This window comes from Kitasatospora sp. SUK 42, assembly GCF_015776785.2.
Classification (GTDB): Bacteria; Actinomycetota; Actinomycetes; order Streptomycetales; family Streptomycetaceae; genus Kitasatospora.
In genome coordinates this window covers 761,851-877,193 of sequence record NZ_LFMD02000002.1, presented here as the reverse complement: position 1 = coordinate 877,193, position 115,343 = coordinate 761,851, and the positions used below count along the sequence as shown (strand labels likewise).

Genomic DNA, 115,343 nt, shown 5'->3' with positions numbered 1-115,343 from the left:
GAGGGGAGTGACTGTCGCTCATGGGACTCTGGGCTTCCTGTCGTCAAACCGCTGAGGTGGTTGAGGGAATCCTGACACGGTACCGGAGTGTCGACGGCGATACGCCGTTCTCTCACGGACAATGACCGCCAATGTCCGCTCAATCGGGTGGTGCGCTCTTGGAGCGATTGCCACCCGACCGGGGGGAGCCAACTCCGGCACCGGCCTTGGCACCCCCGTCCTTCTTGTTGCTGCTTCCCCCGTTGGCCTGGGCGACCGGTGACGGTGCCTCGAACGCCTCCAGCGCCGACAGCACGTCCTGCACCCTGGAGATCTCGGTGTTGATGTCCTTGCGGCGGCGCACCAACTCGTCCAGCTCGCGCCGGCCCTCGTCGGTGACCCGCTTCGCCTCGGCCTTCGCCTCGACGACCAGCCGCTCGGCCTCCGCCTTCGCCAGCTCGATCTGCTCGTCGGCGGTGCGGTCGGCCTCGCGCAGCCGCTTCTCCGCCTCGCCGGCCGCGCTCTCCAGCCGCTCCTCGGCCTCGGTCTCGGCCGACGCCAGCTTGGCCTCGGCCTTGACGATGAGCGCCTCGGCGCGGTCGGTGGAGTCGGCGAGCTTGGTCTCCGCCTCCTTGAGCAGGCCCTCGGCCTTGCGGACGGCCGAGATGCGGACCTTGCTGGCCTCCGCGGAGGCCTCCGAGGTGAGCTCGTTCGCCCGGTCCTCGGCGGCCGCGACCAGGGCGGCGGCACGGTCCTCGGCCTCGGCGACGGTGGCGACCGCCTGGTCCTCGGCCTCGGTCAGCTGCTCCTGGGCGGCCGTCACCAGCGCGTCCACCCGCTCGCCGGCCGACTTCATCGCCGCCGCGTTCTCCTTGCGGGCCCGCTCGTGCAGCGCCTCCACCTCGGCGTCGGTGCGCTCGCGCAGCTCCTCGGCGCGCTCCCGGATCGCGGTCGCGTCCCGGCGGGCCTCGGCGAGCAGCGCGTCGGCGTCGGCGCGGCCCTTCTCGACCTCGGCCTGACCGGCGGCCTCGCCGGCCGCGACCAGCCGGTCCGCCTCCTTGCGGGCGGCGGCGACCATCGCGTCCGCCTGCTCCTCGGCGGCGGCGGTGGTCGCCAGCGCGGTGGTCTGGGCGTCCTCGCCGAGCGCCTCGGCGTCCGCGAAGGCCTTCTCCAGGACGGACTTGGCCCGGTCGCGGGTGGCCTTGTCGAACTGCTCGGCGGCCTCCCGGGTCTCCGCGTCGTAGGCGTCGGCGCGGGTGTGGGTGGCGGAGTCGTACTCGTCGGCCAGGGTGCGGGTGGCGAGGGCGTACTCCTCGGCCTCGGCGCGCAGCGCGGCGGCCAGCTCCTCGGCGTCGGCGACCGTACGGGCGCCCTGGACCTCGGCGTCGGCCACGGTGCGGGCGGCCTGCGCGTCGGCCTCGGCGCGCAGCTGCTCGGCGGCCTCCTGGGCGGCGTGCAGCTCGGCCTCGGCGTCCGCGCGCAGCCTGGCGTCGTAGGCCTGGGCCTCGGTGCGCTGGCGGCCGAGCTCGGTCTCGGTGGCCTCGCGCTCGGCGGCCAGCTCCAGCTCGGTCTGCTCGCGCAGGGCGGTGGTCTCGGCCTCGGTACGGGCCCACAGGTCGGCGCTGTACTTGTCGGCCGCCTCGTGCTGCTCGGCGCTGTACTTGTCGGCGGCCGCGCGCTGTTCGGTCGTCTCCCGGTCGGTGAGCTCGCGCTGTTCGGCGGTCTCCCGGTCGGCCAGGTCGCGGGTCTCGGCCGCGTAGGCGTCGGCGGCCTCGTGCTGCTCGGTCGTCTCCCGGTCGGCGAGGGCGCGGGTTTCGGCGGCGTCCTGCTCGGCCAGGGCGCGGGTTTCGGCGGCGTCCTGCTCGGCGGTGGCCCGCAGTGCGGCGATCTGCTCGGCGGCGGCCTCGTGCAGGCCGGCCACCGACTGGCGGACTTCGGCGGCCTCCTCCTCGGCCGTGGTGACCAGCTCGGCGCCCTCGGCCCTGGCAGCGGCGACGACGTCCTCGCCGTCGGCCCTGGCCTGCTCCAGGGCGGCGGTGGCCTCGGCGCGGATGTCGTCCGCGGTGGCGCGGGCCTCGGACAGCTCGCGGCCGGCCTCGGCCCGTACCGTCTCGGCCTGCTCGTGGGCCAGCGCCAGTTCGGCGGCGGCCTTCTCGCGGGTGGCCTTGGCGTCCTGGGCGGCCTCGGCGCGCCGCTGTTCGGCGGTGGTCCGGGCCTTCTCCAGCGACTCGTCGGCCTCGGCGCGGCGCTCGTCGGCGTACTGCTCGGCCTCGGCGCGCTGCTCGTCGGCGTACTGCTCGGCCTCGGCGCGCTGCTCGGCGGCGTGCTGCTCGGCCTCGGTGCGCTGCCCGGTGGCGTACTGCTCGGCCTCGGTGCGGACGCGGTCGGCGTAGGCCTCGGCGGTCTCGCGGTGCTGGGTGGTCTCCTGCTGGGTGAGGGCGCGCAGCTCGGTGGTTTCGCGGTCGGCGGTTTCGCGCTGTTCGGCGGCGTACCGGTCGGCGGCCTCGCGGAGCTCGGTGCTGTGCTGCTCGGCGGCCCCGCGGACCTCGGTGGCCTCGGCCGCCGTACGCTCGGCCAGCTCGGTGGCGTGCTGTTCGGCTTCGGTGCGGACGCGGTCGGCGTAGGCCTCGGCGGTCTCGCGGTGCTGGGTGGTCTCCTGCTGGGTGAGGGCGCGCAGCTCGGTGGTTTCGCGGTCGGCGGTTTCGCGCTGTTCGGCGGCGTACCGGTCGGCGGCCTCGCGGAGCTCGGTGCTGTGCTGCTCGGCCGCTTCGCGGACCTCGGTGGCCTCGGCCGCCGTACGCTCCGTCAGCTCGGTGGCGGCCTGCTCGGCCTGCTCGCGGGCGGCCCGGGCGGCAGCCAGCTGCTCGGCGGTCTCCTCACGCTCCTGCTGGAGCCCGGCGGCGGCCTCCTCGCGCTCGCGACGGCTCTCCTCGCGCAGCGCGTTGGCGGCGGCCTCGGACTCGGCCCGGGCGCGGGCGGCCTCGGTGTCGGCCTCGGTGCGCACCCGCTCGGCGTCGGCCACCGCGGCGTCCCGGACGGCGTTCGCCTCGGCCTGGGCGTCGGTGGTCAGCGCCTCCGCGGCGGTGCTCGCCTCGGTGCGTACCCGCTGGTCGAACTCGGTTGCGTCGCGCCGGAGTTCGGCGGTCTCACGCTCGGCGGCGGCGCGGTTCTCGGCGGCCGCGGCCTTGGCGGCGGCGAGGGCGTCCTGGCCCTGCTGCTCGGCGGTGGCGGTGATCTTCCCGGCCTCGGCGCGGGCCCGGGTCAGGGTCTGCTCGGCCCGTCCCTGGGTCTCGGCGGCCTGCTCCTGGGCCTGCTCGCGCAGCCGCTCGATCTCCCCGGCCGCGCCCGCGCGCAGCTCGTCCGCGTCGGCCTTGGCCTTGGTGAGCAGCTCCTCGGCGTTCTTCGCCGACTCCTCGATCTGCAGCACGGCCTGGCGGCGGGCCTCGCCGCGCACCCGGTCGGCCTCGGCCGCGGCCTGGGCGCGCAGTTCCTCGGCCTCGGCCCGCAGCCGGGCCGCCTCGTCCTGCATCTGCTCGATCCGCTCGCGGATCGCGGCGGCGTCGTCCAGCGCGGCGTTCTGGGCCTGCTCGACGGCGGCCTGGGCCTGCTCGCGCAGCCGCTGCGCCTCGGCGGCGGCCTCGGCGCGGATCCGTTCGGCCTCGGCGGAGGCCTCGCCGCGGGCGGTCTCGGCGTCCTGGTTGGCCCGGCCGAGCACCTCCTCGGCGGTCTTGGCGGCCTTGGCGAGGTGGACGGTGGCGTCCTTGGCGCCGGCGGCCCGGCCCTCCTCCTCGGCCTCGCTGCGCAGTCGCTGTGCCTCGGCGGCGGCCTGGGCCCGCAGCTCGGCGACGTCCCGGTCGGCCTGGGCGCGCAGCTCGGCGATCGCGGCCTCGGCCTCGGCCTTCAGCTCGGCGGCGACCGACTCGGCGGTGGCCCGCAGCCGCTCGCCCTCCTCGGACGCGGCGGCCTTGGCGGCGTCCGCCTCGGCCTGCTTGGTGGCGGCCTCGGTGCGGAGGGCCTGCGCCTCGGCGCGGATCGCATCGGCGTCGTTGGTGGCCTGGGCGACCATCCTGGCCACCTCGGCCCGGGCGGTCTGCGAGCGCTGCTCGCTGGCGGCCTCGCCGTCGGCGACCTTGCGCTCGGCGGCGGCCTCGGCGTCGGCCTGGAGCTGCTCGGCGGCCTGCTCGGCCTGGGCGCGCAGCTCGGAGGCCTCCCGGCGGGTGCGCTCGGCCTCGGCGATCGCCTCGGCGCGCAGCCGCTCTATCTCGGCCTTCGCCGCGGTGAGCTGCTGCTCGGCGCGGGACTGCTCGGCGGCCGCCTGCTCCTTGAGCCGGCCGATCTCGCCGTGGGCGACGGCCAGCTGCTGTTCGGCGGCGGCGTGGGCGGCGGCCAGCTCCTGCTGGGCCTGGCCGCGGGCCGCGTCGACGTCGGCGGCCGCCTGGGCGCCGGCCTGCTGGGCCTGCTCGGAGGCGGCGCGCAGCATGCGCTCGGCGTCGCTGTGGGCGCGCTGCAGGGCGGCCTCGGCGGCGGCCTGGGCCTCGCCGCGGGCGGCGTCCACGTCGGCGGCGGTCTGGGCACGGGCGTGGTCGGAGAGGGCGGCGGCCTCGGCGCGGGCCGCGGCGACCATCCGTTCGGACTCGGCGCGGGCGTCCTGGAGCAGCCGCTGGGCCTCCTGCTCGGAGCCTGCCCGGGTCTGCTCGGCCCAGCCGTTGACGTGCTGCTCGGCGGAGCGGCGCAGCTCGGCGAGCTCCTCCTCCAGCTGGCGGCGGCGGGCGGTGAGCTCGGCCTCCAGCCGGGCGGTGCGCTCGGCGGCCTCGGCCATGATCCGCTGGGTGGCGGCCTGGGACTCGCGCAGCTGGCGCTCGGCGTCGGCGCGCAGCTGCTGGGCCTGCATCTCGGCGGTGCGGAGCATCTGCTCCGCCTGGCCGGAGACGGCGTCGAAGGCGCGCGGCTGGGCGAGCATGCGACGGGACTCGTGCAGTTTCGCCCGGAGCACCTCCACCTGGTAGGCGAGGTCCTCGGCATGCTCGACTGCCTTGTCCCGCTCCTTCCGAGTCCGACCCATCTCGGCCTCGAACTGGGAGAGGTGATCGTCAGCCTCGTAGCGGTCGTTGCCCCGCACTCCGCGGTCCCATCCATCTCCTGGTCGCGTCCTCGACCCGGCCGGTCCAGGGCTCCCGTGTCCCGGGTGCCGGTCCGACTGGTCCTTGCATCCGCAGCCACTGGACGCCCCCTGCCAAGCCGGGGCCGCCCGCCGCGGTCGTCGGAGTCCTGGTCGCGGGAGCGCGGGAGTACCGCGTTCCCCCGTCCGGGTGGACTCCTGGGCGAACTCTTGCCTGTGGAGAATGGTGACAGATCAGTGTTGCGACTGTTCAGCCGTGCCCGCGTACTGGACTCCCCTGCGACGGGCCGACCACCGGAGGGCGGACAGGCCTGTCATCGGCCGTGCCCGACGCCTCCGTCCCCCGGAGTCTCCGCGCACCTGGGCATTGTAGTGGGAGCGCACTGCGGGGGAATGGCCGCGTGGGGGTTTTCCGGCTTCCGGACCAGGTTACTGACGGGTCGCTAGGGCCGGGGCGGGAGGTGCCCGCCGGGGCGGGCGGTACCTCCGGTGGTCTCAGTGCTCCCCGTGGGCGCCCGGTTCGGCGGAGGTGACCAGCTCCGTCAGCACGCCGCCGCAGTCCTTGGGGTGCAGGAAGGTGATCCGCGAACCCATCGAACCGATCCGCGGCTGCTCGTAGAGGACCCGGACGCCCTTGGCCCGGATGTCCTCGGAGTCGCCGTCCACGTCGGCGGTGCCGAAGGCGATGTGGTGCACGCCCTCGCCGTTCTTCTCCAGCCACTTGGCGACGGTGGAGTCAGGCCGGGTGGGCTCCAGCAGCTGGAGGTACGAGGCGCCGCCGTCGTCCGTCCCGTTGATCCGGAGCATGGCCTCGCGGACGCCCTGCTCCTCGTTGACCTCGGTGTGGAACACCTCGAAGCCGTAGGTGGCGCGGTAGAACTCGACCGTCTTGTCGAGGTCTCGGCAGGCGATGCCGATGTGGTCGATACGGGTCAGCACGGCGACCTCCGGGGCGGGTAGGGAGAAGGTGGCACCCAGTGCAGCGCATCGTCCTCGAAGGGCGCCAGTGCCGGGCGTGCGAGCCTGCTCACACACGGCTCGTACCCGGTGGGGTTCACCCGGACCGTGTTGACACGGTGTTGACTGGATGGTGCCAGTGCGCTCGATCACACCGTCGCTCCGGTGACGGGCGGGTAACAGGTCAGTACATTGAGCGCATCCTCACCTGGCCACGACGTGCGAAGGGGCCCGTCCCATGACCAACACCACCTCTGTGATCGTTGCCGGTGCGCGGACCCCGATGGGTCGCCTGCTCGGCTCCCTCAAGGGCTTCTCCGGTGCCGACCTCGGCGGCTTCGCGATCAAGGCCGCGCTGGAGCGGGCCGGGATCACGGGGGAGCAGGTCCAGTACGTGATCATGGGGCAGGTGCTGCAGGCCGGAGCCGGCCAGATCCCGGCCCGCCAGGCGGCCGTCAAGGCCGGCATCCCGATGAACGTCCCGGCGCTGACCATCAACAAGGTCTGCCTCTCCGGCCTCGACGCCATCGCGCTGGCCGACCAGCTGATCCGGGCCGGCGAGTTCGACATCGTGGTGGCCGGCGGCCAGGAGTCGATGACCAACGCCCCGCACCTGCTGCCGAAGTCCCGCGAGGGCTACAAGTACGGCGCGGTCGAGGTGCTCGACGCGATGGCGTACGACGGCCTGACCGACGCCTACGAGAACATCCCGATGGGCGAGTCCACCGAGAAGCACAACACCCGCCTCGGCATCGGCCGCGAGGTCCAGGACGAGATCGCCGCCGCCTCCCACCAGCGGGCCGCCAAGGCGCAGGCCGACGGCGTCTTCGACGCCGAGATCGTTCCGGTCGCCATCCCGCAGCGCAAGGGCGAGCCGCTGCTGTTCAGCCAGGACGAGGGCATCCGCGCCGACACCACCGTCGAGGGCCTGGGCCGGCTGCGCCCGGCCTTCACCAAGGACGGCACGATCACCGCCGGCACCTCCTCGCAGATCTCCGACGGCGCCGCCGCGGTGGTCGTGATGAGCAAGGCCAAGGCCGAGGAGCTGGGCCTGAGCTGGATCGCCGAGATCGGCGCGCACGGCAACGTGGCCGGCCCGGACAACTCGCTCCAGTCGCAGCCGTCCAACGCGATCAAGCACGCGCTGGGCAAGGAGGGTCTGGAGGTCGCCGACCTCGACCTGATCGAGATCAACGAGGCCTTCGCGGCGGTCGCCTACCAGTCGATGAAGGACCTGGGCGTCTCCTCCGACATCGTCAACGTCAACGGCGGCGCGATCGCGCTCGGCCACCCGATCGGCATGTCCGGCGCCCGCGTGGTGCTCAGCCTGGTGCTGGAGCTGCAGCGCCGCGGCGGCGGCGTCGGCGCGGCCGCGCTGTGCGGCGGCGGGGGGCAGGGCGACGCGCTCATCGTGCGCGTGCCGAAGGCCTGATCTGCTCCGACCTTCGGGGCTGCGGACCGCCACAAGTGGTCCGCAGCCCCTTCGGCATCTGCCGCCATCCGTCGGCATCTGCGCAAGGAGATCCTGATGATCGATGTCGCCACGCTGGTCGAGCAGGCCCGGGAGGGCCGGCCGCGGGCGGTCGCCCGGCTGATCACGCTGGTCGAGAACGCCGCCCCGCAGCTGCGGGAGGCGATGGCCGCGCTCGCGCCGTACACCGGGCAGGCCTACACGGTGGGGCTGACCGGCTCGCCCGGGGTCGGCAAATCCACCTCCACCTCGGCGCTGGTCTCCGCCTACCGGCGGCTCGGCAAGCGGGTCGGGGTGCTCGCCGTCGACCCGTCCTCGCCGTTCTCCGGCGGCGCGCTGCTGGGCGACCGGGTCCGGATGCAGGACCACGCCACCGACCCCGAGGTGTTCATCCGCTCGATGGCCACCCGCGGGCACCTGGGCGGGCTGTCCTGGGCGGCGCCGCAGGCCCTGCGGGTGCTGGACGCGGCCGGCTGCGACGTGATCCTGGTCGAGACCGTCGGCGTCGGCCAGTCCGAGGTCGAGATCGCCGCCCAGGCCGACACCGCCGTGGTGCTGCTCGCCCCGGGGATGGGGGACGGCATCCAGGCGGCCAAGGCCGGGATCCTGGAGATCGGCGACGTCTTCGTGGTCAACAAGGCCGACCGGGACGGCGCCGACGCCACCGCCCGGGAGCTCAACCACATGCTGGGCCTCGGCGAGGCCCGCGAGCCGGGGGACTGGCGCCCGCCGATCGTGAAGACCGTCGCGGCCCGCGGCGAGGGCGTCGACGAGGTGGTCGAGGCGCTGGAGAAGCACCGCGCCTGGCTGGAGGAGCACGGCGAACTGGCCGCGCGCCGCCGCCGGCGGGCCGCCCAGGAGATCGAGGCGATCGCGCTCGCCGAACTGCGCGCTCGGATCGGCGACCTGAGCGGGGACCGCCACCTGGCGGGCCTCGCCGAGCGCGTCGTCGCGGGCGAGCTGGACCCGTACGGCGCGGCCGACGCCCTGGTCGCCGGCCTGACCCGCGGCTGAGCCCCCACCCCCGTTGCACAGGAAGTCGGCCAGTCCGACTTCCTGCGCAGAAGACGGGAAGTATCGATCACGGTTTCTTTCGCCGCGCCGCCGCGATCGTGATCGCGGCGGCGCGGACCGCACTACAGGGCAAGCGTGGAACGGATGAGAAAGGCGGGCCCGCGTCATCGGACGCGGGCCCGCTCAAGCACTCCACTCACCATTTCCCTCGTCCTGCGCGGAACGAGGGCCCTCGCGTTGCCTAGGCGCGGCCGCGGAGGCCGCGGAGGTGTTCGGCGATCGGGGCCAGGGCCTCGTACATGGCGTCGAGCTGGTCCGGGGTGAAGCGGTCGATGAAGTGGGCGCGGACGCTGCGCACGTGGTCGGGGGCGACCCGCTGCATGGTCTCCCAGCCCTGGTCGGTGAGGTGGGCGTAGAGGCCGCGGCGGTCGCCGGGGCACTCCTGGCGCAGCACCAGCCCGGCGTTCTCCATCCGGGTGATCTGGTGCGAGAGCCGGCTCTTCGACTGGAGCGTGGCGGTGGCGAGGTCGGTCATCCGCATCCGGTGCTCGGGGGCCTCGGAGAGGACGACCAGGATCTCGTAGTCGTTGATCGCCAGGTTGTGGGGTTGGAGCTCGCGGCTGAGCTGGTAGTCCAGCAGCTTGGCGACCTCCAGATGGGCGCGCCACATCCGCTGCTCCCTGGCGGTCAGCCAGGGAGTCTCCTCCTCGGACTGCGACGGAGGGGTGTCCGCAGTGTCGATCGTGTGCGTATCCATGGACTCAGTGTACCCGATTTAGTTCAATCTTGTACAAGTTTAGAGGCCGAAACGCCTGCCGAGTTCGCCCAGGTTACCGAGACCCGGGGTGTTGGGGTTGCCGCCGTGGCCCGGCTGGACGGGCACCCCGCCGACCGGGACGCCCGCCTCGGCGTCCACCTGGCCGACCGACCGCTCGGCCATCAGCCGCTCGCTGGACTGCAGCAGCACCTGCCCGGCGCCGATGAACTCGAACTGGTGCTCCTCGCCGGAGGCCCCGCCGATCCCGGTCAGCCGCCGCAGGCCGCCCACCACCCCGTGCAGGTACTCGTGGTCGTAGTGGTGGCACGGCGCCGGGCAGTCCGCCCAGCCGACCAGCGCCTGCGGGTCCACCCGGATCGGCGGGTCGACGAAGTGCACCGGGCCGTTGGAGGCGGCGACGAAGCGGCCGGTGCCGATCAGGGTCAGGAAGCCCGGGATGATCGACTGCTTGAGCCGCAGCGTCGGGTCGAAGGCGAGCAGGTTGCCGGAGCGGACGGTCAGGTTGCCGTCGTCCAGGTCGTACGAGTTGAGGTCGAAGGCCCGGTCGGCCAGCAGCAGCTTGCCCCGGCCCTGGGCGACCACCCAGTCCGCCGCGTGCAGCGGCGAGTTGAAGTGCTGCCCGAGCACCCGGTCGACCATCCCCGCGCCGACGCCGCGGAAGGTGATGTCGCCGTAGTAGGCGACCATCTTGCCCTTCTGCAGGAAGTAGGAGCCGTTCAGCTCGACCGCGAAGGCGTACGGGTTGACGTTGTCGTTGGCCGGCAGGCTGTACGCGTCGTACACCACCGGGCCGCGAGGGGCGTCGTGCATGGTCGGCAGCGGGGCCTGCGGGCCGCCGAACCGCTCCTGGGCGTACGGCTGGTGGGGAGGCGGCGGAGGTGCGGGCGGCATGGGCGGCACCGCGAAGCCCGGCTGGGTCGGCTGGTCGTGCGGCGACCCCCCGTACGGCGACTGCCCGTACGGCGGCTGCGGCGGGTAGGACATCAGAGCTTCTCCTCGCTCGCCTGGACGTACACCGCGCCCTGCCCGGACAGCTCCAGCTGGAACGCCTCGCCCGAGCCGCGGCCGATCATCTCGCGCCAACCGATCGCCGTGGACAGCTTGTTGCGCACCTCGCCGCGGTGTGCCACGTACGCCTGCGGGTCGACGTGCACCGGCTGGCCGGGGACGATCGGCAGCTCGAAGACGCCGCCGTGGGCCATCACCGCGACCGAGCCGTGGCCTTCCAGCCGGGTGGTGAACAGGCCCTGGCCGCTGACCTGGCCGCGGACCATGCCCATCACCCCGCCCTGCGAGCCGAGGAAGACGGTGGACTGCCGCAGCGTGCCCTCGAAGGCGAGCAGCCGGTCCGCCTCGACGAACAGGGTCTCGCCGGCCAGGTCGATCACCTGGACGTGGTGGCCGCCGTGGCCGAACATCACCCGGCCCTGGCCCTCGACGGTCATCAGCGGGGTGTCCTCGTTGGCGACCCGGCGGCCGATCATCGACATCACCCCGCCCTGCCCGCCGGTGATGTTCGGGGTGAACCGGACGTCCCCGGTGTACGCGAGCATCGCGCCGCGCTGGCTGAACAGCCGCTGCCCGGGCACCACCCGGGCCTCGACCATCTTCCCGTTGATCCGGGTGAAGCCCATCAGACGTCACCCCCGACGGTGGTCCGCTCCGAGGGCTGGACGTACACCAGGCCCTCGCCGGTGAACTCGACCTGGACGGCCTCGCCGCCGCCCTCGCCGATCACCGTGGTCCAGCCCGCCCCCGACCTGAGGCTGCGGTGCAGGCTGCCGGTGTGCGCGATGTACGCGCCCGGGTCGACCCGCAGCGGCATGTCCTTGTCGACCCGCAGGATGACGGCCGGCCCGTTGGAGGTGACGGCGGCCCAGCCGTGCCCCTCCACCTTGGTGGTGAAGAGGCCGTTGCCGGAGGAGACGCCGTTCAGCCCGGTGAAGCTGGTGCCGGTGTGCAGGGCGGCCTCGGTGCAGAGCAGGTTGTCCGCCTCGACGTAGAGCGTCTCGCCGCTGAGCCGGACCAGGTTGATCTCGGTGGCCTGGTCGGCGAAGTAGCAGGTGCCCTGCCCCTTCACCTCCATGACGGTCATCCGCTCGCCGGTGAGGCGGCGGGTGACCATGCCGCGCAGTCCGTCCCCGCCGCCGGTCAGCTTCTTGAAGGTCATCTGCCCGGTGTAGGCGACCATCGAGCCGTGCCGGGCCTTGACGGCCTCGCCGGCCAGCTCGACGGCGAGCACCCGTGATCCCTGGAGTCTGAACTGTGCCACGGCCGCAATCTAGCCGCGATGGGCACGGCCGGGCGAGAGGGCGGGGGCGAACCGCTACCAGGCTGTCGAAAAGCTGTCGAGAACGCGCCGGTCACGCCCGCGTGTGCGCCCCGTGGCCGGGGTGCGGGACGGTGCCGGCCGCCTCCTCGACCTCCAGCAGCGAGGCCGAGTGGCGTTCCGCCTCGAAGGCCACCACACCGCCGCGCAGGCCGAACAGCCGCTTGGAGAGCATGATCCAGAGCACCGCCGCGATGTTCAGCACCAGGGTGCAGATCTTCACCGCGCTGACGTGGTGGCTCAGCTCGTAGCCCTCCAGCGGCAGGAAGGCGGCGGTGGCGACCACGGTCAGGTACTCGGCCCAGCGCTTGTTCAGCCAGAGGCCGACCGCCTCGACGATCTCGATCAGCGCGTAGGCCACCAGCGCGCCCGCGACGATCAGCAGGGTCTTCTTCTGGAAGCCGAAGGTCTTGCGGATCGTTTCGACGATCGGGGCGTGTTCGAGGTCCCAGTGGAAGTGGTCGGCGACCGGCCTGAACACGGTGAGGTCCTCGTCGAAGACCCGGTGCACCGCGTCCTGGCTGTTGGAGAACTTCCAGACGCCCCACGCGATCAGGATGATCACGATGCCGCGCAGCACCCGCTCGACGGCCAGGAAGCGCAGGATGAAGAGGTCCCGCAGCGCCTTGCCGCGCGGCACCAGCGGGGCGTCCTGCGCCGGGCCGGACCCGTGCGGGGCGCCGAGCGCGAAGTCGCCGCAGCGCAGGCAGCGCCAGGCGTCGCCGAGGGCGGTGGCGGCGTGCAGCCGGGCGGCGAGCTCGGGCTCGGCCGGCGCGTAGGTGATGTGGCCGCGCTTGGCGCAGGTCCTGCGGTTCCAGTCGCGCTTGAACATGTGGTGGCTACCCCCCGTGTGCGATGCCCGCGGCGCCCGGTTCGGTGGGCGCGCGGCAAGAGGATAGGGGGTGCGGGTGGCGGATCGCCGCGTCCGGTCGCGGATCCGGGGCAGAGCTGTGACATCGGGCACGGTGGCCACCCCCGGCCCGGGGTTCGGACATGTGCTCGGTGATAATGACCGGAAGGCTTGTGAGTCGCTTCACAAGTGCGCCCACGCCTCCGACCCCCGTATTGAGGTATCCATCGTGAACAGCAGCGCCGTCCACCGCCTGCGCCTGGTCTCCGCCCCCGAGGGAATCTCCTTCATCCTGCTGCTGATCTGCTCGGTGCTGAAGCGGACCACGTCCTTCGACGCCGTCCCGGTGATGGGCATGGTCCACGGGATCCTGTTCATCCTGTACGTGGTCTTCTGGATCCAGGCCTGGCAGGCGCAGAAGTGGGACGCCAAGCGCGGCGTCCTGCTGTTCGTCCTGTCGGTGCTGCCGTTCGGCGGCTTCTTCGCCGAGCGCACCCTCGCCCAGGAGGAGCGCGGCGAGCTGAAGCCCGCCACCGCGTAGCCCCTCCCGCTCTCGTGGACGGTCGACAGGCTGCCACGGCCTCCTCTCCCAAAGGGCCGCGGCAGCCTGTCGCCGTTTCTTACCGGAAGTGGTCCAGGGGGGTCAGTTGACGTTGACCCCGCTCCAGGCCGCCGCCACCGCCTTGTACTCGGCGCTGGTGGCGCCGTACAGGTCGGACGCGGCCTTGAGGGTGCCGGTGCGGGCGGCCTTGTAGTTGGTGGTGGAGGTGAAGTAGACGGTCAGCGCGCGATACCAGATCGCGGCCGCCTTGTTCCGGCCTATGCCGGTGACCGTCGAGCCGTTGGAGGTCGGGCTGTTGTAGCTGTAGCCGTTGATGCTCTTGGCGCCGCTGCCCTCGGCGAGCAGGTAGAAGAAGTGGTTGGCGACGCCGGAGGAGTAGTGGACGTCCTTGTTGCCGACGCCCGAGTACCAGGAGTCGGCCGAGGCGCCGTCCTTGCTGGGCTTGTCCATGTAGCGCAGCGGGGTGCCGTTGCCGTTGATGTTGAGCTTCTCGCCGATCCAGTAGTTCGGCGGGTTCACCGGCAGGTTGGCGTACCACTCGACCATGGTGCCGAAGATGTCCGAGGTGGCCTCGTTGAGGCCGCCGGACTCGCCCGAGTAGATCAGGCCGGCGGTGGCGGAGGTGACGCCGTGGCTCATCTCGTGGCCGGAGACGTCGATGGCGGTGAGCGGGTGGGTGTTGCTCGCGCCGTCGCCGTACGTCATGCAGAAGCAGGAGTCGTCCCAGAACGCGTTGACGTAGTTCGAGCTGTAGTGGACCCGGCTCGCGGCGCCGACGCCGTTGTTCTTGATGCCGTTGCGGCCGAAGGTGTTCTTGTAGTAGTCCCAGGTGACGGCGGCGCCGAACTGGGCGTCCACGGCGGCGGATTCGCGGTTGGAGGGCGAGCCGTTGCCCCAGGAGTTGGTGGTGTTGCTGAAGAGCGTGCCGCTGCCCGAGGTGCCGCCCTTGAGGTCGGTGGTGGACTGGCCGCCCCGGGTGGCGTCCTTCAGCTGGTACGAGGTGCCGCTCTGGGTGGTGGTCAGCGTGACGGTGCCGACGTTGACGCCCTTGCCGGTGCCGGTCGCGGTCTGCACCTGCTCCTGGCTGGACAGCACCTGACCGGTGGCGGCGTCGGTGACGACCTCCTGGCGGCTCGGGGTGCCGTCGGTCCGCTCGCCGCGCACCACCGTGCGGTGGGCCAGCCGCGGCGCGCCGTCGGCGGCCCAGATCACCAGCTCGGGCGCGTCGGCGCCGTCGACCCGGCTGAGCGCGGACTCGTCCCGGTCGGCGGCGAGGCCGACGGTCGCCCGCACCGCGGCGGTGGCCCGCTCGGCGGCCTGGGGCGCGGCGAGGCCGGGGGTGAGGCCGGGCACCGACAGCCGGCCGGTGAAGGCCCGGTCCACCGAGCCGACGGAGCCGTCCGGGCGCTGGTGGACGACCAGGTCGCCGCCGAGCACCGGCAGTCCGGCGTAGGTGCGCTCGTAGCGCAGGTGCCGGGTGCCGTCCTTGTCGACCACGGCGTCCTTGGCGACGAGTTGCTCCTGGCCGCCGAGGGCGAGGGCCGTGGCCAGCGGGCCGGACTGGCCGCCGGCCAGGGCGAGCGCGGCCGACTGCTGGTCGGGCGCCGGGGCGGCGGCCTGGGCGGCGGGGACGGCGGCGATCTGGACGACCCCGGCGAGCAGGGCGGCGGCGGACAGTACCGCCGGGAGTGTCAGCTTTCGCTTCACGTACGGGGGTTCCTTCCACGAGACCCGCGGGTGCCTGCGGGTGCGCCGCGTACCGGGGCGCCGGGTTTGGCGCCGTTGGGGGCGGTAGGGCGCGGACGTGCGGCTCCCGTGCGACTGCTGACGCCCTGCCCGTTGGGTGGGGGAGACGGGGCGCCGGACGGGAGCTTGGTCAGAAGCATGACAATCGGGGACAGGAAAGGACAGGGCGCCTCGGGGGATTGGCCGAGAGTCGCCAGCGCCGGTACGGATGGTTCGGTTGCCGTCCATTGCCCGGAATCCGCGGTTCGTCCCGCTGGCGGGACTCCGCCAACGGGGCGGCCTTGACAGCGGACGGCCTTGACGGCGGGACGGCCTTGACGGCGCCGGGGCGCCGCCAAGGCCGTAGGTCAGCGGTAGGCCGACCGTGCGTCAGTTGACGTTGACGCCGCTCCACGCGGCCGCGACCGCGTTGTACTCGGCGCTGCCGGAGCCGTACAGGTCCGCGGCGGCCTTGAGGGTGCCGGTGCGGGCGCCCGCGTAGTTGGTGGTGGAGGTGAAGTAGACGGTCAGCGCGCGGTACCAGATCTGCGCGGCCTTGTCCCGGCCGATGCCGGTGACCGTCGAGCCGTTGGAGGTCGGGCTGTTGTAGTTGAAGCCGTTGATGGTCTTCGCGCCGCTGCCCTCGGACAGCAGGTAGAAGAAGTGGTTGGCCACACCCGAGGAGTAGTGGACGTCCAGGTTGCCGACCGAGGAGGACCAGTAGTCCGCCGAGGCGCCGTCCTTGGAGGGCTTGTCCATGTAGCGCAGCGGGGTGCCGTTGCCGTTGATGTTGATCAGCTCGCCGAGCCAGTAGTTCGGCGGGTTGGAGGGCAGGTTGGCGTAGAACTCGACCAGGGTGCCGAAGATGTCCGAGGTGGCCTCGTTCAGGCCGCCGGACTCGCCCGAGTAGTTGAGGCCCGCGGTGGCGGAGGTGACGCCGTGGGTCATCTCGTGGCCGGCCACGTCCAGCTCGGTGAGCGGGTGGGTGTTGCTCGCGCCGTCGCCGTACGTCATGCAGAAGCAGGTGTCGCTCCAGAACGCGTTGACGTAGTTGGAGCCGTAGTGGACCCGGCTGGTGGCGCCGACGCCGTTGTTCTTGATGCCGTTGCGGCCGAAGGTGTTCTTGTAGAAGTCCCAGGTGGTGGCCGCGCCGAACTGGGCGTCCACGGCGGCGGACTCCTTGTTGGAGGCCAGGCCGTTGCCGAAGACGTTGGTGCTGTTGGCGACGAGGGTGCCGCTGCCGGAGGTCTTGTTGCTCAGGTTGTAGGTGGACTGGCCGCCGCGGGTGGCGTCCTTCAGCTGGTACGAGGTGCCGCTCTGGGTGGTGGTCAGCGGGACGTTGCCGACGAAGACGCCCGTGCCGGAGCCGGCGGCGGTCTGCACCTGCTCGTGGGTGGAGAGCACCTGGCCGGTGGCGGCGTCGGTGACCAGCAGCTGGCTGCTGGGGGTGCCGTCGGCGCGCACGCCCTCGACCGTGGTCCGGTAGGCCAGGCGCGGGTTGCCGTCGCTGGCCCAGACCACCAGCTCGGCCTTGCCGGTCTGGTGCACCGCGGTCAGCGGGGACTCGTCCTTGTCGGCGGCGATGCCTATGGTGGCCTGGACGGCGCCGGTGGCCTGGTCGGCGGCCTTGTCCGCGGGGATCTTCGGGCTGAGGCTGGGCAGGTCGAGCTTCGTCGTGACGGCCTTGTCCACGGACTTCACCGCGCCGGCCGCGTTCTGGTGGACGACCAGGTCGCCGCCGAGCACCGGCAGTCCGGCGTAGGTGCGCTCGAAGCGCAGGTGCCGGGTGCCGTCCTTGTCGACCACCGCGTCCTTGGCGACGAGCTGCTCCTGGCCGCCGAGGGCGAGGGCCTTGGCCAGTGGACCGGACTGGCCGCCGGCCAGGGCGAGCGCGGCGGCCTGGTGGTCGGCGGCCTGCGCCGCGGCGACGGGGGCCGCGCCGGCGGTGGCGGCGGTGCTCGCCTGGACGATCCCGGTGAGCAGGGCGGTGGCGGAGAGTACGGCGACTGCTGCGAGCTTTCGCTTCACGGACGAGTCCTTCCGGGAAACCGCGTGTGGGCGCGGTCGCGCCACGTCCCGGGGGCCGGGTTCGGCACCTTCGGGGCGGAACGGGCGCTGACGTGCGAGGACCCCGAGCGGTCGTACGGCTCGCCACCGGTTGGGTGGGGGTGGTGGCTACCGAACGGGGTTGGCGGAAAGCATGACAATCGAGCAAATCAAATGACAGGTCTTGCTCATGAATTGGCCAAGTCCCGCCAAGGCGAAGGATTGTGAACGGAAGGACAAAGGGGACTTCCCGCCCTGCCTTTCAGCGGGTTCCGGTCCGAACCGAGGCCTGATAGTGCGGCGGTGGGCCGTTCGTCGGCCAACACCGGTGCGCCCGGAGCCCGTTGCCGCGCGTTCACACCGGCGCAATGTCCAGGTATGGACCTGGCCGTCCGATTGGCGGGTTCCCGCCACGCGTCGCGCTTGTCCACCATCAGGACGGCTGGTAGCACGCGTCCTGCGCGCCGGTACGGTTAGGTGATGGCCAAGCCCCTCGCACTCGACTTCGATCCGATCGCCCGCGCCGACGAGCTGTGGACCCGCCGCTGGGGCGGAGTCCCCTCGATGGCGGCGATCACCTCGATCATGCGCGCCCACCAGATCCTGCTCTCCCGGGTCGACGCGGTGCTCAAGCCGTACGGGCTGACCTTCGCCCGCTACGAGGCGCTGGTGCTGCTGACCTTCAGCCGGACCGGTGAGCTCTCGCTGTCCAAGATCGGCGAGCGGCTGATGGTCCACCCGACCAGCGTCACCAACACCGTCGACCGGCTGGAGCGGGCCGGCCTGGTCGCCCGCCGCCCCAACCCGCTGGACGGCCGCGGGGTGCTCGCCACGATCACCGGGCGCGGGCGCGAGGTGGTCGAGGAGGCCACCCGGGAGCTCATGGCGATGGAGTTCGGACTGGAGGAGTACGGCCCCGAGCAGTGCCGCCAGGTGTTCGAACTGCTCAAGCCGCTGCGGATCGCGGCGGGCGACTTCTCCGAGCCGGACGAGGGGGCTGCGCGGGAGCGGCCGTGAGGACGGCTACCCTCGTGGGAGCGGTGCGCGGATCCGGGCGTACCGGCCGAAACTGCCGAGCGAGGCGAGGAAGAGTATGAAGGCGACCCCCCTGCTGGGCTGGTACCGCGGCCTGGCCATTGCGACCGGTGTGGCCCTGCTGGTGTTCTGCGGCTTCATGATCGCGAAGTACGGCTTCGACACCGCCAAGGACGTGACCACCTACGTCGCGATGCTCCACGGCTACCTGTACATCGGGTACTTCGTGGTGACCTTCCTGCTCGGGCAGAAGCTGAAGTGGCCGCTCGGCCGACTCGTGCTGACCCTGGCCGCGGGCTGCATCCCGTTCCTCTCCTTCGTCTTCGAGCGCAAGGTGGCCGGCGAGGCCGCCGAGAAGCTCCCGGCGGGCGGCGGCGCCCGCCAGGCGGCCGGCGTCTGAGCCGCGGCATCCCGTACCGGGAGCGCCCCACCCCGACCGGGGAGGGGCGCTCCCGGCGTTTCGGGGGGTTCGGGGGGTTTCGGGGCCCGGGGGCCGTGGTTCGTGGGCGGGCCTCCATCGACAACTGTTAGGACGTCCGAGTAAATTAGTAGGACGTCCTAACAGCTGTGCCGCCCGGTGGCGAGGCGGCCGTACGGAGCGGAGTTCGGCCCATGGACGCCGAGGAGATCGAGCGCGGACGGCAGCGCTGGCAGCAGCGGTACGACAAGGCCCGCAAGCGGGACGCGGACTTCACCACCCTCTCCGGTGACGAGGTCGAGCCGGTGTACGGCCCCGCCCCCGGGCAGGCCTACGAGGGCTTCGAGCGGATCGGCTGGCCGGGTGAGTACCCGTACACCCGCGGGCTGCACCCCACCGGCTACCGGGGCCGCACCTGGACCATCCGCCAGTTCGCCGGCTTCGGCAACGCGCAGCAGACCAACGAGCGCTACCGGATGATCCTGGAGGCGGGCGGCGGCGGCCTCTCGGTCGCCTTCGACATGCCCACCCTGATGGGCTACGACTCGGACGACCCGCGCTCGCTCGGCGAGGTCGGCCACTGCGGCGTGGCCATCGACTCGGCCGCCGACATGGAGGTGCTGTTCAACGGCATCCCGCTCGGCGAGGTCACCACGTCGATGACGATCAGCGGCCCGGCCGTCCCGATCTTCTGCATGTACCTGGTCGCCGCCGAGCGCCAGGGCGTGGACCCGGCGGTGCTCAACGGCACCCTCCAGACGGACATCTTCAAGGAGTACATCGCGCAGAAGGAGTGGCTCTTCGCCCCCGAGCCGCACCTGCGCCTGATCGGCGACCTGATGGCGCACTGCGCCCAGGGCATCCCCGCGTACAAGCCGCTGTCCGTCTCCGGCTACCACATCCGCGAGGCCGGGGCGACGGCCGCGCAGGAGCTGGCGTACACGCTCGCGGACGGCTTCGCCTACGTCGAGCTGGGCCTGTCCCGGGGCCTGGACGTGGACGTCTTCGCGCCCGGCCTGTCCTTCTTCTTCGACGCGCACCTGGACTTCTTCGAGGAGATCGCCAAGTTCCGCGCCGCGCGCCGGATCTGGGCCCGCTGGATGCGCGACCGCTTCGGCGCCAAGACCGACAAGGCGCAGTGGCTGCGCTTCCACACCCAGACCGCCGGCGTCTCGCTCACCGCGCAGCAGCCGTACAACAACGTGGTGCGCACCGCCGTCGAGGCGCTCTCCGCGGTGCTCGGCGGCACCAACTCGCTGCACACCAACGCGCTGGACGAGACCCTGGCGCTGCCCTCCGAGCAGGCCGCCGAGATCGCGCTGCGCACCCAGCAGGTGCTGATGGAGGAGACCGGCGTCACCAATGTGGCCGACCCGCTGGGCGGCTCCTGGTACGTCGAGGCGCTGACCGACCGGATCGAGCAGCAGGCCGAGGCGATCTTCCAGCGGATCCTCGACAAGGGCCGCGAGGACCACGAGATCGGCCCGATCACCTCCGGCATCCTGCGCGGGATCGAGGAGGGCTGGTTCACCGGCGAGATCGCCGAGGCGGCCTTCCAGTACCAGCAGGCGGTGGAGAAGGGCGAGAAGCGCGTGGTCGGCGTCAACTGCCATCCGCGCAGTGTCACCCCCGAACTGGAGATCCTGCGGGTCAGCCACGAGGTCGAACGCGAGCAGGTCCGGGTGCTGGGCGAGCGCAAGGCGGCCCGGGACGAGGCGGCGGTGCGGGCCGGGCTGGACGCCATGCTCGCGGCGGCGCGCTCGGGCGACTCGATGATCCCGCCGATGCTGGACGCGGTGCGCGCCGAGGCGACCCTGGGCGAGATCTGCAACGCGCTGCGGCAGGAGTGGGGGACGTACCAGGAGAACGCGATGTTCTGACCGCTGGAAGTGGGCCGCCCCGTACGGAGGTTCGTACGGGGCGGCCCCTTCGTGCGTTCGGGCCTCCGTGTGCCCGGGTGCGCTCAGGCCGCGGTGAGCGGTCCGAGCAGCAGGTCGGTGAAGCGGCTGGTCCACTCGGCGGTGATCGGCTCGCCGCTGACCAGGACGCGGTGCTCGACCGTGCCCGCGATGGTGTCGAAGATGATGTCGACCTCCTCGCGGGCGGACTCGGCGTCGGTGTCCGGTTCGAGTTCTCCGCGCGCCTGGGCGGCCGCCCGGCCCTGCCGGACCAGGCGCTTCTGCGGGTCCACGATCGCCTCGCGGATCCGCCGGCGCAGTTGCGGGTCGCGGGTGCCCTCGGCGAACAGCGCGAGCAGCGCGGCCTGGGTCTCCGGGCGGGCCAGCAGGTCGGCGAACTGGGTCACCACGGCCTGGATGTCGGACCGCAGGCTGCCGAGGTCGGGCATCACCAGTTCGTCGAAGAGGCTGGCGACGGCGTCGACCACGAGTTCGTTCTTGGACGGCCAGCGGCGGTAGAGGGTGGTCTTGGCGACCTTGGCGCGGGTCGCGACGTGGCCCATGGTCAGCCCGCCCCAGCCGAGTTCGGCGAGGGTCTCGCGGGTGGCGTCGAGGATCGCGAGGTCGGCGGCGGCGCTGCGCGGGCGGCCCTTGGCCCGGGACGCGCTCGCCCCCTCCTGGACTGTGCTGCCCCGGACCGTGCAGTCCGGGCTCGCGGAGGGCTGGGCGGCCGGCACCGGGTCTCCTTGCGATTTACTGGTAAGTAACTTGGGTGGGGCTGGTAACGGTAGCGACTGTTCGTCGATTCGGGCAGCCGGGCGGGCCGGGAAAGTGGGGCAGGTCACGTCCCCGAACCGTCGGCGGGGCTTGCGGCCGGGGCACCGGCTCCAGTTACGCTACGACCCGTAGCGAAAGCAGTGACAACCAGGCGCCGCATCCCGTGGGACGGGGGCGGCGCGGGCACGGGTGGGGATCCGTGCCGAACGGTTCAGGCTACCGGGGGAGGCGTGCACCGTCCGGGAACCCGTACCGCGCAGCCCGCGCGGGGCGAACTTCCGGAGGTTGGTGCCCGCGAGCAGCGCGGACGGGGGAGGATGGTGCCATGCAGCCACGGAATTCGCGTCTCAACAGCTCCGCCCTGCGCGGTGCGGTCGACCTCGCCGCAGTGAAGGCGGCCGGTGAGGCCGCGCAGAAGGCCGAGCAGGCCCGGGTCGAGCGGGCCCGCCAGGCGGCCGCCGCCGAAGCGTCCGGCATCGCCCCCGACCAGCCCGCCTACCAGCTCGTCATCGACGTCACCGAGGACACCTTCGAGACCGAGGTCGTCCAGCGCTCCACCGAGGTGCCGGTCGTCATCGACTTCTGGGCCGAGTGGTGCGGCCCCTGCAAGCAGCTCAGCCCGATCCTGGAGGGCCTGGCCGAGGAGTACGCCGGCCGCTTCGTGCTCGCCAAGATCGACGTGGACGCCAACCAGCTGATCGCCCAGCAGTTCGGCATCCAGGGCATCCCGGCCGTGATGGCCGTGGTCGCCGGCCAGCTGGTGCCGCTGTTCCAGGGCGCGGAGAGCGCCGCCAACGTCCGCAAGGTGCTGGACCAGTTGATCCTGGTCGCCGAGCAGCGCTTCGGCGTGGCCGGCGGCGCGGTCGCCCCGGGCGAGGCCCCGGCCGCCGCCCCGCAGCGCCCCGAGGACCCGGCGCTGTCCGCCGCGCACGACGCGCTGGACGCCGGCGACCTGGGCGGCGCCATCCAGGCGTACCGGAACGTGCTGGCCGAGCAGCCGGGCAACACCGAGGCCAAGCTGGGTCTGGCCCAGGCCGAGCTGCTGCAGCGGATCGAGGGCCTGGACCTGCAGGCCGTCCGGACGGCGGCCGCCGCCGACCTGAAGAACGTCGAGATCCAGCTCCAGGCGGCCGACCTGGACCTGGTGGGCGGCCACGTCGAGGACGCCTTCGGGCGCCTGGTGGACACCGTGGGGCGGACGGCCGGTGAGGACCGGGACACCGCCCGGCTGCGCCTGCTGGAGCTGTTCGAGGTGATCGGCCCGGAGGACCCGCGGGTCGTCGCGGCCCGTACGGCGCTGGCCCGCGTGCTGTTCTGATCCCGGCTCAAGTCCCGTGCCGGACCTGCCTCGGGCCGGTTTCCGGACGGGTGGCGGTGCACCGTCTGGCACGGCGGATGACCTGCGGTGTCGCCTGGTGATTTGGCGACAATCCGGTCAACCGGACAGAGGTTTACCAAATCTTGATTTCACCCGTGGGTGGTCACGCATCGTGACCACCCACGGGTGTTTCGCTGGTGTTTCCGGCGGATTTCGTCGCCACGATTCCTTCAAGACGTCACGCACGGTGCAACTCGGGGCAATTCCATGATCAACGCCACCTGTTGTTGCATTACCCGTCAGTAAGGCACCTCTTGTGCTTCGCCCGGGATTCAAGCACGATCGGCCACGCCCGGTCCCAGACTCCACACCCTCCGACAGCCGGTCGGCCACGAGGAGCGAGGGATCCCCACCGGGCGATCCGCCGGCCCCGGCCGGCGGTAGGGAGGGCAGGGGGGTATCCGCGGTCCCACGGCGGTTCCTGTCCTCGACCGGCCGCGCGGCCCTGCGCGGTCGCTGGTTGTCGCTCGGGGGTGATCGCCGATGTCGTCGGTCCGACCCGCCGTCCCGCAGGGGCGGCCGGTTTCGGGACGGGAGTGCCGCAGCACGCAGGCCGCTCCCGCGTCCGACGACGCCCAAGGCGCTCTCCGCTACCGAGGACGTAGCTCTCTCCCATCCCAGGCCCCCACCGGTGCGGGAAGCACCGCCGGGGAGCCGGAGATGTACGTCCTAGAAGGAGGACTCGCATGTCCAAGACCTACGGCAAGACCCGCTGGAAGCGCTTCGCCCTGGTGATGGTGCCCAGCGTCGCGGCCACCGCGATGGTCGGCGTCTCGATCGCCAACAGCGCGCTCGCCGCCTCGTTCAGCATTTCCGGCCAGCAGTTCAAGGTGAAGGCCACGCACCTGGAGGGCACGAACTTCTCCCAGTTCGGCACCGTCGACATCGAGGCCAACGGCACGCCGCACCCGGTCGCCGTCTCGGCCTTCGACTCGGCCGACATCACCAACATGTGCCAGTCCGTGGTGACCGACCTGTCCGGGTTCGGCCTGGGCAAGATCACCCTCCAGCTGAACGCCGGCGGCGCCGGCTCCAAGCCGGTGCACGCCGACAACCTGCTCATCGACATGGAGCAGCTGAAGGCCGACGCGACCTTCAACCAGATCAACATCGGCCAGGACGCCTCCACCCTCCCCGGCACGGCGACCCAGGGCTGGACGCCCCACCCGGGTGTCTCCGCCGCCGGCGGTGGCAAGGGCCTGCCGACCGGTCCCACCGGCTTCTCCCAGGCCGCCAAGTCGGCCTCGCTGGACAACGTCGAGCAGACCGCCCGTGCCACCTCGGCCGGGAAGTTCGTGCTCAGCGGTCTGAGCCTGTCGCTCAAGCACGGCGACGGTCCGGGCAACGAGTGCTACTGAGCCCCGCCTGACGGCGTGCCGACGGGCGCGCCCGATGGACGGGTCCTTCGCGGGCCGGGGGCGGCGGGTTCCGCCGCTCCCGGCTCCGTGCCAGTCGTTTTCCCCTCGTAGCGATGCCGAGGAGCCGCACCATGTCCAGCGCAACGGTCGAAACCCGGACCGGCCGCCAGAATCCGATCGGGTCGTTCTGGCGGGGATTCCGCACGTTCCGTCGCACCAGGCCCTTCTGGGGCGGCCTGCTGGCCATGATCGCCGGCGTCCCGATCCTCTACTTCCCGTACGCGCACCTGGCGCTCGGCAGCGTGACCATCGCGATGTCGACCACGGCGGGAGCCGGCTCGCTGCTCATCGGCGTCCTGATGATCGCCCTCGGCATCACCGGGTGGTTCCAGAAGGCCGTCCGGGTCTTCGCGGGCATCGCGACCATCCTGCTGACGCTGGTCTCGATCCCGATGTCCAATCTGGCCGGTTTCGGCCTGGCCCTGCTGCCCGGCCTGATCGGCGGCGGGCTGCTGGTCTCCTGGGCGCCGCTGCCGGAGCCCTCGACCGAGGCCGCCGAGGGGCACCGCGGACGCCGGGCCGGGCGGGCGGCCGATCCGGTGGCGGAGAGCGTGGTGGCCGAGAGCGCGGTGGCGGAGAGCGTCGCCACCGAGCCCGCCGCTGCCGCCGAGGCGCCCACCGCCGTGCTGCCCGCCCAGGGCGCGCCGAAGGCGCCCGCCACCGAAGCAGTTGAAGCAGCCGAAGCCGCCGCGCCCGTCGTTCCGCAGCAGGGCGGCGCCGAGCAACCGGAGGAGGCGCGGTGACCGGCCAGGCCGAGCAAGCCGACGGCGCGGCCGTCCCCGCACCGCGCTCCGGCCGGCACGCCGCGCCGCGCCCGCCGGTACGGATCCGGCTGCGGGGCCGGGCGCTGGCGATGGCCGCGGTCCCGACGGCCCTGCTGATGGCCGCGGCCTACACGCCCAACCCGGCGCTCGCCGAGTCCACGGCGGGCAAGCCCTGCGGCAACGCGCCGGTCGCCGTACCGGACGTCGCGCCGATCGAGACGCCCGTCCCCAAGAGCGAGCTGCCCGAGCCGCCGCCCGGCCCGGGCGCCACTCCCGACACCGGGCCGACCTCGGTGCCGACCCAGCCGTCGACCACCGCACCGACCACCGCGCCGACCACCGGGCCGACCGACGCCCCGACCGGAGCCGCGGCCACCCCGCCGCCCGGCACCCAACCGCCCGCCGTCCGCTCCGCCACCACCGGCGGCTCGGGCGCGGTGGGCGCGGTCTACCAGGGCGCCGACGGTGGCACCGCCACCGCGAGCCGGGCGGGGCTGATCGACGACCTCCTCGGCGGCGTCAACCACCTGCTGAACCCGGGCGGTTCGGCCAGTCCGACGCCGAGCGCCACGGCGCCCGCGACCCCGGCCGCCCCGGCCCCGAGGGTCGGCACCCCGGCGCAGCCGTCCCAGTCGCAGACCCAGCCGCAGGCCCCGACCACCGGTGCCCAGCAGGCCGCACCGCCCGCCGCCCAGCCCTCGGACGCCGGGCCCTCCGGCGGGCAGCCGTCCCCGGCCGCCACCGCGCCGGCCGGCAAGCCGACGGACAAGGCGACCTCCACGGCGGAGCCCTCCGCGGCCCCGTCGGCGGACGCCCCGGCGCCCACCACGAGCGCCTCCGGTTCGCCGTCGGCCTCGCCCACCGCCTCGCCCACCGCGAACCCCAACTGCGATGTGGACGCCCGCGGCCTGACCGCCGGCGCGGCCGCCCCCGGCCACGTCGTCCCGGAGCAGAACTGGACGCTGCTGACCAGCCGGCTGGCCCTGCACGGCGCGGCCTTCCACGGCGTCTACGACGTGAAGACCCCGACCGGCAGCAAGCGGGTGCTGAAGTTCGTCGTCGACAGCGTGGACATCGACAACCTCGACATGTCGACCCTGGAGGGCAACGGCGTCACCTTCCACGTCCAGGGCGCCCCGGGCTCGACCTCGACCATGCGCCAGGGCCCGGTCACCATGTACGTGGAGCGGCTCTCCGGCCACCTGTCCAAGGTGCTCGGCCTGCCGATCCCGATCGACCTGGGCGAGATCACCCTCACCCCGGACACCCTGCCGCGCTGGCTGTACGACCTGATCGGCTCCATCCCGATCCCGCTGGACCTGGAGCTGACCGGCGTCACCGCCAAGCAGGCCGGCCAGTTCGGCGGCACCCTGCACATCCCCGGGATGCACATGTTCAACGACAACGCGCCCTACAGCGACAAGTAGCCGACGCACCAACGCCGGTGGGGCGGCCCTCCGCGAAGGAGGACCGCCCCACCGGCGTCGTCGTGACGGGGTGTCACTCGCCGTGGCTGCCCAGGGAGTGCACCTGCACCATGTTGGTGGTGCCGGGGACGCCGACCGGGACACCGGCGGTGACGATCACGGTGTCGCCCTCGTGCAGCTCGCCCATCCGCAGCAGCTCGCGGTCGACCTGCGCGACCATCGCGTCGGTGGTGGCGACCTGCTCGGTGACGTACGCCTGGACGCCCCAGCTCAGCGAGAGCTGGTTGCGGGTGGCCACGTCCGGGGTGAACGCGACCACCGGGATCGGCGAACGGTAGCGGGACAGTCGGCGGGCCGTGTCACCGGACTTGGTGAACGCGACCAGCGCCTTGCCGTCCAGGAAGTCGCCCAGCTCGCACGCGGCGCGGGCGACCGAGCCGCCCTGGGTACGCGGCTTGCGGCCCGGGTTGAGCGGCTGCAGGCCCTGGGAGACGAGCTCCTCCTCGGCCTTCTCGCAGATCCGGCTCATGGTGCGGACGGTCTCGACCGGGTACTTGCCGACGCTGGACTCGGCGGAGAGCATCACCGCGTCGGTGCCGTCCAGGATCGCGTTGGCGACGTCGGAGACCTCGGCGCGGGTCGGGCGCGAGGCGTGGATCATCGACTCCATCATCTGGGTGGCGACGATGACGGGCTTGGCGTTGCGGCGGGCCAGCGTGATCAGCTGCTTCTGGACCAGCGGCACCCGCTCCAGCGGGTACTCCACGGCCAGGTCGCCGCGGGCGACCATGATGGCGTCGAAGGCGAGGACGATCTCCTCCATGGCCTCGACGGCCTGCGGCTTCTCGATCTTGGCGATGACCGGCACCCGGATGCCGACCTCGTCCATGACCTCGTGGACGTCCTTGATGTCCGCCGCGTTGCGGACGAAGGACAGGGCGACCATGTCGACGCCCAGACGCAGCGCGAAGCGCAGGTCGTCCTTGTCCTTCTCGGACAGGGCGGGCACGTTCACGGCCGCGCCGGGCAGGTTGATGCCCTTGTTGTTCGAGAGCACGCCGCCCTCGATCACCACGGTCTTCACCCGCGGGCCGTCGACGCTGACGACCTCCAGGGCGATGACGCCGTCGTTGATCAGGATCGGGTCGCCGGGCTTCACGTCGCCGGGCAGGCCCTTGTAGGTGGTGCCGCAGATGTGCTGGTCACCGGGAACGTCCTCGGTGGTGATGGTGAACTCGTCGCCGTTGTCGACGGTCACCGGACCGTTGGCGAAGGTCGCCAGACGGATCTTGGGACCCTGGAGGTCGGCCAGGACGCCGATGGCCTTGCCGGTGTCCTCCGAGACCTGGCGGACCTTGCGGTACCGCTCCTCGTGGTCCGCGTGGTTGCCGTGGCTCATGTTGAGTCGGGCGACGTTCATGCCCGCCTCGACGATGGCCTTCAGCTGTTCGTAGGAGTCCGTCGCCGGACCCAGGGTGCAGACAATTTTCGCTCGGCGCATATGGATCAGTCTATCCGTTCGTGTTATAGGTGCATTCGGAACGAATCATGGGGAATCGCCGACGAAGGATTCCGAGGAACGAGACGACTGAGTGTCAGTCCTCGGACCTCTCGCCCTCCCGGTGCACCAGGGCGAAGGCCTGTCGGGCGATCTCCAGCTCCTCGTCGGTGGGCACCACCGCGACCGCCACCCGGGCGTACCCGGGGGAGATGATCCGGGCCTCGCCGGAGCGCACCGAGTTCAGCTCGGGGTCGACGGCGATGCCCAGCTCCTCCAGGCCCGCGGTGGCCGCCGCGCGCACCGGTGCCGCGTTCTCCCCGACGCCGGCGGTGAACGCGATCGCGTCCACCCGGCCGAGCACCGCGTAGTAGCCGCCGATGTACTTGCGCAGCCGGTGGATGTACGAGTCGAAGGCGAGCCTGGCGTCCGCGTCCCCGGCCTCGGCCCGGCGCATGATCTCGCGCATGTCGTTGTCGCCGCACAGCCCGCGCAGGCCGCTGCGGCGGTTGAGCAGGTCGTCGATCTCGTCGATGGACATCCCGCCGACCCGGTGCAGGTGGAACACCACGCCGGCGTCGATGTCGCCCGAGCGGGTGCCCATGACCAGGCCCTCCAGCGGGGTCAGGCCCATCGAGGTGTCCACGCAGAGGCCGCCGCTGACCGCCGAGGCGGAGGCGCCGTTGCCCAGGTGCAGCACGATCACGTTGACCTCGGCCGGGTCCCTGCCGAGCAGCCGGGCGGTCGCCCGCGAGACGTACTGGTGCGAGGTGCCGTGGAAGCCGTAGCGGCGCACCCGGTGCTCGTCGGCGACGTCCTTGTCGATCGCGTACCGGGCCGAGTACTCGGGCATCGCGGCGTGGAAGGCGGTGTCGAAGACCGCCACCTGCGGCAGGTCGGGCCGCAGCGCGCGGGCCACCTCGATGCCGGTGATGTTGGCCGGGTTGTGCAGCGGCGCCACCGGGATCAGCCGGCGGATCTCCTTGAGCACGTCGTCGGTGATCACCGTGGGCTCGGTGAACCGCAGGCCGCCGTGCACCACCCGGTGGCCGATCGCGGCCAGCTCGGGGGAGTCCAGTCCGAGCCCGTCGGCGGTCAGCTCCTCGGCGACGGCCTTCAACGCGGCCGAGTGGTCCGGGAAGACCTGCAACACCTCGCGCGGCCCGCCCGAGCGCGGGGTGTGCACCAGGCGGCCGCTGGGCTCGCCGATCCGCTCGACCAGCCCGGAGGCCAGCTTGGCGCCGTCCAGCATGTCGATCAGCTGGTACTTGACCGACGAGGAGCCGGCGTTCAGGACGAGAACGCGGGTGCCTTTGTTCATGCGCCGGGCTCCTTGCGGTCCTGGGACTGGATGGCGGTGATCGCGACGGTGTTGACGATGTCCTGCACCAGCGCCCCGCGCGAGAGGTCGTTGACGGGCTTGCGCAGCCCCTGGAGCACCGGGCCGACCGCGACCGCGCCGGCCGAGCGCTGGACGGCCTTGTAGGTGTTGTTGCCGGTGTTGAGGTCCGGGAAGATCAGCACGGTCGCGCGCCCGGCCACCGCCGAGCCCGGCAGCTTGGTGGCCGCGACGTGGGCGTCCACCGCCGCGTCGTACTGGATCGGGCCCTCGACCAGGATGTCCGGGCGCAGCTCGCGGACCAGCTCGGTGGCCTTGCGCACCTTGTCGACGTCCGCGCCCGAGCCGGAGGTGCCGGTCGAGTACGAGAGCATCGCGACCCGCGGCTCGACCCCGAACTGGGCGGCCGTGGCGGCGGACTGGATCGCGATGTCGGCCAGCTGCTGGGCGTCCGGGTCGGGGTTGACCGCGCAGTCGCCGTACACCAGCACCTTGTCGGCCAGGCACATGAAGAAGACGGACGAGACGATCGCGGCGCCCGGCGAGGTCTTGATCACCTCGAAGGCGGGCCGGATGGTCGCCGCGGTGGAGTGCACCGCGCCGGAGACCATGCCGTCGGCGATGCCCTCCTGCACCATCAGGGTGCCGAAGTAGGAGACGTCGGTGACCACGTCCAGGGCCAGTTCGACGGTCATCCCCTTGTGGGCGCGCAGCTTCGCGTACAGCTCGGCGAACTGGCGGCGCAGCGGGCTGGTGGCCGGGTCGACGATCCGGACCTGGGCGCGGTCGGCGCCCGGCTCCTCCTGCGGGAGCTCGATGCCCAGGCTCGCGGCCTTGCGGCGCACCGCGTCCGGCTCGCCGAGCAGGGTGAGGTCGCAGATGTTGCGGCGCAGCAGGATCTCGGCCGCGCGCAGCACCCGCTCCTCGGCGCCCTCGGGCAGCACCACGTGCCGGCGCTCGCCCCGGGCCCGCTCCAGCAGCTCGTGCTCGAACATCATCGGGGTGACCCGCTCGGACCGGCCGACCTCGATCAGGTTGGTCAACTCGGCGGTGTCGACGTGCAGTTCGAACAGGCCGAGGGCGATCTCGGCCTTCCGGGGGCTGGTCGCGGTGAGCTTGCCCTCCAGGTGGGTCAGGGTGGCGGCGGTGGGCCAGCTGCCCTCGGGGACGACCGCGACCGGGGTGCCGGGGGCGAGCCGGGCGGCCAGGGCCATGACGTTCGGGCCGGGGTGCTGGCCGAGGGTGAGCAGCACGCCGGCGATCGGCGGGGCGCTGGCCGCGTGCGCGGCCAGCGAGCCGATCACCAGGTCGGCGCGGTCCCCGGGGGTGACGACCAGGGCGCCCTCGGTCAGCGCGTCCAGGAAGGTGGGCAGCATGGCGCCGCCGAAGACGAAGCCGCGCACGTCCCGGGCCAGACCCGAGGCGTCGCCGAGGAGCACGTCGGCGCCGGTCGCCTCGACCAGCTGGGCGACGGTCGGCGCGGCCAGCGCCGGCTCCTCCGGGATGACGTAGGCGGGGATCGGCAGCTTCTCGGTGAGCGTGCGCTGGATCCGCTGCTTGGCGCTCGGGGCGACCCTGTTGGCGATCATCGCCAGGGTCTCGCAGCCGAGGTCGGTGTACGCCCGGTGGGCGTTGCGCACCTCGGCGGTCACCGCGTCGGCGTCCTCGCCGTGCCCGCCGACCACCGGCAGCACGGCGGCGCCGAACTCGTTGGCGAGGCGGGCGTTGAAGGCCAGCTCGTCCGGGATGTTGGTGTCGGCGAAGTCGGTGCCGAGCACCAGCACCGCCTGGCAGCGGCGCTCCAGTGCGCGGAAGCGGTCCACCAGGGTGGAGACCAGCTCGTCCTGCCCCTGGGCGGCCTGCAGCGCGGCGGCCTCCTCGTAGGTGAGCCCGTACAGCTCGGGGCCGGGCAGGTCGATCCGGTAGCGCCCGCGCAGCAGTTCGACCACGTGGTCCGAGCCGGGCTGGCCGGGAGCGGTGGCGTGCACCAGCGGGCGGAACACCCCGACCCGGTCCACCTGGCGGGTGAGCAGTTCCATGACCCCGAGTTCGACCGCCTGCCGGCCGTCCCCTCGGTCGATGCCGGTCACGTACACGCTGCGCGCCACGCGGATGTCTCCGTCCCGTCGTCTCGGAAGGTGGTCATATCGACCATACCTTCGCACTCCGTACGGGTGTCCGCGAGCAGGGGACCGTAGTGGAGGCAAGGGGCGAAGGTCACCGGGAAGAGGGGCCTTCCGGGGCCGGCCAGCTCGACCGTGACCCCCGTCGGGCCCACGGTGATCCCGGCGTGCGACATGCGCCGGTCCAGCAGCCACCCGTGCCGGTGCTCCAGCGATCCGTTGCTCTCGGGCGTCCAGCCGTCGGCGAGCAGCGCGGCGCGCAGCCGGGCGGCGATCTCGGTGGGCGGGAGGCCGTCGGGGCCGGCGATGTCGAGCTCCCGGAGGCAGCCGCTGTCGCCGCAGGTGCCGCCGGTGCCCGAGTCGTGCCGGATGGACAGCCCCGGTGGCAGCGGCAGCTCCGACCGGCGCGGGAAGAAGGGCCGCGAGTTGATCACCGGGTAGAAGACGGCGGTGATGGCGGAGATCAGCAGCGCGCCCGTCAGCGCGGCCACCGCCCCGCCGAAGCGGTTGGTCTCCCGCTCCTTCGGCCGCGGCCCGCGCAGGAACCGTTCGACCCACGCGCCCTCCGCGATCACCAGGATCGCGATGAGCTGGTAGCCGGTCTCGATCTCGGCCTTCGTCCGGAGGGCCCACCATCCGTACATCAGACCGATCAGCAGCACGGCCCATCCGGTCAGGACGGCGCCGACCACCGCCCCCACCACCCGGGTGCGGACCAGCGCGGCCCAGCAGGCCGGCGGGCACAGGACGTACATCCAGGTCGCCGTCGTCCATATCCACATGCGAGCCCCCCGACTCGTGGCAGACCGGTTCGGTGCCGCGGAACGACGGCACCGCGGACGTGAGACGTCCGGGTGCCGCCGTTGGTTGTGCCGCGGGAGGGCGTCAGGCCGGGCGGAGCCAGAGGGTGGCGAGCGGGGGGAGGACCAGTTCGGCGGAGCGGGGCTGGCCGTCCCGTTCGACCGGCTCGGCCTTGATCGGGTGGGAGTTGCCGACGCCGCTGCCGCCGTAGGCCTCGGCGTCGGTGTTCAGGACCTCCGCCCAGAGCTGCTCGCGGCCGTCCAGGGCCGGCAGGCCGACCCGGTGGCCGTGGCGGACGACGGGGGAGAAGTTGCAGACGGCGACCAGCGGGGAGCCGTCGGCGGCGTAGCGGACGAAGGAGAGCAGGTTGTCGTCGGCGGCGCCGCCGTCCAGCCAGCGGAAGCCGTCCGGGGTGTTGTCGAGCTCGTGGAGGGCGGGGGTGTCCCGGTAGGTCCGGTTGAGGTCGCGGACGAGGCGGCGCACGCCCAGGTGGTCCTGGTGCCCGGGCCACTGCTCGTCGAGCACCCACCACTGCGGGCCGTGCTCGTGGTCCCACTCGGCGCCCTGGGCGAACTCCTGCCCCATGAACAGCAGTTGCTTGCCGGGGTGGGACCACATGAAGCCCAGGTAGGCGCGGTGGTTGGCGCGCTGCTGCCACCAGTCGCCGGGCATCTTGGAGACCAGGGCCTGCTTGCCGTGGACGACCTCGTCGTGCGAGATCGGCAGGATGTAGTTCTCCGAGTAGGCGTACACCATCGAGAAGGTGAGCTCGTTGTGGTGGTACTTGCGGTGGACCGGCTCCTTGGACATGTAGACCAGCGAGTCGTGCATCCAGCCCATGTTCCACTTCAGCCCGAAGCCGAGGCCGCCGGCGTCGGTGGGGCGGGTGACGCCGTCCCAGGCGGTGGACTCCTCGGCGACGGTGATCACGCCGGGGCAGCGCCGGTAGACGGTGGCGTTCATCTCCTGGAGGAAGGAGGCCGCGTCCAGGTTCTCCCGGCCGCCGTGCTGGTTGGGTGTCCAGTCGCCGCTCTCGCGGGAGTAGTCGAGGTAGAGCATCGAGGCGACGGCGTCCACCCGCAGGCCGTCGATGTGGAACTCCTCGCACCAGTAGACCGCGTTCGCGACCAGGAAGTTGCGCACCTCCTTGCGGCCGTAGTCGAACTCCAGCGTCCCCCAGTCGGGGTGCTCGGCGCGCAGCGGGTCGGCGGGCTCGTACAGCGGCTCGCCGTCGAAGCGGGCGAGCGCGAAGTCGTCCTTGGGGAAGTGCGCGGGCACCCAGTCGACGATCACGCCGATGCCGTGCCGGTGCAGGGTGTCCACCAGGTACCGGAAGTCGTCGGGGCCGCCGAGCCGGGCGGTGGGGGCGTAGTAGCCGGAGACCTGGTAGCCCCAGGAGCCGCCGAACGGGTGCTCCATCACCGGCATGAACTCCACGTGGGTGAAGTTCAACTCCTTGAGGTAGCGGGGGAGTTCCTCGGCGATCGCCCGGTAGTCGGTGAGGTCGGGCCGCCAGGAGGCCAGGTGCAGCTCGTACACCGACATCGGTGCCCGGTGGTGTGCGGCGCGGGCCCGGCGGGCCATCCACTCGCCGTCCTGCCACCGGTAGGCGGAGGAGGTGACCACCGAGGCGGTGGCGGGCGGGCACTGGGCGGCCCGGGCCAGCGGGTCGGCCTTGTCGAGCACCCAGCCCTGGCGGGTGTGGATCTCGTACTTGTACGTGGCGCCCTCGGCCAGGCCGGGGACGAACAGCTCCCAGATCCCGGAGGAGCCGAGCGAGCGCATCGGGTGTCCGGTGCCGTCCCAGTGGTTGAAGCCGCCGATCAGCCGCACTCCGACGGCGTTGGGCGCCCAGACCGCGAACGCGGTGCCGGCGACGCCGTCGACGGTCCGGACGTGCGAGCCGAGCGCCCGCCACAGCTGCTCGTGCCGGCCCTCGGAGATCAGGTGCAGGTCGAGCTCGCCGAGGGTGGGTCGGGTGCGGTAGCCGTCGTGCTGGCGCAGCGGCCCGCCGCCGGGGTACGTCACCAGCAGGGTGTAGTCCGGGAGCCCGTCGCCCGCGAGCATGCCGGTGAACAACCCGCCCTGCTGGTGGGTGAGTTCGGCCGGGCCCTGGGCGGTCTCCACCACCACCCGTTCGGCGAAGGGGCGTAGTACCCGCACGGCCGTCCCGCCGTTCACCGGGTGGGCGCCGAGCAGCGCGTGCGGGTCGTGGTGCTGACCGTTCACCAGCCGGTCCACCTCGGCCGGCGGCAGTGGGGCCTCCGGGAGCCTGAGCGCGCCCACCGGGGCGTCCGCGGAGGCCCGGGGAGTGACTGGCCCGTTCGCCTCCGGGGCCTCGGTCGGGAGTTGTCCGGCCAGGAAGGTGGCCGGTACGGGGTGGGTGGGGCGGCCGGTCGGGTCGAGCGGCGTCACGGCGTGGTCCTCCTGCGGCGGGGGTGGGCGAACTCCGGGCGGAACTCTGAGCGGGCGGCACGGGGCGGATTCAGACGCTGAGGGCCAGCCGGTTGATCGCGGCCAGTGGGATCGGCAGCCAGCCGGGCCGGTGCCGGGCCTCGTACACCACCTCGTACACCGCCTTGTCGATCTCCAGCGCCCGCATCAGCTCCGGTGAGGCCGCCGGGTCGGCGCCGCCCCCGGCGGTGTAGCCGGCGCAGAAGGCGGTGCGGTTGCGCTGGGCCCAGGCGGCGGCGAGGTGGGCCAGCTCGGGGTCGACCGGGCCGCCGGCCAGCAGGTGGGCGGCCGCGTAGTCGAAGGAGCGGAGCATCGCGGCGATGTCGCGCAGGGCGGGCTGCGGCTCGCGGCGTTCGTTGACGGACTTGGCGGGCTCGCCCTCGAAGTCCAGCAGGACCCAGCCGTGCGGGGTGCGCATCGCCTGCCCCAGGTGCAGGTCGCCGTGGATGCGCTGGACCGGTAGGCCGTCCGGGTGGGCGTCGGCGAGCTGCTGGAAGGCGGCGCGCAGCGCGGCCCGGAAGCGCAGCAGCCCGGGGACGGCGGCGACGGCGCTGTCCAGCCGGTCGGCCATCGCGGTGGCGAGCCGTCCGGTCTGGGCGCGGTCGAGCCGGGCGACCGGCATCGAGCGGGCGAGCACCCGGTGCACCTCGGCGGTGGCCCGGCCGAGCCGGTGCGCCTCGATCGCGAAGTTGCCGGGGGAGCGGTCGCCCTTGAGCCGGCCGACCTGGTCGAGGGCGAGCTCCCAGCCGTCCTCGGCGTCCGGCAGGTAGCGCTGCAGCAGTCCGAGGGTGGCGGGCTCGGCGCGTTCCATCCGGCTCTCGAACCAGGCGGCGACCCGGGGGATGCGGGTGGAGCCGGCCCGGGAGAGGGCGAGCGAGAGCTCCAGGTCGGGGTTGGTGCCGGGGTGGATGCGCCGGAACAGCTTGAGGATGTACGAGGTGCCGTAGATGACCGAGCTGTTGGACTGTTCGGCGGTGGAGGCCCGGCCGGGGAGGTTGGTGGGCAGTCCGGAGCCGGGGGTGCGGCGGAAGGACAGTGCGCCGAAGCGGTCGCCGGTGGCCAGGTGTTCCAGTAGCCGCCCGGTGAGCTCGGGGTCGTGCACCGCGTCGTAGAGGGCGGCGCCGTCGTACGGGCCCTGGCTGAGCCGGCCGAGCACGGCGCCGGGTTCGATGTCCGTCGGCCCGGCCGAGCGGATGCCGAGCAGGAGCTGGTAGATGTCGCCGTGCGGGGCGCCGGCCGTGCTGGCGTGCTCGACCCGTAGTAGCAGGTGCAGCAGGGCGGGGTCGCCGACCTGGAGCGGGGTGCCGACCACGGGGACGAGCCCGGTGATGGGCCGTCCCTTCCCGGCGTACCAGCGCTGGGTGGGGAGCCACTCGGCGATCAGCGGCAGGGCCGCCTGGACGAGTTCGCTGACCCCCAGGGTGGTTCTCCGGACCCCGGTGCTCCGCGCGCCCGCCGGCGCGTCGTGCTGCACATGGGCTTGAGAACGGGAGGTTTCGGACATGACTCCCTTTCCCCGGAAGCATGCGGACTGCCCGACGGGTGGTGGCCGGGTCCGTCAGTCTTCCGGATTGCGGCGGCGCGGCGGTCGCGGCACGCGAGCACGGCTCGGGTGTCACGCCTTCGTGTGGGTGGCCGTTGGGCTGTTCTCCGTACCGGTGGTGCAGAGAACTCCGGGGGCGCGGGGGTTCAACTCGCGCCCCCGGAGGGTCTGGTGGTGCTGTTCGGAACGGTGTCCGGCGGGGTGCGGCGGGTGCGGCGGATCGTTACTTCGGCCGCCTGGTCCCGCTCAGGCGCGGGGGCTGCCGGAGCTGGAACCAGTAGAAGCCGTGCCCGGCCAGGGTGAGCAGGTAGGGCCACTCGCCGATCGACGGGAAGCGCACCCCGCCGATCAGCTCGACCGGGTACCGCCCGCCGTACTGCCGCAGGTCCAGCTCGGTCGGCTGCGCGAACCGCGAGAAGTTGTTCACGCACATGACCAGGTCCCCCTCGTACTCGCGCACGAAGGCCAGCACGGCGGGGTTGCTGGACGGCAGTTCGGCGTAGGTGCCGAGGCCGAAGGCCGGATTGAGCTTGCGGATCTCGATCATGCGACGCGTCCAGTGCAGCAGCGAACTCGAACTGCTCTGCTGCGCTTCGACGTTGGTCACCTGGTAGCCGTACACCGGGTCCATGATGGGTGGCAGACTGAGCCTGCCCGGGTCGGCGGAGGAGAAACCCGCGTTGCGGTCCGGGGTCCACTGCATCGGCGTGCGCACGCCGTCCCGGTCGCCCAGCCAGATGTTGTCGCCCATGCCGATCTCGTCCCCGTAGTAGAGCACCGGCGAGCCCGGCAGGGAGAACAGCAGGGCGGTGAACAGCTCGATCTGGTTGCGGTCGTTCTCCAGCAGCGGGGCGAGCCGGCGGCGGATGCCCACGTTGGCGCGCATCCGGGGGTCCTTGGCGTACTCCGCGTACATGTAGTCGCGTTCCTCGTCGGTGACCATCTCCAGGGTCAGCTCGTCGTGGTTGCGCAGGAAGATGCCCCACTGGCAGCCGCCCGGGATCTGCGGGGTCTTGGAGAGGATCTCCGACACCGGGTAGCGGGACTCGCGGCGCACCGCCATGAAGATCCGCGGCATCACCGGGAAGTGGAACGCCATGTGGCACTCGTCGCCGCCGGAGGCGAAGTCGCCGAAGTAGTCGACGACGTCCTCCGGCCACTGGTTCGCCTCGGCGAGCAGCACCGTGTCGGGGTAGTTGGCGTCGATCTCCTTGCGGACCCGCTGGAGGAACTCGTGGGTCTCCGGCAGGTTCTCGCAGTTGGTGCCCTCACGGGCGAACAGGTAGGGCACGGCGTCCAGCCGGAAGCCGTCGATGCCGAGGTCGAGCCAGAACCGCAGTCCGGCGATCATCTCGTCCTGGACCCGGGGGTTGTCGTAGTTGAGGTCCGGCTGGTGCGAGAAGAACCGGTGCCAGTAGTACTGCTTGCGGACCGGGTCGTACGTCCAGTTGGAGGTCTCGGTGTCGACGAAGATGATCCGGGCGTCCGGGTACTGCTTGTCGTCGTCGGCCCACATGTAGAAGTCGCCGTACGGACCGTCGGGGTCGGTCCGCGAGGCCTGGAACCACGGGTGCTGGTCGCTGGTGTGGTTCATGACGAAGTCGATGACGATGCGCATGCCGCGGGCGTGCGCGGCGTCGACGAACTCCATGAAGTCGGCGAGGTCGCCGAACTCCGGCAGCACCGACGTGTAGTCGGAGACGTCGTACCCGCCGTCGCGCAGCGGCGAGGCGAAGAACGGCGGGAGCCAGAGGCAGTCGATCCCGAGCCACTGGAGGTAGTCGAGCTTGGCCGTGAGCCCCTTCAGGTCCCCGACCCCGTCGCCGTTGCTGTCCTGGAAGGACCGCACCAGGACCTCGTAGAAGACCGCACGCTTGAACCACTCGGGGTCGAGCTTCTTCTTCGAGGTCTCGGGGAAGGTGTCGGGGACGGGCTCGTTCACTGTCACGCTGGGTTCCTCCGAACCGTGAGGAGGTGAGCCGGCTCGGCTGAGGGATCGAGCCGGACGTAGTTGTGCCGGCCCCAGGTGTAGACGGCGCCGGTGAGCTCGTCGTGCACCGTGTACGGGCCGTCGCCGTCGAGCGTGACGGTGGCCTCCCGGACGTGGTGCGGGTCGAGGTTGACCACGGTGACGACCTGGTCGATCAGGCCCTCGGCGGTGGTCGCGGTCTTGGAGTAGGCGAGCACCTGCTCGTTGTCGGTGGGGTGGAAGCGCAGGTCGCGCAGCTGCTGGAGGGCGGGGTGCCGGCGGCGCAGCCGGTTCAGCACGGTGAGCAGCGGGGCGAGGGTGTCGGCGGCGCTCCAGTCGCGCGGGCGCAGTTCGTACTTCTCCGAGTGCAGGTACTCCTCGGAGCCCGGGTGGGCCGGCTCGTTCTCGAACAGCTCGTAGCCGGCGTAGACGCCGTAGCTGGGGGAGAGGGTGGCGGCGAGCACCGCGCGGATCGCGAAGGCGGCGCGGCCGCCGTGCTGGAGGAAGTCGTGCAGGATGTCCGGGGTGTTGGCGAAGAAGTTGGGCCGCATGTAGGCGGCCGGGGCGCCGGTGAGTTCGGTGAGGTACTCGGTGAGTTCCGTTTTGGTGTTGCGCCAGGTGAAGTACGTGTACGACTGGTGGAAACCGATCTTCGCCAGGGCGTGCATCATCGCCGGCCGGGTGAAGGCCTCCGCCAGGAACACGACGTCGGGATCGGTGCGGGCGATGTCGCCGAGCACCTTCTCCCAGAACACCACCGGTTTGGTGTGCGGGTTGTCGACCCGGAAGATCCGGACGCCGTGGGCCATCCAGAACCGAAGGATCCGGATGGTTTCCTTGACGATTCCTTCCATGTCCTGGTCGAAGTTGATCGGATAGATGTCCTGGTACTTCTTCGGCGGGTTCTCCGCGTAAGCGATGGTGCCGTCCGCGCGGTGACTGAACCATTCCGGGTGCTTGTTCACCCACGGGTGGTCCGGGGAGCACTGGAGGGCGAAGTCCAGCGCCACCTCCAGGTGCAGCGCCTGCGCCTCGGCGACGAAGTGGTCGAAGTCCTCGATGGTGCCGAGGTCCGGGTGGACCGCGTCGTGGCCGCCCTCGGGGGAGCCGATCGCCCAGGGTGAGCCGACGTCGTGCGGACCGGCCGTCAGGGTGTTGTCCGGACCCTTGCGGAAGGCTCGTCCGATCGGGTGGACCGGCGGCAGGTAGACCACGTCGAAGCCCATCGCGGCGACCGCGGGCAGCCGCTCGGCGGCGGTGCGCAGGGTGCCCGAGCGCGGCGGCTCGACGCCGCTCGGGTCCACCACGGCGCCCTCCGAACGGGGGAAGAACTCGTACCAGGAGCCGAACAGCGCGCGCTCCCGGTCCACTTGGAGCGGCAGCGGCCGGGAGGCGCTGACCAGCTCGCGCAGCGGATAGCGGGTCAGCAGCTCCAGCACCTCGGGGGCGAGCGCGGCGGCCAGCCGGGACAGCGGCGGCAGCCCCGGGTCGCGCAGCGCGTCGGCGGCGGTCAGCACGTGCGCGCGGCCCTCCTTCTTCGGCACCCCGGCGGCGGCCTGCTCCAGCAGCCGGGCGCCCTCCTCCAGTACCAGCGCGGTGTCGATCCCGGCCGGCAGCTTGATCGCGGCGGTCCTGCGCCAGGTGGCGACCGGGTCGCTCCACGCCTCCACCAGGTACGACCAGCGGCCCGGCGCGGTCGGGGTGACGTACGCGCCCCAGCGGTCGGTGCCCTCGGCGAGCTCGCGCATCGGTGTCCACGGGCCGCTGCGGCCGCGGGGGTCGCGCAGCACGACGTTGGCGTTGACGGCGTCGTGGCCCTCGCGGAAGACGGTCGCGGTGACCAGGAAGGTCTCGCCGACGACGGCCTTGGCCGGGCGGCGGCCGGAGTCGACGAGGGGGCTGACGTCCAGGACGGGGATGCGGCCGATCACGGTGTCGCTCTCTGTCGTCTTGCGGGCGGAGGGCTTGGTGGCGGTCTTGGCGGTGCCGCTCTTGGCGGTGGTGCTCCTGGCGCCGCTCCTGCCGGTGGCGGGCGCGGCGGAGCCGGGGTCGGCGGCCCGGCGGGTGGTGGCCGTCGTGGTGGCGGTGGCGCGGCGCGTGGTGGTGGTGCGCCTGCGGGCTGCCGTGGTCCCGCCCTCCTCGACCCCGGGTTGTCGGGTCCCAGCGGAGGGCTGTGCTGCGGAGGATTCGGTACGGACCGCTCCGGACACCCTGGGCGACGGCATCGCCGGGTCTGTCCGAGTGTCAGAATCCATCCGTCCGGTGGATTCCGCGACCGCTGCGTCGAGGCCTTCGGCCATCGGTGTGGACTGGTCCCGCGTGTCGCCGTGCATGCCAAGCTCCTGCCCGAGATCGGCGGCAGCTCCCGCCGGCCGGGGGCGGGCCGGGGGAGTACCGGGAGGACTGCTGGGTGGGGAGGACGTGCGACCGGAGCCTGCCCGCGTCGCTGTCCCCGGCAACCTGCCCGGCGCCCGCCGAGCCGGTGGCGGGAGGCCCCGGCGCCCGTGCGCGTCCCGGCGCACGCCTCCGGGGGAACACCCCTGGGCGACCCGGTCGACCCGTGAACGAGCCGACCGGGGGCGAGGACACGCGCCGGTGTCCGGCGAGCGCCGAATGGGCTAAGGGAGATGGGGAACGGTCAACGCGAAAAGGATTCGGACGTGCTGCTACTCGGGGGACGCCACCCGTCGTCGTTGTCCCCGCAGCATCAACGACCTCCGGTCATCCTCGCACCGGCGGCGTGGTTTTCGCAGCGGTACGACAGTAGTTTCAGGCTTTGTCCGGGGTGGGTGAGCAGCCGGAAATGGATCCGTACCGCAGAGTTCACGTATTGGTAGCGCGTCACCCCGGAATGTGCGCCTCGCGCGCCCCCCGTGCAGACCAATGCGCCGAATGCGATCTCATCAATAGCCCGAACGGATGCCCAATAGTCCGCTTGACCCGCTGTCAGGCCGATCGTCGCGGCTACGCTTCACGCCTGTGAAGGCAATCCGCAGATTCACCGTCCGCACCGTCCTGCCCGAACAACTCCAGCCGTTGCACGAGCTGGCCCTCAACCTGCGCTGGTCCTGGCACCCCGAGACCAGGGACCTCTTCCGGTCCGTGGACCCGGAGGTCTGGGCCGCGACCGGCGAGGACCCGGTGCGGCTGCTCGGGGAGGTCCCGGCCGCCCGACTCGCCGCGCTCGCCGTCGACCGGCGGTTCCTGCGCAGACTCGGCGACCTCGCCGACGACCTGCGCGACTACCTCTCCGGCCCGCGCTGGTACCAGACCCGGCAGGACGCCGACGCCACCCCGACGCCCGCCGCGATCGCCTACTTCTCGCCCGAGTACGGAATCGCCGCCACGCTGCCGCAGTACTCGGGCGGTCTCGGCATCCTGGCCGGCGACCACCTCAAGGCCGCCAGCGACCTCGGCGTCCCGATCATCGGCGTCGGGCTCTTCTACCGGCACGGCTACTTCCGGCAGTCGCTCGACCGCAACGGCTGGCAGCAGGAGCGCTACCCCCTGCTGGACCCGGACGAACTCGCGGTCAGCCTGCTCCGGGAGGCCGACGGCACCCCGAGCCGGGTCGACCTCGCCCTGCCCGGTGGCCGCACCCTGGCCGCCCACATCTGGAAGGCCCAGGTGGGGCGGGTCCCGCTGCTGCTGCTCGACTCCGACATCGAGTCCAACTCGCCCGCCGAGCGCGACGTCACCGACCGGCTCTACGGCGGCGGCAGCGAGCACCGGCTGCTCCAGGAGATGCTGCTCGGCATCGGCGGCGTGAGGGCCGTGCGCGCCTACTGCCGGCTCACCGGGCACCCCGCCCCCGAGGTCTTCCACACCAACGAGGGCCACGCCGGCTTCCTCGGCGTGGAGCGCATCCGCGAACTGGTCGCCGACGGCACGGCCGGACTGGACTTCGCCGCCGCCCTGGAGTCCGTCCGGGCCGGCACCCTGTTCACCACCCACACACCCGTCCCGGCCGGCATCGACCGCTTCGACCGCGAGCTGGTCGCCCGCCACTTCGGCGGTGACGCCGCGCTGCCCGGCGTCCCGGTCGACCAGGTGCTCGCGCTCGGCGCCGAGACCTGGCGCGACGGGGACCCGAAGCTGTTCAACATGGCCGCGATGGGCCTGCGGCTCGCCCAGCGGGCCAACGGGGTCTCCACCCTGCACGGCGAGGTCAGCCGGTCGATGTTCAACGGCCTCTGGCCCGGCTTCGACCCCGCCGAGGTGCCGATCACCTCCGTCACCAACGGGGTCCACGCCACCACCTGGATCGACCCGGCGGTCGTCCGCCTCGGCGCCGCCGAACTCGGCGCGGAGCGCGCGGAGGAGGCGATGACCACCGGCGACACCCAGCGCTGGACCGGCCTGGAGAGGATCGGCGACACCGAGATCTGGGACCTGCGGCGCGCCCTGCGCAGCCAGCTGGTGGACGAGGCCCGCCGCCGGCTGCGCGCCTCCTGGCGCCAGCGCGGGGCCGGCGAGGCCGAGCTCGGCTGGGTCTCCTCGGTGCTCGACCCCGACGTGCTCACCATCGGCTTCGCCCGCCGGGTGCCCTCGTACAAGCGGCTCACCCTGATGCTGCGCGACCCGGACCGGCTGCGCGCCCTGCTGCTGCACCCGACCCGGCCGGTGCAGATCGTGGTGGCCGGCAAGGCCCACCCGGCCGACGACGGCGGCAAGCGGCTGATCCAGCAGATGGTCGCCTTCGCCGACGACCCGGCGGTGCGGCACCGGATCGTCTTCCTGCCGGACTACGACATGGCGATGGCCCAGCGCCTCTACCCGGGCTGCGACGTCTGGCTGAACAACCCGCTGCGGCCGCTGGAGGCCTGCGGCACCTCCGGGATGAAGGCCGCACTCAACGGCTGCCTCAACCTGTCCGTCCTGGACGGCTGGTGGGACGAGTGGTACGACGGCCAGAACGGCTGGGCGATCCCCACCGCCGACGAGGCCGGCGGCGTGCTCGACCCGGAGAGCAGCGAGGCCGAGCGGCGCGACGACATCGAGGCCGCCGCGCTGTACGACCTGATCGAGGAGCAGGTCGCCGCCCGGTTCTACGACCGCGACGGCGACGGGCTGCCGCACCGCTGGATCGCCATGGTCCGGCACACCCTCGTCACCCTCGGGCCCAAGGTGCTGGCCGGGCGGATGGTCCGCGAGTACGTCGAGCGGCTGTACGCCCCGGCGGCGCTGGCCCAGCGGGAGCTGGCGGTGGGCCGGCACGCGCCGGCGCGGGAGCTGGCGGCCTGGAAGGCGAAGGTCCGGGACGGCTGGCCGGCCGTGCGGGTCGAGCACGTCGAGGCGGACTGCCCGACCGAGGCGCAGGAGCTGGGCGACTCGCTGGCGCTGCGGGTGCTGGTCGCGCTCGGGGCGCTGGAGCCGGGCGACGTCGAGGTGCAGGTGGTCTCCGGCCGGGTGGACGAGACGGACGGCATCTCGGACGCCCGCCTGCTCGCCCTCAAGCCCGTCGGCGGCCCGGACCTGGACGGCCGCACCCGCTACGAGGGCTCGCTGGAGCTCTGCCGCACCGGCCCGTTCGGCTACACCGTGCGGGTGCTGCCCGCGCACCCCCGGCTGGCCTCCCCGGCCGAGCCGGGGCTGGTCGCCCTCCCGGCCGAGTCGGCGGGGATGGACGCGGGGCTGCTGCGCTGACGCCGCACCGACCGGCCGCCGCCCCTCGGGGAGGCGGCCGGTCGGTGCGTTCGGCAGGAGGCGGCCCGCCCGGGTGCGTGACGGCGCACCCGGACGGGCACAACTGTGGGGCCGAGGCCGGGCCGGGCCTCGGAGGTCGTCCTGTGGATCTTCGCCGGACCGGCGAAGATCCACAAGGGGTCGTTTTACACCAGACTGTCCCTCCAGGCCCGGTGGAGGGCGGCGAAGCGGCCCGAGCCCTCGATCAGCTCCTGCGGGGAGCCGTCCTCGACGATCCGGCCCTGGTCCATCACCAGGACGCGGTCGGCGATCTCCACCGTGGAGAGCCGGTGCGCGATGATCACCGCCGTCCGGCCGGCCAGCACCGTGCGCATCGCCCGTTGGACGGCCTGCTCGCCGGGCACGTCCAGGGAACTGGTGGCCTCGTCCAGGATCAGCACGGCGGGGTCGGCCAGCAGGGCGCGGGCGAAGGCGACCAGCTGGCGCTGGCCGGCCGAGATCCGGCCGCCGCGCTTGCGCACGTCGGTGTCGAAGCCGTCGGGGAGCGCGGCGATGAACTCGTACGCGCCGATGTCGCGGGCGGCCTGCTCGACCTCCTCGCGGGTGGCACCGGGGCGGCCGATCGCGATGTTCTCGGCGACCGTCCCGGAGAACAGGAAGGACTCCTGGGTCACCATCACCACCCCGCGCCGCAGTTCGGGGGTGGCGAGGTCGCGCAGGTCCACGCCGTCCAGCCGGATCCGGCCGTCGGTCGGGTCGTAGAAGCGGGCCAGCAGCTTGGCCACCGTCGACTTGCCCGCGCCGGTCGCACCGACCACCGCGACCGTCTGCCCGGCCGGGATCAGCAGGTCGAAGGGCGGCAGCACCTGCTTCCCGGTGCGGTAGGCGAAGCTCGTCCGCTCGAAGGAGACCTCCCGGCCCTTGCCGGCGGCCTGCGGCAGCTCCGCCGGCTCGGCCGGCTCGGCGACGGTCGGCTCGTGGGCGAGCAGGCCGGCGATCTTCTCCAGGGCGGCGGCGGCCGACTGGTAGCTGTTCAGGAACATCGCCAGCTGGTCGACCGGGTCGAACAGCCGGCGCAGGTAGAGCACGAAGGCGGTCAGCACGCCCAGTTCGAGAGCGTCCTCGGTGACGAGGTAGGCGCCCAGCAGCACGATGCCGGTGATCCAGAGGTTGGCGGCGGTGCGGGAGAGGCCGACGTACCGGGCGAGCTCCAGGAAGCCCTCCGCGTTGGCCCCCGAGGACTGCTGGTTGACCACGGCGAAGGCGGCGTCGTTGGCCTTCTCGCGGCGGAAGGCCTGCACCGGGCGGATGCCGTTCATGGTCTCGGTGAAGCGCACGATCATCGAGGCGGCGGCGGTCCGCGAGCGGCGGTAGACCCGGCGGGAGCGGGTGCGGAAGGAGTGGGCGATCAGGGCCAGTGGGAGGAGGGAGAGCAGCGAGGCCAGGCCGAGCCGCCAGTCCAGCACCACCAGCAGCACCGAGATGTAGCAGACCGACAGGAAGACGGTCAGCAGCTCCTGGAGGCCCTCGGAGAGCAGCTCGCGCAGCGCGTCGATGTCGCTGGTGGCACGGGAGATGATCCGGCCCGAGGTGTAGCGCTCGTGGAAGTCCAGGCTGAGCCGCTGGGCGTGCCGGAAGATCCGGCCGCGCAGGTCCAGCAGGATGTCCTGGTTCACCCGGGCGCTGATCTTGATGAACGCCCACTGGAGCACCGGGCTGAGCACCGCGCAGAACAGGTAGGCCGCGACCACCGCGATCAGCGGGCCGGAGTCGTGCTCGCGCAGCGCCGGGATGCCGCGGTCCATCGCGACCGCGACCAGCAGCGGGCCGGACTGGAGGGCGGCCTGCTGGACCAGGATCACCACCATCGCGACGGCGATCCGGGCCCGGTGGGGGCCGAGCAGGGAGCGCAGCAGCGCCCGGGGAGCCCCGGGCGGGACGGGTATGTCCTCCTCGTCGGCCGGGGGCGCGGGCAGCTCCTCCTCGACGGGCTCGGCCTTGGCGCGGCCGGCCTTGGCGGGGCCGGCGTTGGCGGGTTCGACGGTGGTGGTCATCGGGCATGCCCCCCATTCGGGACGAAGGGGCCCTCGGGCAGGAGGGCGGCCTCGCCCGACATCAGTTCTCGGTAGTGCGGGCAGTCGCGCAGCAGCTCCTGGTGGGTGCCGACGGCCTCGATCCGGCCGTCCGCGAGCACCGCGACCCGGTCGGCGAGCAGCACGGTGCTGGGGCGGTGGGCGACCACCAGGGCGGTGGTGGAGCCCAGCACCTCGCGCAGCGCCCGTTCGACCAGCGCCTCGGTGTGCACGTCGAGCGCGGAGAGCGGGTCGTCCAGCACCAGGAAGGGCGGGTCGCCGACCACCGCGCGGGCCAGCGCGAGGCGCTGGCGCTGGCCGCCGGACAGGCTCAGGCCCTGCTCGCCGACCTCGGTGTCCGCTCCGGCCGGGAGCTTGTCGACGAAGCCGGCCTGGGCGGTGGCGAGGGCGGACGCCAGCTGCCGCTCGTCGGCGCCGGGGGCGCCCATCAGGACGTTCTCCCGGACGGTGGCGGAGAACAGCGTCGGCTCCTCGAAGGCCACCGCGACGAGTTCGCGCAGCTTCTCCCGGGGCAGCTCGCGGATGTCCGTGCCGTCCAGGGTGATGCTGCCGGCGGTGGTCTCGTACAGCCGGGGGAGCAGCGCGGTGAGCGTGGTCTTGCCGCTGCCGGTGGCGCCGACCAGGGCCATCGTCTCGCCGCGGCGGATGTGCAGGTCGATGCCGGTCAGCAGGTCGGGGGTGCCCTCGGGGGCGTCGGGGTAGCGGAAGCGGACGCCGGTGAGGCGGATGCCGTCCGGGGCGCCGAGCGTGGTGGCTACGCCCGGGTTCTCGGGCTCGGGCTCGTCCATGACCTCGAAGAAGCGGTCGACGGCGGTGGAGGCCTCGTTGGCGTAGGCGAGGAGCCAGCCGAGCGACTCGACGGGCCAGCGCAGCGCGAGCGCGGTGGAGAGGAAGGCGACCAGGGTGCCGGCGCTCAGCTCGTCGTGGGCGACGAGGTAGGCGCCGACGGCCAGGGCGCAGCCGAGGGCGATCTCCGGCAGGCCGACGATGACCGCCCACAGGTTGGCGAGCAGGTGGGCCTTGCGCAGTTCGGTGCGGCGCAGCAGGTGGGACTGTTCGCGGAAGTGCTCGGCCATCGAGCGGTGGCGGCCGAAGGCCTTGAGGATGCGGATGCCGAGGACGGACTCCTCGACCACGGTGGCGAGGTCGCCGTTCTGGTCCTGGGCGAGCCGGGAGGAGACGGAGTAGCCGGACTCGAAGCGCCGGGTGAGCAGGAACAGCGGTACGGCCGGCGCCAGCACGATCAGCGCGAGCCGCCAGTCCTGGGTGAACATCAGCGCCGTGCCGGCCAGGAAGGTCACCGAGTTGACGACCAGGAACACCAGGGGGAAGGCCAGGAAGAGCCGCATGGCGTTCATGTCGGTGGTGGCCCGGGAGATCATCTGTCCGGAGCCCCAGCGGTCGTGGAAGGAGACCGGCAGCCGCTGGAGCTTGGCGTAGAGGTCGCCGCGCATGGCGGCCTCCAGCCGGCCCAGCGGGCGGGAGAGGACCACCCGGCGGGTGTAGAACAGTGCGGCCTCGATCAGTCCGAGGAGCAGCAGCAGGCCGACCAGCGGCCACAGGGCGTCGAGGTCGCGCTCGGCGAGCGGGCCGTCGACGATCCGGCCGAGCACCACCGGGACGGCGAGGGTGCTGAGCATGGCGAGCGAGGCGGCCGTCGCCGAGATGGCGAGCCGGCCGCGCACGGCCCGGGCGTAGGGCCACAGGCGCAGCAGGGAGCGGACCGTGGAGCGGCGCTGCCCGGTCGCGGGGGCATGGTCTTGTCGGTTCTCGGCCATCGCGGTGAGGGTAGGCAAAGAGCCCGTCATTTCTCATCCGGTTTTTCGCCCCTGTCGTCGGCGCCCGGCGAGAACCGGCCACCCGAGGAGCCCCGGCGCGGGGGCGCGCGTGGCCGTTCGTGCAGGGAGGAGTGCGTCGTGCGCCCCTTGCGAGCTCCGGCCGATCGGCCGATGACATCTGCTGACGGCTGTTCATTGGTACGTGAGTGACAGGAGTGTGGACATGACGGTCGAGACCGAGCCCTCCCCGGGTTCCGCCACCGTGCAGGTGCGGGCCCAGCTCAGCCTCAGCACGGCCGCTGCGCGGAACCTGGCGACGACGACTAAGTCGAAGCCGCAGATGCAGGAGATCACCACCCGCTGGCTGCTCAAGGTGCTGCCGTGGGTGCAGGTCAGCGCGGGCACCTACCGGGTCAACCGCCGTCTGAGCTACGCCGTCGACCGCGGCCGGGTGAGCTTCTCCAAGACCGGCTCCACGGTGTCGGTGATCGCCCCGTCGCTGCGGGAGGTGCCGGCGCTGCGCGGTTTCGAGGACGACGGGATGCTCGGCGAGCTGGCCCGCCGGTTCGTGCAGCGGGACTTCAACCCGGGTGACGTCCTGGTGCAGGAGGGCGCGCCGATCGAGGAGGTGCTCCTGATCGCGCACGGCAAGGTCGACCGGCTCGGCACCGGCAAGTACGGCGAGGTGACGCTGGTCGGCACCCTCGCCGACGGCGACCACCTCGGCGACGAGGCGCTCACCGAGGGCGGCGGCGCCTGGCCGTACACGGTGAAGGCGGCGACCTCCGGGGTCGCGATGGCGCTGAACTGGGCGGTGTTCCAGGATCTGGTCGGCCGTTCCGAGACGCTGCGCGAGCAGCTGCTGGGCTTCGCCACCGACGCCGCGCAGGCGCAGAACGCGCACGGCGAGGCGAAGATCGACCTGGAGGCCGGCCGGGAGGGCGAGTACGAGCTGCCCACCGCCTTCGTGGACTACGAGCTGGAGCCGCGCGAGTACGAGCTGAGCGTCGCGCAGACCGTCCTCAAGGTGCACACCCGGGTGGCGGACCTCTACAACAAGCCGATGAACCAGACCGAGGAGCAGCTGCGGCTGACCATCGAGGCGCTGCGGGAGCGGCAGGAGCACGAGATCATCAACAACCCGGAGTTCGGCCTGCTCAGCAACGCCGACTTCGACCAGCGGATCCAGACCCATGCGGGCGCGCCCACCCCGGACGACCTGGACGAGCTGCTCAGCATGCGCCGTGACACCGACTACCTGTTCGCCCACCCGAAGGCGATCGCGGCCTTCGAGCGGGAGTGCAGCAGGCGCGGCGTCTACCCCGGCACGGTCGACGTGCTCGGCAGGCACCGGCCGGTCTGGCGCGGGGTGCCGATCTTCCCGTGCAACAAGATCCCGGTGGCCGCGAACCAGACCACCTCCTTCATCGCGATGCGGGTGGGCGAGGACAACCAGGGCGTGGTCGGCCTCACCCAGGTCGGCATCCCGGACGAGGTCGAGCCCGGCCTGAACGTCCGGTTCATGGGCATCGACGACAAGGCCATCGCCTCCTACCTGGTCAGCGCCTACTATTCGGCGGCGGTCCTGGTGCCGGACGCGATCGGCATCCTGGAGAACGTCGAGGTCGGGCACGCCTTCAGCTGATCAGTCCGGGTGGGCGGGGGCGCGCAGCAGCCGCAGCGAGCGCCCGCCCAGCACCACCGCGCCCCGCGGGCACGGCTCGTCCGCGCCCGCGGAGGCCGTGTCCACCACCGTCTCGTACCCGGCCTCCGGCGCCGCCCAGGGCTCGCCGGGCAGGGTGAACGCCACCGGATCGCGGCCCGCGTTGAGCAGCAGCAGGAAGCTGTCGTCGCGCAACGGCCGCCCGGCACCGTCCCGTTCGGACATCGCGGTGCCGGACAGCAGCATGCCGAGGCAGGCGGTCGGGGCGAACCAGTCGGCCTCGGTCATCTCCTGGCCGAGCGGGGTGAACCAGGCGAGGTCGGGCTGGCCGCCGGGGGCGGCGGCCCGGCCGGAGAAGAACGCCCGCTGGCGCAGCACCGGGTGGGCCCGGCGCAGCCGGACCAGCCGCGCGGTGAGCTCGCACAGCTCCCGCCAGCCGGGCTCCTCCCGCAGCGACCAGTCGAGCCAACTGACCTCGCCGTCCTGGCAGTAGGCGTTGTTGTTGCCGCCCTGGGTGCGGCCGAACTCGTCCCCGGCGGTGATCATCGGGACGCCGGTCGAGAGCAGCAACGTGGCCATCAGGTTGCGCAGTTGGCGCAGCCGCAGCGCGTTGACCCGCGGGTCGGCGGTCTCGCCCTCGGCGCCGTGGTTCCAGGAGCGGTTGTCGTCGGTGCCGTCCCGGTTCGCCTCGCCGTTGGCCTCGTTGTGCTTGCGGTCGTAGGAGACCAGGTCGCGCAGGGTGAAACCGTCGTGCGCGGTCACGTAGTTGACGGAGGCGTACGGGCGGCGGCCGCCGCGCTGGTAGAGGTCGGAGGAGCCGGAGAGCCGGTAGCCGAGCTCGCGCACGTCCGGGCGGGCGCCGCGCCAGAAGTCCCGCACGGTGTCGCGGTACTTGTCGTTCCACTCGGCCCAGAGCGGGGGGAAGGCGCCGACCTGGTAGCCGCCCGGGCCGACGTCCCAGGGCTCGGCGATCAGCTTCACCCGGCTGAGCACCGGGTCCTGGGAGACGGCGGCGAGGAAGGGGTGGTCCATGTCGACGCCGTCCGAGCTCCGGGCCAGAGCGGCCGCGAGGTCGAAGCGGAAGCCGTCCACGCCCATCTCGGTGACCCAGTAGCGCAGCGAGTCGGTGATCAGCCGGACCACCTGGGGGCGGCGGGTGTCCAGGGTGTTGCCGCAGCCGGTGTAGTCGGCGTAGCCGCGCGGGCGGTGCGGGGCGAGGCGGTAGTAGGCGGCGTTGTCGATGCCGCGCAGCGAGAGCGCCGGGCCGAGGGCGCCGCCCTCGGCGGTGTGGTTGAACACCACGTCGAGGATCACCTCGATCCCGGCGGCGTGCAGGGCGCGGACCATCCGCTTGAACTCGCCGACCTGGCCGCCGCGCGAGCCCGCGGCCGAGTAGCCGGCGTGCGGGGCGAAGTAGCCGATCGTGTTGTAGCCCCAGTAGTTGACCAGGCCGCGGGCCTGCAGGTGGTCCTCGCTGGCGTGCTGGTGCACCGGCAGCAGCTCGACGGCGGTCACGCCGAGGCGGGTGAGGTGGGCGACGGCGGCGGGGTGGGCCAGGCCGGCGTAGGTGCCGCGCAGGTGGGGCGGGACGTCGGGGTGGCGCATGGTGAAGCCGCGCACGTGCAGTTCGTAGAGCACCGTCTCGGCCCACGGGGTCTTCGGGCGGTGGTCGTCGTACCAGTCGTCGTCATCGTGGACGACCACGGATCTGGGCACGTACGGCGCGGAGTCGCGGTTGTCCCGGACGGTGTCGGCGACGTCCGCCTCCGGCCAGTTGCGGACGGCGGAGCAGGCCGCGTCGTGGGAGGTGTAACAGCCGTCGATCGCCCGGGCGTACGGGTCGAGCAGCAGCTTGGCCGGGTTCCAGCGGGCGCCGGTCCACGGGTCCCAGCGGCCGTGCACCCGGAAGCCGTAGCGGGTGCCGGGGCGCACCCCGGGCAGGAAGCCGTGCCAGATCCGGAGGTCCTGCTCGGTCAGGCGGTGCCGGCTCTCCCGGCCGTCCTCGTCGAACAGGCACAGGTCGACGGCCTCGGCGCCGGCCGCCCAGAGCGCGAAGTTGGTGCCCTGGTGGCCGAGTTGGTCGGTGCGGAAGCGGGCGCCGAGCGGCTGCCAGCTGCCGGGCCACGGCGGCTCGGCGGGGTGCGGACGGCCGTCCGGCCGTACCCCGGCTTCCAGCTCCTGCCCTGACGCCATGTCCGTGCCCTCCCTGGGCGGGGTGTCCCGGACCCCGTGCACCTTCTCCTTCCCGGATTGCGCGGAGCGGAAGCCGCTGAACGGGGGCTTACCGGCGGATGGCGGGTGGGGGCCGGGAGCGCGAGGGGCCGGGGACACCGCCTTCACGGGGGGTTCACTCAAGATCCACTCGCCACCGCCGAGGATTCACCAGGACAGCCCGGCTATCCTGCTCCGGCGCGTCCGGGCCCGATCGGAAAGATCGGCGGGCCCGTGCAACTCATGGGGGCACTCAACGCGTCAAGTGAGTGGACACCGGGAGGGGAGAAACCGTGAAGACGGGTAAGACGGTCGGCGCCGCGATACGCACCACCAGCCGCTATCGGCGAAGGGGCGCGATGGCGCTGGTCATGGGAGGGGTGCTGCTGCTCACCGCGGCCTGCAACGACGACAAGGGCGGCGGTTCGAGCAACGGCGCCGCGGCGCCGGCGTCGGCCGACGCGAACGGGGCCGCCGCCCCGGCCGGCGCCTCGGCCGAGCCGAAGGCCTCGGCGGCCGTGCTCGCCGTCGAGCCGAAGGACGGCGCCCAGGACGCCGCGCCGAACGCGCTGCAGGTGTCCGTCGCCAACGGCAAGCTCACGACGGTCGAGGTGACCGACAAGAACGGCAAGCCGGTCGAGGGCGCGATCACCCCGGACGGCGCCGGCTGGAAGCCCGCGGCGGGCCTCGCCGTCGGCATGGCGTACAAGGTGAACGCGCAGGCCAAGGACGCCGACGGCCTGGTGGCCGCGTCCACCACCACGTTCACCACGCTGACGCCGGACAAGAAGGTCTCCACCAACGACAACATCGCCGACGGCGCCACCTACGGCGTCGGGATGATCGTCTCGGTGAACTTCAGCAAGGACGTCAAGAACAAGGAGGCCGTCGCCAAGGGCATCTCCTTCGAGAGCAGCAACGGCACCGTGGTCAAGGGCCACTGGTTCGGCGACCGGCGGCTGGACTTCCGTCCGGAGCAGTACTGGGCGCCGGGCACCAAGGTGACCGTCAAGTACCGGCTGAAGAGCGTCGAGGTCTCGCCGGGCGTCTACGGCGACGTGGACAAGGACGAGCCGTTCACCATCGGCCGCTCGCAGGTGTCGACGGCGGACGCCAAGTCGCACCAGATGACCATCGAGCGGGACGGCAAGAGCACCACCGTGCCGGTCACCCTCGGCGCGGACGCCACGCCCTCCTGGGGCGGGACGATGGTGGTCATGTCCAAGGAGAAGGTCACTCGGATGAACTCGCAGACCGTCGGTCTCGGCGGCGAGTACGACATCCAGGACGTGCCGCACGCGATGCGGCTGACCACCTCGGGCACCTTCGTGCACGGCAACTACTGGGCCAGCCCCTTCGGCAAGACCAACGCCAGCCACGGCTGCGTCTCGATGGCCGACGAGAAGGGCGGCAGTGACTCCTCCGTCGCCGGCAAGTTCTTCAACGACTCGATGATCGGCGACGTCGTGAAGATCGTGAACAGCAAGGAGAAGACCGTCGCGCCCTCCAACGGGCTGGGCGGCTGGAACGTGGCCTGGGCCAACTGGTAGTCCGGCCGGGGTTTTTCGCCGAACGGCCCGATCCTCACCCGTTGGGGGCGGGCCGTTCTGTTTTCGGGGCGTCGAGCCCCTTGTAGCGCGCAACCTTTCCGATGGCCGGACACGTATAAGCGGTCGGGTCCGTCGGGACCACGGGGAGTTCTGAGGGAGGGAATCGACGATGAGGTCGATACGCAGGGTGGTGGCCGCCGGTCTGGTCGGCGGGGCGATGACGCTGACCGCGGCCTGCGGCGGGGGCGGCGGCGGGAGCGGGAGCGCGGCCAAGGCCGACCTGGGGGCCGGTGCGGCCGCCTCCCAGTCCGCCGCGCCGGGCGGTGCGACGCCGAAGGCGTCGAAGGCGCCGACGGCGGTGGTGAACATCGAGCCGAAGAACGGCGCGGTGGACGTGGCGCCGAACGCGCTCAAGGTCGGGGCGACGGGCGGCAAGCTGACCACCGTCAAGGTCAGCGACCCGACCGGCAAGGAGGTCCCGGGCACGATCGCCGCGGACGGCTCCAGCTGGACCCCGTCGGCGGGTCTCGCGGTGGGCACCGCCTACCAGGTCAGCGCGATGGCCGCGGACGCCGGGGGCGCGGTCACCACCGCGGACAGCAGCTTCACCACGCTGACCCCGACGGCGCTCGCCAAGGCCGCCGACAACGTCGACGACAACGCGACGTACGGCGTCGGGATGATCGTCTCGGTGAACTTCAGCAAGGACGTCAAGAACAAGGACGAGGTCGTCCGGGGCATCACCTTCGAGACCGACAACGGCACGGTGGTGAAGGGCCACTGGTTCGACGACCGCCGGCTGGACTTCCGCCCCGAGCAGTACTGGAAGCCGGGCACCAAGGTGGTCGTGCACTACCGGCTCAAGAACGTGGAGATCACCCCTGGGGTGTACGGCACCGACCGGGACGAGCCCTTCACGATCGGGCGGTCCCAGATTTCGACGGTTGACGCCGCCGCGCACAGGATGACGGTGGTCAACGGCGAACAGTCGAGCGACATCGACATCACCTCCGGCTCGCCCGAACACCCCACCTGGAACGGGACGATGGTGGTCATGTCCAAGGAGGGAGTGGTGCGGATGCAGTCCAGCACCATGCCCGGCATGACCGGCGCGCCGTACGACCTCCAGGTGCCGCACTCGATGCGGCTCACCACCAGCGGGACGTACGTGCACGGCAACTACTGGAGCAACGTCTTCGGCGAGGACAACGTCAGCCATGGCTGCGTGGGCCTCAAGGACGTCAAGGGCGGCGGGGACGGCACCTCGATGGGCAAGTTCTACGACGGCTCGCTGGTGGGGGACGTGGTGGTCGTGAAGAACTCCACCAAGAAGGAGACGCTCGACCCGGCGAACGGACTGAGCGGCTGGAACCTGGCCTGGAGCGCCTGGTAGCCGGGGCGGTGGGCCGCCACCGGGGTGGCGGCCCGATGTCAACCCGGGCTTGACAGAGTCGGGCCCGGGTTGATGCCTGCTTGCACCCGGCATATGCCGACGCGGGGAGATCGTTTGCTCATTGTCCGTACGCGGCCGCTTGCGTTCCGCAATGATGGTCCGCATGGCGGGTTGGGGCGAAACAGATCAGTCATCGGTTCCCGGGGCCGGCGTGGTCGCCGAGGCGTCGTGGATCGAGGTCCACGGAGGGCTCTCGGCGCTGGAGCGGCTCAGCTCCGACGAACTCCAGGAGATGTACACCGACAGACTGTGCGACCAGCACGCGCCGAACGAGGCGCGACTGCCGTCCCGGCCGTCATCGGGCCCGGTGGCCCGCAGACTGGTGCTGAACGTCCTGGAGTCCTGGGAGCTCCACCAGCACCTGGAGGCAGGGGAGTTGCTCACCAGCGAGCTGGTCTCCAACGCCGTGCGGCACGCCGCCGGGCGCACCATCGGACTCCACGTCAGCCGCAAGCCCGGGTGGCTGCGGGTCGAGGTCCGCGACTCCTCCCGCGCGATGCCCTGCATGATCCTGGCGGAGGCTCAGCCGGTGAACGAGCGCGGCCGCGGGCTGAGGATCGTCGACGACCTGGCCGACCGCTGGGGTGCCGACCTGCTGCCGCGCGGCAAGGGCGTCTGGTTCGAGCTGAGGATCCGCGAGCGGCACTGAGGCCCGGGGGCCGTCTCCCGGGTTCCGCCTCGGGGATTCCGTCTCCCGGGTTCCGCCTTGGGGATTCCGTCTCCCGGGTTCCGCCTTGGGGATTCCGTCTCCGGATACACGCAGGGCCCCCGGATTCGCCGTGGTCCGGCGGATGGGGGCCCCTGCAGGTCATCGCGCCGGCCAAGGGGGTGCGTGCCGCGCGATGGGCGTCGGCAGTGCCAGGTCGGGCCCGCCGAAGTCTCCACGCCCAGGTCGGCGCGCTCTGTCGCCCGCCGTTGGGCTGCTCTGACTATCGCACGGATCTCAGCATGTGGGCAAACTGGGTGACTTGGATTTCAAGGTTTGTAACTTAGTTCACCTTGGGATCCCGCATAGGTTCACGCCAAGGCCTGTGAATATTCATGATCCTTGGTGCTGTACCTGTCGAGCCGCCGCCCAGGGATTGCGCAGCGACAGCATCGGGGTGTCGACTCCGAGCTTCACCGCGGTGCTGTGCACCGACTCCCGCAGGTAGGGGTAGAGGATGGTGACGCCGATCAGCTCGATGAACTCCTGCTGGAGGGCCGGCTCCAGCTCGAACGGCTCGCCGACGGTGAACGCGGCCACGGCGTCGACCGCGAAGTTCGCCTGGGTGTTGCCGAGCTCAAGGCGGCACCGGACCTCCAGTCCGGTCCCGTCGTCCGCCTCGCGGAGCCATGCGAGCAGCGATGTCCGGTCGTCCTCCTCCCGGCGTTCCTCCGGCCGGTCGAAGAGGCGGCGGCCGGAGATCTCCAGGAACGTGACGTCCAGGAGTTCGGCGGCGTCGGCGAGCTCGTCGACGCCGCCGAACCGTCGCAGCTGCTTGCCCGCGGAAGGCTTCGCCATCAGGTGCTCACCGTCCTCGGGGTGTCGGCGTCCCAGGCTGCGGGGCGGGACCCGGGCCCGCGCTCCCGGAGGGCCACCTGGACCTCGACCTCGACCGGAGCGGGTTGCCAGGCAGGTGTGACGGCCGAGCCGGTGTGGTCGACCAGGCTGTGGAGCCGGGCGCCGACCGCCCGCGCGTAGCGCTGCAGGGTGGAGTAGCGGGCGTCGCCACCCGCTCGTTCGAAGGCCGAGATCGTTGACTGGGTCGTTCCCATGAGCTGGGCGACATCGCGTTGCGTGAGGCCGCACTTGATGCGGGCCACGACGAGCGTCTCCACCAGCGCGGCGTAGGCCTCGGCGTCTTCCAGGCCTGCTGCGGTGCGGGGGTCGTTCGGGTCGATGCCGAGTAGATCATGCAGCGTGGGTGCCATGGTCGTCCTCCCCTCCCGTTGATTCAACAGTATCGCCCAAAACCGATACCGAGAACCGGGTGCTCAGTCTTTCGGGTTACGGTTCCGCCAATCCTTAAGGCGCCTCTCGGCCGTGTCGCGTTCGTTCGGCGGGGTCTTCTGGGACTTCTTCTGGAAGAAGCACAGCGCGAGGAGGACGAGGCCGCCGGCCTCCTCGGCGTAGAGGAGCCGGAAGATGCGACGGTTGCCGGTGAGCCGAACCTCAAGGAGGTCGTTGCCGAGGTCTTTGACGTCGCCCGGCAGGGTCTGCCGGTCCTGGACTCGCCGCATCAGAGCGGCGAGTTTGGTGGTTTCGTGGGACGCGAGACGGGCCTTCTCCAAGTCCTTGCGCACCGGCGTCGATCCGTCCGCGCCCTCGTAGAAGGCCCACTGTCGTTCGTCCAACGCTCACCCGCCATGCGTCTGGTCCAATCTGTTTATAGGAAGTCTAGGACCCCGTTTGCTGTGGGCGACATGTCAACGGGTGTGCACCGCTGGGATGTTGTGGCTGCGGAGGGTGTCGCGGGCGCGAGTGGCGTGGCGGTGGACGGCGGCGGGGGAGAGGGCGCCGGGGCGGGGTGGTGGGGCCTCGGTGGGGTGGGGGCTGCGGCAGGTGCGGCAGAGGCCGCCGAGGAGGGCGTGCGGGCGGCAGGGGGTGCGGCAGTCGGTGCATTCGAGGATGCGGGTGGGATGGGGCTGCGGCTGCTGTGGGTGGCGTTCCGGGGGTAGCTTGTCGATCAGGCGGCGGCGGGTGAAGGCCGCCGGGCTGTGGACGTCGGGCGGGAGGCCCGTAGTGAGGGCGGCCGTGAAGAGGGCCGGGGTGGTGCCACGGGCCAGCCACTCGGCGGCGAGCGGTTCCAGCGCAGTGCAGTCGGCGGCCGAGAGGGCGAGCCTGGGGTCGGCCAGGCCGAGGCCGGCGAGGGCGGCGTAGGCGGCCGAGGTGGGGGAGGTCCGGTTGAGCGTTCGTTCCTGCGGGGGATCGGGTGCGCCGGACGTTGACGCCTCCCCCGTGGCGAGGAAGCGCGCCCACCAGGCGTCGGAGCGGGGCGTGCGGGAGAAGTAGGTGTGGAACACCCAGCGGCAGTCCTTGGAGCTGAGACGCTCCCGGACGCGACGCAGGTGACCTGCGGTGGAGAGCTTGGTGAGGGCTGTGCGGCACGCCATCTGCCCGTAGTGGGGCTGGAGCGTGGCGAGGGTCTTCACGTCCATGGCGGCGCCGTCGGGGAGGTGGTCGATCAGCGAGGCGAGGTAGGCCTCGCGCGCCGGGAGGTGGGAGAAGTCGGCGGCGGAGCGGGGGAGTTGGTCCGGGGCGGACTGCTTGCCGTATCCGGGCGCGGCCATGGCGGTAGAGTCGTGGGTAGCCACAGGATCGAGTTCCGTTCGATCGTGCCGGTCAGGCCCCCGTTCGGTGTTGGTAGCACCGGCGGGGGTTGTTTCGTTGATGCGCACGCTACACGGGGGAACCGACTGTGGCGAAGTCGTCACGATAAGTCATATGTGCTGCGTACGTGGGGGTTTGGAAGGTGGTTTCCCACCCGTTCCATTGAGGGGTCACTCGGCCTGTGCCGCTTGAGCTTCGGAGGCGAAGGAGAGGAAGGCGGACCAGGCTTCGGGGGAGAAGGTGAGGGTCGGGCCGGCCTTGTCCTTGGAGTCGCGGACGTGGATGGCGGAGGGGGAGGAGGCGACTTCGATGCACTCTCCGCCATCCGTCGTGCTGTAGCTGGACTTGGACCACTGAAGCATGGTGCTCATAGCTCTTCCGCCATCCGTTCGATGAAGGCTCTCGACTCCTCAATGCTGAGGGCCTGCGTGCGGATCATGCCATGGCGCTGAGCGAGAAGGTTTACACGTTCTGCCTCGGAGTACAGGATTCCGGTGTTCTGTCCCTCGACATAGGCGAGTTGCTTGTGATCGGGAGATTCAAGCAGGATCACGGGCCCGTTGAGTGCCGCGTACGCGGCTCGATCAAGTGGCAGGGTCTGGATGGAGACGTTTCGTAGCTCTCCGACATCGAGCAGGTGGTTGAGTTGCCGCTTCATGAGGCCGTTGGAGCCGACAGTCGCTCTGAGCGCGGCTTCGTGGATCACGAAGCCGTGAAAGACGGTGGGGTGCTTGTGTAGACGCTCCTGACGTTGCATGCGGCCGGTGACGCGAGCGCAGACCGTCTCATCATCCAACGGCGGGTATGAGTTGCTGATGGTCTCTCGGGCGTACTCCTCAGTCTGTAGCAGGCCTGGGATGAGCAGGGTCGAGTACGCGTGGAAGGTGATCGCCTCACGCTCGGCTTCGGTGTAGCCCCGCGAGTAAGACGAGAACTTCTCCGGCTGCAGGAAGTCCTCCGCCCCCAGCAGTATCCCCTTTGCATCGCACAACTCATCGGCCGCCTGAAGCAGTTTGAACGACGGCCTCCTCCTCCCCGCCTCCATCGACCGCACGCTCTCGATGTCGTAGCAGGCCGCCTTGGCCAACTGTTCCCGAGTCACGCCCGCGCGAGTGCGCCACCGCTTGAGCTGGTCGCCGCAGTACTTCCACGACATCGGGTTCTCTTTCGGCGTGCTCATCGCCCGGCGCCCCTCCCTGCCCTGGTCGTAGGGCGGTTCAAGCTCTCGCTGTACTTGCCGTGTTACTGCTGAGGCTATGCCCGCCTGCCGACGCTTGAAGGGTGAAATGGCCGAACTCAGCCCTTGCGAGTGAAGCCGTCCGTACGCCCCCCAAGGACCCTGATGCTCACTCAGCCCATCGACGCCGTCGAGTGGATGTTCCCCCGCCTCCCCCGCAGCGCCGGCCGTGCCCGTATCCGTCTCCTCCGGCAGGCCTACGAGTGGGACGTGCACGTCGAGTCCGCCGAGACCGCGCTGATCCTCCTCAGCGAACTGGTCACCAACGCCTGCCGCCACGCCAGCGGCCCGCGTGACCGCCTGATCGGAGTCCGGATCCTCCTCCCCACCCTCTCCGTCCTCCGCATCGAGGTCTCCGACGCGAACTCCGAACTCCCGTCCCCCCGCCACGCGTCGACCGACGACGAATCCGGCCGCGGCCTCGAACTCGTTGCCGCCCTCGCCACCTCCTGGGGCGCCCACCTCCGCGGCGACGGCTACATCGGCAAGACCGTCTGGTGCGAACTCGCCCTCCCCTCGCCCGCCCGTCTCAATCTGGTTCCATGCGACTGAGGCGCGAACTCTCCACCTGAGGCGCTGCGCGAGAAGTCGGGTGGGCCGACTTCTCGCGCAGCCGACCCGCTCAGGAGATCGAGAAGCCCATCTGCTTCACCACCGGCGTCATCGGCACGTACAGCACCTGCGAGTAGCAGGTCGTCGAGTGCGCCGTCGATCCGGCGGGGCAGGCGACCTCCGTCCGGCCGGCCACGATCACGCCGCGGGCCTCCATGTCGCCGTTCGGGCCGGAGGGGTTCGCCAGGGCCGGGCCGCCGCTGTCCCCCTTCGCGCCGATCGCCCGCCGGTCGCCGCCCTTGGACTCCGCGACGTCCACCGGCTTGATCTTCGTGCCCTCGTTGTTCGTCGTCTCCACGTCGACCCTCTTGATCTCCACGTCGCACTTCCACCCCGACTGCGCGCCGCTGAGGCAGATGAGGTCCCCGACGTTGTTGCGCCCGGCCCCGTACGTGTGCCGGGACGAGCCGCCCTTGTCCGACCAGGCGCCGTCGTAGAACCGGCCGCCGCCGTTCCCGTTGATCGCGATCATGCCGACGTCGAGGCCGGCGCCGGTCGCGTACAGGTCGCCGATGTAGCCGCCGGTGCCGTTGTAGTACCGGCCGCCTCCGCAGTGCGCGGCGGTCAGCAGCACCTTCGTCCTGTCCTTCCAGCCGCTGAACGCGGTCGAGCAGAACTCGGCCTTGCTGCTGCTCACTTCGGCGCCCGCGTAGTACGGCGCGCTGTCGGAGTGCCGGCTTCCGGACAGTGCCACCGGGGTGCCCTCGACGGTGGCCGTCACCGGCATCCCGGCGATCTCGGCGGCCCGCCGGGAGTACGCCTGCTCGGTGGCGGTGCCGCCGGTCAGCCGCGTCGCCTTCGTCGGCGAGTACGTGATCGCGATGGCGGAGCCGTCCTCCTGCGGGCCGATCGACGTCCACGCCTCGCGCTCCACGGCGGCGGTGAACTTGTCGATCGCGGCGCGCATCTGCGCCCGGGAGTACGGGCTGGGGTGGACGTCGACGGTGTAGCCGGGGCTGGCGTGCGCGTCGAGCAGTGACCGGACCTCGGCCGGGGCCTCGCCCTTCCAGTAGATGTCGGCGTGCTGGTTCGACGCGTCGATCACCGTCCCCGCGTAGCCGGCCGCCGCCGGGTCGCCGGACTCCACCCAGTCCTGCACCGGGTCCGTCATGAGGTGGAGCTTCTGCTGGGCCTGCGGGTCGCGGAGCACCGGCAGGCTGACGGACCGGATCGACTCGTCCTGCACGACGTCGGCGGCGACCAGGGCGGAGGCGACCACGACGGTCAGGGCCAGGGACAGCGCAAGGCGTGAGCGGCGCATGAGCGATACCTCCGATGAGCCGATGGGCCGGCCACTCAGCGTAGGGGGTGATTGGCGGTCAGTTAGGGCAGCAGGCCGCGCACCGGGCCGTCAGTTGGTGCGCGCGGGAGTCAACGCGCCCCCGGCAGGGGCGGGACAGCTGATCGGAGGCTGGTGAGACCCCTGCGCTCGGGCCGCCGCCCGGGGAAGCCGCACAGGAACTCGGGCCCGTCGACTTCCTGTGCGGGACCGGTAGCATCGGGCTCGTGAACCTGTACTGGCACGTCGTGCTGCCACCGCTCAGCGCCTGATCGGGCGCGCGCTTCGGTGGCTTGATCCCCTTTGCCCCGGCCTGGCTCGTTGAAGCCGCCGTGGGCTGATGGCGTGCGCCCGTTCTCGGAACCAGTTCCCCTGACGGTTTTCGACGACGGAAGTTCACGACTGTGCCGAATCGTTTGTCCACGCCTGCCCGTTCCATTTCCACGGCTCCTCGCCGCACCCGACCGCTCGGCGGGCCGGTGCCGATCCTGATCGCCGCCCTGCTGTGGGGCACCACCGGGACGGCCAGCTCACTGGCCCCCTCGGGCGCCCCGGCGGCGGGAATCGGGGCCGCCGCACTGGTGCTCGGCGGGCTGCTGCTGTTCCTCACCGACCGCTCCGCCTGGACCCTGCCCCGCCGGTGCGGGGCGCGCGAACGGTGGCTGCTGGTGGTCGGGGCGGTGGCGGTTGCCGGGTACCCGGTCACCTTCTATCCGGCGGTGAGCCGGACGGGGGTCGCGGTGGCCACGGTGATCGCGCTCGGCAGTGCGCCCGTGTTCACCGGGCTGCTGGGGTGGCTCGCCCGGCAGGGGAGGCCGGACGGGCGGTGGGCCGGGGCCACGGCGCTGGCCGTGCTCGGGTGCGCCGTCCTGGTGCTGGGCCCCGAACTCACCGGCGGCGGGGCGGCGGTGGACCTCCTCGGGGTGCTGCTGGCGGCGCTCGCGGGGCTCTCGTACGCGGTGTACTCGCTGGTCGGCGGGCGGCTGATCGCGGCCGGGCACCCGTCGGCCGGGGTGATGGGCACGATGTTCGGCGGGGCGGCGGTGCTGGTGCTGCCGGTGCTGCTGAGCGGTCCGACGGGCTGGCTGCTCTCGGCGCGGGGGACGGGCGTGGTGCTGCACCTCGCGGCGATCACCACCTTCCTCGCGTACCGGCTCTTCGGCCACGGCCTGCGGCACACCTCCGCCCAGACCGCCACCACCCTGACCCTCGCCGAACCCGCCGTCGCCGCCGTCCTCGGCGTCGCGGCCCTGGGCGAGCGCCTGCCCGCCCTCTCCTGGTGCGGCCTCGCCGTCCTCGCCGGCGCCCTGGCCCTCCTCGCGCTCCCGAGCCGCCGGTAGCCGTAGCCCTCGTTGCGCAGGAAGTCGGCCCGGCCGACTTCCTGCGCAACGGCGTCCGCTTCAGCAAGCGCCCCCATCGCCACGGAGGTTGGCGTGTCTTCGGCGCTAACCTGGCTCCGTGACGCAGCAGATGAGCACGGTGGTGCTGATGTGTGGTCTTCCGGGAGCGGGTAAGACCACGTATGCGAGGGAGCTGGTGCGGCGCGGTTACGTCCGGCTCTCGATCGACGAGGTGGTCTGGCAGCGGCTCGGGCAGCGCGACGCCGGCCTGGTGCTGGAGGAGGAGGCATACGACCGGCTCAAGGAGGAGGTCCGCCGCGAGCAGCGGCAGGAACTGGTCGAGCTGATGCTGGCCGGGCGGGACGTGGTGGTGGACTACAGCTTCTGGAGCCGCGCCGCCCGCGATGACTACAAGGCCCTGGTCGAGAGCCACGGCTGCCGTTGGGAACTGATCCACCTCAAGGCCGACCGGACGACGCTGGAGCTTCGCCTCGCGGTCCGCAACGGCGAGGAGGGCGCCAACTCCGTCACCGTCGATGAGGAGCTGTTCGGCCGCTACCTGGCCAACTTCGAAGAGCCGACCGGAGAGGGCGAGCAGGTCCTCGTGCAGTCCTGAGCACCGTCGCCGCCCGGCTGGAGGCGCAGGGCTGACGGCGGTCAGATGCCGAAGTGGGCGGCGATGCCGTCGAGGACGCAGGCGAGGCCGGTTTCGAACTGCCAGTCGGGGTCGTCCTTGCGGGTGGCCTGGTGGAGGTAGTGCTGGTAGTTGGGGTAGCGGCCGGTGCCCATCAGGTACGACATTCGGGGGGCCAGGCCGGCGCGGGTCTCGTCGCCGTCGGACCAGCCGTTGTCGCCGCGCAGGGTCTGGAGGGCGATCTCGGCGGCGACCGAACCGTGGACGTAGCCGGAGACGGTGCGGAAGACGGCCATGGTGGTGTCGGCGTCCAGGCCGCTTTCGGCGAGGGCGGCGAACGCGCGCTCGGGGACGGCGAGTTGGTTGGGGCTGAGGAAGAACTGGGTGGCCGCCCGAACGGTCCACTGGGCGCCCGCCCGGACGGTCCACGGGTGGGCCAGGTTCATGGCGCGCAGGTGGACGGCCATGGAGTGCATGGCCTCGCGCCAGCTGTCGGCGGGGGTGTCCAGGGGGAGCTGGCCGTACGCGAAGTCGACCATCAGCTCGATGAGTTCGTCCTTGCCGGAGACGTACCGGTAGGCGGCCATCGGGGCGACGCCGAGGGCGGTGGCCAGGCGGCGCATGGTGACGGCGTCGAGGCCCTCGGTGTCGGCGATGGCGACCGCCGCCTCGGCGATCCGGTGCGGGGTCAGCGTGGTGCGCGGGGTGGGGGCCGGGCGGGCGAGTCGCTCCCAGAGTGAGACCTGGGGCTTGTCGCGGTCGTCGCTCCCGGTGGGGTTGTCCCCGGTGGGGGCCTGCGAGGCGGGCATGGGCGGGCTCCTTCCAGCGGGGTCGCCACCACCGTACCACCCGGGTGTACGCCGTATCTCGACAGTGGACGCCGTACACTTCCGTGTGTACGTTGTATCCAACCGATACGGCGTACACATCGCCCCGGAGGGGGATATCCATGTCCACGGAACAGAACATGCGGGTGGCGGTCGTGCTCGGCAGCACCCGCGCCGGCCGCTTCGCCCCGGTGGTCGGCGACTGGTTGCTCGGCCACCTGGAGGCCCGCGGCGACATGGCCGCCGACCTGGTCGACCTGGCCGAGACCCCGCTGCCGACCGTCATGCCGTCGTTCGGCGGCGAACTGCCCCCGGGCGACTCCGAGTTGCTGGAATCCGTGACGCCCCGGCTGGCGGCCGCCGACGCCTTCGTGTTCGTCACGCCCGAGTACAACCACAGCTTCCCGGCCCCGCTGAAGAACGCCATCGACTGGCACAACCAGCAGTGGCACGGCAAACCGATCGGCTTCGTCTCGTACGGCGGCCTGTCCGGCGGCCTGCGCGCCGTCGAACAACTGCGGGTGGTGATGGCAGAGTTGAACGCCACCACGATCCGCAACACGGTCAGCTTCCACGGTGCCTCCCAGTGCTTCGACGCCGACGGCAAGCCGCACGACCCGGCCGCCGACGCCGCCGCCAGGACCATGCTCGACCAGCTGGCCTGGTGGGCTGAGGCGTTGCACGACGCCCGGCAGGCCCGCCCGTTCGCGGTCTGAACCCGGGGGAGGGGGAACGGACATGGCCACGGAACCGGTCGAGGACCGCCCCGGGCCGCCGCTGCTCGGCGTGCTCGGGCTGATGCTCGGCATCTTCCTCTCGGCCCTCGACGGGCAGATCATCGGCACCGCACTGCCGACCATCGTCGGCGACCTCGGCGGACTCGAACACCTCTCCTGGGCGGTCACCGCCTACCTGCTCACCTCCGCCGCCGCCACCCCGCTCTGGGGCAGGCTCGGCGACCTGTACGGGCGCAAGGGCGCCTACCAGTGGGCGGTGGCGGTGTTCCTGATCGGCTCGATGCTGAGCGGACTGTCCCAGAACATGGGCGAGTTGATCGCCTTCCGGGCACTCCAGGGCGTCGGCTCGGGTGGGCTGATGGTCGGCGCGCTCTCGGTGATCGGGGTGCTCGTCCCCGCCACCGACCGGGCGCGGATGCAGTCGGTGATCGGCGTGCTGATGCCGATCGCCTTCGTCGGCGGACCGTTGCTCGGCGGCCTCCTCACCGACCGGCTCAGCTGGCGCTGGGCCTTCTACGTCAACCTGCCGGTCGGGCTGTTCGCCCTGCTCGCGGTCGGCCTCGGGGTGCGGCTGCGGACGGAACGGATCCGCGCACCCTTCGACTGGGCCGGGGTCGCGCTGCTGACCACCGGGATCCTCGGGCTCACCCTGGTCGGCAGCTGGGGCGGGACGACGTACGCCTGGACCTCGCCGTGGATCCTCGGGACCGGCCTGGTCGCGGTGGTGGCGCTCGGCTGGTTCGCCCGCACCGAACTGCGCGCTCCCGGGCCGCTGATCCCGCCCGCGCTGTTCCGCGACCGCAACTTCACCGTCGCCCAGGTATTGGGCTTCCTCGCCGGCGCGGTCATGATCGCCCTGATCGGCTACCTGCCGCAGTACCTCCAGTTCGTCCAGGGCGCGTCGCCGACCGCCGGCGGCCTGCTCCTGCTGCCGCTGATGCTGGGGATGATGGGCACCCAGCTGTTCACCGCCCGGCTGATGAGCCGGCCGGGCGGCGAGCGCCGCTACCCGCTGCTGGGTGGGGCGCTGGCCCTGATCGGGGCCGCGCTGCTGCTGCTCCTGGGGACGGACACGCCGGTGGCCCTGGCCTCCGGGCTCACCGCGGTCGCCGGGACCGGCATCGGCCTGCTGACGCAGAGCACCCTGCTGACCTCGATGGGGGCGGTGCCGCGCCAGGACATGGGGGCGGCGATGGGCGTGGTGACCCTGCTGCGCAGCATCGGCGGCTCGCTCGGGATGGCCGCGCTCGGTGCGGTCTACACGGCGCGCCTGACCGCCTCGCTCACCGAGCGGCTGGGGGCCGACGAGGCCACCTGGCTGACCAGGGGCGGCGGGCTCACCCCGGCCTCACTGGCGGGGCTGCCCCGCAGCGTCCGGGACGCGATCGGAGAGGCGGTCACCGGAGGGTTGCACGGCACGGTGGCCGGAGGCGTCGCCCTGGCGGCGGTGGCGACGGCGGTCGCCTGCCTGGCCCGGCCGGGTACGGACCCGGCCGGGGCGCCGCAGGAGGCCGGGGCGTCCGTGGAGAAGGCCCCGGCGTAGCGGGCCCGGTCAGCCGGAGGCGGGCGGGCAGTGGCCGGTGAAGCAGAAGGAGGTGAGCTCCGACTGGAGGAGGGCGTGCAGCGGGTCCGGCCCGCCGGCCTCGGGGCCGGCCACCAGGATCGCCCAGGCGACGCCGTCCGGGCCGGTGAAGAAGTGGGCGACCGCGTGCCGGACGCCGAAGCCGGACAGGTTGTACGAGTACTCCAACTCGGCGCTGCCGTCGGCGCTCTGCTCCAGCCGGATCCGGTGGTAGTCGGGGAACCGGCTGGTCAGGGTGGCCAGGCTGGTGTCGGTGGCGGCGGCCTCCTCGTACGGGGACTTGGCCTCCATCGGCCACACCTGGACCAGGCTGGCGCGGTCGGGGGAGTCGTAGAACACGGACTGGTTGTCGACCCGGCGCTGCCAGCCGTCCGGGACGAGCAGGGTGAAGCCGTTCGGGTCCTGGACGGGGGTCAGGACCGGGCCGGTGGGCGTCGGGGTGGGCGTGGGCGTCGGGGTGGGGGTCGGGGACGGCGAAGTGGAGGTCCTGGTGGGGGAGGGAGGCGTCGACACCGTCGGCGAAGCCTTGTCGGTGGCCGTGGTCGCCACGGCGACCGGCTTGCCGCCGCCGTCGTGCCGGGTCAGCAGGTAGGCGCCGCCGCCCGCGAGCACGCCGATGAGCGCCCCGGCGAGCGCCGCCAGCAGCAGCCGCCGGGGCGCCCGCCGCGCCGGCGGCGGTTCCTCCGGGCGTGGTAGGTCCGGTGGCCCGGGCGGCAGCGGGGGCCTCGGCGGCACCGTGGGCGTCTCCGGCGGTACCGAAGGAGCCGGAGGAACGGGAGGCACCGGACGAACGGGAGGAGTCGAAGGAACGGGAGGAGCCGGAGGAACCGAAGGCACTGGCGGAGGCAGGGGCACTGGCGGGGGTGGAGGCACAGGCGCAGGAGGCACCGGCGGAGCCGTACCCTCCACCGGCCGGTCCACCCACCGCTGGAGGTTCCTGTCCCAGTACCTCGCCACCGTCTCTCCCCCGTCCTCCGCGCGCCGCCTCAGCCCATCAGCCCATCAGCCCATCAGCCCAGGAACTGCTCGATCGCCTGCACCACCGCCAGCGCCGAGGCGAGCCCCGAGACCGCCGTGGCCGAGCTCCGCAACAGGTCCCGCAGCCGCTCCAGCCGGGGGCGCGGAGCGGTGCCGCCCGCCTCCAGGGCGCCTTGGACGGCCACCACCTCCTGCTCCACCTCGGCGACGCCGTTGCCCTCCACCTGCGCGAACAGCGGGAGTTGGCCCCGCAGCTCGCCCAGTGAGGCCAGCAGCCGCTGAGCCGGGGCGTCCATCCGCACCGAGGCGTCGACCGCCCGGGCGTTCTCCCCGGAGGCGAGTGCGCCGCCCGTCATCACGCCGACCGATACCCCGCCCGCCGCCGGTGCGGGCACCGTCAGCCCGCTGACGTCCGGCAGCGCCTCCGATCCGCCGACCCGCTGCGAGCGGTCCTCCGCGCTGGCGCCGGAGCCCGAGGCGACCGCCCCGCCCGTCATCGCGCCGATCGAGACCCCGCCGCCCTGCCGGGGGGTGCTCTCCTCGTCCTGTCGCACGTTCCGCTCCTCGCTCATCTGATCTCCGCACTCGCCTGCCGCGAAGCCGGCCCGGTGGTCCCCTGGGCCGGGACGTTCACTCCGGTCTGCGCCGTACCGCCGTTGGTGGCGACGGCGCCGCCGCTCATCGACCCGATGTGGATGCCGCCCTCCATCACCTGCACCACCGTCTGCTCGAAGCGTCCGGTCTCGTACCCCTGGTTGTGCAGCGCCTCGCGCACGCCGTCGATGATCCGCTCCTGGACCGTCTTCAGGTACCGGTGGACGTCCAGTTCCTGGAAGATCGACACGGTCGGCGAGGCGGCCAGCTCGCGCAGCGACACCATCGGGCGGGCCGACACCAGGAACGCGTCGTCCTCCGTCGTGCCGCTCGCCCGGCCGCCCGGGTGCAGCAGTATCCGCAGTGCCGCCGGGGCGGCGGTGAACGCGGACACCGCCGGGCGGCGCCGCCGCAGCCGTACGCCCCGCTGGGCCATGGCGTCCGCCAGCAACTCGTAGTCGCGCCACACGGGCCCGAGCACGTGCGGGACGACCTCCAGCACCAGCAGCTGCCCCTGGGTGTGCACCCGCAGCAGGACGGACAGCACCACCTGTTCGTCCCAGGCACCGACCCGCACCCGCAGGAAGTGCCGGCGCCGCTCGCCGCCCTCGTCCACCGCCTCGGCGATGTGCTGGTTGATCTCGGCGGAGCCGCGCGGCACGTCGGCGCGGGTCGGCCCGTACGGCAGGAAGACCAGGTGCTCGATCTCCAGCTCCCGCAGCCGGTCCAGGCTGGTCTCGGCGGCGGCCTGCCGCAGGGCGGCCAGACGGGGGACGATCAGGTCGAGCACCGCGCGGGCGGTGAGGTCGCCGGCGTCGGTGACCACCGGGCCGGTCTTGCTGCGCTTCAGCTCCAGCGCGAACGACCAGGGGCGGTAGGGGAATCCGGCGCCGAGGAAGGGGTCTGCCGGGTCGTAGACGACGAGCTGGGAGTACTGCTCGGCGGTGATCGCCTGTTGCAGCCGGCGGTAGTACGGCCGGTCGGGCAGCGGGCGCGGCGGCCGGGTGCCGAAGGTGTCGCGGCCCAGTTCCCGCCGGACGACCTGCGCGACCAGCAGCCGGTGCCCGCCGACCGTCGCCGCGAGCATCAGCGGGAACACCACGCCCTTCGGGTCCGTGCCACTGAACAGGCCGGACAACGCCGCCATCCAGTAAAGGAGTTGGAAGATCACGGCGACGGCCGTGCGCCAGCCGCCGGAGCGCCGGGCCGTGCCCCTGGTCCCGCCCGGCGTGGCGGGGGCGTACAGCGCGTACTCCCGGACCTCCGCGGGCTTGGCGAACCAGGAGACCAGCGTGACCAGGGCGTACAGCAGGGCGAAGTTGACGAAGAGCAGCGTCACGTGCTGGACGGATGAGCCGAACAGCTGGCCGGACGACGAGGAGTTGGCGTACGAGCTGTAGCTCTGCGGGTTGTACGGGGACCACGAGGCGCCGGACGGCGAGCCGTCGAAGACCGGCCGGATCTCGCTGTACCAGAAGCCGATCCAGAGCACGGCGAGCACCGCGCCGGTCCAGAGCTCCAGCGTGCGGGCCCGCAGCGCGTGCGCCAGGACGGTGATCAGGTCGAAGCCCAGCGACGGCGGCACGGTGCGCTCGTCGTGCTCGACCAGCTCGCCGATCACCCGCCGGCGGAACTCCGGGTCGAGGTACACCCCGGCGCACATCAGCCGGGTGGCCTCGGACCCGGCGTACGGCGACGGCGGCGGCTCCTGCGGTGGTTGCCACTGTTCGGACGACTGGAAGTTCATTCGCCTCCCCCTCCGGCGTGAACCAACTCGACGGGATTATGGCGCCCTTGACACTCCGTCGGCCAGTGGAAATGCGAAAGCCCCCGGACGGAACGGGAGTTCCGCCGGGGGCGTCCGACAAACGTCCGGGATCAGCACTCGATGACGTTCACCGCGAGCCCGCCGCGGGAGGTCTCCTTGTACTTGATCTTCATGTCGGCGCCGGTCTCCTTCATCGTCTTGATCGCCTTGTCCAGCGAGACGTGGTGCCGGCCGTCGCCGCGCAGCGCCATCCGGGCCGCGGTGACGGCCTTGACCGAGGCCATGCCGTTGCGCTCGATGCAGGGGATCTGGACCAGGCCGCCGACCGGGTCGCAGGTGAGGCCGAGGTTGTGCTCGATGCCGATCTCGGCGGCGTTCTCGACCTGCTCGGGGGTGCCGCCGAGGACCTCGGCGAGGCCGCCCGCGGCCATCGAGCAGGCGGAGCCGACCTCGCCCTGGCAGCCGACCTCGGCGCCGGAGATGGAGGCGTTCTCCTTGAACAGCATGCCGATGGCGCCGGCCGCGAGCAGGAAGCGGACGATGCCGTCCTCGTCAGCGCCCGGGATGAAGTTCAGGTAGTAGTGCAGGACGGCCGGGATGATCCCCGCCGCGCCGTTGGTCGGCGCGGTGACCACCCGGCGGCCGGAGGCGTTCTCCTCGTTGACCGCCATCGCGTAGAGGGTCACCCACTCCATCGCGTTGGCCGGGCCGATCCCCTCGGCGCGCAGCGCCCGGGCCGCGGCCGCCGCCCGGCGGCGGACCTTGAGGCCGCCCGGCAGGATGCCCTCGCGGGTCATGCCGGCCCGCACGCACTCCTGCATCACGGACCAGATCTCCAGCAGCCCGGTGCGGATCTCCTCCTCGCTGCGCCAGGCCTTCTCGTTCTCCAGCATCAGGCCGGAGATGGACAGCCCGGTCTCCCGGGTGAGCCGCAGCAGCTCCTCGCCGGTGCGGAACGGGTAGCGCAGCGCGGTGTCGTCGGGCTTGACCCGGTCCGCGCCGATCGCGTCCTCGTCCACCACGAAGCCGCCACCGACCGAGTAGTACGTCTTCTCCAGCAGCGTCGAGCCGTCCGCCGCGTACGCCCACAGGGTCATGCCGTTGGCGTGGTACGGCAGCGAGCGGCGGCGGTGCAGGACCAGCTGGGTGTCGGGGTCGAAGTCGATGGCGTGCTCGCCGAGCAGGCTGAGCCGCTTCTCGGTGGTGATCCGCTCGACGTCCTTGTCCGCCTGGTCGACGTCGACGGTGCGGGGCGAGTGGTTCTCCAGGCCGAGCAGGACGGCCTTCGGGGTGCCGTGGCCGTGGCCGGTCGCGCCCAGCGAGCCGTACAGCTCGGCGCGCACGCCCGTCACCTGCTCCAGCAGGCCTTCGGACCGCAGGCGGCGGGCGAACATCCGGGCGGCGCGCATCGGGCCGACGGTGTGGGAGCTCGACGGGCCGATGCCGATGGAGAAGAGGTCGAAGACGCTGATGGCCACGGGGGACGTCCTTGTCTGGTCTCGTGGAAGGACTTGCGGGCAGGGAGTGGCAGGGCGGGGCCGGGGCCGACACGGGACGGGGCACCGCGCGCACTGTCCAGTGTGCGCGGTGCCCCGGGGTCCCAGGTGCTCCGGCGGGGTGAGGCCGGTCACTCGGGGTCCGTCAGGCCCTACGGCCGACGGACCCGACCGTGCCGGATCACTCCTGGTTGGCGAGGGTGGGGTAGAGCGGGTACTTGTCGGCCAGGGCGGTGACCCGGGCCTTCAGCGCGGCGGCGACGGTCTCGTCGAAGGCGGGCTTGAGCGCCTCGGCGATGATGTCGGCGACCTCGCGGAAGTCCTCGGCCTGGAAGCCGCGGGTGGCCAGGGCCGGGGTGCCGATGCGCAGGCCCGAGGTGACCATCGGCGGGCGCGGGTCGTTCGGGACGGCGTTGCGGTTGACGGTGATGCCGACCTCGTGCAGCCGGTCCTCGGCCTGCTGGCCGTCGAGCTGGCTGTTGCGCAGGTCGACCAGGACCAGGTGCACGTCGGTGCCGCCGGAGAGCACGGACGCGCCGGCCTCGGCGACGTCCTCCTGGAGCAGGCGCTCGGCGAGGATCCGGGCGCCCTCCAGGGTGCGCTGCTGGCGCTCCTTGAACTCCTCGGAGGCGGCGACCTTGAAGGCGACGGCCTTGCCCGCGATCACGTGCTCCAGCGGACCGCCCTGCTGGCCGGGGAAGACCGCGGAGTTGATCTTCTTGGCGTACTCGGCCTTGGACAGGATGACGCCGCCGCGCGGGCCGCCCAGGGTCTTGTGGGTGGTGGTGGTGACCACGTCCGCGAACGGCACCGGGTTGGGGTGCAGCCCGGCGGCCACCAGACCGGCGAAGTGCGCCATGTCCACCATCAGCAGCGCGCCGACCTCGTCGGCGATCCGGCGGAACGCGGCGAAGTCCAGCTGGCGCGGGTAGGCGGACCAGCCGGCGATGATCAGCTTCGGCTGGTGCTCCTTGGCCAGGCGCTCGACCTCGGCCATGTCGACCTGGCCGGTCTTCTCGTCCACGTGGTACGCGGCCACGTTGTAGAGCTTGCCGGAGAAGTTGATCTTCATGCCGTGGGTCAGGTGACCGCCGTGGGCCAGGCTCAGGCCCAGGATGGTGTCGCCCGGCTGGATCAGCGCGAACATCGCGGCGGCGTTGGCCTGCGCGCCGGAGTGCGGCTGGACGTTGGCGTGCTCGGCGCCGAACAGGGCCTTGATGCGGTCGATCGCGATCTGCTCGACCACGTCGACGTGCTCGCAGCCGCCGTAGTAGCGGCGGCCGGGGTAGCCCTCGGCGTACTTGTTGGTGAGCACCGAGCCCTGGGCCTCCATGACCGCCACGGGGGCGAAGTTCTCGGAGGCGATCATCTCCAGGGTGGTCTGCTGGCGGTGCAGCTCGGCGTCGACCGCGGCGGCGATCTCCGGGTCGAGGGCGTGCAGGGACTGGTTGAGAACCGTCATGGTGGTGGTCTTCCCTGGGAGGAGAGTCGGGGGGTGCCGTACGAGGCGCGCCATCCGAAGGCGGTGGCGGGCGACCGGTGGGCGGGTGGGGCGGGCCGCGCTGCCGCGGCCCGCCCCGTCACACGGGGGTCAGCCGCCTATGAGGGCGGTGTACTCGTCGGCGCTGAGCAGCTCGTCGGTGGCCTCGACCTTGACCTTGAACAGCCAGCCGCCCTCGAACGGGGCGCTGTTGACCAGGGCGTTGTCGTCCAGGACGTCCTGGTTGACCTCGACGACCTCGCCGGTCACCGGGGAGTACAGGTCGCTGACCGACTTGGTGGACTCCAGCTCGCCACAGGTCTCGCCGGCGGTCACGGTGTCGCCGACCTCGGGCAGCTGCACGTAGACGATGTCACCGAGCGCGTCGGCGGCGTGCTTGGTGATGCCGACCGTGGAGACACCGGCCTCGGCGGCGGTCAGCCACTCGTGCTCCTTGGTGTACTGCAGGTGCTGGGGGTTGCTCATGGCGTCATTCTCCAGGATGGGAAGCGGGCACGACGAAGCGGGCCGCCGCGCGGACGGCTTCGACGTGCGTGTATGGGGGAAAGCGGGGTTCTCGGCGGGCCTCAGCGGGCGCGCTCGCCTCAGCGGGCGCGCTTGTAGAACGGCAGCGCCACGACCTGGACCGGCTCGTGCTTGCCGCGCACGTCCACCGCGACGGTGGAGCCGGGGGTGGCGTGGGCCGCGTCGACGTAGGCCATCGCGATCGGCTTGCCCAGGGTCGGGGACGGCGCGCCCGAGGTGATCCGGCCGATCGGGGCGCCGTCGGTGGAGACCACCGTGTACTCGGCGCGCGGTACGCGCTTGCCCTCGGAGACCAGGCCGACCAGCACCTTCGGCGGGTTGGTCTCGGCCGCGGCGGCGGCCTGCTCCAGCGCCTTGCGGCCGATGAACGCGCCCTCGTTGGTGGTCTTGTCGAAGCGGACGACCCGGCCCAGGCCCGCGTCGAACGGGGTGAGGTCGGTGGAGAGCTCGTGCCCGTACAGCGGCATGCCCGCCTCCAGGCGCAGGGTGTCACGGCAGGACAGGCCGCACGGGACCAGGCCGCGGCCCTCGCCGGCGGCGGTCAGCGCCTGCCAGATCGGCTCGGCGTCGACCGGGTGGCAGAAGATCTCGAAGCCGTCCTCGCCGGTGTAGCCCGTCCGGGCCAGGAGCACCTCGCGGCCGGCCACCTGGGCGGGGAGGATCGCGTAGTACTTCAGGCCGGGCAGGTCGGCGTCGGTGGTCTGCGCCAGGATGCCGGTGGCCTCCGGGCCCTGGACGGCGATCAGCGCGTAGGTGTCGCGGTCGTCGGTGACGACGGCGTCGAAGCCCTTGGCACGGGCGATCAGCTCGTCGAGGACCAGCTGGGCGTTGGAGGCGTTGGCGACGACCAGGAAGGCGTCCTCGCGCAGGCGGTAGACGATCAGGTCGTCCAGGATGCCGCCGTCCTCGGCGCAGATCATGGTGTAGCGGGCGCGCAGCACGCCGAGCGCGGAGACGAAGCCGACCAGCGCGTGGTCCAGCATCTCGCCGGCCTGCGGGCCGGTGACGGTGATCTCGCCCATGTGCGAGAGGTCGAACAGGCCGGCCTTGGTGCGGACGGCGAGGTGCTCCTCGCGCTCGCTGCCGTAGCGCAGCGGCATGTCCCAGCCGGCGAAGTCGGTCATGGTCGCGCCGAGGGCGCGGTGCAGCGCGTCGAGCGCGGTCAGGCGGAGGGACGACATGGCCAGGAACTCCTCGGTCGGGGCACTCAGGGGCGCGCGCCGGAACCGGACCCGCTCGGGGACCGACCCTGCGCGCGGGCATGCGGCGGCGTGGGTCTCCCCATCTGTCGTCGAACCTGAGAGCTTCACCGACCACGTGCTCGCGGCTGTTTCCAGCCTTGAAGACAGCATGGCGGCTTGCACCGTGGGTGGGCGCGCGACAGGGCCGTGCGCCGCTTTCCAGATATGCCTAACCCGTGCGGTAGGGGGGCCTGAGAGATTCCGGGGAGGACTTGCTCCTTCGGCGCCGGCTGTGCCTCCTGAGGGGCATTCCGGGCTCTCCCGCGCGGGTTCGAGCGGCCGGTATGGAGTTGTGGGGGCCCGCGGCGCATGCCGACGGACGCGCACATCATGGCACGTCCGGAGCGGGGAGGGGAGAGGGGACCCGGTCACACCGCGCGGGACCGAACCCCTGCCCGCCGCGGGACCGAACCCGCACCCGCCGCCGGACCGAACCCGCGCCCGCCGCCGGACCGAACACGGGCCCTAAACTGCTGCGCGTCGGCGCAGCAGAGGGCGGCCGACCGGCATGAGGGCGGATCGGCGGCGCATGGGGTACCCGGTGGAGCAGCAGCAGGGGTGGGACGGACCGCAGACGGCGCCGTCGGGCGGCGGGTGGCCGGCCAACGAGCTGGAGCAGGTGCTGACGGCCGCGCTGGGCGACCCGGGCGCGACGCCCCGGGTGATCGAGGTGCTGGCCCGCAGTCAGGTGTGGGTCCCGCTGCCGGCCGGCGGCGACCCGAACGGGCAGTCGCTGGACCTGCCGGTCATCGAGCTGGGCGGGGACCCGTACGTGCCGGTGTTCTCCTCGCAGGAGGTGTTCCTCCAGCAGGCGCCGGGGATGGCCTTCGCGGTCGCCCCGGTCCGGGAGTTCGCCCGGGGGCTGCCGCTGGGCGTGGGCATCGCGGTCAACCCGGAGGCGGCGGTGGGCATCCCGGTGCCGCCGCAGGGCGTGGCCGAGCTGCGCCGCGGCCCGCGCGAGGACCGCTGGGAGCAGCACCCGGAGGCGCCGAGCGGCGGCCGGGTGGCGCTGCGCGAGCCGGTGCCGGGGGAGGACCCGGAGCACTTCCTGGCCGCCTGCCGGGCCGAACTGTCGGCCCTTCCCGGCGTGTTGACCGCGCGCAGGGCGCTGGCCAGCATCGAGGGCGAGCCGACCGTGATGTTCGTGGGCGTCCAGCTGGACCCGGCGGCCCCGGCCGACCCGGCCGCGGTGAATGACGCACTCGGCCGAGCGCTGGGAACCGCGCCGCTGCCGGGCGGCGTCCACCTCGTACTGCTCGACCTCGCCGACGACCCGGTGGTCGAGTGGCTGATCACCCGGGTACTGCCTTTCTACACGCGGGTGTGAGCGGGTTCCGGTCGAAGGCACGTCGCCGTGGCGGTGGTCGTTGCCGCGCCATAGGGTGCGTGCAGACGGCCGACGGGCCGGCGGTTCGAGGAAAGAGGCGCGGCGAGGTGGGCGCATGAGTGCGGGAGCGGGAGCGGGCGGTGTGCCGGGGCCCTGGGGCCAGGCACCGGCCGGGCGCCCGGGAGCGGATCCGGGCGCATTGGAGCGCGTCCTGCGCGAGGTCGCGCCGGAGCGCTACGACGCGTACGAGCGGCTGCTGCACGCGCTCGCCGAGGGCCGGGTCTGGATGCTGCTCTGGCACGGCACGCCGGGCAGCCCGGACGCCCAGTACGGGAACATGGAGATCAGCGGCCACGGCTACGCGCCGGCCGTCACCTCCGCCGAGCAGCTGACGGCCTCCGGCTGGGCGCGGGCCCACGAGGTCATCTCCGGCCGGGAGATCGCCGCTTCGCTGTACCGCACCCGCTGGGGCCTGTGGCTCAACCCGCACGCGCCCGGCGGCGGGGTCGGGGTGCCCTGGGCGGACCTGCGGCGGATCGCCGCGGGCCTGGAGCGGCTGCCGGCCGGCCCGTTGAAGCTGAGCGAGCCGCAGGTGAACGCCCATCAGTTCTTCGCGCTGCTGGAGCGGCAGGCCGGCGAGGTGCGCGCGGTGCGGGCGCTGCGCCGGGCCTGGGTGCAGCCCGCGGTGGGGGAGCCGTACCTGGCGATCGGCCTGGACCTGTACGACAGTTCGCCGCCGTCGGTCGAGTCGGTGCGGGCGCTGATGCAGCGGGCGATCGCGGTGGCCCCGGAGGGGCTCGCGGTGTCCACGGTCGCGATGGCGGACGAGTACGACCCGGTGGCGCTGTGGATGCGCGCCAACGCGCGGCCGTTCTTCGACCGGGAGGCGGGCCGCCCGCCGACCGGACCGTACCCGCCGGTGCCGCCGCCGTACCCGGGGCAGCCGGTGCAGGGCCGGCCGATGCACGGGCAGCCGACACCGGGGTGGTCGTACGGCGCCCAGCAGCCCGCGCAGGGCTGGGGGCAGCAGCAGCCGTGGCCCGGATACCCCGGTCGCTGATTGCCAAAACCCGTTTCGACAAATCCTCTACACCGAAGCCGACTTGATTCGCCATCAGGTCGGCTTCGGTGCTTTCCGGACGAATTTTCCGCCTCGATCCAGGCACATCTTGACATGGCTGTTACAGCCGTGTGAAGAGGGATATACCGAAGATCGAGGAGGTGCATGCACACAGATCACAGTTGGGCATCTGTCGGTTGGCAGGGCTGGCGCAAGCCAGTTCGGATGGCAGAGAGTTCTGCGCAACGCACCGCGCGTACTGGAAACCCCACGAAGGTGAACGCGCAGGCAGACCGCTCCACCACGCGATGCCCAATCCCGCGTGGGGGCAGTACCCCGTGCACGACGTACTGCCGCGAACACCCGCTCCTAGCACCTCCGCACGTCCGCAGCCGTACCGCCGAACCGGCGCCCGGCACCCGTGGGCCGGCCACCGTCGGCGAGGGGACCAACTGACCATGACCGCACCCATCGCAACCGCCGGGAACGAACCGGAGGCACCCGCCCCCGCCGCCCCGGCCAAGACGATCGAGGGACGCTCCCTCGGTCGGATCGCCTGGACCCGCTTCAAGCGGGACAAGGTCGCCGTCGTCGGCGGCATCGTGGTGATCCTGCTGATCCTCCTGGCCGTACTGGCCAAGCCCATCGAGTCCCTGTTCGGACTCGACCCCGACGCCCTGAACCAGGACCTGCTCGACGCCAACCTGGGCGGCATCCCGCTCGGGGACTGGGGCGGAATGAGCGGCGATCACCTGCTCGGCGTCGACCCGCTTCAGGGCCGTGACCTGCTCTCCCGGGTCATCGAGGGCTCCTGGGTCTCCCTGCTGGTCGCCTTCGGCGCGACCCTGCTGTCCAACACGATCGGCACCGTGCTCGGCGTGATGGCCGGCTACTACGGCGGCTGGGTGGACAACCTGATCAGCCGGATCATGGACGTCTTCCTGGCCTTCCCGCTGCTGCTCTTCGCCATCGCGATCTCGACCTCGCTGCAGGGCGGCGCGTTCGGTCTGCACGGCCTCCCGCTGCACATCATGGTGCTGATCTTCGTGATCGGCTTCTTCAACTGGCCCTACATGGGCCGGATCGTGCGCGGGCAGACGCTGTCGCTGCGCGAGCGGGAGTTCGTCCACGCGGCCCGCAGCCTGGGCGCCCGCGGCCCGTTCATCCTGTTCAAGGAGCTGCTGCCGAACCTGGTCGGTCCGATCCTGGTCTACTCGACCCTGCTGATCCCGACCAACATCCTGTTCGAGGCGGGGCTCAGCTTCCTCGGCGTCGGCATCCAGCCCCCGCAGGCCTCCTGGGGCGGCATGCTCAACGACGCGATCAAGTACTACCAGGTGGACCCCCAGTACATGGTGGTCCCCGGTCTGGCGATCTTCCTCACCGTGCTCGCCTTCAACCTGCTCGGCGACGGGCTGCGTGACGCCCTCGATCCCAAGAGCAACTGACGCTGCGTCAGGACCCACCCTCCTCCACATCCTCAAGGGGTTGATCTCACCCATGCGTAGGTCCCGTACCGTCGCGCTGACCGCGGCGGCCGCCGCCGCGGTCCTCGTCGTGACCGGATGCACGTCCGGCAGCAAGAGCTCCGGCTCCTCCTCCGCCAGCGGCAGTGCCGGCGGCGCCGGCGCCGACGCGGCAACCAAGGGCATCGTCAACGCCTCGGACAAGAAGGGCGGGACGGTCACCTACGAGATGAAGGGCGCCCCGGACTCCTTCGACCCGGGCAACACGTACTACGCCTACATCTACAACTTCTCGCGCCTGTACGGGCGTCCGCTGACCACCTTCGCCCCGGGCCCCGGCGCCGACGGCAACAAGCTGGTCCCGGACCTCGCCGAGAGCCTGGGCAAGCCCAGCGCGGACGGCCTGACCTGGACGTACAAGCTGCGCGCGGGCCTGAAGTACGACGACGGCACCCCGATCAGCTCGAAGGACGTCAAGTACGCCGTCGAGCGCTCCAACTTCGCGCCGGACGTGAACTCCAACGGCCCGACCTACTTCCACGACCTGCTGGTCGACAACGCCACGCCCTACCAGGGTCCGTACAAGGACAAGGAGGGCGGCCTGAACTCGATCGAGACCCCGGACGACCAGACCGTCGTCTTCCACCTGAAGCAGCCCTTCGCGGACTTCGACTACCTGGTCAGCGCCCCGCAGACGGCCCCGGTCCCGCAGGCCAAGGACGACGGCTCCGGCTACGTGAAGCACGTGGTCTCCTCGGGCAGCTACAAGTTCCAGTCCTACGAGGACGGCAAGCAGCTCACCCTGGTGCCGAACACCAACTGGGACCCGGCCACCGACCCGATCCGCAAGCAGCTCGCGGACAAGATCGTGGTCCGGATGGGCATGGAGCAGTCCACGATCGACAAGGACCTGATCGCCGGCAACGCCCAGGTGGACCTGGTCGGCGGCGGCGTCGACCCGCAGACCCAGGCGCAGATCCTGCAGAACCAGAAGCTGAAGGCCAGCACCGACAACGCCTACGGCGGCCGCCTGGTCTACACCGCGATCAACACCAAGGTCGCGCCGTTCGACAACATCGAGTGCCGCAAGGCCGTCCAGTACGCGATCGACAAGGTCTCCGTGCAGACCACGCTCGGCGGCCCGATCCGCGGCCAGGTCGCCAGCACCGTCCTCCCGCCGGACATCCCGGGCCACCAGGACTTCAACACCTGGGAGACCAAGGACAACAAGGGCGACATCGACAAGGCCAAGGAGGCCCTCAAGGCCTGCGGCAAGCCGGACGGCTTCAGCACCGTGATCACCGCCCGCACCGAGCGCGACCCGGAGGTCCAGGCGGCGACCGCGATCCAGGCCCAGCTGAAGAAGATCGGCATCAACGTCGAGATCCAGAAGTACGCGCAGGGCAAGTACTTCTCGGACGCCGCGGGTGTCCCGCAGTTCACCCAGGACCACAACATCGGCCTGATGATGATGCAGTGGGGCGCCGACTGGCCGACCGGCTACGGCTTCCTCCAGCAGATCGCCGACGGCCGGGCCATCAAGGCCTCCGGCAACAGCAACCTGGCCCAGCTGAACGACCCCGAGGTCAACAAGCTGCTCGACGACGCGATCGCCAACACCGACAAGTCGGCGCGCGAGAAGATCTACGGCCAGATCGACAAGAAGATCATGGACCAGGCGGTCTACGTCCCGCTGACCGACTTCAAGGTCTTCCTGTACCGCCCGGACAGCGCCACCAACCTGGTGTCCACCTCGGCCTTCTCGGGTGAGTACGACTACCTGAACATCGGCACCACCAAGTAAAGAGCCTGGCTCCGCATCCCTGAAGGCAGGTGAAGGCAGCGGCGCCCGCCGCCGTCCGGAAGATCCCGGACGGCGGCGGGCCGCCGGAGCCGTCCAACTGTGTTTGCCTACATCATCCGCAGGATCTTCGCGGCCGTGGTGCTGCTGCTGGTGGTCAGCGCGGTCACCTTCGCGATCTTCTTCCTGCTCCCGCGCATCGCCGGCGAGACCGCCGACCAGCTGGCCACGCAGTACGTGGGGAAGAACCCGTCCCCCGAGGCGGTCGCGGCGGTCAAGCAGAACCTCGGCCTCGACCAGCCGCTGTACACCCAGTACTGGAACTTCCTGAAGGGCCTGGTCAGCGGCGCCGAGTACAAGTTCGGCCCGGACGCGGCCACCTGCCACGTCCCGTGCTTCGGCTACTCCTTCAAGAACCACCTGGAGGTCTGGCCCGAGCTGACCAAGCGCATCCCGATCACGCTCTCGCTGGCCATCGGTGCGGCCGTGCTCTGGCTGGTCTCCGGCGTCACCACCGGCGTCGTCTCCGCCCTCAAGCCGCGCTCGATCTTCGACCGGCTCGCGATGGGCGTCGCGCTCGCCGGCGTCTCGCTCCCGGTGTTCTTCACCGGCGCGCTGCTGCTCACCGTCTTCAGCTACGAGTGGCCGATCCTGGACAACCTCCAGTACGTCGACTTCACCGAGGACCCCCTGATGTGGGCCCGCAACCTGATCCTCCCGTGGATCTCGCTGGCCTTCCTCTACTCCGCGCTCTACGCCCGGCTCACCCGCGCCGGAATGCTGGAGACCATGAGCGAGGACTACATCCGCACCGCCCGGGCCAAGGGCCTGGTCGAGCGCAAGGTCGTCGCCCGGCACGGGCTGCGCGCCGCGCTCACCCCGATCGTCACCATCTTCGGCATGGACCTCGGCCTGCTCCTCGGCGGTGCGCTCATCACCGAGCAGGTCTTCTCGCTCCAGGGCGTCGGCGCCTTCGCCGTCCAGGCGATCGCCGACAACGACCTGCCCAAGATCCTCGGCGTCACCCTGCTCGCCGCCTTCTTCATCGTCGTCTGCAACCTCGTGGTCGACCTCCTGTACGCCCTCGTCGACCCCCGCGTGAGGCTCTCGTGACCGACCTCCAGAAGACCCCGGCGGACGCCGTGCCGGCCCCCGCCGGTGACCCCTACCTCTCCGTGCGCGACCTGCGGATCCACTTCGACACCGACGACGGCCTGGTCCGCTCGGTGGACGGGGTCAGCTTCGACCTGCACAAGGGCCGCACCCTCGGCATCGTCGGCGAGTCCGGCTCCGGCAAGTCCGTCACCTCGCTGGGCATCATGGGCCTGCACCGCTCCAAGCGGGCCCGGATCACCGGCGAGATCTGGCTGGGCGGCGAGGAACTGATCGCCGCCGGACCGGAACGGGTGCGCCAACTGCGCGGCCGCGAACTGGCGATGATCTTCCAGGACCCGCTGACCGCGATGCACCCCTACTACACGGTCGGCGCGCAGATCGTCGAGGCGTACCGGGTGCACCACCCGCAGGCCTCCAGGAAGCAGGCCCGGACCCGGGCGATCGAGATGCTCGACCGGGTCGGCATCCCGCAGCCCGACCGCCGGGTGGACGACTACCCGCACCAGTTCTCCGGCGGCATGCGCCAGCGCGCGATGATCGCCATGGCCCTGGTCAACGACCCCTCGCTGCTGATCGCCGACGAGCCCACCACCGCCCTGGACGTCACCGTCCAGGCGCAGATCCTGGACCTCATCCGCGACCTCCAGGAGGAGTTCGGCTCCGCAGTCGTCATCATCACCCACGACCTCGGGGTGGTCGCCGAGCTCGCCGACGACGTGCTGGTCATGTACGGCGGCAAGTGCGTCGAGCGCGGCCCCGCCGAAACCCTCTTCGACGCGCCCGAACACCCGTACACCTGGGGCCTGTTGGGCTCGATGCCGCGACTGGACCGGGAACTCCAGGACCGGCTGGTGCCGGTCCGGGGCACCCCGCCCAGCCTGATCAACGTGCCGTCCGGCTGCGCCTTCCACCCGCGCTGCCCGTACGCCGCCCTGACCGGCGGCCGCTCCACGAGCGAACTCCCCGTGCTGGCCGAGGCCGCGCCCGGGCACCTCGCGGCCTGCCACCTGCCGGCCGACGAGCGGCACCGCATCTTCGCCGAAGAGATCGCGCCCCGGCTGTGAGCCCGGCCTCGTACCACCTTCCTGGAGACAACCGATGACGGACACTCAGGCGACCCAGACGGCGGAGATCCCGCCGCCCGCGCCCGCCTCCGGCCGCGAGCCGCTGCTGAAGGTGACCGGCCTGACCCGGCACTTCCCGATCAAGGGCGGACTGCTGCGGCGCCAGACCGGCGCGGTGCGGGCCGTCGACGGCATCGACTTCACGGTCAACGCCGGCGAGACGCTGGGCGTCGTCGGTGAGTCCGGCTGCGGCAAGTCGACCATGGGCCGACTGGTCACCCGGCTGGACGAACCCACCCGCGGGACCATCGAGTTCGCGGGCACCGACATCAGCCACCTGGGCGTCGGGGCGATGCGGCCGCTGCGCCGCGACATCCAGATGATCTTCCAGGACCCGTACTCCTCGCTGAACCCGCGGCACACCGTCGGCACCATCGTCGGAGCGCCGTTCAAGCTCCAGGGCGTGGAGCCCGAGGGCGGGGTCAGGAAGGCCGTCCAGGAGCTGCTGGAGCTGTGCGGGCTCAGCCCCGAGCACTACAACCGCTACCCGCACGAGTTCTCCGGCGGCCAGCGCCAGCGCATCGGCATCGCCCGGGCGCTCGCGCTGAAGCCGAAGATGATCGTCGCCGATGAGCCGGTCTCCGCGCTGGACGTGTCGATCCAGGCGCAGGTGGTCAACCTGCTGGACGACCTGCAGCAGGAGCTGGGCCTGACGTACCTGATCATCGCGCACGACCTCTCGGTCGTCCGGCACGTCTCGGACCGGGTGGCGGTGATGTACCTCGGCAAGATCGTGGAGATCGCCGACCGGGACTCGCTGTACCGCAGCCCGATGCACCCGTACACCAACGCCCTGATGTCAGCGGTGCCGGTGCCCGACCCGCGCCGACGCCAGCGCGCCGGGCGCGAGCGGATCCTGCTCAAGGGCGACGTGCCCTCGCCGATCAACCCGCCCAGCGGCTGCCGGTTCCGCACGCGCTGCTGGAAGGCGCAGGAGGTGTGCGCCACCCAGGAGCCGGCGCTGGTGGCGCTGAAGACCGGGCACCAGGTGGCCTGCCACTTCCCGGAGGGCTCGGAGGTCGCGGGGGCCGCGGACAAGGCGGGGGACAAGGCCTCCTGATGCCGTAGCCGGAGGGGAGGGTTCCGCGGCAGGTCATAGTTGATTCCGTGACCTCGCAGATCTTCCCCTCCGACGTGCAGCAGTCGCTGGACCTCGTCGGCATATTCGTCTTCGCCCTCTCCGGGGGGCTGCTCGCCGTCCGCAAGAACATGGACATCTTCGGGATCTGTGTGCTGGCGGAGGTCACCGCCCTGGGCGGTGGGGTGATGCGGGACCTGGTGATCGGCGCGACACCGGTGGTCGCCTTCACCAACCTCGGCTACTTCCTCGCCCCGCTGGCCGCCGCCCTCGTGGTGTTCTTCCTGCACCCGGAGGTCGAGCGGATCAACCGGGCCGTGCAGACCCTGGACGCCCTGGGCCTCGGGCTGTTCTGCGTCACCGGCACGGCCAAGGCGCACGACTACGGGCTCGGCGCCGTCGCGGCCGTCGCGCTCGGCATGGTGACCGCGGCCGGCGGCGGTGTGATCCGTGACGTGCTGGCCGGGGAGATCCCCTCGCTGCTGCGCTGGGACCGGGAGATCTACGCCGTCCCGGCCCTGGTCGGCGCCGCGCTGGTGGCCGTCCTGATCGGCGCCGGCCGGCTCACCGGCGTCACCGGCACCGCCGCCGCGCTCACCGCCTTCGGACTGCGGATGCTCGCCCTGAAGTACGGCTGGCGCGCCCCGCGGGCCTGGAACCGCAACGGTTCTCGCACCAGCGAGGAGTAGGCGAGCCACCGTACGCGAGCGAGATGGCCTCGGCCGTGCAGAGCAGCTCCGGCAGCATCCGGGTCAGTTCGGTCGGAGGCACCTGGCTGGCCGGGGCGCTCAGCGCGCAGGCCGCGACCGTCCGTCCGTCGCTGCCCGCGACCGGCGCGGCCACGCAGGTCACCGGCTCCCGGTGCTCGCAGGACTCGGCCGCCCAGCCCCGCAGGCGCACCGCCGCCAGCTCGGAGGGCAGCTCCTGCTCCCGGACGCCGTCCTCCGGCAGCCCGGCGAGCAGCACCCGGCCGATCGCCGTCCCGGTGACCGGGGCGCGGCGCCCGATCCGGGACGGCCACGCCGCACCGGGCCCGGCCACCTCGTCCACGTAGAGCACCTCGCCGTCGTGCAGCACGGCCAACTGGACGGTGTAGCCGGAGCGTGCGCTGAGCGCCGCCAGGTAGGGCGCGGCCACCTGCCGCACGTCGATCTCCTCCAGCGCGCGGTGGGCCAGCGACAGCACCCGGCCGCCGATCCGGTAGCGCCGGTCGGGCTGGCGCTGCACGAAGCCGTGCTCCTCCAGGGTGCGCAGCAGCCGCAGCGCGGTCGACTTGTGCACTCCGAGGCTGCCCGCGGCCTGCTCCAGCGAGACCGGGCCGTCGCCGAGCGAGCCGAGCAGGGTCAACGCGCGGTCCACCGACTGCGACATGGCGCCCCCCACGGGTTCCGATCGAGAAGTGTTCGTCAGGCTAACCGCAAGGCGGCACAGTGGTACAAACCAGTACCGGACGCAGCCGTCCGGCAGCGGTTCGTTCGTCCTCCGCCGAGTCGGCCGTCAAGTCGGCCGCCGAGTCGGCCGTCCGGTCGGTCGTCCGGTCGGTCGTCCGGGTGGTGGCCGGATCGGTGTGCGCCGCGTCGGCCCCGGGGGAGTGCCCTCTACAATCGGATGGTTATGCCATACCTGGACCATGCGGCGACCACGCCGATGCTGCCCGAGGCGATCGCCGCGATGACGGCGCACCTGGGGGTGGTCGGCAACGCCTCGGCCCTGCACGCGGCCGGCCGCCGGGCCCGCCGGGTGGTCGAGGAGGCCCGCGAGTCGCTGGCCGACTCGCTGAACGCCCGCCCGAGCGAGATCGTCCTCACCGGCGGCGGCACCGAGTCCGACAACCTGGCCGTCAAGGGCCTGTACTGGGCCCGTCGGGACGCCGACCCGGCCCGCACCCGGGTGCTGTGCAGCCCGGTCGAGCACCACGCGGTGCTGGACGCCGTGCACTGGCTCTCCGAGCACGAGGGCGCGGCCGTCGAGTACCTGCCGGTGGACGCGGTGGGCCGGGTGCACCCCGAGGCGCTGCGCGAGGCCATCGAACGGGACGCCTCCTCGGTCGCGCTGGTCACCGTGATGTGGGCCAACAACGAGGTCGGCACCGTCCAGCCGGTGCGCGAACTCGCCGCCGTGGCAGCCGAGTACGGCATCCCGATGCACGCCGACGCGGTGCAGGCGCTCGGGCAGGTCCCGGTCTCCTTCGCCGAGTCCGGGCTCACCGCGCTCACCGTCACCGGGCACAAGATCGGCGGCCCGTTCGGGATCGGCGCCCTGCTGCTCTCCCGCGGCGCCACGCCCGTACCGCTGCTGCACGGCGGCGGCCAGGAGCGCGACGTGCGCTCCGGCACCCTGGACGCCCCCGCCGCCGCGGGCTTCGCGGCCGCCGCGGCCTGGGCCGTCGAGCACCGGGCCGAGCAGGCGGCGGTCCTCGGCGGACTGCGGGACGAACTGGTGGCCGGCGTGCTGGCCGCCGTTCCGGACGCGGTGCTCAACGGCGACCCGTCCGCCGAGGGCCGGCTGCCCGCCAACGCGCACTTCTCCTTCCCCGGCTGCGAGGGCGACGCGCTGCTGATGCTGCTGGACGCCCAGGGCATCGAGTGCTCCACCGGCTCCGCCTGCAACGCCGGGGTGCCGCAGCCCAGCCACGTGCTGCTCGCCATGGGCGTCGACCCGCTGCTGGCCCGGGCCTCGCTGCGGTTCTCGCTCGGGCACACCTCGGTGCGGGAGGACGTCACGGCGCTCGCCTCGGCCATCGGCCCGGCGGTGCAGCGGGCCCGCAACGCCGGGCTGGCATCGGTGCGGCGTTAGCTTTTAACCGGCGGCGGGCATGTACGGCGGCCCCGTACCCTTGTAGTCACCATGACTGACTTCCCGGGTGCCCCGACCGCTCCGTCCACCGGCCGTCTGCGCGTGCTCGCGGCGATGTCCGGCGGAGTTGACTCCGCCGTCGCCGCCGCGCGCGCCGCCGAAGCGGGGCACGAGGTGACCGGCGTCCACCTGGCGCTCTCCTCCAACCCGCAGTCCTTCCGTACGGGCGCGCGCGGCTGCTGCACCATCGAGGACTCCCGGGACGCCTGGCGGGCGGCCGACGTGATCGGCATCCCGTTCTACGTCTGGGACCTCGCCGAGCGCTTCCGCGAGGACGTCATCGACGACTTCGTCGCCGAGTACGCGGCCGGCCGCACGCCGAACCCCTGCCTGCGCTGCAACGAGAAGATCAAGTTCGCCGCGCTGCTGGACAAGGCGATCGCCCTCGGCTTCGACGCCGTCTGCACCGGCCACTACGCCCGGATCGTCGACCTGCCTTCCGGCGAGCGCCAGCTCCACCGTGCCGTCGACGCGGCGAAGGACCAGTCCTACGTCCTCGGCGTCCTGGACGCCGACCAGCTCGCCCACTCCCTCTTCCCGCTCGGTGACACCACCAAGGAGGCCATCCGGGAGGAGGCCGAGCGCCGGGGCCTGGCCGTCGCCAAGAAGCCCGACAGCCACGACATCTGCTTCATCGCCGACGGCGACACCCAGGGCTTCCTGGCCCAGCACCTCGGCACCGCCACGGGCGACATCCTCGACGTCGACGGCACCAAGCTCGGCGAGCACGACGGCGCGTACGGCTTCACCATCGGCCAGCGCAAGGGCCTGCGGATCGGCCGCCCGGCGGCGGACGGCAAGCCGCGCTACGTGCTGGACATCTCCCCGGTCAACAACACCGTCACCGTCGGCCCGATCGAGGGCCTCGACGTCACCGCGCTGACCGCCATCCGCCCCCGCTGGTGCGGCACCGAGCCGCTGGTGGACGGACGCTACACCGCCCAGCTCCGTGCCCACGGCGAGGAGGTCCCGGTGATCGCCTCGGTGGTCGACGGAGAGCTGCGGGTCGAGCTGGACACCCCGGTGCGGGGCATCGCCCCCGGCCAGGCCGTGGTCCTCTACGACGGCACCCGCGTCGTCGGCTCCGCCACCATCGCCACCACCGAGCGCCCCGCGGTCAACGCCTGAGCGAGCACCCGCGTGCGCGTCGCCGACTCGGCGACGCGCACGGAGAACCGCCGTGGCCGAGCGGTCATCCCCATGGATGACGCCGCTGATTCGCGGGGATGACCACTGCCGGGGATTGCATCCTTCGGGCTGATCCGACGGTTCGGGCCGCGAACCTAGTCTCCGGGCCATGAACCGATCCCGCCGCGTCGCGGCCGTCGCAGCCCTCGTCCTCTCCCTCCCGATCCCGATGGCCGGGGCCGCGATGGCCTCGCCGTCGCCGTCCGTCACCGCTCCCGCCGCCTTCCACGGCGTACTGCCCCGTCCGACCGGGCCGTACGCGGCCGGCGAGGAGGTGCTGCGCCTGACCGACCGGGACCGCACCGACCCCTGGGTACCCTCGGCCGGGCCGCGTCAGCTGGCCGTGTCGATGTTCTACCCGGCCCGGCGGGACACCGGCGAGCCAGCTCCGTACATGACCCCCGGCGAAGCGCAGGGCTTCGTGGCGACGCGGGTCCCGGCGGGTACCGGACTCCAGCCGCAGGACGTCGTGGACATCAAGACCTACGCCTACACCGGTGCGAAGGCCGCGAACGGGAAGTTCCCGCTGGTGGTCCTCTCTCCCGGCTTCGAGAACCCCCGCGCCACGCTGACCGGCCTGGCCACGGACCTGGCCAGCCACGGCTACGTCGTGGCCCTGGTCGGTCACACCTACGAGGACTCCGGCGAGACGCTCGCCGACGGCAGCACCCCGGGATGCGCGCTCTGCGAGGGCGGGGCACCGGACAGCCTCCCCGACAGCCGGGCGAAGGACGTGTCGTTCGTCCTGGACCGGCTGACGGGGAACCACCCGGCCTGGCGCCTGTCGCACCTGATCGACCGCGACCGCATCGGCATGGCCGGACACTCGATCGGCGGCGCGTCGACGCTGACGGCGATGGCCGACGACCAGCGGATCCTGGCCGGGGTGAACATGGACGGAAAGTTCTGGCCGCCGGTCCCGACCGACAGGCTCGACGGACGCGCGTTCCTCCTGCTCGGCAAGCAGAGCGACCACGCCGTCGGCGGCCGGGAGACGTCCTGGGGGCAGACCTGGGCGGGCTGGGAGGGCTACAAGCCCTGGCTGACCGTCACCGGCGCCGACCACTCCAGCTTCACGGACGTCCCCGTCCTGGCCGCCGAGGCCGGTATTCCCCTCCCCCCGGGGATGACCACCTCGCCGGCGCGCGGGACCCAGCTGACCCGGGAGTACGTCGGAGCCTTCTTCGACCAGACCTTGAAGGGAATCCACCAACCCCTCCTCGACGGCCCGTCGTCGGCCAACCCGGAGGTTCTCTTCCAGCACCCGTGACCGGGTCGTGAGGAGGAGGGCTCGTCGGCTCCCGACAGGTCGCATCTTGAGGAGCGTCGGGTCAGCGGGCTTCTCACCGCACCTCGCGGTACCAGCGGCGGTGCACCAGGGGCTCGACGCAGAGGACGGCCGTGCCGGCGACCGTGCCGACGAGCAGGGCGGGTGCGCCGCCGCCGTTGAGGACGGCGGTGAGGCAGGCGGCGGTGACGGTGAGCGGGCGCAGCAGGGTCAGGGGGCCGAGGCCGATGACCATCGCCAGGGTGCCGGCGCGGAACGGCAGGGTGAAGTAGGCGGCGAGCGACAGCAGGACGGCTGCGGCGTAGAGGGCGAGCGGGAACAGGTAGCCCCAGCCGCCGGCGGTGAGGGTGGCGTAGGTCTGCGCCTGGTCGGAGGAGGTCAGCAGGAGGAGACAGGCGGCCAGGGCCGGGGCGAGCAGGAGGACGGCCCCGGCCGCCAGTCCGCGTCCGGCGGCGAGGAGGTTGCCCCGGTGTTTGCGGATGCGGGCGTCGCGGCCGGCGTAGGCGCGGAAGCCGCTGAACGCCGCGTCGACCAGGCCGAGCAGGAGGAGCGGGGCGGCGGGCGTCATCGGGCGGCCTCGGTGAGGTGCTCGGCGAGGTGCTCCGGGCCGACCAGCCGGCGGGCGGCCCGTCCGAGGGCGGACCGCAGCGGTGCCTCCAACTGCGGGCGCACCCCGAGGACCGGGCGCAGCGTGGTGCAGAACGGGTTGGACAGGCGGCGCGGTTCGTACAGCAGGGCGCGCATGCCGGGGGCCGAGGCGGCGCGCAGCAGTACCTCGTCGCTGTGGGCGCGCAGGGCGGAGACCACGCCGTCGTGGCGGCCCAGCGGGTGGCGCATCCGGGCGCGGTGGAAGACACGGGCGCCGAGGGGTGCGAGCCGGGTCGCGGCGATGTCGTAGTGGCAGAAGGCGAGCGCGGGGGAGGCGGCCTGGGCCTGGAAGAACCCGGACAGGGCCGGTCCGGGGAAGTGGTGCAGGACGCCGGTGGAGACGTAGACGGTCGCGGCCTCCGGCAGTTCGAAGGCGTTGCCGTGCACGAAGCGGCAGTTGAGCCCCTCCGCGCGGGCGAGGCGGTCGGCCTCGCCGACGAGTGCGGCGTTGAGGTCGACCCCGATCAGTTCGACGTCGGGGCCGAGCGCGTCGGTGGCGGCCAGCCACCGGACGAGGTAGCCCAGGCCGCACCCGATGTCGACCAGGCGGTACGGGCCGGGCTGCCCGGTGGTCGTGCGGATCGCGGTGAGGAGCGGGCGGAGCAGGTGGACCAGGCGGTCGCCGATGCGCAGTTCCTCGCTGAGCCGCTGGAGTTCGGTGTGCACGCTGACGAGCAGGCGGTCCACGGCGTCGGGGTCGAGTACGCCGCCCCGGCCGACGGGCAGTTCGGCGACGATCCGGGCCGCGCGCTCGTCCCCGTTCTCGCGCAGTTGCCGGACGACCTCGTCACGAAGGACGGGGAGCCGCCGGCCGTCCTGCGGGTCCACGGCCGTGATCAGGTCGGATATCTCAAGGTGACGCACGCGGAGCACCCTAGGGCCTGTCGTCAAACTCGCGTCTGCGGGGCGGCGCCGGGGCACGCACCTCGCCGCGTTGTCGTCGGTCGCCAATGGCCCCCAGCCTTCGGTCGGGAGGTGCCCCCACCGCAGTGGCTCCCTCCTCCGCCTTGCGATGCACGCACCCCAACGCCGCCCCGCCCGCCCTTCGGGCGGACGACGGGAGTTTGAAGACAGGCCCCGGGGCCTGTCGTCGAACTCGGGTAATGGCGGTGAGCGGGGGCGGCTGAGCGTGATAGACCAGTGGGCATTATGAATATCTGCGTTTTCTGCTCCGCGTACTCGCTCGATGACCGCTACACCGGCCCTGCCGCCGAGTTCGCCCGGCTGCTGGGAGAAGGCGGGCACACCCTGGTGTGGGGCGGCTCGAACGCCGGGCTGATGGGGCTCCTCGCGGACGAGGTGAAGGCGGCGGGCGGGAGGCTCGTCGGGGTGCTGGTCGAGATGCTGAGGCACAAGGGGTACGTCGGCGCCGACGAGCTCGTCATGACCGCCGATCTGCCCGAGCGGAAGCGGGAGTTGGCGGCCCGCGCGGACGCGATCGTCGTGCTCGTGGGCGGCCTCGGCACCATGGACGAGGTGACCGAGGTGCTGGAGCTCAAGAAGCACGGGATGTTCGACAAGCCGGTGGTCGTCCTGGACACCGAGGGGTTCTACTCGGGCCTGCGCACCCAGATGGAGCGGATGGACACGGAGGGCTTCCTGCCCAGCCCGCTCTCCGAGCTGATCACCTTCGCGGACACGCCCGCCGAGGTGTTCGAGCAGCTCAAGGCCTGAGAGGATCGGGACCATGGCTGCACATCTGATCACCGGCGCCGGCTCCGGCATCGGCGCCGTCCTGGCCGGGAAGCTCGCCGAGCGCGGGGACGAGCTCTGGCTGCTCGCCCGTGACGCCCGGCGGGCCAACGAGCTGCGGGAGCGGTTCCCCGGGGCGAAGACCCTCGTGGGCGACCTCGGCGACCCCGGCAAGCTGTCGTGGGCCTTCGGGCACCAGGCGCTGCCCGTCGCCCTCGACTCGCTGCTGCACGTCGCGGGTGTGGTCGAGCTCGGGGCGGTCGGCGAGCTGCCGGTCAAGGCGTGGCAGGAGACGCTGAACGTCAACCTGGTCGCCCCCGCCGAGCTGACCCGGCTGCTGCTGCCCTCCCTCCGGATGGCCAAGGGGCACGTCGTCTTCGTCAACTCGGGCGCGGGCCTCCACGCCAGCGCCGAGTGGGGCTCGTACGCGGCGAGCAAGCACGGCCTCAAGGCGCTCGCCGACGCGCTGCGCCAGGAGGAGCACGCGAACGGCGTGCGCGTCACCTCGGTGTACCCCGGCCGCACCGCGACCGCGATGCAGGCCAAGGTGCACCAGCAGGAGGGCAGGGAGTACGAGGCCGGGCGCTGGATCGAGCCCGAGTCCGTCGCCAAGACGGTCCTGGCCGCCCTGGACGCCTCCCGGGACGCGGAGATCACCGACATCACCGTCCGACCGGGGCGCTGAAACGCACGAGGCGCCGCGCACTAGGCTCGGACGGGTGAGCACCCCACACCCCTTCCCCGACCTGCGCGGCGCCGCCACCGGCATCGGCTCGCTGCCCGGCACCGACGCCCGTGAGGCCGCCAAGACCTCCACCGGGGCGCTGGAGCACCTGCCGTTCCTGCCCGAGCTGCCCGCGCGCGGGCCGGGCGCCGACATGATCGGCCGCAGCGCCGGCCTCCTCGTCGAGCTGTTCGCGCAGACCGAGCCCAGCGGCTGGCGGTTCGCCGACCGCCCCGGGCGGGACACCCGGCGCGCGCACTCCTGGCTCGGCGAGGACCTGGACGCGCTGGAGGAGTTCACCCAGGGCTACCAGGGCGCGCTCAAGGTCCAGGCCGTGGGCCCGTGGACGCTGGCCGCGAACATCGAGCTGAAGCACGGCGAGAAGGCGCTCGCCGACCACGGCGCCTGCCGGGACGTCGCCGGCTCGCTCACGGAGGGCCTGCGCCGCCACCTCGCGGAGGTCCGCAAGCGGGTGCCGGGCGCGGAGGTGGTCCTCCAGCTCGACGAACCGTCGCTGCCCGCCGTCCTGGCCGGCCAGGTGAAGACCGCCAGCGGCTTCCAGCGGCTGCGCGCCGTCGACCGGCAGGTCGCCGAGGAGGTGCTGCGGGAGCTGATCCGGGGCCTGGACGCGCCCGTCGTCGTGCACTCCTGCGCCCCGGACGTCCCGATCCCGCTGCTGCGCCGGGCCGGGGCGGCCGGGATCTCCCTCGACTTCTCCCTCCTCACCGAGCGTTCGGACGACGACCTCGGCGAGGCGATCGAGGACGGCACGCAGATCCTCGCGGGTGTCGTCCCCTCCGCTGACCAGGGGATGTCCGACCCGGCCGGTAGTGTCCAGGGTGTCAGGACCTTGTGGCGCAGGCTCGGGTTCGCCCCGGAGCTGCTGGGCCGCCGCGTGCTGGTGACGCCGACCTGTGGGCTGGCCGGGGCCTCCCCGGCGTACGCGCGCAGGGCGCTGTCGCTTGCGGTGCGGGCGGCACAGAGCCTGGTGGACAACCCGGAATGAGAATGTAGGAGGGCTTGCGGTGGTGGCTGTCGAGGGCTGGGAGGACGTCCCGGCGGAGGCGCGCAGGCGGCACGCCGAGCTGGCGCAGGAGATCACCGACCACCGCGCCCGCTACTACGAGCAGGACGCGCCCGTCATCAGCGACGCCGAGTTCGACGCGCTGATGCGTGAGTTGGAGGGGCTGGAGGCCGAGCACCCGGCCCTGGTCACCCCGGACTCGCCGACGCAGCGGGTCGGCGGCGCGCCCACCGAGTTGTTCGCCGAGGTCGAGCACCGCGAGCGGCTGCTCAGCCTCGACAACGCGATGGACGACGAGGAGCTGGCCGCCTGGGCGGACCGGGTCGCCACCGAACTGCACGGCATCGACTACCACTACCTGTGCGAGCTCAAGGTGGACGGCCTGGCCGTCAACCTCACGTACGAGAACGGTCAGTTGGTGCAGGCGGCGACGCGCGGCGACGGCCGGGTCGGCGAGGACATCACCGCCAACGTCCGCACCATCAAGGAGATCCCGCACCAGCTCAAGGGCGAGAACATCCCCGAGCTGGTCGAGATCCGCGGCGAGGTCTACTTCCCGACCGAGGCGTTCGACGCGCTCAACGCCTCCTTCGCGGAGGAGAACGAGCGCCGGCGACAGGAGAACGAGGAGCGCGCCAAGGAGGGCAAGCGGCCCCGGGCGCTGATCCGGCTGTTCATGAACCCGCGCAACGCCGCCGCCGGTTCGCTGCGCCAGAAGGACCCACTGGTCACCGCCTCCCGCCCGCTGCACATGGTGGTGCACGGCATCGGTGCCCGGGTCGGCTTCGACATCGACAACCAGTCGCACGCCTACCAGCTGCTGCACGACTGGGGCCTGCCCACCGCCCGGCACAACAAGGTGGTGAAGACCCTCGCCGAGGTGCGGGCCTTCATCAAGCACTTCGGCGAGCAGCGGCACTCGGTCGAGCACGAGATCGACGGCGTGGTCGTCAAGGTGGACGAGATCGCCCTGCAGGGCCGGCTCGGCGCCACCTCCAAGTCGCCGCGCTGGGCGATCGCCTGGAAGTACCCGCCGGAGGAGGTCACCGGCAGGCTCGCCGAGATCAAGGTCGGCATCGGCCGCACCGGCCGGGCCACGCCGTACGCGGTGCTGGCCGAGCCGGTGAAGGTGGCCGGCTCGATGGTGCAGTACGCCACGCTGCACAACCAGGACGTCGTCAAGGTCAAGGACGTGCTGCTCGGCGACACCATCGTGCTGCGCAAGGCCGGTGACGTCATCCCGGAGATCCTCGGCCCGGTCTACGACCTGCGGGACGGCACCGAGCAGGCCTTCGTGATGCCCTCGCACTGCCCGGAGTGCGGCACCGAACTGCGGCCGATGTCCGAGGGGGACATCGATCTGCGCTGCCCCAACGCGCAGTTCTGCCCGGCCCAGATCCGGGAGCGGATCGCCTTCCTCGGCGGGCGGTCCTGCCTGGACATCGAGGGGCTCGGCTACGTCGCGGCCACGGCCCTGACCCAGCCGCTGGAGCCGGCCGAGGCCCCGGTGAGGAACGAGGGCGACATCTTCGGCCTGACCGAGGAGCAGCTGCTGCCGATCAAGGTGCTGGTGCGCGACCAGAAGACCGGCATGCCCAAGCTGGACGACGTCACCGGGGAGGAGAAGGAGGTGTTCTTCTTCGCCACCACCACGGGCGCGGCGAAGAAGACCACCGGACTCCTGCTGGAGAACCTGAACAACGCCAAGGAGCGGCCGCTCTGGCGCTACCTCAACGGGCTGTCCATCCGGCACGTCGGCCCGGTCGCCGCGCAGGTGCTGGCCCGGGAGTTCCGTGACCTGGACCGGATCTTCTCGGCCACCGAGGAGGAGCTGGCCGCCGCGGAGGGGGTCGGTCCGACGATCGCCCGCTCGATCCGGGAGTGGTACCAGGTCGACTGGCACCGCGAGATCCTGGAGAAGTGGCGCGCGGCCGGCGTCCGCTTCGTCGAGGAGTTCGCCGACGAGGAGGAGGCGGAGCGCCCGCTGGAGGGCCTGACCGTGGTGGTCACCGGCACCCTGGCCGGGCACACCCGGGACGGGGCCAAGGAGGCGCTGACCTCCCGTGGCGCGAAGGTGACCGGTTCGGTTTCGAAGAAGACCGACTTCGTGGTCGCCGGTGACAATCCTGGCTCCAAGTTCGACAAGGCCGTGCAGCTCGGCCTGCCCGTCCTGGACGACGCGGGCTTCGCCGTGCTGCTCGCCGACGGACCGGCCGCCGCCCGCGCCCACCTGGGACTCCCGGAGCCGGAGGAGGCCGCCGAGCCGCGGAAGGCCCCGGCCGGGACCCCGGCCGAAGCGCCCGCCGAAACCCCTGCCGAAACCCCCGCCGAGGGCTGACCGGAGGGCCGACCCGAGCGGCCGTTCCGCGGAGCCGTGTTGTTATCGTCCTGATGCAATGTCACCGGGTGTCGTCCGGCGAAACCGGGCATGGTGTCGCCGTGTGGCACCCGGGGCGCGGTGGCGCGTTTCCGGTTGTCCGAAAGTCTGCCCACCGGGTGGGCCCCGGCATACCCTGGAGCGCAACAGAGTGTCAGCAGGGGTGGGGGCACCGGCTGAGCCGGCGCTCCTCGGGGTCGCTCCATGCCCGGCAGCTGTCGGTACCGGCACGGTGCCTCACCGTAAGGCGGCCTGACGGGGCGGGCCCGACGGAGGACAGGGCTTATGGATCGTACGACCGGCGGCGCGCCCACACGCCCGCCGCACGGGGTGGCAGGTGCGGTCCTGCTGCTCGGCGTGCTGCTGGCCGGTGCGGCGCCGCTCATCCCGCTGGCCGTCCTGGTCTACCGGTACGAACCCGAACTGCTGCCGCTGTTCGCGGTGCCGCTGGCCGTCCTGGTAGCGGCCTGGCGGATCGCCCGGGACCGCGCCCGCGACCAGCTGACCGACCCGCTGACGGACCTGCCCAACCGTCAGGCCTTGCTGCTGGCCGCCCAGGAGGCGATCGCCGAGCGCGAGGAGGGCTACAGCGTCGGTCTGATCCTGCTTGACCTGGATCGATTCCGATCACTCAACGACACACTCGGTCATACGGCCGGTGACCGACTGCTGGTTCACATCGCCCGCCGCCTCCACCGGGCGCTGCGCTCCGGCGGCCCGGCCGGCAGCGCCACCCGGGAGTCCATCGACGACGTCTTCGCCGGCCTGCCCCGGCACTACCGGCGCGGCCGCCCGATGGTGGCCCGGATGGGCGGCGACGAGTTCGCCGTCCTGCTGCCCGGCATCAACTGCCCGGAGAGCCTGGAGCGGGTCGCCAAGGCGCTGATCGCCGAGCTCGCCGCGCCGATCCGGCTGGACGGGCTGCTGCTGGTGCTGGAGGCCACCGCCGGTGTCTGCGTCTACCCGCAGCACGCCCAGGACGCCGAGTCGCTGCTGCGCCGCGCCGACGTGGCGATGGGCCACGCCCAGCGCGAGTGCAGCGGCGTCGCCCAGTACGACGAGACCCAGGACGCCGACACGCCGTACCGGATCGGGCTGCTCGGGGACCTGCGCCGGGCCCTGGAGACCGGCGAGGTGCAGCTGCACTACCAGCCCAAGGTGGCCTTCGACGGCCGGGTGGTCGGCCTGGAGGCGCTGCTGCGCTGGGAGCGGCCCGGGCAGGGGAGGGTCTCGCCGGACGAGTTCGTCGGGCTCGCCGAGTCCAGCGGCCTGATGCCCCGGCTCACCGACTACGTGCTGGAGGCGGCCGTCGGCCAGCTCGCCTACTGGCGCGACCTGGGCCTCCAGGTGCAGGTCGCGGTCAACGTCTCGCCGCGCGACGTGCTCAACCCAGGCTTCGCCCAGCGGGTGGCCGGGCACCTCGTCCGCCACCAGGTGCCGGCCCACGCGCTCCAGCTGGAGATCACCGAGCGGCTGCTGCTGGACGACTCCCGACGGGCCGCCGACACCCTCGCCGAGCTGCGCGGCTACGGCGTCGGGATGTCCCTGGACGACTTCGGCACCGGCCACTCCTCGCTGGTGCGGCTGCGCAGCCTGCCGGTCGGCGAGCTGAAGATCGACCGCTCCTTCGTCTCCCGGATGGTCGCCGACGACCACGACGCGGCGGTGGTCCGCTGCTCGGTGGAGCTCGCCCACTCCCTCGGCCTGACCGTGGTCGCCGAGGGCGTCGAGGACGACGAGACCTGGGAGCGGCTGCACTGCATGGGCGTGGACGCCGTCCAGGGCTGGCTGGTGTCGGCAGCGCTGCCCGCCGAGCAGGCCACCGCCTGGCTGCGGGTGCACCGCACGACCACGGCCCCGACGGTGGAGCGGCTGGGCGCGCCGCCGAAGCTCCCGTCGATCATCAAACCGGTGCCCCAGCAGCCCGCCGTCAAGCCGGCCGCCCAGCCCGCGACCCTCCCGCCGGCGCTGCCGCCGACGCTCCCACGCGTGCTGCCGCCCACCGTCCAGGCCGTCCAGGCCATGCCGGCCGGCCAGCCGGTGCCGGCCGCGCCGGTGGAGATCAAGGCGCCGGGCGCACAGACTTGGGCCCGTACCAGGCCGCAGTAGCGGGGGCCGCGCTTACTCGTTGGCCGGTGGCCGGGTCGCGCCCCATAGGATGGGGTTCAAAGACCACGAGGACGGAGCGCCGAACCCGGCCGCTCCTGCCCGGGCCCGGAACCGCCGGCAGGCGGCGTCGGGCCTCACCAGAACTCACCCTGAGGATCGCTGCATGCCTGGCATCACGCGCGAGGAGGTCGCCCACCTCGCCCGGCTGTCGCGTCTTGAGCTGAAGCCCGAAGAGCTGGACCACTTCGCCGAGCAGCTCGACGTGATCATCGGCGCGGTCGCCCGCGTTTCCGAGGTCGCCGGACAGGACGTCCCGCCGACCTCCCACCCGCTGCCGCTGACCAACGTCATGCGCGCGGACGAGGTGCGGCCGTCGCTCACCCCGGAGCAGGCGCTGTCCGGCGCCCCCGCCGCCGAGGAGCAGCGTTTCCGTGTGCCGCAGATCCTCGGGGAGGACTGACCGAGATGACCGACCTGATCCGTACTCCCATCATCAAGTGGGGCGCCGCCGAGACCGCGAGCGCCATCGCCAAGGGCGAGGTCTCCGCCGTCGAGGTCGCGCAGGCGCACCTGGACCGCATCGAGGCCGTCGACAAGAAGGTCAACGCCTTCCTGCACGTCGACACCGAGGGCGCGCTGAACGCCGCCAAGGCCGTCGACGAGAAGCGCGCCAAGGGCGAGGAGCTGGGCCCGCTGGCCGGTGTCCCGCTCGCGCTGAAGGACGTCTTCACCACCAAGGGCATCCCGACCACCTGTGGGTCCAAGATGCTCGAAGGCTGGATCCCGCCGTACGACGCCACCCTGACCACGCGTCTCAAGGACGCCGGCGTGGTCATCCTCGGCAAGACCAACATGGACGAGTTCGCGATGGGCTCCTCCACCGAGAACTCCGCCTACGGCCCGACCGGCAACCCGTGGGACCTCACCCGCATCCCGGGCGGCTCCGGCGGCGGTTCGGCCGCCGCGCTGGCCGCCTTCGAGGCCCCGCTGGCGATCGGCACCGACACCGGCGGCTCGATCCGCCAGCCCGGCGCCGTCACCGGCACCGTCGGCGTCAAGCCGACCTACGGCTCGGTGTCCCGCTACGGCCTGGTCGCGTTCTCGTCCTCGCTCGACCAGGGCGGCCCGTGCGCCCGCACCGTGCTGGACGCGGCGCTGCTGCACGAGGCCATCGCCGGGCACGACCCGCTGGACTCCACCTCGATCGACGCGCCCGTCCCGGCCGTGGTCGAGGCCGCGAAGATGCGCGACATCCGCGGCATGCGGATCGGCGTCGTCAAGGAGTTCGCCGGCGAGGGCTACCAGGCCGGCGTGATGCAGCGCTTCAACGAGTCGGTGGAGCTGCTGCGCGAGCTGGGCGCCGAGGTCGTCGAGGTCTCCTGCCCGTCCTTCACCCTGGCGCTGCCCGCGTACTACCTGATCGCGCCCAGCGAGTGCTCCTCCAACCTGGCCCGCTTCGACGCGATGCGCTACGGCCTTCGGGTCGGCGACAACGGCTCGCGCTCGGCCGAGGAGGTCACCGCGCTGACCCGCGAGGCCGGCTTCGGCGACGAGGTCAAGCGCCGCATCATCCTGGGCACCTACGCCCTCTCCTCGGGCTACTACGACGCCTACTACGGCTCGGCCCAGAAGGTCCGCACGCTCATCTCGCGCGACTTCGACACGGCCTTCGCCGGGGTGGACGTGCTGGTCTCGCCGACCACGCCGACCACCGCCTTCCCGATCGGCGAGCGCGCCGACGACCCGATGGCGATGTACCTGGCCGATCTGTGCACGATTCCGTCCAACCTGGCGGGCAACGCGGCGATGTCGCTGCCGGTGGGTCTGGCTCCGGAGGACAATCTCCCGGTCGGCCTGCAGATCATCGCACCCGCGATGGCGGACGACCGCCTGTACCGCGTGGGCGGCGCCGTCGAGGCCGCACTCAACGAAAAGTGGGGGCACACCCTGCTGGAGGAGGTACCGGCACTGTGAGCAGGATCGAGAAGGCCAAGGCCGAAGCAGTCTCGCTGAAGGGGTGGAAGCACTCCAAGCCCGGTCTCTGGCTGTCCATCGGCACCAGCGCGTTCGGCGCGGTCTCCATCGCCAAGGACGTCCGCAAGGCCCGCGAGGAGAGCGACACCCTCAAGCTCGTCAACGCCCTGATCGGCGCCGCCGCGCTGATCACCGGCACCGCCCTGCTGGTGCGCGAGCTGCGCCAGCTCGGCTCCGACGACGTGCTGCTGGGCTGAGCGCCCTGGCCCGGCCCCGCGCGAGCGGCGGCCGGGCCCGTACCTCCCAAGTCTTTACGTGAGAAGGGACGCTGTGAGCGTCATGAACCTGGTCTCCTACGAGGACGCTCTCGCGTCGTACGACCCGGTGATGGGCCTTGAGGTCCACGTCGAGCTGGGCACCAAGACCAAGATGTTCTGCGGGTGCTCGACCGAGCTGGGCGCCGAGCCGAACAGCCAGACCTGCCCGACCTGCCTGGGCCTGCCGGGCTCGCTGCCGGTGGTCAACGCGGTGGGCGTGGAGTCGGCCGTCAAGATCGGCCTGGCCCTCAACTGCGAGATCGCCGAGTGGTGCCGGTTCGCGCGGAAGAACTACTTCTACCCGGACATGCCCAAGAACTTCCAGACCTCGCAGTACGACGAGCCGATCGCCTTCAACGGCTACCTCGACGTGCAGCTGGAGGACGGCTCGACCTTCCGGGTGGAGATCGAGCGCGCCCACATGGAGGAGGACACCGGCAAGTCCAGCCACGTCGGCGGCGCCACCGGTCGCATCCACGGCGCCACCCACTCGCTGCTCGACTACAACCGGGCCGGCATCCCGCTGATCGAGATCGTCACCAAGCCGATCGTCGGCGCCGGCGAGCGCGCCCCCGAGGTCGCCAAGGCGTACGTCGCCGAGCTGCGCGAGCTGATCAAGGCGCTGGGCGTCTCCGAGGCCCGGATGGACAAGGGCCAGATGCGCTGTGACGTCAACCTGTCGCTGCGCCCCAACGGCACCGAGACCTTCGGCACCCGCTCGGAGACGAAGAACGTCAACTCGCTGCGCAGCGTGGAGCGGGCCGCCCGCTTCGAGATCCAGCGGCACGCCACCGTACTGACCGACGGCGGCACCATCATCCAGGAGACCCGTCACTTCCACGAGGAGGACGGCACCACCACCTCGGGCCGGATCAAGGACAACGCCGAGGACTACCGCTACTTCCCGGAGCCGGACCTGGTGCCGGTCGCCCCGGCCCGCGAGTGGGTCGAGGAGCTGCGCGCCGGGCTGCCGGAGCTGCCGCGGGTGCGCCGCGCCCGGCTGCAGGCCGAGTGGGGCCTGTCCGACAAGGACATGCAGGCCGTGCTCAACGCCGGTGCGGTGGAGCCGATCCAGGAGACCATCGCGGCCGGTGCCCCGGCCGACCAGGCCCGCAAGTGGTGGATGGGCGAGCTGGCCCGCCGCGCCAACGAGACCGGCACCGAGCTGAGCGAGCAGCCGATCACCCCGGCGCAGGTCGCCCGGGTCGCCGCGCTGGTCGCCGAGGGCAAGCTGAACGACAAGCTGGCCCGCCAGGTCATCGAGGCCGTGCTGGCCGGCGAGGGCGAGCCGGACGAGGTCGTCGAGAAGCGCGGCCTGGCCGTGGTCTCCGACGACTCCGCGCTGGGGGCCGCCGTCGACCAGGCCATCGCCGAGAACGAGGCGATCGCCGCCAAGATCCGCGACGGCAAGATCGCCGCGGTGGGCGCGCTGGTCGGTGCGGTCATGAAGGCCACCCGCGGCCAGGCGGACGCCGCCCGCGTGAAGGATCTGATCCTGGAGAAGCTGGGTGCTGCCTAGGCGTCAACCCCGCCTTCCTAAGGCGCCTAAGGCGTCTAAGGCCTCCTAAGTAAGGCCTAAGGCCCTGTCTCACCTCTAGAACTAGGTGAGGCAGGGCCTTAAACCTTTTTCGGCGCCTCATCTAAGGCGTCCGGCCTTCGAAACATCGGGCACGCTCCCGATGTGGCCACCCCCTCTGGGAGAGGAAGCTCTTACTCGTCAGGGAAACAGAGCGGAACCCATCAGGGGAGTCGAAGTGATCGAGTACGAGATCCTCCAGCAGCAGGCCCACGAGCTTGCCGTCCGCGCCGAACACGAGCGCCTGGTGCGCGAGGCCAAGGAAGCGCGCCGCCTGTGGCAGCGTCCGGTGGCCGCCCGCTTCCAGCGGCGTCCCGCGAAGCAGCGCGAATGCTGACGGACCGGCACCCGAGTGGTGCCGAGCAGGCTCAGGAGGGGGAGGCGCCGCGTGAAGGCGCCTCCCCCTCCGGGCGTTCGCCGGGCGAGATAACCCCTCTCTCCGCCGCCTCCCGCTATGGCATGCTCGCCTCCATGCAGCAGATATCGGTCAGTCCCGTCTTCGTCGGCCGCGGCAGCGAGATCACCGAACTGACCGACGCGCTGCGCAGGGCCGGCACCGGCAGCCCGCAGGCCGTCCTGATCGGCGGTGAGGCGGGCGTCGGCAAGACCCGGCTGCTGGAGGAGTTCCTGCAGCGGGCCGCCGACGGGGGAGCGGTCATCTCCCTGGGCGGCTGTCCGGAGGTCGGTGCCGAGGGCCTGCCGTACGCGCCGTTGGCCGCCGCGCTGCGCCGGCTGTACCGCGCGCTGGGCGCCGAACTGGAGGCCGCCGCGGCCGGCAGCGAGGGCCATCTCGCCCGACTGCTCCCCGAGTTCGGCGAGGCGGACGGCGAACCCAACGACGAGTACGGCCGGGCCCGGCTGTTCGAGCACACCGCGAGGTTGTTCGAACGGCTCGGCGCGGAGCGTACCCTCGTCCTCGCCGTCGAGGACCTGCACTGGTCCGACCGCTCCACCCGCGAGCTGCTGGCCTTCCTGGTGCGCACCCTGCACCGCTCCCGGGTGCTGCTGGTCGCCACCTACCGCACCGACGACCTGCACCGCCGTCACCCGCTGCGTCCCTTCCTGGCCGAGCTGGAACGGCTGCGCACCGTCCAGCGGCTGGAGCTGGAGCGGTTCGTCCGCCGGGAGGTCGCCGCCCAGCTGGCCGGCATCCTCGGCACCGCCGTCCCCGACCGCCAGCTGGTGGACCGCATCCACCGCCGCTCGGAGGGCAACCCGTTCTTCGTCGAGGAGCTGGCCACCGCCTTCCAGGACGGCTGCGGCGCCGGGCTGACCGACTCGCTGCGGGACATCCTGCTGGTGCGGGTCGAGGGCCTGGACGAGGAGGCCCAGCGGGTGGTGCGGATCGCCGCCGAGGGCGGCTCGTACGTCGAACACGCCCTGCTGGCCGCCGTCCTGAACGAGGACGAGGAGTCGCTGATCGAGGCGCTGCGGGCGGCCGTCGGCGCCAACATCCTGCGCCCGGACAGCGAGGGCGAGGGCTACCGGTTCCGGCACGCACTGGTGCGCGAGGCGGTCTCGGACGACCTGCTGCCCGGCGAACGGCACCGGATCAACCGCAAGTTCGCGCTCGCCGTGGAGGCCCAGCCGCACCTCGTCTCCTCCGACGCGCTGCCCGCCCGGCTGGCCAACTACTGGTACCACGCGCACGATCCGGCCCGCGCCCTGCCGACCGCCCTGGACGCCGCCCGGGAGGCCCGCCGCCGCAACGCCTTCGCCGAACAGCTCGGCATGCTGGAACGCGCCCTGGAGCTGTGGGACATGGTCTCCGAGGACGTGCTGGCGCACACCCTGCGCCCGTACGACTGGGCCGAGACCTACCCGCCCGGCGCCCGCGACCACAGCCCCGCCGACGCGGACCGCGACCGGATCCAGCTGGTCGACGTGCTGGCCGAGGCGGTGGTCGCGGCCCGGCGCTGCGGCGACCGCGAGCGGGGGCTGAGCCTGGCCAAGCGCGGGCTGCGGCTGGTCGACGAGGCGGAGCACCCGGTGCGCGCGGCCTGGTTCCGGATCAACCGGGCCCGGCTGCTGGGCAATCTGCGCCGCTCCGGGGACGACGAGGAGATCGCCCACGCCCACCGGCTGGTGGAGCACCTGCCGCCGTCCGCCGTCCAGGCCGAGGTCTTCGCGCTGGCCGCAGGGGTCGCGATGCTCAAGAGCCCGGGGCCGGAGCACGTCGACCTGGCCGAGCGGGCGATCCGGATCGCCGAGCAGGTCGGCGCGCACTCGGTCGAGGTGCACGCCCGGATGACCCTCGGCGACCTGCGCTACGACGTGCAGGGCGACGCCGAGGGCGGGTTGGCCGAGCTGGCCGGCGCGGTCGAGCGGGCCCGCCGGCTGGGCGTGCCGGACCTCCTGCTGCGCGGCATCAACAACCTGTCCAGCATGCAGCGCGGGCTGGGCCGGACCGAGGAGGCCGTCCGACTGGCCCGGGAGGGACTGGAGTTCGCCGACGGCAACGGCCTGCTGCGCAACATCGGCAGCATCCTGACCGGCAACCTGGTCGAGGCGCTCGCCGACCTCGGGCGGGTGCGGGAGGCCGCCGAGGTGCTCGCCGCCGACGAGCTGACCAGTCTGGGCGGCACCCACGCGGAGTTCCTGGACCGGATGCGCGGCGACCTCGCCCTGCTCCGGGGCGACCTGCCCACCGCCGCGACCATGCTGGCGCAGGCCCGGGCGGCCAACCGGGCCGGCCAGGTCCAGCACAGCATGCCGATCAGCCGGCTGGCCGTACGGGTCGCCGCGTGCGGCGGGCGGCCGCTGGAGGCCCGGGCCGAACTGCTCGCCGCGCTCGCGGAGGAGGGGCGGCTCGGCAAGGAGTCGGACGTCTACCCGCTGCTGGTGGAGGCCGCCGGGGTGGAGGCGGACAACCGGGGCCTGCCGCAGACCGAGGCGGGCCGGGCCGAGGCGCTGGCCGCGATCGCCGCGGCGGCCGCCGAACTGCGGCCCCGGGTGCCGCTGCACCACGGCTGGGCCCGGCTGCTGGAGGCCGAACTGGCCCGCGCCGAGGCGGCCGACACACCGGAGCAGTGGGCGGCGGCGGTCACCGCGCTGCGGCCGACCGGCCTGCCGTATCCGCTGGCGCTCGTGCTGCTGCGCGCCGGTGAGGCCGAGGTGCTGGCCGGGCGGCGTGAGGCGGCGGCCGAACTGCTGCGCGAGGCGGCCGAACTGGCGACAGCCCGGGGTGACCGGCCGCTCGGGGCACAGATCACCGCGCTGGCCGAGCGGGCCGGGCTGAGCCTCGCCCCGGCCGAACGGACGGCCGCCAAGGCGGCGCCGGCCCCGGCAGCAACCGGGGACTCCTTCAGTCTCACGCCCCGCGAGCGGGACGTGCTGCGGCTGCTCGCGCGCGGCTGGACCAACCGGCAGATCGCCGAGGAGCTGTACATCTCTCCGAAGACCGCAAGCGTGCACGTGTCCAACATCCTGGGCAAGCTCGCGGTCGGCGGCCGGGGCGAGGCGGCCGCGCTGGCCCACCGGCTGCGTCTGTTCCCCGAGGACCTGGCCCCCTCGGGCCGCTGAATCCGCTGGTCGCAGGCCCCGGACCGGGCCCCGTGGCGCCCGTCCGGGCCCGGCGGACGGGCGCCTCCGCGTGCTCCCGTGCGCGCTGCGTGAGCCCCCGCCCGCGCGCCGCCACCAACCGGGTCGATCCGGTGTAATCGGGTGCATTTCCCCTCCCCGGGACCATTACTCTAAGTTGAATGTGTGTGTCATTGAGTGACGGATCTGGTGTAGGGTCCCGCTTGGGAACATCGGTGTGGTGCGGTGACCGGAAGGCCGCCCGCCCCCTGGGCCGCCGTCCTGACGGGGCGCCAGGCCGCCGCGTACGGCTGAGAGGTGCGCTGCCGGTGGCCCGTGGCCGGGGCGCCAGGCCCCGGGCCGGAGGGGGAGAGACCGAGTGAGCTCCACCGACACCGTGCTGCCCGGAGCCGGACGCCCGGGCGCGGCGCCCGTCGACACGTCCACCGCCGGCCTGCCCGCGCCCGCCCGGCGCGGCCCGCTGAGCCGACTCAGAGACAGCCGGACGCTGCCCGGTCTCGCCCTCGGCGGGCTCTGCCTGGCCTACGCGCTGGGCGCCGCCACCGGCTGGGGGTCGCGCCAACTCTCCGTCTTCATGGGGGACTTCGGCCTGGCCGCCGCCGCCCTCGCGGCCGCGCTGTCCTGCCTGGTGTACGGCTGCACGGTCGGCGGGCACGCCCGCCCGGCCTGGCTGCTGTTCGGCCTCTCCTCGCTCATGGTCGCCTTCGGCAACGGCACCTGGGGCTGGTACGAGCTGGTCGTGCGCACCCCGCTGCCGAAGGACTCGCTCGCCGAGTACGCCTTCCTGATGTTCGCCCCGCTCGCCATCACCGGCGTCCTGGTGCTCGCCCAGCGCCCGCGCTCGGCGGCCGGCTGGCTCTGCCTGCTGCTCGACGGCTGGCTGATCGCCGGCTCGCTGTTCACTCTGAGCTGGAGCCTGGCGCTCGGCCGGATCGCGGCGGGGGAGAACGGCTCGCCGCTGCGGCTGGCCCTCAACCTGGCCTACCCGGTGCTGGACATCCTGCTGGTCAGCCTGGTGGTGGGCCTGCGCTTCGGCGGCCGGGACGGCAACCGGGCGGCCGTGCACACCGCGATGCTCGCGCTCGCCGTCACCGTGCTGTGCGACGCCCTGTTCACCTCCGCGGAGCTGCGCAGCAGCTACCACTCGGGCGAACTCCTGGACGCCGGCTGGTTCTCCGGCAGCCTGCTGCTCGCCTGGGCGCCGTGGTCCTCGCGCTGGCGCCGTCCGCTGCGCGAGCACCCCTCGGCCGGCGGGCTGCCGCGGCGCCGGGTGGCCACCACCTTCAGCGCGCTCACCCCGTACGCGGCGGCCGCGGTGTGCACCGCGGGGATCCTCTACAACGCCCTCGGCGGGCTCCAGTTGGACCGGGTGGTGGCCGCCGCCGCGTGCACCGTCGGGCTGGCGCTGATCCTCAGGCAGGGCGTGATGCTGCTCGACAACCTGTCGCTGGCCCAGGAACTCGCCCACAAGGAGGCGCACTTCCGCTCACTGGTGCAGGGTTCCAGCGACGTCATCATGATCGCCGGGGCCAACGGCGTGCTCTCGTACGTGTCCCCGGCCGCGCTCGGCGTCTACGGGCGGGACCCGGAACAACTGGTCGGCGGCAACCTGCTGGACCTCGTCCACCCGGAGGACGTGGACCGGGTGCTCTCCGAGGTCCGCCGCTACCTCGCGCGGGTCCGGCTCGCCGCCCACCGCGCGCCGGGCACCGCCGAGCCCTCGGCCCGGGTGGAGTGCCGGATCAGCTCCGGCGGCGGCGAGTGGCTGCACGTCGAGTCCACGGTCAGCCGGCACCGTGACGGCCTGCTGCTCAACAGCCGGGACGTCACCGAACGCGTCATGCTCCAGGCCCAGTTGCAGCACAACGCCTTCCACGACCCGCTCACCGACCTGCCCAACCGGGCGCTGTTCATCCAGCGGCTGCGCGCCGCCCTCGGCGCCCGCGGCCAGCAGGGCGAGGCGGGGGCCGGGGTCGCGGTGCTCTTCATCGACCTGGACGGCTTCAAGGCGGTCAACGACAGCGCCGGCCACCAGGTCGGCGACGAACTGCTGGTGCAGGCCGCCCGCCGGCTCCAGGCCGCCGTGCGCTGCGGGGACACCGTCGCCCGGTTCGGCGGCGACGAGTTCGCCGCGCTGGTCTGCGGCCCGCTCGGCCGCCTACAGGTCCAGGAGCTCTCCGAACGGCTGCGGGTCGCGCTCTCCCAGCCGTACTGGATCGGCGGCGTCGAACTCGGCGTCGCCGCCAGCATCGGCATCGCCTTCGGCACCCCCGAGCGGGGCCCGGCCGCCGATCCCCGGGCCGGCGCCGACGAGTTGATGCGCAACGCCGACCTCGCGATGTACCGGGCCAAGTCCGAGGGCAAGGGCCGGGTGGTGCTCTACACCCCCGCGATGCGGGCCGACCTGGAGCGCCGCACCGAACTGGACGACCGGCTGCGGCTGGCCGTCCGGGAGGGCGGCTTCACCCTGCTCCACCAGCCGATGGTGGACCTCTCCAGCGGCGCGGTGACCGGGGTCGAGGCGCAGGCCCGCTGGCTCTCGGCGGGCGGGCTGCTGCTCACCCCGGCCGAGTTCCTGCGCTCGGCCGAACACGGCGACGCCGCCGCCCGGTTCACCCGCTGGCTGGTCCACGAGGCGGTGGCCGCCGCCGTCGCCCGCCGCGACCCGGTCGGCCGCGGCCGGGGCGGGCCGGAGCCGGTCCCGGTGGCCGTCCGGCTCTCCGCCGAGCGGCTCTGCGCGCCCGGCCTGTACGAGGCGGTCGCCGCGGCGCTGCGCGACAGCGGGCTGCCGGCCGGCGAGCTGGTGATCGAGGTGGCCCGGATGGGGCCGGACTCGCTCGCCGACGAACTCGGCCGCCGACTGGCCGCCCTGCGCCGGCTCGGCGTCTCCACCTGGCTGGCCGGCTACGGCGCCGGCAGCGGCTCGCTGGGCGCCCTGGCCCGGCTGCCCTTCGACGGGCTCAAGCTGGACCGCTCGCTGGTCCAGGACCTCGGCGAGTCCGCGCTCAGCCGCACCCTCGCCGGGCACTCGCTGCGGCTCGGCCGCGACCTCGGGATGGCCACCGCCGCCGAGGGGGTGGACCTGCCGCGCCAGATCGTCGCACTGCAGGAGCTGGGCTGCCGCCAGGCCCAGGGCTCGGCCTTCGACCCGCCGCTGGACGAGATCCGGCTGCGCCGGGCGCTGGCCCGCCGCGACTACCCCCTGCCCAGGCCGCCCCTCGGCCCGCTCTCCGCCCGGTGCCCCCAATCGGCCGCGGACGCCCGTACGAGTGGCCGGACGGAGCCCCCCGGAGGACGTGGCGTACATCACCACGGGGCCTCCGACCTGCCCGAACACCCGGCCGTTGCCGGTCCGGGAGCGGGTCCGCATGGCGAGACGGTCATCCCACCTGCTTGACACGCCACCCCGGTCGGGAGGATGGTCGTTGCCATGCGCACCCGAATTCTCGTACTTGGCGGGCGCGTCGGCTGAGTGGGCTCACACGCCCTGCTCGTGACAGACCGACGCGCCACCCCTCGCATGCCCTTGGGCACGAGGGGTTTTTTGTTGCACTGACGCTGTTCCACCTCCGCAAGACCCCTGGCCCCGACCGCCCCTCCCGAGTCCGATCCGTTGGATCGAGCGGGACGATTGAGGCAGAGCCGGCGATCGACCCGGACCGGGACCCCACCCTCCGAAGCACCGGGGCCCGCACCTCCGGGTCGGCAAAACCCGAGAAGAGACAGGCAGATGACTGAGCACGCCGCTTCCCCCCGCCGCGGGGACAACCCGGCCGCCCACGCTCCCGCTCCCCAGCACGTCGTCGAGACCATGACCGGAGCCCAGTCGCTCATCCGCTCGCTTGAGGCCGTGGGCGCGGACACCGTCTTCGGCATCCCGGGCGGGGCCATCCTTCCCGCGTACGACCCGCTGATGGACTCCGTCAAGGTGCGCCACATCCTGGTCCGGCACGAGCAGGGGGCCGGTCACGCCGCCACCGGCTACGCGCAGGCCACCGGCCGGGTCGGGGTCTGCATGGCCACCTCGGGGCCGGGGGCGACCAACCTGGTCACCCCGATCGCGGACGCGTACATGGACTCCGTGCCGATCGTCGCGATCACCGGCCAGGTCGCCTCCAAGGCGATCGGCACCGACGCCTTCCAGGAGGCGGACATCTGCGGCATCACGATGCCGATCACCAAGCACAACTACCTGGTCACCGACCCCGCCGAGATCCCCCGGGTGATCGCCGAGGCCTTCCACATCGCCGCCACCGGCCGCCCCGGCCCCGTCCTGGTCGACATCGCCAAGGACGCCCTGCAGGCCACCACTACCTTCCGCTGGCCGGTCGAGCAGCAGCTGCCGGGCTACCGCCCGGTCACCAAGCCGCACGCCAAGCAGATCCGCGAGGCCGCGAAGATGCTGGTCAGCTCCAAGCGCCCGGTGCTCTACGTCGGCGGCGGCGTCATCAAGGCGCAGGCCACCGCCGAGCTGCGGATCCTCGCCGAGCTGACCGGCGCCCCGGTCGTCACCACCCTGATGGCGCTCGGCGCCTTCCCGGACAGCCACCCGCAGCACCTGGGCATGCCGGGCATGCACGGCTCCGTCCCCGCCGTCACCGCGCTGCAGAAGTCGGACCTGCTCTTCACCCTCGGCGCCCGCTTCGACGACCGGGTCACCGGCAAGCTGGACAGCTTCGCCCCGTACGCCAAGATCGTGCACGCCGACATCGACCCGGCCGAGATCGGCAAGAACCGTCCGGCGGACGTGCCGATCGTCGGCGACGCCCGCGAGGTGCTGGCCGATCTGATCGTCGCCGTCCAGGCCGAGTTCGACGCCGGCCACAAGGGCGACTACTCGGAGTGGTGGCAGAAGCTCGACGAGTGGAAGCGGACCTACCCGCTGGGCTACGAGCCGGCCCCGAACGGCCAGCTCTCCCCGCAGCAGGTCATCGAGCGGATCGGCCGGCTGGTCGGCCCGGACGCGATCTACGCCGCGGGCGTCGGCCAGCACCAGATGTGGAGCTCGCAGTACATCCGGTTCGAGAAGCCCGGCACCTGGCTCAACTCCGGTGGCGCCGGCACCATGGGCTACGCCGTCCCGGCGGCCATGGGCGCCAAGGCCGGCCGCCCGGAGACGGCGGTCTGGGCCATCGACGGCGACGGCTGCTTCCAGATGACCAACCAGGAGCTGGTCACCTGCGCCCTGAACGACATCCCGATCAAGGTCGCGGTCATCAACAACGGCTCGCTGGGCATGGTCCGGCAGTGGCAGACGCTGTTCTACAACCAGCGCTACTCCAACACCGTGCTGCACTCCGGCCCCGACCACGACGGCATCGAGCCGCCGGCCCAGGGCACCCGCATCCCCGACTTCGTCCGGCTGTCCGAGGCGATGGGCTGCGTCGGCCTGCGCTGCGAGCGCCCCGAGGACCTGGACGCGGTCATCCAGCAGGCGATGGAGATCAACGACCGCCCGGTCGTCATCGACTTCATCGTCCACCAGGACGCCATGGTCTGGCCGATGGTCGCGGCCGGCACCAGCAACGACGAGATCCAGTTCGCCAAGGGCGTGCGCCCCGACTTCGGCGACGATCTCGACTGACGGCCCCCTTCTTCCAGAACGACTGAGGAACCCCATGTCCAAGCACACCCTCTCCGTCCTGGTCGAGAACAAGCCCGGCGTGCTCGCCCGCATCGCCGCGCTGTTCTCCCGTCGGGGCTTCAACATCGACTCCCTCGCCGTCGGCTCGACCGAGCATCCGGACGTGTCCCGGATGACGATCGTGGTCAACGTCGAGGACCTCCCGCTGGAACAGGTCACCAAGCAGCTCAACAAGCTCGTGAACGTGATAAAGATCGTCGAACTCGACCAGTCCGCTGCGATCCAGCGGGAACTGGTCCTGGTGAAGGTCCGCGCCGACAACGAGACCCGGTCGCAGATCGTCGAGATCGTCCAGCTGTTCCGGGCCAAGACCGTCGACGTGTCGCCGGAAGCGGTGACCATCGAGGCCACTGGCAGCTCGGACAAGCTGGAGGCCATGCTCCGGATGCTGGAGCCTTACGGCATCAAGGAGTTGGTCCAGTCCGGCCTGGTCGCCATCGGCCGCGGCGCGCGTTCGATCACGGACCGCTCGCTGCGCGCCCTCGACCGCAGCGCCTGACCCGCGCTGTCTCGGCAGCGTCCGACTCGCGCTGTCTCAACTGCTGAAGCAAAGACCCCACACCCCGCCAGGTGCGATTACGGTGAGTACCGCGCACCCGGCACCAACACGCAAGGAGATGTGCCCCCGTGGCCGAGCTGTTCTACGAAGACGACGCCGACCTGTCCATCATCCAGGGCCGCAAGGTCGCGGTCATCGGCTACGGCAGCCAGGGCCACGCCCACGCGCTGTCCCTGCGCGACTCCGGCGCCGACGTCCGGGTCGGCCTGAAGCCGGAGTCCAAGTCCCGCGCCAAGGCCGAGGAGGCCGGCCTGCGCGTGGTCACCCCGGCCGAGGCCGCGGCCGAGGCCGACGTCATCATGATCCTGGTGCCGGACCCGATCCAGGCCGACGTCTACGAGGCCGACATCGCCCCGCACCTGAAGGCCGGTGACGCGCTGTTCTTCGGCCACGGCCTGAACATCCGCTTCGGCTTCATCAAGCCCCCGGCGGACGTCGACGTCTGCATGGTCGCCCCGAAGGGCCCGGGCCACCTGGTCCGCCGCCAGTACGAGGAGGGCCGCGGCGTCCCGGCGATCGTCGCCGTCGAGCAGGACGCCTCGGGCAAGGCCTTCGACCTGGCGCTGTCCTACGCCAAGGGCCTGGGTGCCACCAAGGCCGGCGTCATCAAGACGACCTTCACCGAGGAGACCGAGACCGACCTGTTCGGTGAGCAGGCCGTCCTCTGCGGTGGCACCGCCGCCCTGGTGAAGGCCGGGTTCGAGACCCTGGTCGAGGCCGGCTACCAGCCGGAGATCGCCTACTTCGAGTGCCTGCACGAGCTGAAGCTCATCGTCGACCTGATGTACGAGGGCGGCCTGGAGAAGATGCGCTGGTCGGTCTCCGAGACCGCCGAGTGGGGCGACTACGTCACCGGCCCGCGGATCATCACCGACGCCACCAAGGCCGAGATGAAGAAGGTCCTCGCCGAGATCCAGGACGGCACCTTCGCCAACACCTGGATCGCCGAGTACAAGGCGGGCCTGCCCAAGTACAACGAGTACAAGAAGGCCGACGAGGACCACCTGCTGGAGACCACCGGCAAGAAGCTGCGCTCGCTGATGAGCTGGGTCAACGAGAAGGCCTGACCCTTTCCGGCCTGCTCGATTTTGTAAGTCCGTTGTACAAGTAGGCTGCTCCCGTCCGGGTGATTTCGCCGGACGGGAGCAGCCGGGCGCCCAGCCCGTCGATACACTCCGAGTGCGCGTCAGGCCCACAGCGTCGTGCGTCTACCTACGCGGCATGCCACCTTCCCCCGCCCTCACACGCGCCGCGTGCGCCGGGGAACCGGACAGTTAAGGACCCACTGTCGTGAGCAAATCCGTAGTACTGATCGCCGAAGAGCTGTCGCCCGCCACCGTCGACGCCCTCGGCCCCGACTTCGAGATCCGCCACTGCAACGGCGCCGACCGCACCGAGCTGCTCACCGCGATCGCCGACGTCGACGCGATCCTGATCCGCTCCGCCACCAAGGTCGACGCCGAGGCGCTGGCCGCGGCCCGCAAGCTCAAGGTCGTCGCCCGGGCCGGCGTCGGCCTGGACAACGTGGACGTCGCCGCCGCCACCAAGGCCGGCGTGATGGTCGTCAACGCTCCGACCTCCAACATCGTCACCGCCGCCGAGCTGGCCTGCGGCCTGCTGATCTCCGTCGCCCGCAACATCGCCCCGGCCAACGCGGCGCTCAAGCAGGGCGAGTGGAAGCGCAACAAGTACACCGGTGTCGAGCTGAGCGAGAAGACCCTCGGCGTGGTCGGCCTCGGCCGGATCGGTGTCCTGGTCGCCCAGCGCATGTCCGCGTTCGGGATGAAGATCGTCGCGTACGACCCCTACATCCAGGCCGCCCGCGCCGCGCAGATGGGCGTCAAGCTGGTCACGCTGGAGGAGCTGCTGGAGGTGTCGGACTTCATCACCGTCCACCTCCCCAAGACCCCCGAGACCATCGGCCTGATCGGCGACGAGGCGCTGCACAAGGTCAAGCCGACCGTGCGCATCGTGAACGCCGCCCGCGGTGGCATCGTGGACGAGGAGGCGCTCGCCGACGCCCTGCGCGAGGGCCGGGTGGCCGGCGCGGGCCTGGACGTGTACTCCAAGGAGCCGTGCACGGACTCCCCGCTGTTCGCCTTCGACAACGTGGTGGCCACCCCGCACCTGGGCGCCTCCACCGACGAGGCGCAGGAGAAGGCCGGCATCGCCGTCGCCAAGTCGGTGCGCCTGGCGCTGGCCGGCGAGCTGGTGCCGGACGCGGTGAACGTCCAGGGCGGCGTGATCGCCGAGGACGTCCGCCCGGGCCTGCCGCTGGCCGAGAAGCTCGGCCGGATCTTCACCGCGCTGGCCGGCGAGGTGGCTGTCCGCCTCGACGTCGAGGTCCGCGGCGAGATCACCCAGCACGACGTGAAGGTGCTCGAACTGTCCGCGCTGAAGGGCGTGTTCGAGGACGTGGTGGCGGAGACGGTGTCCTACGTCAACGCCCCGCTGTTCGCCCAGGAGCGCGGCGTCGAGGTCCGCCTGACCACCTCCAGCGAGAGCCCCGAGCACCGCAACGTGATCACCGTGCGCGGCACGCTCGCGAACGGCGAGGAGATCGCCATCTCCGGCACGCTGGCCGGTCCGAAGCAGACCCAGAAGATCGTCGGCGTGGACGCCTTCGACGTGGACGTGGCGCTCACCGACCACATGGCCTTCTTCAAGTACGAGGACCGCCCCGGTGTGGTCGGCGTGCTCGGCAGGCACCTCGGCGACGCGGGCATCAACATCGCCGGCATGCAGGTCGCCCGGGACGGCGGCTGCGCGCTGGCGTCCATCACCGTGGACACCGAGATCCCGCAGGAGGTGCTGTCGGCGATCGCGGCCGAGATCGGCGCCCGCTTCGCGCGCTCGGTCGACCTGGGCTGACACCGGCCCGGGCACCCGGCCCGACACCCGGCCTGACCAGGGCCCGGACCGCCGTTCGAACGGCGGTCCGGGCCCTGGTGCGTTCTCCCGGGGGGCTCCCGTCTCAGATACTAGGAAATCCAAGTATTCGTGCAGACACGGCCGGGGCGGAGTCGTACCGTGGAAGGGCCATACGGTGTGCCGCCCCTGTAGCCAGGGTGTGCGGCCCGTGTGCGCGTGCGCGTTCGTGGGCAGGCGATCCCTGCTCCCGCGCTCCCTCCCAACCCTCCGCGCCCGCGCGGCGCTGGTTTCCCAAGGAGCCCGGTATGCCCCCCACCGCCGACCGTCACGCCACTCCCGCCCCCGCCGCCACCGCCGCCCGTGCCCCGCGTCGCCGCCGGGCCGTCGAGCGGCCGCCCTTCGCGGCCGCCGCCCTGCAGCGCTCGCTGGACCGTCGGGACAACGGCGGCGTGACCGGCCACCACTGACCGGCCACCACTGACGTGCCGCCTCTGGCGGCTGGTGGTGTTCATCGGCTTACTGAGCCGTACGGGTGGGGCGAAGGTCACCCCGTAGAGTGCAACTGAGGTCCGTTCGAGGGAAGTTGCTCGCCCCGCCAAACGCGATCATCCTAATTTGGGGCCCCCGGAAGGGTGATCGGCGTCCGCGCGGGCGGGCGTCAGCGACACGGTGTGCGGATCAGTCCCCCTGCCGGGGGAGAGGGCCCAGTGCGTCTGCCACCCGTCCACCGACCCCTTGCCCGGATCGGCCTCACCCTGGCCCTGCTGGCCACCGCGTCCGTGTCCGGTGGCGCCGTGCTCGCCGCCACCCCGGCGGCGGGCGGCTCGACGGCCGCCGGACCACCGGGCTCCGCCGCCCGTATGGCCTCCGTCCTGCTGGAACTCGACACCGAGGCGGCCGGCCCCGCCTGGGGGCGCGCCGCCGAGACGGCGCGCCGGGCCCAGCGCTCGCCCGAGGCCGTCCGCCGGGAGGCCGCCCGCGCCGGTGCCGCCCAGCGGGCCCGGAGCGGGGACGCGCTCGACCGGCTGGCCGGAGCCGTCCACCGGGCGGCTCCCGCCGCCCGCGAGCTGTACCGCACCCGCACCCTGCTGACCGGCCTGGCCGTCAGCGCGCCCGCCGACCGGCTGTCCGCGCTGCGGGCGCTGCCCGGGGTCCGGGCCGTTCACCCGATCGTCAACAAGCGGCGCGACAACGCCCACTCCGTCCCGCTGACCGGCGCCCCGCAGGTGTGGGAGGGCCCCGACGGCAACACCGGCAAGGGCGTGCGGATCGGGATTATCGACAGCGGCATCGACTACACCCACGCCGACTTCGGCGGCCCCGGCACCGAGGAGGCCTTCCGCTCGGTCGAGCGCGGCAAGCCCGCGCCCGCCTCGCTCTTCCCCAGCGCCAAGGTGATCGGCGGCAAGGACCTGGTCGGCGACGACTACGACCCCGACCCGACCTCCCCGAAGCACCAGCCCGTCCCGCACCCCAGCGACAACCCGCTCGACTGCGTGCGCAACGGGCACGGCACCCACGTCGCCGGGACGGCGGCCGGGTACGGCGTCACCGCCGACGGCCACCCGTACGCCGGGCCCTACCGGCCCGGGCTCGACCCGGCCTCGTTCAGGATCGGCCCCGGCGCGGCCCCCGGCGCGCAGCTGTACGCGATCCGGGTGTTCGGCTGCGACGGCTCCACCGACCGGCTCGCCCAGGCACTCGACCTGGCCGCCGACCCGAACGGCGACGGCGACCTCGGCGACCGGCTCGACGTGGTCAACCTCTCGCTCGGCAGCCGCTTCGGCCGGTCCGACGACGCCGACGCGCTGGCCGCCGACCGGCTCGCCGAACTCGGCACCGTGGTGGTCGCGGCCGCGGGCAACGACGGCGACGTCTACGGCATCGGCGGCAGCCCCGGCACCGCCGTCCGGGCCGTCACGGTGGCCGCCTCCGTCCACGGGCACTCCGACGTGGACGGCATCACCGTGCTCGCCCCCGACGCGCTGGCCGGGGTCGTCCCGGGCCACTGGAGCGAGCGCTACCGAGGCTGGTCCACCACCGAGGTGAGCGGCCGGCTCGCCCTGCCCGCCGACCAGTCGGACGGCTGCACGGCCTTCAGCGAGGCCGACCGGCAGCGGCTGGCCGGGAAGATCGCGGTGCTCACCTGGCACACCCGGGATTCCGAGCGGGCCTGCAACTCCGGCCCGCGCGCCGACCACGCGGCCGACGCCGGGGCGATCGGCGCGCTCTACGCCGCCGACTCCGACCACCT

At 72.2% G+C, this 115,343-nt stretch carries 88 protein-coding genes, 1 pseudogene and 1 riboswitch (2 of these 90 only partly in view); of the genes and pseudogenes, 49 read left to right on the top strand and 40 right to left on the bottom strand.

Going from position 1 to position 115,343, the window contains the following annotated elements:
- The 3 genes from RZ50_RS03625 to mce form a co-directional block, all read right to left on the bottom strand.
- Positions 1-22, bottom strand: the 5' end (the start) of a protein-coding gene (locus RZ50_RS03625) for a cellulose-binding protein (RefSeq protein WP_196947210.1). The gene continues 908 nt to the left of window position 1, outside the view; only the first 22 of its 930 coding nucleotides appear in the window; it begins with the start codon at positions 20-22; its stop codon lies beyond the left edge, outside the window.
- Positions 23-139: 117 nt separating this feature from the next.
- The gene (locus RZ50_RS29650; protein WP_217680217.1) at positions 140-5,098 is read right to left on the bottom strand and encodes a hypothetical protein; all 4,959 of its coding nucleotides are present in this window, start codon (positions 5,096-5,098) and stop codon (positions 140-142) included.
- A 495-nt stretch (positions 5,099-5,593) separates the two neighbouring features.
- Entirely contained in the window at positions 5,594-6,037 is a 444-nt protein-coding gene (gene mce, locus RZ50_RS03615) for a methylmalonyl-CoA epimerase (protein ID WP_196947212.1), read from the bottom strand.
- 256 nt (positions 6,038-6,293) lie between these two features.
- Between mce and RZ50_RS03610 the strand changes: the two genes are divergently transcribed.
- Both RZ50_RS03610 and meaB read left to right on the top strand, forming a co-directional pair.
- Positions 6,294-7,487: an acetyl-CoA C-acetyltransferase gene (locus RZ50_RS03610; RefSeq protein WP_196947213.1), complete on the top strand. Its 1,194-nt coding sequence runs from the start codon at positions 6,294-6,296 to the stop codon at positions 7,485-7,487.
- A gap of 96 nt (positions 7,488-7,583) precedes the next feature.
- The gene (meaB, locus tag RZ50_RS03605; RefSeq protein WP_196947214.1) at positions 7,584-8,540 is read left to right on the top strand and encodes a methylmalonyl Co-A mutase-associated GTPase MeaB; all 957 of its coding nucleotides are present in this window, start codon (positions 7,584-7,586) and stop codon (positions 8,538-8,540) included.
- Positions 8,541-8,781: 241 nt separating this feature from the next.
- On the opposite strand, the gene RZ50_RS03600 is transcribed toward meaB, so the two are convergent.
- The 5 genes from RZ50_RS03600 to RZ50_RS03580 all read right to left on the bottom strand — a co-directional run bounded on the left by RZ50_RS03600 (position 8,782) and on the right by RZ50_RS03580 (position 12,479).
- Positions 8,782-9,297, bottom strand: a complete 516-nt coding sequence (locus RZ50_RS03600; RefSeq protein ID WP_196947215.1) for a MarR family winged helix-turn-helix transcriptional regulator — start codon at positions 9,295-9,297, stop codon at positions 8,782-8,784.
- 39 nt (positions 9,298-9,336) lie between these two features.
- Positions 9,337-10,128 carry an AIM24 family protein gene (locus RZ50_RS03595; protein WP_196947230.1) on the bottom strand — a complete coding sequence of 264 codons (792 nt, stop codon included), beginning with the start codon at positions 10,126-10,128 and terminating at the stop codon, positions 9,337-9,339.
- Between the two features lie 173 nt (positions 10,129-10,301).
- Positions 10,302-10,952, bottom strand: a complete 651-nt coding sequence (locus RZ50_RS03590) for an AIM24 family protein (RefSeq protein WP_196947216.1) — start codon at positions 10,950-10,952, stop codon at positions 10,302-10,304.
- Entirely contained in the window at positions 10,952-11,590 is a 639-nt protein-coding gene (locus RZ50_RS03585) for an AIM24 family protein (RefSeq protein WP_196947217.1), read from the bottom strand. Before RZ50_RS03585 ends, RZ50_RS03590 begins: the two co-directional genes overlap by 1 nt.
- Positions 11,591-11,681: 91 nt before the next feature.
- Positions 11,682-12,479, bottom strand: coding sequence for a DUF2127 domain-containing protein (locus RZ50_RS03580; protein ID WP_196947218.1), 798 nt, complete (start codon positions 12,477-12,479; stop codon positions 11,682-11,684).
- 247 nt (positions 12,480-12,726) lie between these two features.
- Between RZ50_RS03580 and RZ50_RS03575 the strand changes: the two genes are divergently transcribed.
- Positions 12,727-13,038: a DUF3817 domain-containing protein gene (locus RZ50_RS03575; protein ID WP_374199864.1), complete on the top strand. Its 312-nt coding sequence runs from the start codon at positions 12,727-12,729 to the stop codon at positions 13,036-13,038.
- A gap of 102 nt (positions 13,039-13,140) precedes the next feature.
- Here RZ50_RS03575 and RZ50_RS03570 read toward each other — a convergent pair whose 3' ends face one another.
- Both RZ50_RS03570 and RZ50_RS03565 read right to left on the bottom strand, forming a co-directional pair.
- Positions 13,141-14,766, bottom strand: a complete 1,626-nt coding sequence (locus RZ50_RS03570) for a M4 family metallopeptidase (protein ID WP_308271315.1) — start codon at positions 14,764-14,766, stop codon at positions 13,141-13,143.
- 408 nt (positions 14,767-15,174) lie between these two features.
- Complete coding sequence (locus tag RZ50_RS03565) at positions 15,175-16,812, bottom strand: M4 family metallopeptidase (RefSeq protein WP_196947220.1); 1,638 nt, start codon at positions 16,810-16,812, stop codon at positions 15,175-15,177.
- A 498-nt stretch (positions 16,813-17,310) separates the two neighbouring features.
- Between RZ50_RS03565 and RZ50_RS03560 the strand changes: the two genes are divergently transcribed.
- From RZ50_RS03560 to RZ50_RS03550, 3 genes are all read left to right on the top strand, one after another.
- Entirely contained in the window at positions 17,311-17,847 is a 537-nt protein-coding gene (locus RZ50_RS03560; protein WP_196947221.1) for a MarR family winged helix-turn-helix transcriptional regulator, read from the top strand.
- A gap of 76 nt (positions 17,848-17,923) precedes the next feature.
- Positions 17,924-18,265, top strand: coding sequence for a DUF3817 domain-containing protein (locus tag RZ50_RS03555; RefSeq protein ID WP_196947222.1), 342 nt, complete (start codon positions 17,924-17,926; stop codon positions 18,263-18,265).
- Positions 18,266-18,477: 212 nt separating this feature from the next.
- Positions 18,478-20,163, top strand: coding sequence for a methylmalonyl-CoA mutase (locus RZ50_RS03550; protein WP_196947223.1), 1,686 nt, complete (start codon positions 18,478-18,480; stop codon positions 20,161-20,163).
- Between the two features lie 83 nt (positions 20,164-20,246).
- On the opposite strand, the gene RZ50_RS03545 is transcribed toward RZ50_RS03550, so the two are convergent.
- Entirely contained in the window at positions 20,247-20,918 is a 672-nt protein-coding gene (locus RZ50_RS03545; protein WP_196947224.1) for a TetR/AcrR family transcriptional regulator, read from the bottom strand.
- 365 nt (positions 20,919-21,283) lie between these two features.
- On the opposite strand from RZ50_RS03545, the gene RZ50_RS03540 reads away from it, so the two are divergent.
- From RZ50_RS03540 to RZ50_RS03525, 4 genes are all read left to right on the top strand, one after another.
- Positions 21,284-22,276 carry a tetratricopeptide repeat protein gene (locus RZ50_RS03540; RefSeq protein WP_196947225.1) on the top strand — a complete coding sequence of 331 codons (993 nt, stop codon included), beginning with the start codon at positions 21,284-21,286 and terminating at the stop codon, positions 22,274-22,276.
- Between the two features lie 746 nt (positions 22,277-23,022).
- Entirely contained in the window at positions 23,023-23,694 is a 672-nt protein-coding gene (locus tag RZ50_RS03535) for a DUF6230 family protein (RefSeq protein ID WP_196947226.1), read from the top strand.
- Positions 23,695-23,825: 131 nt separating this feature from the next.
- The gene (locus tag RZ50_RS03530) at positions 23,826-24,497 is read left to right on the top strand and encodes a DUF6114 domain-containing protein (protein ID WP_196947227.1); all 672 of its coding nucleotides are present in this window, start codon (positions 23,826-23,828) and stop codon (positions 24,495-24,497) included.
- Positions 24,494-25,945, top strand: a complete 1,452-nt coding sequence (locus tag RZ50_RS03525; RefSeq protein ID WP_217680215.1) for a hypothetical protein — start codon at positions 24,494-24,496, stop codon at positions 25,943-25,945. Before RZ50_RS03530 ends, RZ50_RS03525 begins: the two co-directional genes overlap by 4 nt.
- Before the next feature lie 73 nt (positions 25,946-26,018).
- On the opposite strand, the gene pyk is transcribed toward RZ50_RS03525, so the two are convergent.
- The 8 genes from pyk to RZ50_RS03485 form a co-directional block, all read right to left on the bottom strand.
- Positions 26,019-27,446: a pyruvate kinase gene (gene pyk, locus RZ50_RS03520; protein WP_196951299.1), complete on the bottom strand. Its 1,428-nt coding sequence runs from the start codon at positions 27,444-27,446 to the stop codon at positions 26,019-26,021.
- 94 nt (positions 27,447-27,540) lie between these two features.
- Positions 27,541-28,764 carry an acetate kinase gene (locus tag RZ50_RS03515; protein WP_196951300.1) on the bottom strand — a complete coding sequence of 408 codons (1,224 nt, stop codon included), beginning with the start codon at positions 28,762-28,764 and terminating at the stop codon, positions 27,541-27,543.
- A complete protein-coding gene (pta, locus tag RZ50_RS03510) occupies positions 28,761-30,890 on the bottom strand; it encodes a phosphate acetyltransferase (protein WP_217680213.1) in 2,130 nt (709 codons plus the stop codon). Before pta ends, RZ50_RS03515 begins: the two co-directional genes overlap by 4 nt.
- Positions 30,869-31,687: a hypothetical protein gene (locus RZ50_RS03505; protein WP_196951302.1), complete on the bottom strand. Its 819-nt coding sequence runs from the start codon at positions 31,685-31,687 to the stop codon at positions 30,869-30,871. The genes pta and RZ50_RS03505 overlap by 22 nt, the downstream gene beginning before the upstream one ends.
- A gap of 103 nt (positions 31,688-31,790) precedes the next feature.
- The gene (gene glgB / locus RZ50_RS03500) at positions 31,791-34,121 is read right to left on the bottom strand and encodes a 1,4-alpha-glucan branching enzyme (protein ID WP_374199863.1); all 2,331 of its coding nucleotides are present in this window, start codon (positions 34,119-34,121) and stop codon (positions 31,791-31,793) included.
- Positions 34,122-34,191: 70 nt separating this feature from the next.
- Positions 34,192-35,664, bottom strand: a complete 1,473-nt coding sequence (locus tag RZ50_RS03495) for a phosphotransferase (protein WP_196951304.1) — start codon at positions 35,662-35,664, stop codon at positions 34,192-34,194.
- A gap of 262 nt (positions 35,665-35,926) precedes the next feature.
- Positions 35,927-37,651: a maltose alpha-D-glucosyltransferase gene (gene treS / locus RZ50_RS03490; RefSeq protein ID WP_196951305.1), complete on the bottom strand. Its 1,725-nt coding sequence runs from the start codon at positions 37,649-37,651 to the stop codon at positions 35,927-35,929.
- Positions 37,648-39,603 carry an alpha-1,4-glucan--maltose-1-phosphate maltosyltransferase gene (locus RZ50_RS03485; protein ID WP_196951351.1) on the bottom strand — a complete coding sequence of 652 codons (1,956 nt, stop codon included), beginning with the start codon at positions 39,601-39,603 and terminating at the stop codon, positions 37,648-37,650. Before RZ50_RS03485 ends, treS begins: the two co-directional genes overlap by 4 nt.
- 1,048 nt (positions 39,604-40,651) lie before the next feature.
- On the opposite strand from RZ50_RS03485, the gene glgP reads away from it, so the two are divergent.
- Positions 40,652-43,318 carry an alpha-glucan family phosphorylase gene (glgP, locus tag RZ50_RS03480; RefSeq protein WP_196951306.1) on the top strand — a complete coding sequence of 889 codons (2,667 nt, stop codon included), beginning with the start codon at positions 40,652-40,654 and terminating at the stop codon, positions 43,316-43,318.
- Positions 43,319-43,503: 185 nt separating this feature from the next.
- Here the strand turns inward: glgP and RZ50_RS03475 are convergent, their stop codons facing one another.
- The gene (locus RZ50_RS03475; RefSeq protein ID WP_196951307.1) at positions 43,504-45,372 is read right to left on the bottom strand and encodes an ABC transporter ATP-binding protein; all 1,869 of its coding nucleotides are present in this window, start codon (positions 45,370-45,372) and stop codon (positions 43,504-43,506) included.
- Positions 45,369-47,189, bottom strand: coding sequence for an ABC transporter ATP-binding protein (locus tag RZ50_RS03470; protein ID WP_196951308.1), 1,821 nt, complete (start codon positions 47,187-47,189; stop codon positions 45,369-45,371). Before RZ50_RS03470 ends, RZ50_RS03475 begins: the two co-directional genes overlap by 4 nt.
- A 223-nt stretch (positions 47,190-47,412) precedes the next feature.
- On the opposite strand from RZ50_RS03470, the gene RZ50_RS03465 reads away from it, so the two are divergent.
- The gene (locus tag RZ50_RS03465; protein WP_196951309.1) at positions 47,413-48,834 is read left to right on the top strand and encodes a family 2B encapsulin nanocompartment shell protein; all 1,422 of its coding nucleotides are present in this window, start codon (positions 47,413-47,415) and stop codon (positions 48,832-48,834) included.
- Here the strand turns inward: RZ50_RS03465 and glgX are convergent, their stop codons facing one another.
- Entirely contained in the window at positions 48,835-51,045 is a 2,211-nt protein-coding gene (gene glgX / locus RZ50_RS03460) for a glycogen debranching protein GlgX (protein WP_196951310.1), read from the bottom strand.
- A gap of 311 nt (positions 51,046-51,356) precedes the next feature.
- Between glgX and RZ50_RS03455 the strand changes: the two genes are divergently transcribed.
- The 3 genes from RZ50_RS03455 (at position 51,357) to RZ50_RS03445 (ending at position 54,715) form a co-directional block, all read left to right on the top strand.
- Positions 51,357-52,613 (top strand): Ig-like domain-containing protein, encoded by a 1,257-nt coding sequence (locus RZ50_RS03455; protein WP_308271308.1) that lies wholly within the window; start codon positions 51,357-51,359, stop codon positions 52,611-52,613.
- Positions 52,614-52,782: 169 nt separating this feature from the next.
- A complete protein-coding gene (locus RZ50_RS03450) occupies positions 52,783-54,006 on the top strand; it encodes an Ig-like domain-containing protein (RefSeq protein ID WP_196951311.1) in 1,224 nt (407 codons plus the stop codon).
- Between the two features lie 211 nt (positions 54,007-54,217).
- Positions 54,218-54,715 (top strand): ATP-binding protein, encoded by a 498-nt coding sequence (locus tag RZ50_RS03445; RefSeq protein ID WP_308271306.1) that lies wholly within the window; start codon positions 54,218-54,220, stop codon positions 54,713-54,715.
- A gap of 390 nt (positions 54,716-55,105) precedes the next feature.
- On the opposite strand, the gene RZ50_RS03440 is transcribed toward RZ50_RS03445, so the two are convergent.
- The 6 genes from RZ50_RS03440 to RZ50_RS03415 form a co-directional block, all read right to left on the bottom strand.
- The gene (locus RZ50_RS03440) at positions 55,106-55,570 is read right to left on the bottom strand and encodes a hypothetical protein (protein WP_196951312.1); all 465 of its coding nucleotides are present in this window, start codon (positions 55,568-55,570) and stop codon (positions 55,106-55,108) included.
- Complete coding sequence (locus tag RZ50_RS03435) at positions 55,570-55,980, bottom strand: helix-turn-helix domain-containing protein (protein ID WP_196951313.1); 411 nt, start codon at positions 55,978-55,980, stop codon at positions 55,570-55,572. Before RZ50_RS03435 ends, RZ50_RS03440 begins: the two co-directional genes overlap by 1 nt.
- Before the next feature lie 63 nt (positions 55,981-56,043).
- Positions 56,044-56,403, bottom strand: coding sequence for a type II toxin-antitoxin system RelE/ParE family toxin (locus tag RZ50_RS03430; RefSeq protein ID WP_196951314.1), 360 nt, complete (start codon positions 56,401-56,403; stop codon positions 56,044-56,046).
- A gap of 72 nt (positions 56,404-56,475) precedes the next feature.
- Positions 56,476-57,339 carry a hypothetical protein gene (locus RZ50_RS03425; protein ID WP_196951315.1) on the bottom strand — a complete coding sequence of 288 codons (864 nt, stop codon included), beginning with the start codon at positions 57,337-57,339 and terminating at the stop codon, positions 56,476-56,478.
- Positions 57,340-57,549: 210 nt separating this feature from the next.
- Positions 57,550-57,750, bottom strand: a complete 201-nt coding sequence (locus RZ50_RS03420; RefSeq protein WP_196951316.1) for a DUF397 domain-containing protein — start codon at positions 57,748-57,750, stop codon at positions 57,550-57,552.
- Positions 57,747-58,559 carry a helix-turn-helix transcriptional regulator gene (locus tag RZ50_RS03415; RefSeq protein WP_196951317.1) on the bottom strand — a complete coding sequence of 271 codons (813 nt, stop codon included), beginning with the start codon at positions 58,557-58,559 and terminating at the stop codon, positions 57,747-57,749. Before RZ50_RS03415 ends, RZ50_RS03420 begins: the two co-directional genes overlap by 4 nt.
- A gap of 162 nt (positions 58,560-58,721) precedes the next feature.
- Between RZ50_RS03415 and RZ50_RS03410 the strand changes: the two genes are divergently transcribed.
- The gene (locus RZ50_RS03410) at positions 58,722-59,168 is read left to right on the top strand and encodes an ATP-binding protein (protein ID WP_254801968.1); all 447 of its coding nucleotides are present in this window, start codon (positions 58,722-58,724) and stop codon (positions 59,166-59,168) included.
- A 70-nt stretch (positions 59,169-59,238) separates the two neighbouring features.
- On the opposite strand, the gene RZ50_RS03405 is transcribed toward RZ50_RS03410, so the two are convergent.
- A complete protein-coding gene (locus tag RZ50_RS03405) occupies positions 59,239-60,489 on the bottom strand; it encodes a hypothetical protein (protein WP_196951318.1) in 1,251 nt (416 codons plus the stop codon).
- Positions 60,490-60,986: 497 nt separating this feature from the next.
- On the opposite strand from RZ50_RS03405, the gene RZ50_RS03400 reads away from it, so the two are divergent.
- Both RZ50_RS03400 and RZ50_RS03395 read left to right on the top strand, forming a co-directional pair.
- Positions 60,987-61,847 (top strand): EamA family transporter, encoded by an 861-nt coding sequence (locus RZ50_RS03400; RefSeq protein WP_308271302.1) that lies wholly within the window; start codon positions 60,987-60,989, stop codon positions 61,845-61,847.
- Between the two features lie 118 nt (positions 61,848-61,965).
- Positions 61,966-62,463, top strand: coding sequence for an ATP-binding protein (locus RZ50_RS03395; RefSeq protein WP_196951320.1), 498 nt, complete (start codon positions 61,966-61,968; stop codon positions 62,461-62,463).
- A 41-nt stretch (positions 62,464-62,504) separates the two neighbouring features.
- Here RZ50_RS03395 and RZ50_RS03390 read toward each other — a convergent pair whose 3' ends face one another.
- Entirely contained in the window at positions 62,505-63,290 is a 786-nt protein-coding gene (locus RZ50_RS03390) for a TetR/AcrR family transcriptional regulator (protein ID WP_196951321.1), read from the bottom strand.
- A gap of 140 nt (positions 63,291-63,430) precedes the next feature.
- Between RZ50_RS03390 and RZ50_RS03385 the strand changes: the two genes are divergently transcribed.
- Together RZ50_RS03385 and RZ50_RS03380 are read left to right on the top strand one after the other, a co-directional pair.
- Positions 63,431-64,024 carry an NADPH-dependent FMN reductase gene (locus tag RZ50_RS03385; protein WP_196951322.1) on the top strand — a complete coding sequence of 198 codons (594 nt, stop codon included), beginning with the start codon at positions 63,431-63,433 and terminating at the stop codon, positions 64,022-64,024.
- 22 nt (positions 64,025-64,046) lie between these two features.
- Positions 64,047-65,588, top strand: coding sequence for an MFS transporter (locus RZ50_RS03380; RefSeq protein ID WP_254801967.1), 1,542 nt, complete (start codon positions 64,047-64,049; stop codon positions 65,586-65,588).
- A gap of 9 nt (positions 65,589-65,597) precedes the next feature.
- Here the strand turns inward: RZ50_RS03380 and RZ50_RS03375 are convergent, their stop codons facing one another.
- The 7 genes from RZ50_RS03375 to gcvT form a co-directional block, all read right to left on the bottom strand.
- Positions 65,598-66,362 (bottom strand): hypothetical protein, encoded by a 765-nt coding sequence (locus RZ50_RS03375; protein ID WP_196951323.1) that lies wholly within the window; start codon positions 66,360-66,362, stop codon positions 65,598-65,600.
- A gap of 275 nt (positions 66,363-66,637) precedes the next feature.
- Positions 66,638-67,177 carry a hypothetical protein gene (locus RZ50_RS03370; protein ID WP_196951324.1) on the bottom strand — a complete coding sequence of 180 codons (540 nt, stop codon included), beginning with the start codon at positions 67,175-67,177 and terminating at the stop codon, positions 66,638-66,640.
- The gene (locus RZ50_RS28830) at positions 67,174-68,946 is read right to left on the bottom strand and encodes a hypothetical protein (RefSeq protein ID WP_254801966.1); all 1,773 of its coding nucleotides are present in this window, start codon (positions 68,944-68,946) and stop codon (positions 67,174-67,176) included. The genes RZ50_RS03370 and RZ50_RS28830 overlap by 4 nt, the downstream gene beginning before the upstream one ends.
- Before the next feature lie 131 nt (positions 68,947-69,077).
- A complete protein-coding gene (locus RZ50_RS03360) occupies positions 69,078-70,445 on the bottom strand; it encodes an L-serine ammonia-lyase (protein WP_196951325.1) in 1,368 nt (455 codons plus the stop codon).
- Between the two features lie 199 nt (positions 70,446-70,644).
- Positions 70,645-71,925 (bottom strand): serine hydroxymethyltransferase, encoded by a 1,281-nt coding sequence (gene glyA, locus RZ50_RS03355; RefSeq protein WP_196951326.1) that lies wholly within the window; start codon positions 71,923-71,925, stop codon positions 70,645-70,647.
- A 129-nt stretch (positions 71,926-72,054) separates the two neighbouring features.
- A complete protein-coding gene (gcvH, locus tag RZ50_RS03350; RefSeq protein WP_196951327.1) occupies positions 72,055-72,429 on the bottom strand; it encodes a glycine cleavage system protein GcvH in 375 nt (124 codons plus the stop codon).
- 119 nt (positions 72,430-72,548) lie between these two features.
- Positions 72,549-73,670, bottom strand: coding sequence for a glycine cleavage system aminomethyltransferase GcvT (gene gcvT / locus RZ50_RS03345; protein WP_196951328.1), 1,122 nt, complete (start codon positions 73,668-73,670; stop codon positions 72,549-72,551).
- A gap of 229 nt (positions 73,671-73,899) precedes the next feature.
- Positions 73,900-74,004: riboswitch (glycine riboswitch) on the bottom strand.
- A gap of 255 nt (positions 74,005-74,259) precedes the next feature.
- On the opposite strand from gcvT, the gene RZ50_RS03340 reads away from it, so the two are divergent.
- From RZ50_RS03340 to RZ50_RS03305, 8 genes are all read left to right on the top strand, one after another.
- Entirely contained in the window at positions 74,260-75,057 is a 798-nt protein-coding gene (locus RZ50_RS03340; RefSeq protein WP_196951329.1) for an enhanced serine sensitivity protein SseB C-terminal domain-containing protein, read from the top strand.
- Positions 75,058-75,172: 115 nt separating this feature from the next.
- Positions 75,173-76,117, top strand: coding sequence for an enhanced serine sensitivity protein SseB C-terminal domain-containing protein (locus tag RZ50_RS03335; protein ID WP_196951330.1), 945 nt, complete (start codon positions 75,173-75,175; stop codon positions 76,115-76,117).
- 458 nt (positions 76,118-76,575) lie between these two features.
- Positions 76,576-77,565 carry an ABC transporter permease gene (locus RZ50_RS03330; protein ID WP_196951331.1) on the top strand — a complete coding sequence of 330 codons (990 nt, stop codon included), beginning with the start codon at positions 76,576-76,578 and terminating at the stop codon, positions 77,563-77,565.
- Between the two features lie 52 nt (positions 77,566-77,617).
- Positions 77,618-79,387 (top strand): ABC transporter substrate-binding protein, encoded by a 1,770-nt coding sequence (locus RZ50_RS03325; protein ID WP_196951332.1) that lies wholly within the window; start codon positions 77,618-77,620, stop codon positions 79,385-79,387.
- Between the two features lie 99 nt (positions 79,388-79,486).
- Positions 79,487-80,497, top strand: coding sequence for an ABC transporter permease (locus RZ50_RS03320; RefSeq protein WP_196951333.1), 1,011 nt, complete (start codon positions 79,487-79,489; stop codon positions 80,495-80,497).
- Positions 80,494-81,564, top strand: coding sequence for an ABC transporter ATP-binding protein (locus RZ50_RS03315; protein ID WP_196951334.1), 1,071 nt, complete (start codon positions 80,494-80,496; stop codon positions 81,562-81,564). The genes RZ50_RS03320 and RZ50_RS03315 overlap by 4 nt, the downstream gene beginning before the upstream one ends.
- A 34-nt stretch (positions 81,565-81,598) precedes the next feature.
- Positions 81,599-82,684 (top strand): ABC transporter ATP-binding protein, encoded by a 1,086-nt coding sequence (locus tag RZ50_RS03310; RefSeq protein ID WP_196951335.1) that lies wholly within the window; start codon positions 81,599-81,601, stop codon positions 82,682-82,684.
- Between the two features lie 47 nt (positions 82,685-82,731).
- Entirely contained in the window at positions 82,732-83,391 is a 660-nt protein-coding gene (locus RZ50_RS03305; RefSeq protein WP_196951336.1) for a trimeric intracellular cation channel family protein, read from the top strand.
- Here the strand turns inward: RZ50_RS03305 and RZ50_RS03300 are convergent.
- Complete coding sequence (locus RZ50_RS03300; RefSeq protein WP_196951337.1) at positions 83,297-84,073, bottom strand: IclR family transcriptional regulator; 777 nt, start codon at positions 84,071-84,073, stop codon at positions 83,297-83,299. The genes RZ50_RS03305 and RZ50_RS03300 overlap by 95 nt on opposite strands.
- Positions 84,074-84,316: 243 nt before the next feature.
- Here RZ50_RS03300 and RZ50_RS03295 point away from each other — a divergent pair, with 243 nt between their 5' ends.
- The 3 genes from RZ50_RS03295 to RZ50_RS03285 all read left to right on the top strand — a co-directional run bounded on the left by RZ50_RS03295 (position 84,317) and on the right by RZ50_RS03285 (position 88,016).
- Positions 84,317-85,498 carry a cysteine desulfurase family protein gene (locus tag RZ50_RS03295; RefSeq protein WP_196951338.1) on the top strand — a complete coding sequence of 394 codons (1,182 nt, stop codon included), beginning with the start codon at positions 84,317-84,319 and terminating at the stop codon, positions 85,496-85,498.
- Positions 85,499-85,549: 51 nt separating this feature from the next.
- Positions 85,550-86,686: a tRNA 2-thiouridine(34) synthase MnmA gene (mnmA, locus tag RZ50_RS03290; protein ID WP_196951339.1), complete on the top strand. Its 1,137-nt coding sequence runs from the start codon at positions 85,550-85,552 to the stop codon at positions 86,684-86,686.
- 169 nt (positions 86,687-86,855) lie between these two features.
- The gene (locus tag RZ50_RS03285; protein ID WP_196951340.1) at positions 86,856-88,016 is read left to right on the top strand and encodes an alpha/beta hydrolase; all 1,161 of its coding nucleotides are present in this window, start codon (positions 86,856-86,858) and stop codon (positions 88,014-88,016) included.
- A 73-nt stretch (positions 88,017-88,089) separates the two neighbouring features.
- Here RZ50_RS03285 and RZ50_RS03280 read toward each other — a convergent pair whose 3' ends face one another.
- Together RZ50_RS03280 and RZ50_RS03275 are read right to left on the bottom strand one after the other, a co-directional pair.
- Entirely contained in the window at positions 88,090-88,602 is a 513-nt protein-coding gene (locus RZ50_RS03280; RefSeq protein ID WP_196951341.1) for a hypothetical protein, read from the bottom strand.
- Positions 88,599-89,546, bottom strand: a complete 948-nt coding sequence (locus RZ50_RS03275) for a class I SAM-dependent methyltransferase (protein WP_196951342.1) — start codon at positions 89,544-89,546, stop codon at positions 88,599-88,601. Before RZ50_RS03275 ends, RZ50_RS03280 begins: the two co-directional genes overlap by 4 nt.
- A gap of 285 nt (positions 89,547-89,831) precedes the next feature.
- On the opposite strand from RZ50_RS03275, the gene RZ50_RS03270 reads away from it, so the two are divergent.
- The 18 genes and pseudogenes from RZ50_RS03270 to RZ50_RS03185 form a co-directional block, all read left to right on the top strand.
- Positions 89,832-90,356, top strand: a complete 525-nt coding sequence (locus tag RZ50_RS03270; protein WP_196951343.1) for a TIGR00730 family Rossman fold protein — start codon at positions 89,832-89,834, stop codon at positions 90,354-90,356.
- A gap of 13 nt (positions 90,357-90,369) precedes the next feature.
- Positions 90,370-91,059 carry an SDR family oxidoreductase gene (locus tag RZ50_RS03265; protein ID WP_196951344.1) on the top strand — a complete coding sequence of 230 codons (690 nt, stop codon included), beginning with the start codon at positions 90,370-90,372 and terminating at the stop codon, positions 91,057-91,059.
- 34 nt (positions 91,060-91,093) lie between these two features.
- Positions 91,094-92,104, top strand: coding sequence for a methionine synthase (locus RZ50_RS03260; RefSeq protein ID WP_308271291.1), 1,011 nt, complete (start codon positions 91,094-91,096; stop codon positions 92,102-92,104).
- A 22-nt stretch (positions 92,105-92,126) separates the two neighbouring features.
- Entirely contained in the window at positions 92,127-94,460 is a 2,334-nt protein-coding gene (ligA, locus tag RZ50_RS03255; RefSeq protein ID WP_196951357.1) for an NAD-dependent DNA ligase LigA, read from the top strand.
- A 387-nt stretch (positions 94,461-94,847) separates the two neighbouring features.
- Positions 94,848-96,335: pseudogene (locus RZ50_RS03250) on the top strand (putative bifunctional diguanylate cyclase/phosphodiesterase); the annotation flags it as partial.
- 436 nt (positions 96,336-96,771) lie between these two features.
- Entirely contained in the window at positions 96,772-97,068 is a 297-nt protein-coding gene (gene gatC, locus RZ50_RS03245; protein WP_030057414.1) for an Asp-tRNA(Asn)/Glu-tRNA(Gln) amidotransferase subunit GatC, read from the top strand.
- Positions 97,069-97,073: 5 nt separating this feature from the next.
- The gene (gene gatA, locus RZ50_RS03240; protein ID WP_196951346.1) at positions 97,074-98,582 is read left to right on the top strand and encodes an Asp-tRNA(Asn)/Glu-tRNA(Gln) amidotransferase subunit GatA; all 1,509 of its coding nucleotides are present in this window, start codon (positions 97,074-97,076) and stop codon (positions 98,580-98,582) included.
- Positions 98,579-98,839 carry a hypothetical protein gene (locus tag RZ50_RS03235; protein ID WP_196951347.1) on the top strand — a complete coding sequence of 87 codons (261 nt, stop codon included), beginning with the start codon at positions 98,579-98,581 and terminating at the stop codon, positions 98,837-98,839. Before gatA ends, RZ50_RS03235 begins: the two co-directional genes overlap by 4 nt.
- 73 nt (positions 98,840-98,912) lie before the next feature.
- Positions 98,913-100,418, top strand: coding sequence for an Asp-tRNA(Asn)/Glu-tRNA(Gln) amidotransferase subunit GatB (gene gatB / locus RZ50_RS03230; protein WP_196951348.1), 1,506 nt, complete (start codon positions 98,913-98,915; stop codon positions 100,416-100,418).
- Positions 100,419-100,653: 235 nt separating this feature from the next.
- Entirely contained in the window at positions 100,654-100,812 is a 159-nt protein-coding gene (locus RZ50_RS03225) for a hypothetical protein (protein WP_196951349.1), read from the top strand.
- Positions 100,813-100,946: 134 nt separating this feature from the next.
- The gene (locus RZ50_RS03220; protein WP_254801965.1) at positions 100,947-103,997 is read left to right on the top strand and encodes a helix-turn-helix transcriptional regulator; all 3,051 of its coding nucleotides are present in this window, start codon (positions 100,947-100,949) and stop codon (positions 103,995-103,997) included.
- A 478-nt stretch (positions 103,998-104,475) separates the two neighbouring features.
- Positions 104,476-107,412, top strand: coding sequence for a bifunctional diguanylate cyclase/phosphodiesterase (locus RZ50_RS03215; RefSeq protein WP_254802187.1), 2,937 nt, complete (start codon positions 104,476-104,478; stop codon positions 107,410-107,412).
- 333 nt (positions 107,413-107,745) lie between these two features.
- A complete protein-coding gene (locus RZ50_RS03210) occupies positions 107,746-109,599 on the top strand; it encodes an acetolactate synthase large subunit (protein ID WP_196949637.1) in 1,854 nt (617 codons plus the stop codon).
- A 34-nt stretch (positions 109,600-109,633) separates the two neighbouring features.
- The gene (gene ilvN / locus RZ50_RS03205) at positions 109,634-110,158 is read left to right on the top strand and encodes an acetolactate synthase small subunit (RefSeq protein WP_049657946.1); all 525 of its coding nucleotides are present in this window, start codon (positions 109,634-109,636) and stop codon (positions 110,156-110,158) included.
- A gap of 128 nt (positions 110,159-110,286) precedes the next feature.
- Complete coding sequence (ilvC, locus tag RZ50_RS03200; protein ID WP_196949636.1) at positions 110,287-111,285, top strand: ketol-acid reductoisomerase; 999 nt, start codon at positions 110,287-110,289, stop codon at positions 111,283-111,285.
- 223 nt (positions 111,286-111,508) lie between these two features.
- Positions 111,509-113,089 carry a phosphoglycerate dehydrogenase gene (gene serA, locus RZ50_RS03195; protein ID WP_196949635.1) on the top strand — a complete coding sequence of 527 codons (1,581 nt, stop codon included), beginning with the start codon at positions 111,509-111,511 and terminating at the stop codon, positions 113,087-113,089.
- A gap of 305 nt (positions 113,090-113,394) precedes the next feature.
- Entirely contained in the window at positions 113,395-113,556 is a 162-nt protein-coding gene (locus RZ50_RS03190; protein WP_196949634.1) for a hypothetical protein, read from the top strand.
- Positions 113,557-113,796: 240 nt separating this feature from the next.
- Positions 113,797-115,343, top strand: partial view of a S8 family serine peptidase gene (locus RZ50_RS03185; RefSeq protein ID WP_217680210.1) — the start only. Its footprint extends 1,804 nt past the window's final position; the window shows 1,547 of its 3,351 coding nt (coding positions 1-1,547); it begins with the start codon at positions 113,797-113,799; its stop codon lies off the right edge, out of view.

What these genes read in the sequence shown, in the direction of transcription:
- RZ50_RS03610 (WP_196947213.1), top strand. Translation starts at nt 6,294, where the DNA reads ATGACCAACACCACCTCTGTGATCGTTGCCGGTGCGCGGACCCCGATG.
- meaB (WP_196947214.1), top strand. Translation starts at nt 7,584, where the DNA reads ATGATCGATGTCGCCACGCTGGTCGAGCAGGCCCGGGAGGGCCGGCCG.
- RZ50_RS03600 (WP_196947215.1), bottom strand. Translation starts at nt 9,297, where the DNA reads ATGGATACGCACACGATCGACACTGCGGACACCCCTCCGTCGCAGTCC.
- RZ50_RS03595 (WP_196947230.1), bottom strand. Translation starts at nt 10,128, where the DNA reads ATGCACGACGCCCCTCGCGGCCCGGTGGTGTACGACGCGTACAGCCTG.
- RZ50_RS03590 (WP_196947216.1), bottom strand. Translation starts at nt 10,952, where the DNA reads ATGGGCTTCACCCGGATCAACGGGAAGATGGTCGAGGCCCGGGTGGTG.
- RZ50_RS03580 (WP_196947218.1), bottom strand. Translation starts at nt 12,479, where the DNA reads ATGTTCAAGCGCGACTGGAACCGCAGGACCTGCGCCAAGCGCGGCCAC.
- RZ50_RS03560 (WP_196947221.1), top strand. Translation starts at nt 17,311, where the DNA reads ATGGCCAAGCCCCTCGCACTCGACTTCGATCCGATCGCCCGCGCCGAC.
- RZ50_RS03555 (WP_196947222.1), top strand. Translation starts at nt 17,924, where the DNA reads ATGAAGGCGACCCCCCTGCTGGGCTGGTACCGCGGCCTGGCCATTGCG.
- RZ50_RS03550 (WP_196947223.1), top strand. Translation starts at nt 18,478, where the DNA reads ATGGACGCCGAGGAGATCGAGCGCGGACGGCAGCGCTGGCAGCAGCGG.
- RZ50_RS03540 (WP_196947225.1), top strand. Translation starts at nt 21,284, where the DNA reads ATGCAGCCACGGAATTCGCGTCTCAACAGCTCCGCCCTGCGCGGTGCG.
- RZ50_RS03535 (WP_196947226.1), top strand. Translation starts at nt 23,023, where the DNA reads ATGTCCAAGACCTACGGCAAGACCCGCTGGAAGCGCTTCGCCCTGGTG.
- RZ50_RS03530 (WP_196947227.1), top strand. Translation starts at nt 23,826, where the DNA reads ATGTCCAGCGCAACGGTCGAAACCCGGACCGGCCGCCAGAATCCGATC.
- pyk (WP_196951299.1), bottom strand. Translation starts at nt 27,446, where the DNA reads ATGCGCCGAGCGAAAATTGTCTGCACCCTGGGTCCGGCGACGGACTCC.
- RZ50_RS03515 (WP_196951300.1), bottom strand. Translation starts at nt 28,764, where the DNA reads ATGAACAAAGGCACCCGCGTTCTCGTCCTGAACGCCGGCTCCTCGTCG.
- RZ50_RS03505 (WP_196951302.1), bottom strand. Translation starts at nt 31,687, where the DNA reads ATGTGGATATGGACGACGGCGACCTGGATGTACGTCCTGTGCCCGCCG.
- RZ50_RS03495 (WP_196951304.1), bottom strand. Translation starts at nt 35,664, where the DNA reads ATGTCCGAAACCTCCCGTTCTCAAGCCCATGTGCAGCACGACGCGCCG.
- RZ50_RS03475 (WP_196951307.1), bottom strand. Translation starts at nt 45,372, where the DNA reads ATGACCACCACCGTCGAACCCGCCAACGCCGGCCCCGCCAAGGCCGGC.
- RZ50_RS03470 (WP_196951308.1), bottom strand. Translation starts at nt 47,189, where the DNA reads ATGGCCGAGAACCGACAAGACCATGCCCCCGCGACCGGGCAGCGCCGC.
- RZ50_RS03465 (WP_196951309.1), top strand. Translation starts at nt 47,413, where the DNA reads ATGACGGTCGAGACCGAGCCCTCCCCGGGTTCCGCCACCGTGCAGGTG.
- glgX (WP_196951310.1), bottom strand. Translation starts at nt 51,045, where the DNA reads ATGGCGTCAGGGCAGGAGCTGGAAGCCGGGGTACGGCCGGACGGCCGT.
- RZ50_RS03450 (WP_196951311.1), top strand. Translation starts at nt 52,783, where the DNA reads ATGAGGTCGATACGCAGGGTGGTGGCCGCCGGTCTGGTCGGCGGGGCG.
- RZ50_RS03440 (WP_196951312.1), bottom strand. Translation starts at nt 55,570, where the DNA reads ATGGCGAAGCCTTCCGCGGGCAAGCAGCTGCGACGGTTCGGCGGCGTC.
- RZ50_RS03435 (WP_196951313.1), bottom strand. Translation starts at nt 55,980, where the DNA reads ATGGCACCCACGCTGCATGATCTACTCGGCATCGACCCGAACGACCCC.
- RZ50_RS03425 (WP_196951315.1), bottom strand. Translation starts at nt 57,339, where the DNA reads ATGGCCGCGCCCGGATACGGCAAGCAGTCCGCCCCGGACCAACTCCCC.
- RZ50_RS03420 (WP_196951316.1), bottom strand. Translation starts at nt 57,750, where the DNA reads ATGAGCACCATGCTTCAGTGGTCCAAGTCCAGCTACAGCACGACGGAT.
- RZ50_RS03415 (WP_196951317.1), bottom strand. Translation starts at nt 58,559, where the DNA reads ATGAGCACGCCGAAAGAGAACCCGATGTCGTGGAAGTACTGCGGCGAC.
- RZ50_RS03410 (WP_254801968.1), top strand. Translation starts at nt 58,722, where the DNA reads ATGCTCACTCAGCCCATCGACGCCGTCGAGTGGATGTTCCCCCGCCTC.
- RZ50_RS03405 (WP_196951318.1), bottom strand. Translation starts at nt 60,489, where the DNA reads ATGCGCCGCTCACGCCTTGCGCTGTCCCTGGCCCTGACCGTCGTGGTC.
- RZ50_RS03390 (WP_196951321.1), bottom strand. Translation starts at nt 63,290, where the DNA reads ATGCCCGCCTCGCAGGCCCCCACCGGGGACAACCCCACCGGGAGCGAC.
- RZ50_RS03385 (WP_196951322.1), top strand. Translation starts at nt 63,431, where the DNA reads ATGTCCACGGAACAGAACATGCGGGTGGCGGTCGTGCTCGGCAGCACC.
- RZ50_RS03380 (WP_254801967.1), top strand. Translation starts at nt 64,047, where the DNA reads ATGGCCACGGAACCGGTCGAGGACCGCCCCGGGCCGCCGCTGCTCGGC.
- RZ50_RS03370 (WP_196951324.1), bottom strand. Translation starts at nt 67,177, where the DNA reads ATGAGCGAGGAGCGGAACGTGCGACAGGACGAGGAGAGCACCCCCCGG.
- RZ50_RS28830 (WP_254801966.1), bottom strand. Translation starts at nt 68,946, where the DNA reads ATGAACTTCCAGTCGTCCGAACAGTGGCAACCACCGCAGGAGCCGCCG.
- glyA (WP_196951326.1), bottom strand. Translation starts at nt 71,925, where the DNA reads ATGACGGTTCTCAACCAGTCCCTGCACGCCCTCGACCCGGAGATCGCC.
- gcvH (WP_196951327.1), bottom strand. Translation starts at nt 72,429, where the DNA reads ATGAGCAACCCCCAGCACCTGCAGTACACCAAGGAGCACGAGTGGCTG.
- gcvT (WP_196951328.1), bottom strand. Translation starts at nt 73,670, where the DNA reads ATGTCGTCCCTCCGCCTGACCGCGCTCGACGCGCTGCACCGCGCCCTC.
- RZ50_RS03340 (WP_196951329.1), top strand. Translation starts at nt 74,260, where the DNA reads ATGGGGTACCCGGTGGAGCAGCAGCAGGGGTGGGACGGACCGCAGACG.
- RZ50_RS03335 (WP_196951330.1), top strand. Translation starts at nt 75,173, where the DNA reads ATGAGTGCGGGAGCGGGAGCGGGCGGTGTGCCGGGGCCCTGGGGCCAG.
- RZ50_RS03330 (WP_196951331.1), top strand. Translation starts at nt 76,576, where the DNA reads ATGACCGCACCCATCGCAACCGCCGGGAACGAACCGGAGGCACCCGCC.
- RZ50_RS03325 (WP_196951332.1), top strand. Translation starts at nt 77,618, where the DNA reads ATGCGTAGGTCCCGTACCGTCGCGCTGACCGCGGCGGCCGCCGCCGCG.
- RZ50_RS03310 (WP_196951335.1), top strand. Translation starts at nt 81,599, where the DNA reads ATGACGGACACTCAGGCGACCCAGACGGCGGAGATCCCGCCGCCCGCG.
- RZ50_RS03300 (WP_196951337.1), bottom strand. Translation starts at nt 84,073, where the DNA reads ATGTCGCAGTCGGTGGACCGCGCGTTGACCCTGCTCGGCTCGCTCGGC.
- RZ50_RS03295 (WP_196951338.1), top strand. Translation starts at nt 84,317, where the DNA reads ATGCCATACCTGGACCATGCGGCGACCACGCCGATGCTGCCCGAGGCG.
- mnmA (WP_196951339.1), top strand. Translation starts at nt 85,550, where the DNA reads ATGACTGACTTCCCGGGTGCCCCGACCGCTCCGTCCACCGGCCGTCTG.
- RZ50_RS03285 (WP_196951340.1), top strand. Translation starts at nt 86,856, where the DNA reads ATGAACCGATCCCGCCGCGTCGCGGCCGTCGCAGCCCTCGTCCTCTCC.
- RZ50_RS03280 (WP_196951341.1), bottom strand. Translation starts at nt 88,602, where the DNA reads ATGACGCCCGCCGCCCCGCTCCTCCTGCTCGGCCTGGTCGACGCGGCG.
- RZ50_RS03270 (WP_196951343.1), top strand. Translation starts at nt 89,832, where the DNA reads ATGAATATCTGCGTTTTCTGCTCCGCGTACTCGCTCGATGACCGCTAC.
- RZ50_RS03265 (WP_196951344.1), top strand. Translation starts at nt 90,370, where the DNA reads ATGGCTGCACATCTGATCACCGGCGCCGGCTCCGGCATCGGCGCCGTC.
- gatC (WP_030057414.1), top strand. Translation starts at nt 96,772, where the DNA reads ATGCCTGGCATCACGCGCGAGGAGGTCGCCCACCTCGCCCGGCTGTCG.
- gatA (WP_196951346.1), top strand. Translation starts at nt 97,074, where the DNA reads ATGACCGACCTGATCCGTACTCCCATCATCAAGTGGGGCGCCGCCGAG.
- RZ50_RS03220 (WP_254801965.1), top strand. Translation starts at nt 100,947, where the DNA reads ATGCAGCAGATATCGGTCAGTCCCGTCTTCGTCGGCCGCGGCAGCGAG.
- RZ50_RS03210 (WP_196949637.1), top strand. Translation starts at nt 107,746, where the DNA reads ATGACTGAGCACGCCGCTTCCCCCCGCCGCGGGGACAACCCGGCCGCC.
- ilvN (WP_049657946.1), top strand. Translation starts at nt 109,634, where the DNA reads ATGTCCAAGCACACCCTCTCCGTCCTGGTCGAGAACAAGCCCGGCGTG.
- RZ50_RS03190 (WP_196949634.1), top strand. Translation starts at nt 113,395, where the DNA reads ATGCCCCCCACCGCCGACCGTCACGCCACTCCCGCCCCCGCCGCCACC.